The 112,349-nt window shown below is 69.3% G+C and carries 101 protein-coding genes, 1 tRNA gene, 1 rRNA gene and 1 pseudogene; 53 read left to right on the top strand and 51 right to left on the bottom strand.

The window, feature by feature from the left end; all coding sequences use genetic code 11:
- Positions 1-153 precede the first annotated feature (153 nt).
- Both AB0P11_RS17155 and AB0P11_RS17150 read right to left on the bottom strand, forming a co-directional pair.
- Positions 154-456, bottom strand: coding sequence for a hypothetical protein (locus AB0P11_RS17155; RefSeq protein ID WP_056279497.1), 303 nt, complete (start codon positions 454-456; stop codon positions 154-156).
- A 606-nt stretch (positions 457-1,062) separates the two neighbouring features.
- Positions 1,063-1,152 (bottom strand) — tRNA-Ser (locus AB0P11_RS17150).
- Between the two features lie 146 nt (positions 1,153-1,298).
- On the opposite strand from AB0P11_RS17150, the gene AB0P11_RS17145 reads away from it, so the two are divergent.
- Entirely contained in the window at positions 1,299-2,075 is a 777-nt protein-coding gene (locus tag AB0P11_RS17145) for a hypothetical protein (protein WP_363523187.1), read from the top strand.
- A gap of 291 nt (positions 2,076-2,366) precedes the next feature.
- Here the strand turns inward: AB0P11_RS17145 and cydC are convergent, their stop codons facing one another.
- The 5 genes from cydC to AB0P11_RS17120 all read right to left on the bottom strand — a co-directional run bounded on the left by cydC (position 2,367) and on the right by AB0P11_RS17120 (position 9,037).
- Complete coding sequence (gene cydC / locus AB0P11_RS17140) at positions 2,367-4,040, bottom strand: thiol reductant ABC exporter subunit CydC (RefSeq protein WP_363523185.1); 1,674 nt, start codon at positions 4,038-4,040, stop codon at positions 2,367-2,369.
- The gene (gene cydD, locus AB0P11_RS17135; protein WP_363523183.1) at positions 4,037-5,704 is read right to left on the bottom strand and encodes a thiol reductant ABC exporter subunit CydD; all 1,668 of its coding nucleotides are present in this window, start codon (positions 5,702-5,704) and stop codon (positions 4,037-4,039) included. The genes cydC and cydD overlap by 4 nt, the downstream gene beginning before the upstream one ends.
- Before the next feature lie 106 nt (positions 5,705-5,810).
- Entirely contained in the window at positions 5,811-6,833 is a 1,023-nt protein-coding gene (gene cydB / locus AB0P11_RS17130; RefSeq protein WP_056279330.1) for a cytochrome d ubiquinol oxidase subunit II, read from the bottom strand.
- A 14-nt stretch (positions 6,834-6,847) separates the two neighbouring features.
- Complete coding sequence (locus AB0P11_RS17125) at positions 6,848-8,263, bottom strand: cytochrome ubiquinol oxidase subunit I (RefSeq protein WP_053097727.1); 1,416 nt, start codon at positions 8,261-8,263, stop codon at positions 6,848-6,850.
- A 93-nt stretch (positions 8,264-8,356) separates the two neighbouring features.
- On the bottom strand, positions 8,357-9,037 hold the full coding sequence (locus tag AB0P11_RS17120) for an ArsR family transcriptional regulator (protein ID WP_053097728.1): 681 nt from the start codon (positions 9,035-9,037) through the stop codon (positions 8,357-8,359).
- A gap of 100 nt (positions 9,038-9,137) precedes the next feature.
- Here AB0P11_RS17120 and radA point away from each other — a divergent pair, with 100 nt between their 5' ends.
- Positions 9,138-10,505 (top strand): DNA repair protein RadA, encoded by a 1,368-nt coding sequence (gene radA, locus AB0P11_RS17115; protein ID WP_285364454.1) that lies wholly within the window; start codon positions 9,138-9,140, stop codon positions 10,503-10,505.
- A 251-nt stretch (positions 10,506-10,756) separates the two neighbouring features.
- Here the strand turns inward: radA and AB0P11_RS17110 are convergent, their stop codons facing one another.
- The 4 genes from AB0P11_RS17110 to AB0P11_RS17095 form a co-directional block, all read right to left on the bottom strand.
- Positions 10,757-11,167, bottom strand: coding sequence for a dehydrogenase (locus AB0P11_RS17110; protein ID WP_363523179.1), 411 nt, complete (start codon positions 11,165-11,167; stop codon positions 10,757-10,759).
- 279 nt (positions 11,168-11,446) lie between these two features.
- A complete protein-coding gene (locus tag AB0P11_RS17105) occupies positions 11,447-12,106 on the bottom strand; it encodes a hypothetical protein (RefSeq protein ID WP_072591878.1) in 660 nt (219 codons plus the stop codon).
- Between the two features lie 9 nt (positions 12,107-12,115).
- Complete coding sequence (locus AB0P11_RS17100; protein ID WP_042539928.1) at positions 12,116-12,619, bottom strand: amino-acid N-acetyltransferase; 504 nt, start codon at positions 12,617-12,619, stop codon at positions 12,116-12,118.
- 124 nt (positions 12,620-12,743) lie between these two features.
- Positions 12,744-15,269 carry an ATP-dependent Clp protease ATP-binding subunit gene (locus tag AB0P11_RS17095; RefSeq protein ID WP_053097733.1) on the bottom strand — a complete coding sequence of 842 codons (2,526 nt, stop codon included), beginning with the start codon at positions 15,267-15,269 and terminating at the stop codon, positions 12,744-12,746.
- 226 nt (positions 15,270-15,495) lie between these two features.
- Here AB0P11_RS17095 and AB0P11_RS17090 point away from each other — a divergent pair, with 226 nt between their 5' ends.
- The 5 genes from AB0P11_RS17090 (at position 15,496) to AB0P11_RS17070 (ending at position 19,019) form a co-directional block, all read left to right on the top strand.
- Entirely contained in the window at positions 15,496-16,116 is a 621-nt protein-coding gene (locus AB0P11_RS17090) for a DUF2975 domain-containing protein (protein WP_056279323.1), read from the top strand.
- Positions 16,117-16,118: 2 nt separating this feature from the next.
- Positions 16,119-16,754: a hypothetical protein gene (locus tag AB0P11_RS17085; protein WP_363523173.1), complete on the top strand. Its 636-nt coding sequence runs from the start codon at positions 16,119-16,121 to the stop codon at positions 16,752-16,754.
- Positions 16,751-16,981, top strand: coding sequence for a helix-turn-helix transcriptional regulator (locus tag AB0P11_RS17080; RefSeq protein ID WP_053097736.1), 231 nt, complete (start codon positions 16,751-16,753; stop codon positions 16,979-16,981). Before AB0P11_RS17085 ends, AB0P11_RS17080 begins: the two co-directional genes overlap by 4 nt.
- Before the next feature lie 127 nt (positions 16,982-17,108).
- Positions 17,109-17,447: a hypothetical protein gene (locus AB0P11_RS17075; protein ID WP_053097737.1), complete on the top strand. Its 339-nt coding sequence runs from the start codon at positions 17,109-17,111 to the stop codon at positions 17,445-17,447.
- A 144-nt stretch (positions 17,448-17,591) separates the two neighbouring features.
- On the top strand, positions 17,592-19,019 hold the full coding sequence (locus tag AB0P11_RS17070) for a dicarboxylate/amino acid:cation symporter (protein ID WP_053097738.1): 1,428 nt from the start codon (positions 17,592-17,594) through the stop codon (positions 19,017-19,019).
- Between the two features lie 63 nt (positions 19,020-19,082).
- On the opposite strand, the gene AB0P11_RS17065 is transcribed toward AB0P11_RS17070, so the two are convergent.
- Both AB0P11_RS17065 and AB0P11_RS17060 read right to left on the bottom strand, forming a co-directional pair.
- The gene (locus AB0P11_RS17065) at positions 19,083-20,813 is read right to left on the bottom strand and encodes a sodium:proton antiporter (protein ID WP_363523170.1); all 1,731 of its coding nucleotides are present in this window, start codon (positions 20,811-20,813) and stop codon (positions 19,083-19,085) included.
- A gap of 119 nt (positions 20,814-20,932) precedes the next feature.
- Entirely contained in the window at positions 20,933-21,217 is a 285-nt protein-coding gene (locus AB0P11_RS17060) for a MerR family transcriptional regulator (RefSeq protein WP_053097740.1), read from the bottom strand.
- Between the two features lie 123 nt (positions 21,218-21,340).
- Between AB0P11_RS17060 and AB0P11_RS17055 the strand changes: the two genes are divergently transcribed.
- From AB0P11_RS17055 to AB0P11_RS17005, 11 genes are all read left to right on the top strand, one after another.
- Positions 21,341-21,763, top strand: coding sequence for an Hsp20/alpha crystallin family protein (locus tag AB0P11_RS17055; RefSeq protein ID WP_053097741.1), 423 nt, complete (start codon positions 21,341-21,343; stop codon positions 21,761-21,763).
- A 64-nt stretch (positions 21,764-21,827) separates the two neighbouring features.
- The gene (locus AB0P11_RS17050) at positions 21,828-22,064 is read left to right on the top strand and encodes a hypothetical protein (protein WP_363523168.1); all 237 of its coding nucleotides are present in this window, start codon (positions 21,828-21,830) and stop codon (positions 22,062-22,064) included.
- A 63-nt stretch (positions 22,065-22,127) separates the two neighbouring features.
- On the top strand, positions 22,128-23,168 hold the full coding sequence (locus tag AB0P11_RS17045) for an LLM class flavin-dependent oxidoreductase (protein WP_157538247.1): 1,041 nt from the start codon (positions 22,128-22,130) through the stop codon (positions 23,166-23,168).
- A gap of 417 nt (positions 23,169-23,585) precedes the next feature.
- Positions 23,586-24,506, top strand: coding sequence for a hypothetical protein (locus tag AB0P11_RS17040; protein WP_363523165.1), 921 nt, complete (start codon positions 23,586-23,588; stop codon positions 24,504-24,506).
- Positions 24,507-24,737: 231 nt separating this feature from the next.
- On the top strand, positions 24,738-24,947 hold the full coding sequence (locus AB0P11_RS17035; RefSeq protein WP_053099248.1) for a hypothetical protein: 210 nt from the start codon (positions 24,738-24,740) through the stop codon (positions 24,945-24,947).
- A gap of 108 nt (positions 24,948-25,055) precedes the next feature.
- Entirely contained in the window at positions 25,056-26,288 is a 1,233-nt protein-coding gene (gene glp, locus AB0P11_RS17030) for a gephyrin-like molybdotransferase Glp (RefSeq protein ID WP_363523163.1), read from the top strand.
- Positions 26,285-26,995: a molybdenum cofactor guanylyltransferase gene (locus AB0P11_RS17025; RefSeq protein WP_363523161.1), complete on the top strand. Its 711-nt coding sequence runs from the start codon at positions 26,285-26,287 to the stop codon at positions 26,993-26,995. Before glp ends, AB0P11_RS17025 begins: the two co-directional genes overlap by 4 nt.
- A complete protein-coding gene (locus AB0P11_RS17020; protein WP_056279307.1) occupies positions 26,992-27,276 on the top strand; it encodes a DUF6457 domain-containing protein in 285 nt (94 codons plus the stop codon). The genes AB0P11_RS17025 and AB0P11_RS17020 overlap by 4 nt, the downstream gene beginning before the upstream one ends.
- Positions 27,277-27,401: 125 nt before the next feature.
- Entirely contained in the window at positions 27,402-28,793 is a 1,392-nt protein-coding gene (locus AB0P11_RS17015) for an MFS transporter (RefSeq protein WP_053097747.1), read from the top strand.
- A gap of 2 nt (positions 28,794-28,795) precedes the next feature.
- Positions 28,796-30,340, top strand: coding sequence for an FAD-dependent oxidoreductase (locus tag AB0P11_RS17010; RefSeq protein WP_363523158.1), 1,545 nt, complete (start codon positions 28,796-28,798; stop codon positions 30,338-30,340).
- Complete coding sequence (locus AB0P11_RS17005; protein ID WP_363523156.1) at positions 30,337-32,403, top strand: molybdopterin oxidoreductase family protein; 2,067 nt, start codon at positions 30,337-30,339, stop codon at positions 32,401-32,403. The genes AB0P11_RS17010 and AB0P11_RS17005 overlap by 4 nt, the downstream gene beginning before the upstream one ends.
- Positions 32,404-32,418: 15 nt before the next feature.
- On the opposite strand, the gene pheA is transcribed toward AB0P11_RS17005, so the two are convergent.
- Positions 32,419-33,369 (bottom strand): prephenate dehydratase, encoded by a 951-nt coding sequence (gene pheA, locus AB0P11_RS17000; RefSeq protein WP_053097750.1) that lies wholly within the window; start codon positions 33,367-33,369, stop codon positions 32,419-32,421.
- 62 nt (positions 33,370-33,431) lie between these two features.
- Between pheA and pgm the strand changes: the two genes are divergently transcribed.
- Positions 33,432-35,075 carry a phosphoglucomutase (alpha-D-glucose-1,6-bisphosphate-dependent) gene (pgm, locus tag AB0P11_RS16995; protein WP_056279296.1) on the top strand — a complete coding sequence of 548 codons (1,644 nt, stop codon included), beginning with the start codon at positions 33,432-33,434 and terminating at the stop codon, positions 35,073-35,075.
- 357 nt (positions 35,076-35,432) lie between these two features.
- Here the strand turns inward: pgm and AB0P11_RS16990 are convergent, their stop codons facing one another.
- The 7 genes from AB0P11_RS16990 to AB0P11_RS16960 form a co-directional block, all read right to left on the bottom strand.
- Positions 35,433-36,533, bottom strand: a complete 1,101-nt coding sequence (locus AB0P11_RS16990; RefSeq protein WP_363523153.1) for a glycerate kinase — start codon at positions 36,531-36,533, stop codon at positions 35,433-35,435.
- The gene (locus AB0P11_RS16985; protein WP_363523151.1) at positions 36,530-37,588 is read right to left on the bottom strand and encodes a LacI family DNA-binding transcriptional regulator; all 1,059 of its coding nucleotides are present in this window, start codon (positions 37,586-37,588) and stop codon (positions 36,530-36,532) included. Before AB0P11_RS16985 ends, AB0P11_RS16990 begins: the two co-directional genes overlap by 4 nt.
- 71 nt (positions 37,589-37,659) lie before the next feature.
- The gene (locus AB0P11_RS16980; RefSeq protein ID WP_363523149.1) at positions 37,660-38,418 is read right to left on the bottom strand and encodes a sugar phosphate isomerase/epimerase; all 759 of its coding nucleotides are present in this window, start codon (positions 38,416-38,418) and stop codon (positions 37,660-37,662) included.
- Between the two features lie 550 nt (positions 38,419-38,968).
- Positions 38,969-39,832: a sugar phosphate isomerase/epimerase family protein gene (locus AB0P11_RS16975; protein WP_363523147.1), complete on the bottom strand. Its 864-nt coding sequence runs from the start codon at positions 39,830-39,832 to the stop codon at positions 38,969-38,971.
- Positions 39,829-41,001 (bottom strand): dihydrodipicolinate synthase family protein, encoded by a 1,173-nt coding sequence (locus AB0P11_RS16970; protein ID WP_363523145.1) that lies wholly within the window; start codon positions 40,999-41,001, stop codon positions 39,829-39,831. Before AB0P11_RS16970 ends, AB0P11_RS16975 begins: the two co-directional genes overlap by 4 nt.
- A gap of 2 nt (positions 41,002-41,003) precedes the next feature.
- Positions 41,004-42,167, bottom strand: coding sequence for a Gfo/Idh/MocA family oxidoreductase (locus AB0P11_RS16965; RefSeq protein ID WP_053097757.1), 1,164 nt, complete (start codon positions 42,165-42,167; stop codon positions 41,004-41,006).
- A gap of 285 nt (positions 42,168-42,452) precedes the next feature.
- Positions 42,453-43,406 (bottom strand): LacI family DNA-binding transcriptional regulator, encoded by a 954-nt coding sequence (locus tag AB0P11_RS16960; RefSeq protein ID WP_363523192.1) that lies wholly within the window; start codon positions 43,404-43,406, stop codon positions 42,453-42,455.
- 158 nt (positions 43,407-43,564) lie between these two features.
- Between AB0P11_RS16960 and galT the strand changes: the two genes are divergently transcribed.
- The 3 genes from galT to galE all read left to right on the top strand — a co-directional run bounded on the left by galT (position 43,565) and on the right by galE (position 47,050).
- Positions 43,565-44,785 (top strand): galactose-1-phosphate uridylyltransferase, encoded by a 1,221-nt coding sequence (gene galT / locus AB0P11_RS16955; RefSeq protein WP_053097758.1) that lies wholly within the window; start codon positions 43,565-43,567, stop codon positions 44,783-44,785.
- On the top strand, positions 44,782-45,978 hold the full coding sequence (gene galK / locus AB0P11_RS16950; RefSeq protein WP_363523144.1) for a galactokinase: 1,197 nt from the start codon (positions 44,782-44,784) through the stop codon (positions 45,976-45,978). The genes galT and galK overlap by 4 nt, the downstream gene beginning before the upstream one ends.
- A gap of 94 nt (positions 45,979-46,072) precedes the next feature.
- Positions 46,073-47,050 (top strand): UDP-glucose 4-epimerase GalE, encoded by a 978-nt coding sequence (gene galE, locus AB0P11_RS16945; RefSeq protein ID WP_363523142.1) that lies wholly within the window; start codon positions 46,073-46,075, stop codon positions 47,048-47,050.
- A gap of 6 nt (positions 47,051-47,056) precedes the next feature.
- Here galE and AB0P11_RS16940 read toward each other — a convergent pair whose 3' ends face one another.
- From AB0P11_RS16940 to AB0P11_RS16930, 3 genes are read right to left on the bottom strand one after another with little or no spacing between them, the layout of a single operon-like run.
- Positions 47,057-48,382: an MFS transporter gene (locus AB0P11_RS16940; protein WP_363523140.1), complete on the bottom strand. Its 1,326-nt coding sequence runs from the start codon at positions 48,380-48,382 to the stop codon at positions 47,057-47,059.
- A complete protein-coding gene (locus tag AB0P11_RS16935) occupies positions 48,379-49,287 on the bottom strand; it encodes a polysaccharide deacetylase family protein (protein WP_363523138.1) in 909 nt (302 codons plus the stop codon). The genes AB0P11_RS16940 and AB0P11_RS16935 overlap by 4 nt, the downstream gene beginning before the upstream one ends.
- On the bottom strand, positions 49,284-50,423 hold the full coding sequence (locus tag AB0P11_RS16930) for an ROK family transcriptional regulator (RefSeq protein WP_072591897.1): 1,140 nt from the start codon (positions 50,421-50,423) through the stop codon (positions 49,284-49,286). Before AB0P11_RS16930 ends, AB0P11_RS16935 begins: the two co-directional genes overlap by 4 nt.
- A 241-nt stretch (positions 50,424-50,664) precedes the next feature.
- Here AB0P11_RS16930 and AB0P11_RS16925 point away from each other — a divergent pair, with 241 nt between their 5' ends.
- On the top strand, positions 50,665-50,868 hold the full coding sequence (locus tag AB0P11_RS16925) for a hypothetical protein (protein ID WP_363523136.1): 204 nt from the start codon (positions 50,665-50,667) through the stop codon (positions 50,866-50,868).
- Positions 50,869-50,882: 14 nt separating this feature from the next.
- Here the strand turns inward: AB0P11_RS16925 and AB0P11_RS16920 are convergent, their stop codons facing one another.
- Positions 50,883-52,316, bottom strand: coding sequence for a gamma-aminobutyraldehyde dehydrogenase (locus AB0P11_RS16920; RefSeq protein ID WP_363523134.1), 1,434 nt, complete (start codon positions 52,314-52,316; stop codon positions 50,883-50,885).
- 100 nt (positions 52,317-52,416) lie between these two features.
- Between AB0P11_RS16920 and AB0P11_RS16915 the strand changes: the two genes are divergently transcribed.
- The 8 genes from AB0P11_RS16915 (at position 52,417) to AB0P11_RS16880 (ending at position 57,609) form a co-directional block, all read left to right on the top strand.
- On the top strand, positions 52,417-52,884 hold the full coding sequence (locus tag AB0P11_RS16915; RefSeq protein ID WP_053097765.1) for an Lrp/AsnC family transcriptional regulator: 468 nt from the start codon (positions 52,417-52,419) through the stop codon (positions 52,882-52,884).
- 28 nt (positions 52,885-52,912) lie between these two features.
- Complete coding sequence (locus AB0P11_RS16910; protein ID WP_363523132.1) at positions 52,913-54,319, top strand: FAD-dependent oxidoreductase; 1,407 nt, start codon at positions 52,913-52,915, stop codon at positions 54,317-54,319.
- Entirely contained in the window at positions 54,316-54,678 is a 363-nt protein-coding gene (locus AB0P11_RS16905; RefSeq protein WP_072591899.1) for a cupin domain-containing protein, read from the top strand. The genes AB0P11_RS16910 and AB0P11_RS16905 overlap by 4 nt, the downstream gene beginning before the upstream one ends.
- Positions 54,679-54,821: 143 nt before the next feature.
- Complete coding sequence (locus tag AB0P11_RS16900) at positions 54,822-55,382, top strand: hypothetical protein (protein WP_363523129.1); 561 nt, start codon at positions 54,822-54,824, stop codon at positions 55,380-55,382.
- A gap of 7 nt (positions 55,383-55,389) precedes the next feature.
- Positions 55,390-55,803: a hypothetical protein gene (locus tag AB0P11_RS16895; RefSeq protein WP_056279265.1), complete on the top strand. Its 414-nt coding sequence runs from the start codon at positions 55,390-55,392 to the stop codon at positions 55,801-55,803.
- A gap of 23 nt (positions 55,804-55,826) precedes the next feature.
- Positions 55,827-56,438: a hypothetical protein gene (locus tag AB0P11_RS16890; RefSeq protein ID WP_363523127.1), complete on the top strand. Its 612-nt coding sequence runs from the start codon at positions 55,827-55,829 to the stop codon at positions 56,436-56,438.
- A gap of 59 nt (positions 56,439-56,497) precedes the next feature.
- Positions 56,498-56,866, top strand: a complete 369-nt coding sequence (locus AB0P11_RS16885) for a hypothetical protein (RefSeq protein WP_363523125.1) — start codon at positions 56,498-56,500, stop codon at positions 56,864-56,866.
- A 269-nt stretch (positions 56,867-57,135) separates the two neighbouring features.
- The gene (locus AB0P11_RS16880) at positions 57,136-57,609 is read left to right on the top strand and encodes a DUF3237 domain-containing protein (RefSeq protein WP_363523123.1); all 474 of its coding nucleotides are present in this window, start codon (positions 57,136-57,138) and stop codon (positions 57,607-57,609) included.
- A 56-nt stretch (positions 57,610-57,665) separates the two neighbouring features.
- On the opposite strand, the gene AB0P11_RS16875 is transcribed toward AB0P11_RS16880, so the two are convergent.
- A complete protein-coding gene (locus tag AB0P11_RS16875) occupies positions 57,666-59,132 on the bottom strand; it encodes a carboxylesterase family protein (RefSeq protein ID WP_363523121.1) in 1,467 nt (488 codons plus the stop codon).
- Positions 59,133-59,256: 124 nt separating this feature from the next.
- On the opposite strand from AB0P11_RS16875, the gene AB0P11_RS16870 reads away from it, so the two are divergent.
- Entirely contained in the window at positions 59,257-59,802 is a 546-nt protein-coding gene (locus AB0P11_RS16870) for a hypothetical protein (RefSeq protein ID WP_053097774.1), read from the top strand.
- A gap of 51 nt (positions 59,803-59,853) precedes the next feature.
- Here the strand turns inward: AB0P11_RS16870 and AB0P11_RS16865 are convergent, their stop codons facing one another.
- The 5 genes from AB0P11_RS16865 to AB0P11_RS16845 form a co-directional block, all read right to left on the bottom strand.
- Positions 59,854-60,819 carry a site-specific DNA-methyltransferase gene (locus AB0P11_RS16865; RefSeq protein ID WP_363523119.1) on the bottom strand — a complete coding sequence of 322 codons (966 nt, stop codon included), beginning with the start codon at positions 60,817-60,819 and terminating at the stop codon, positions 59,854-59,856.
- Positions 60,820-60,857: 38 nt separating this feature from the next.
- Positions 60,858-61,907 carry a biotin/lipoate A/B protein ligase family protein gene (locus AB0P11_RS16860; RefSeq protein WP_363523117.1) on the bottom strand — a complete coding sequence of 350 codons (1,050 nt, stop codon included), beginning with the start codon at positions 61,905-61,907 and terminating at the stop codon, positions 60,858-60,860.
- A gap of 49 nt (positions 61,908-61,956) precedes the next feature.
- Entirely contained in the window at positions 61,957-62,694 is a 738-nt protein-coding gene (locus AB0P11_RS16855) for a DUF1684 domain-containing protein (RefSeq protein WP_363523115.1), read from the bottom strand.
- Positions 62,695-62,855: 161 nt separating this feature from the next.
- Positions 62,856-63,710: an alpha/beta hydrolase gene (locus AB0P11_RS16850; RefSeq protein WP_053097778.1), complete on the bottom strand. Its 855-nt coding sequence runs from the start codon at positions 63,708-63,710 to the stop codon at positions 62,856-62,858.
- Positions 63,711-63,765: 55 nt separating this feature from the next.
- Positions 63,766-64,503: a copper homeostasis protein CutC gene (locus tag AB0P11_RS16845; RefSeq protein ID WP_363523112.1), complete on the bottom strand. Its 738-nt coding sequence runs from the start codon at positions 64,501-64,503 to the stop codon at positions 63,766-63,768.
- An 81-nt stretch (positions 64,504-64,584) separates the two neighbouring features.
- Here AB0P11_RS16845 and AB0P11_RS16840 point away from each other — a divergent pair, with 81 nt between their 5' ends.
- From AB0P11_RS16840 to AB0P11_RS16830, 3 genes are all read left to right on the top strand, one after another.
- Positions 64,585-65,025, top strand: coding sequence for a MarR family transcriptional regulator (locus tag AB0P11_RS16840; protein WP_053097780.1), 441 nt, complete (start codon positions 64,585-64,587; stop codon positions 65,023-65,025).
- Between the two features lie 5 nt (positions 65,026-65,030).
- Complete coding sequence (locus AB0P11_RS16835; RefSeq protein ID WP_363523190.1) at positions 65,031-66,377, top strand: MFS transporter; 1,347 nt, start codon at positions 65,031-65,033, stop codon at positions 66,375-66,377.
- A gap of 91 nt (positions 66,378-66,468) precedes the next feature.
- Entirely contained in the window at positions 66,469-66,909 is a 441-nt protein-coding gene (locus AB0P11_RS16830; protein ID WP_187250799.1) for a hypothetical protein, read from the top strand.
- A 70-nt stretch (positions 66,910-66,979) separates the two neighbouring features.
- Here the strand turns inward: AB0P11_RS16830 and AB0P11_RS16825 are convergent, their stop codons facing one another.
- On the bottom strand, positions 66,980-67,531 hold the full coding sequence (locus tag AB0P11_RS16825; RefSeq protein WP_285364357.1) for a hypothetical protein: 552 nt from the start codon (positions 67,529-67,531) through the stop codon (positions 66,980-66,982).
- Between the two features lie 134 nt (positions 67,532-67,665).
- Here AB0P11_RS16825 and AB0P11_RS16820 point away from each other — a divergent pair, with 134 nt between their 5' ends.
- Positions 67,666-70,194: a LuxR C-terminal-related transcriptional regulator gene (locus AB0P11_RS16820; protein WP_363523109.1), complete on the top strand. Its 2,529-nt coding sequence runs from the start codon at positions 67,666-67,668 to the stop codon at positions 70,192-70,194.
- Positions 70,195-70,305: 111 nt separating this feature from the next.
- On the opposite strand, the gene AB0P11_RS16815 is transcribed toward AB0P11_RS16820, so the two are convergent.
- Complete coding sequence (locus AB0P11_RS16815; RefSeq protein WP_363523107.1) at positions 70,306-75,498, bottom strand: isopeptide-forming domain-containing fimbrial protein; 5,193 nt, start codon at positions 75,496-75,498, stop codon at positions 70,306-70,308.
- 300 nt (positions 75,499-75,798) lie between these two features.
- Here AB0P11_RS16815 and AB0P11_RS16810 point away from each other — a divergent pair, with 300 nt between their 5' ends.
- Genes AB0P11_RS16810 through AB0P11_RS16790 form a run of 5 tightly spaced genes read left to right on the top strand, consistent with a single transcriptional unit; the run spans position 75,799 to position 80,521 of the window.
- On the top strand, positions 75,799-76,734 hold the full coding sequence (locus AB0P11_RS16810; protein ID WP_363523105.1) for an iron-siderophore ABC transporter substrate-binding protein: 936 nt from the start codon (positions 75,799-75,801) through the stop codon (positions 76,732-76,734).
- Positions 76,731-77,783 (top strand): iron chelate uptake ABC transporter family permease subunit, encoded by a 1,053-nt coding sequence (locus AB0P11_RS16805; protein WP_363523103.1) that lies wholly within the window; start codon positions 76,731-76,733, stop codon positions 77,781-77,783. Before AB0P11_RS16810 ends, AB0P11_RS16805 begins: the two co-directional genes overlap by 4 nt.
- Complete coding sequence (locus AB0P11_RS16800; protein WP_363523101.1) at positions 77,780-78,844, top strand: iron chelate uptake ABC transporter family permease subunit; 1,065 nt, start codon at positions 77,780-77,782, stop codon at positions 78,842-78,844. Before AB0P11_RS16805 ends, AB0P11_RS16800 begins: the two co-directional genes overlap by 4 nt.
- Entirely contained in the window at positions 78,837-79,673 is an 837-nt protein-coding gene (locus AB0P11_RS16795) for an ABC transporter ATP-binding protein (RefSeq protein ID WP_053097784.1), read from the top strand. Before AB0P11_RS16800 ends, AB0P11_RS16795 begins: the two co-directional genes overlap by 8 nt.
- On the top strand, positions 79,670-80,521 hold the full coding sequence (locus AB0P11_RS16790) for a siderophore-interacting protein (RefSeq protein ID WP_285364344.1): 852 nt from the start codon (positions 79,670-79,672) through the stop codon (positions 80,519-80,521). Before AB0P11_RS16795 ends, AB0P11_RS16790 begins: the two co-directional genes overlap by 4 nt.
- A 73-nt stretch (positions 80,522-80,594) precedes the next feature.
- Here the strand turns inward: AB0P11_RS16790 and nrdF are convergent, their stop codons facing one another.
- Genes nrdF through nrdH form a run of 4 tightly spaced genes read right to left on the bottom strand, consistent with a single transcriptional unit; the run spans position 80,595 to position 84,451 of the window.
- Positions 80,595-81,575, bottom strand: a complete 981-nt coding sequence (nrdF, locus tag AB0P11_RS16785; protein ID WP_056279164.1) for a class 1b ribonucleoside-diphosphate reductase subunit beta — start codon at positions 81,573-81,575, stop codon at positions 80,595-80,597.
- A 33-nt stretch (positions 81,576-81,608) separates the two neighbouring features.
- Complete coding sequence (nrdE, locus tag AB0P11_RS16780; RefSeq protein ID WP_053099256.1) at positions 81,609-83,729, bottom strand: class 1b ribonucleoside-diphosphate reductase subunit alpha; 2,121 nt, start codon at positions 83,727-83,729, stop codon at positions 81,609-81,611.
- A gap of 20 nt (positions 83,730-83,749) precedes the next feature.
- Entirely contained in the window at positions 83,750-84,211 is a 462-nt protein-coding gene (gene nrdI, locus AB0P11_RS16775; protein ID WP_053097788.1) for a class Ib ribonucleoside-diphosphate reductase assembly flavoprotein NrdI, read from the bottom strand.
- 6 nt (positions 84,212-84,217) lie between these two features.
- Positions 84,218-84,451 (bottom strand): glutaredoxin-like protein NrdH, encoded by a 234-nt coding sequence (gene nrdH, locus AB0P11_RS16770; protein WP_042537838.1) that lies wholly within the window; start codon positions 84,449-84,451, stop codon positions 84,218-84,220.
- Between the two features lie 389 nt (positions 84,452-84,840).
- Between nrdH and AB0P11_RS16765 the strand changes: the two genes are divergently transcribed.
- From AB0P11_RS16765 to AB0P11_RS16740, 6 genes are all read left to right on the top strand, one after another.
- On the top strand, positions 84,841-86,049 hold the full coding sequence (locus AB0P11_RS16765; RefSeq protein ID WP_363523097.1) for an MFS transporter: 1,209 nt from the start codon (positions 84,841-84,843) through the stop codon (positions 86,047-86,049).
- Positions 86,046-86,960, top strand: a complete 915-nt coding sequence (locus tag AB0P11_RS16760; protein WP_363523095.1) for a sugar kinase — start codon at positions 86,046-86,048, stop codon at positions 86,958-86,960. Before AB0P11_RS16765 ends, AB0P11_RS16760 begins: the two co-directional genes overlap by 4 nt.
- Positions 86,961-87,004: 44 nt before the next feature.
- Positions 87,005-87,763, top strand: a complete 759-nt coding sequence (locus tag AB0P11_RS16755; RefSeq protein ID WP_285364336.1) for an alpha/beta hydrolase — start codon at positions 87,005-87,007, stop codon at positions 87,761-87,763.
- Positions 87,760-88,920 carry an acyl-CoA dehydrogenase family protein gene (locus AB0P11_RS16750; RefSeq protein WP_053097792.1) on the top strand — a complete coding sequence of 387 codons (1,161 nt, stop codon included), beginning with the start codon at positions 87,760-87,762 and terminating at the stop codon, positions 88,918-88,920. Before AB0P11_RS16755 ends, AB0P11_RS16750 begins: the two co-directional genes overlap by 4 nt.
- A gap of 88 nt (positions 88,921-89,008) precedes the next feature.
- Positions 89,009-89,476: an Lrp/AsnC family transcriptional regulator gene (locus AB0P11_RS16745; RefSeq protein WP_053097793.1), complete on the top strand. Its 468-nt coding sequence runs from the start codon at positions 89,009-89,011 to the stop codon at positions 89,474-89,476.
- A complete protein-coding gene (locus tag AB0P11_RS16740; RefSeq protein ID WP_320490715.1) occupies positions 89,473-90,867 on the top strand; it encodes an aspartate aminotransferase family protein in 1,395 nt (464 codons plus the stop codon). Before AB0P11_RS16745 ends, AB0P11_RS16740 begins: the two co-directional genes overlap by 4 nt.
- Position 90,868: 1 nt before the next feature.
- Here AB0P11_RS16740 and AB0P11_RS16735 read toward each other — a convergent pair whose 3' ends face one another.
- The gene (locus AB0P11_RS16735) at positions 90,869-92,407 is read right to left on the bottom strand and encodes a PucR family transcriptional regulator ligand-binding domain-containing protein (protein WP_363523091.1); all 1,539 of its coding nucleotides are present in this window, start codon (positions 92,405-92,407) and stop codon (positions 90,869-90,871) included.
- Positions 92,408-92,506: 99 nt separating this feature from the next.
- Here AB0P11_RS16735 and AB0P11_RS16730 point away from each other — a divergent pair, with 99 nt between their 5' ends.
- Together AB0P11_RS16730 and AB0P11_RS16725 are read left to right on the top strand one after the other, a co-directional pair.
- The gene (locus AB0P11_RS16730) at positions 92,507-93,991 is read left to right on the top strand and encodes a CoA-acylating methylmalonate-semialdehyde dehydrogenase (RefSeq protein ID WP_072591932.1); all 1,485 of its coding nucleotides are present in this window, start codon (positions 92,507-92,509) and stop codon (positions 93,989-93,991) included.
- Positions 93,992-94,027: 36 nt separating this feature from the next.
- Positions 94,028-95,416, top strand: coding sequence for an aspartate aminotransferase family protein (locus AB0P11_RS16725; RefSeq protein WP_363523089.1), 1,389 nt, complete (start codon positions 94,028-94,030; stop codon positions 95,414-95,416).
- Positions 95,417-95,450: 34 nt separating this feature from the next.
- Here the strand turns inward: AB0P11_RS16725 and AB0P11_RS16720 are convergent, their stop codons facing one another.
- Genes AB0P11_RS16720 through AB0P11_RS16700 form a run of 5 tightly spaced genes read right to left on the bottom strand, consistent with a single transcriptional unit; the run spans position 95,451 to position 100,486 of the window.
- A complete protein-coding gene (locus tag AB0P11_RS16720; RefSeq protein WP_053097799.1) occupies positions 95,451-96,179 on the bottom strand; it encodes a GntR family transcriptional regulator in 729 nt (242 codons plus the stop codon).
- A gap of 33 nt (positions 96,180-96,212) precedes the next feature.
- Positions 96,213-96,992, bottom strand: a complete 780-nt coding sequence (locus AB0P11_RS16715) for a 3-oxoacyl-ACP reductase (protein WP_053097800.1) — start codon at positions 96,990-96,992, stop codon at positions 96,213-96,215.
- Positions 96,993-97,039: 47 nt separating this feature from the next.
- Positions 97,040-98,401 carry an aldehyde dehydrogenase family protein gene (locus AB0P11_RS16710; RefSeq protein ID WP_363523086.1) on the bottom strand — a complete coding sequence of 454 codons (1,362 nt, stop codon included), beginning with the start codon at positions 98,399-98,401 and terminating at the stop codon, positions 97,040-97,042.
- Positions 98,398-99,150 (bottom strand): gamma-glutamyl-gamma-aminobutyrate hydrolase family protein, encoded by a 753-nt coding sequence (locus AB0P11_RS16705; RefSeq protein WP_320490721.1) that lies wholly within the window; start codon positions 99,148-99,150, stop codon positions 98,398-98,400. The genes AB0P11_RS16710 and AB0P11_RS16705 overlap by 4 nt, the downstream gene beginning before the upstream one ends.
- The gene (locus AB0P11_RS16700) at positions 99,131-100,486 is read right to left on the bottom strand and encodes a glutamine synthetase family protein (RefSeq protein ID WP_056279145.1); all 1,356 of its coding nucleotides are present in this window, start codon (positions 100,484-100,486) and stop codon (positions 99,131-99,133) included. The genes AB0P11_RS16705 and AB0P11_RS16700 overlap by 20 nt, the downstream gene beginning before the upstream one ends.
- 156 nt (positions 100,487-100,642) lie before the next feature.
- Here AB0P11_RS16700 and AB0P11_RS16695 point away from each other — a divergent pair, with 156 nt between their 5' ends.
- Positions 100,643-102,190 (top strand): amino acid permease, encoded by a 1,548-nt coding sequence (locus AB0P11_RS16695; RefSeq protein WP_053097808.1) that lies wholly within the window; start codon positions 100,643-100,645, stop codon positions 102,188-102,190.
- A 22-nt stretch (positions 102,191-102,212) separates the two neighbouring features.
- Here AB0P11_RS16695 and AB0P11_RS16690 read toward each other — a convergent pair whose 3' ends face one another.
- From AB0P11_RS16690 to AB0P11_RS16680, 3 genes are read right to left on the bottom strand one after another with little or no spacing between them, the layout of a single operon-like run.
- Positions 102,213-102,485, bottom strand: a complete 273-nt coding sequence (locus AB0P11_RS16690) for a metal-sensitive transcriptional regulator (protein ID WP_053097810.1) — start codon at positions 102,483-102,485, stop codon at positions 102,213-102,215.
- 29 nt (positions 102,486-102,514) lie between these two features.
- On the bottom strand, positions 102,515-102,928 hold the full coding sequence (locus AB0P11_RS16685) for a type II toxin-antitoxin system VapC family toxin (RefSeq protein ID WP_056279143.1): 414 nt from the start codon (positions 102,926-102,928) through the stop codon (positions 102,515-102,517).
- Entirely contained in the window at positions 102,925-103,206 is a 282-nt protein-coding gene (locus AB0P11_RS16680; RefSeq protein ID WP_053099257.1) for a type II toxin-antitoxin system prevent-host-death family antitoxin, read from the bottom strand. The genes AB0P11_RS16685 and AB0P11_RS16680 overlap by 4 nt, the downstream gene beginning before the upstream one ends.
- Positions 103,207-103,333: 127 nt before the next feature.
- Between AB0P11_RS16680 and AB0P11_RS16675 the strand changes: the two genes are divergently transcribed.
- Together AB0P11_RS16675 and AB0P11_RS16670 are read left to right on the top strand one after the other, a co-directional pair.
- On the top strand, positions 103,334-104,611 hold the full coding sequence (locus AB0P11_RS16675) for a DUF445 family protein (RefSeq protein ID WP_363523082.1): 1,278 nt from the start codon (positions 103,334-103,336) through the stop codon (positions 104,609-104,611).
- Between the two features lie 141 nt (positions 104,612-104,752).
- A pseudogene (locus AB0P11_RS16670) lies at positions 104,753-105,978 on the top strand (phospholipase D-like domain-containing protein).
- Between the two features lie 22 nt (positions 105,979-106,000).
- Here the strand turns inward: AB0P11_RS16670 and AB0P11_RS16665 are convergent.
- From AB0P11_RS16665 to hutH, 4 genes are read right to left on the bottom strand one after another with little or no spacing between them, the layout of a single operon-like run.
- Positions 106,001-106,906, bottom strand: coding sequence for an arginase family protein (locus tag AB0P11_RS16665; RefSeq protein WP_363523080.1), 906 nt, complete (start codon positions 106,904-106,906; stop codon positions 106,001-106,003).
- Positions 106,887-108,104, bottom strand: coding sequence for an imidazolonepropionase (hutI, locus tag AB0P11_RS16660; protein WP_363523078.1), 1,218 nt, complete (start codon positions 108,102-108,104; stop codon positions 106,887-106,889). Before hutI ends, AB0P11_RS16665 begins: the two co-directional genes overlap by 20 nt.
- Complete coding sequence (hutU, locus tag AB0P11_RS16655) at positions 108,101-109,780, bottom strand: urocanate hydratase (protein WP_053097822.1); 1,680 nt, start codon at positions 109,778-109,780, stop codon at positions 108,101-108,103. Before hutU ends, hutI begins: the two co-directional genes overlap by 4 nt.
- Complete coding sequence (hutH, locus tag AB0P11_RS16650) at positions 109,773-111,314, bottom strand: histidine ammonia-lyase (RefSeq protein ID WP_363523075.1); 1,542 nt, start codon at positions 111,312-111,314, stop codon at positions 109,773-109,775. Before hutH ends, hutU begins: the two co-directional genes overlap by 8 nt.
- A gap of 73 nt (positions 111,315-111,387) precedes the next feature.
- Between hutH and AB0P11_RS16645 the strand changes: the two genes are divergently transcribed.
- Entirely contained in the window at positions 111,388-112,143 is a 756-nt protein-coding gene (locus tag AB0P11_RS16645; protein ID WP_285364686.1) for an IclR family transcriptional regulator, read from the top strand.
- A gap of 116 nt (positions 112,144-112,259) precedes the next feature.
- On the opposite strand, the gene rrf is transcribed toward AB0P11_RS16645, so the two are convergent.
- A 5S ribosomal RNA gene (gene rrf, locus AB0P11_RS16640) occupies positions 112,260-112,349 on the bottom strand; the annotation flags it as partial.

The raw sequence follows: 112,349 nt of genomic DNA, 5'->3' as shown, positions 1-112,349 counted from the left end.
ATGGTCCCCTCCTGGGGAGAGTACCGACGACAGCAGACCCAGAGACTGACCGGTCGCGACCGTGAGATCCAGGCGACCGCGCGGGCGCACACCGACGGCGAACCCCGTGAGAAGCACTACTTCCCCGAGCCGTCACCGACCCGCTGAAGAGGCTCAGGGCTGAACGACGCGCACCCATGCCCGATCGACGTCATCAGCATCCAGGAGGTTCACCTGCACCACACCGGCGTACGGCAGCCGATACGAGAACTCGCCGGTCGGCGGATCGTCGCATCTGAAGTCCCCCTCGGCGAGTACCCGCCTCTCGGCATCGGCGGTCACCACTTCGAACCCGACGCCGTCTCCCTCGCACCGCCCCTCGATGGTGAACTGTCGGTCCTCGACGAGCGCGGCGGGGCCCGCGATGATCTCGCCCGAGGGGTCGTTGCCTTCCCCGTACTTGAGAGCGATGGCCACCTGAGTGGGGTCTGTCTTATCGGGATACGCGAATCCTCCCGCGGGAGGCGCTGTCGTCGCCGATGGCGTCGATGCGGATGTCGTTTCTGGTGCGACCGGCTCCGGCGCTGCGCTCGAAGTACAGCCGGTGACCACAGAGGCAAGAACGACCAGACAGACCGGAACGACCGTGAGGGCGCGGATGCGAGTGTCCATCGCTCCACACTATGACTCCCAGGCATCTGGGAATCCCGTGACCTACATGACCGGAACCGACATCATCTGGGCAGTGACGATGACGACCCTCGAAGAGCCGCCGTACGAATCATGCGGTAGATCGTGAGACTTCATCATCTGCGTCCACTCGGCGCCCTGGTCCGCTGAGGAACGGTCGTGCACACTGAAGAGCATGAGCGACCCCGGGGCGACCGATGCAGGCACGGCGGAATACACCACGTTCGGGGTGCTGTCCGGCATGTTCGTCGCGATGGTGCCGACCCCACTGAGTCGATCAGCGGCGACAACCACGATTTGGCTCGCGTTACCGCTGGGTTAGCGCCGTCAGGGCTCGTGCAAGACGAAGGCCCCGCTTCCCGGTCAAATCACCGGGAGTCGGGGCCTTCGTGGTGGCGGTGACGGTGGGATTTGAACCCACGGTAGGGATTAACCTACACAACATTTCGAGTGTTGCACCTTCGGCCGCTCGGACACGTCACCGCGGACTAGCTTACGACAACCCGCGCCACGGCGCGAATCGAGCAGTCAGGCGAGTACCGGTGCGGGCTTTTGTCCGGTTGCGCTCCCCGTCGGCCATCGAGCCGCCTGGTTAGGATGGCCTAAGGCATCGGCACGGAGGGGACGCAATGGGCTTCATCACATCAGAGGCACTGGCAGAGACCGGCTATGTCGTGCTCGATGACCATGACCAGGCGTCCGACCCTGCCGAGTGGCTTGACCTCGAGTACATCGGCTGGCGCTCGTCGGGCGTCACCCGCTTCGCCCCGCTCGCGAGCTATGCCGGCGCGATCGAGTGCAACGGGTTCTGGAACCACACCCCTCCGCGCTCCGACAAGGACGGCGTCTGGATCGAGTCGCAGGTCGCGATCGCCCCGACCCTGCAGCGCCGCGCCCTCGAACCCGGCGCCGGCGTGGGCCGCTGCCGCGTCATCGAGCTGCAGCCCAACGAGTACGCCGATGCCGTCTACAACCTGCACCAGGACGACAACAACCGCCTCAATGAAGACGGCACCGGCTGGGTCGTGCGCGGCTACTACAACCTCTCGGACGACACCGACTCGCTGCTGCTCCTGCGCTCTGACCGCTTCGACCCAGCGACCGAGATCCGCCTGCCGCTGCGCGAGGGGTCCCGCATCATCGTCGACACCCAGCGCTTCTGGCACGCGGTCTGGCACCGGGGCACGACCCCGCGTTACGCCCTCATCACGTCGTGGACCTCGGGCCCCGAGCTCGACGCCTACATCGAGGCCAACCACGGCGACCCGCGCCCGGCCACCGTCGCGCTCGAGCCGCAGCTCGTCGACGACGCACAGATCGAGCTGCACCGCCGCATCGAAGAGCGCCGCCGCGTCTTCGAGGCCCAGGGCATCGTGATGGAGCCGCGCGCAGACCTCAACGTCTGATTCGCGATCCCGGAGCGCCCCGCCCCGGTAGCGTCCGCCCACTCCGTCGACTGACCGTCTGCAGGGCCGAAGCACGTCTGCAGGACCAGAGCCCGGTTCTCGACCCGGCATCCATGCCCAGGTCCAGCAAACGGACGCTATGCACGGAGAACTTCGCCGCCGCAGCGAGCACACCTTCGGACCCCGAGACCGACACACCGGACGGGACGACGGATGCCACGGCGCGGCGCCCCCATCATCCGAACTTGTGCCAGCACGCCGGCCCCACGGACGGGACGACGGCCCCCCGACTCACCCCGAAACCGTGCGTCCGTCTTCCAACCTGACGACCCTGTCAACGGTTCCCGCAGGTGGAGCGACATGCGAGATCAGCAGTACCGACTGCTCCCCCGCCGCCTGCAGCAGATCACGCAGCAGAGCATCGGATGCGTCCGGGTCGACTCCCGCCGTCGGCTCGTCGAGCACGAGCACCGGGAAGCCGCGCAGCAGAGCTCGAGCCAGGGCGATGCGCTGCGCCTGACCGCCCGACACGAGGCCACCACGGTCGCCGACTCGCGCATCCAGTCCCCCACGCTCGCGCACCCACGAGCCGAGTCCGACTCTGTCGAGCACGGCGAGCAGCTCGTCGTCGGTCGCCGAGTCACGGGCGAACAGCAGATTCTGCCGGATGTCCTCGTCGAACAGCTGCGGACTCTGCTCGCACAGCCCGATCGTGCGGCGTAGCGCAGGACCCGAGAGCGCCGATGCATCCATGCCGCCGACGGAATACTCACCCTCGACCCGCAGGAATCCGACGAGCGCTGCGGCCAGCGAGCTCTTCCCCGCACCGCTCGGTCCCGACACGAGCACACGCTCGCCCGGATGCAGATCGAGATCGACTCCGCGCAGCGCGGGCGCCCCGCCCGGCCACCACGCCCGTACGCCTCGCAGCCGCAGCGCGGGAACGCCGTCGATCTCGGCATCGTCACCATCGTCGGACCGCAACTCGGAGGGCACCTCGGAAGGAAGCACGTCGTCGATGCGCTCGGCGCTCGACCGCACACTGCGCCAGGATGCCGCGGCGATCGGCACGGCGCCGAACACCTCGAACACGACCATGGGCACCAGCACGGCGACGGCCAGCCACGGGCCGTCGATCGCGCCGGTCTGCAGGCCCGGCGCCGCGACAGCCAGCGCCCAGACCGATGCGGCGCCCGCCACCGCAGAGACGGCCCCCGCCGCGATCGCCTGTGCCAGCGATGCTGTGCCGACGGCGCGGCGGAGCTCGGCATCCGCCTGCCGCACCCGCTCGCGGGCCTGCGGCTCTGCTCCGTAGGTGAGCAGCACGTCGAGCGAGCCGAAGTAGTCGGTGAGCGCCGCCGACAGGTCGCCTCGACGACGCGAGACAGCGGCCTCGGCGCGCGACCCGAACAGCCACCCGAGTCCGATCGCCGCGGCTGCGGCGATCACCAGACAGGCGGCCAGGGTCAGGGCAGCCGGTAGCGACACGAACGCGAGGAACCCCACTGCACCGAGCGCCACGAGCCCCGCCACCGCGAGCGGCTGAACCACGCGCAGCGGCAGGTTCTGCAGATTCTCGACGTCGTCGACCAGAGCCGACAGCACCCGCCCGCGGTCGGTGCGTCCGAGTCCGGCAGGCGACAGCGGAGTCAGCCGCCGCACCATGTCGGCGCGGGTCGACGCGAGCTGCCGCAGCGCCGCGTCGTGTCCGCTCAGCCGCTCGAGATAGCGGGTGACGGCGCGCGAGACCGCGAAGAACCGCACGCCCACCACGGCGATCGACAGCGGCACGAGCGAGTCGACGATCGAGGCGCTGACGATGAGCCAGCCGCTCACTGCGAGCAGGCTCACCGCGGCCCCCGCCGACAGGAAGCCCCAGATCGCGCCCGGGAGGAAGCGACGAAGCGGCGGTTGCGCGAGACGCAGGATGCCGCGCACACGCGCGGCGGAGCTGGCGCCGCTCACACGCCCACCCCCAGTTCGACGACCTGATCGGCCACGTCCCGTGCCGACCGGCGGTGCGAGACGAGCAGCACCGTCGCCCCGGCATCCGCCCTCGCACGCAGTGAGTTCCACAGACGCTGCTCGGTCTCCGGGTCCAAGGCACTGGACGGTTCATCGAGCGCCAGCACGGCGTCGGGGCGCTGCGCCTGGCGATACAGCGCCCGCGCGACCGCGACCCGCTGCGCCTGTCCGCCCGAGAGCCCGCTGCCCTGCACACCCAGCTCGAGCGCAGGGTCGAGGTCGTTCGCGCACGCCTCATCCAGGGCACGGCGGATGCCGTCGGCATCCGGTGCCGGATCCCCCAGCGCCACATTCGCGGCGATCGTGCCGCGACTCAGCTGAGGGCGCTGTCCGCTCCAGGCCAGCCACTCCGACGGCGCGCGACCTCGCACATCGACTCCGGCGACCGCAGCCGAGCCTTCGAACTCGACGGCACCGCGCAGAGCCGCGAGCAGACTCGACTTGCCTGCGCCGCTCGGCCCCTCGATCAGCGTGATGGTTCCCGGCTCGGCTGCGAACGAGACCGGCGGCAGATCGCGCACGCGCAGACCGGAGACGACGAGGTCTCGCGCGTCGCCCGTTCGCAATTCAGCATGAACACGGCCAAAACCAGCGCTCAGCTCTTCTCCCGACACCGTGCCACGGTTCCGTGCTGAATTGTGAACGCCGACCTCCCGAGCCCCGGCCGCGTCGAGCACCTCGAACACATCCTCGGTCGCCGCAACCCCCTCGGCTGCCGCATGGAACTGCACTCCGACCTGGCGGATCGGCAGGAACGCCTCGGGCGCGAGCAGCAGCACGAACAGTCCGACCTCGAGCGACAGGTCGCCCGAGAGCAGCCGGAATCCGACCGCCACCGCGATCAGAGCCACCGCGATCGAAGCCAACAACTCCATCGAGAAGCCCGAGAGGAACGAGAACCTCAACACCTTCATGGTCTCGCGGCGGTAGTCGTCGGCCGTCTGCTCGATCTGCGCAGCGGCGCGGCGCTCACGTCCGAAGAGGCGCAGCGTCGAGAGGCCCTGCACTGTGTCGGCGAAGCGCGCGGCGAGCCGCTGCAGCGTCTGCCACTGCTTGCGCTGCACCGTGCGGGTGGCGATGCCGATGAGGATCAGGAACAGCGGGATGAGCGGCAGCGTGATGATCGCGGTGAGCCCGCTCGGCCAGTCCTGCCACCACATCACGGCCACCAGAACCGGCGTCGCGATGACCGTCAGCACCAGCTGCGGGATGTACCGGGCGAAGTACGAGTCGAGAGCTTCGAGCCCGTGTCCCGCGGTGACGGCGAGCTCCGCCTGATTGCGCTGCGCGAGCCAGCTCGGCCCGAGGCGACCGACGGCGCCGATCAACGCGGCGCGCAACTGCATCCCCGTCTTCGCCGCGGCGCGGGTCCCGGCGGCATCCGAGGCCGCGATCAGCACGCCACGCAGGGCCGCGAGTCCGAGCAGCCAGAGCAGGGATGCCGTGACATCGCGCCCGGCGAGCGCGCCGGTGACGGCATCCGTCAGCATCCACGCGAACGCGATGGTCACCGCGGTCTGCGCGACCCCGATCGCGCCGGAGAGCAGCAGGAATCCGCGGGCGGCGCTCGCATACCGCAGCAGCCGGATGTCGACCGGCTTCATCGCGCCATCTCCGCAGCGAGGGCCCGACAGGTCGCTCCGGTCGCAGTTCGTGCCGCTCCCCGATCAGAGAGGCGGCGCGAACTGCGACCGGAGCAGAAGTCGTGTCTCACGCGTGCGCCGGAGCCCCCTCGATCGAGCTGCGGGTGACGCGCTTGCGGAAGATCCAGTACGTCCAGGTCTGGTACGCGAGCACCAGCGGCAGGGCGATCAGGGCGGTCCAGCTCATGATCGTCAGCGTATACGGCGTGCTCGAGGCGTTCTCGATCGTGAGGCTGAAGGCCGGGTCGATCGTCGACGGCATCACGTAGGGGAACAGCGCCGCGAACAGCATCACGACAGCGGATGCCACGGTGACGGCGCCCGCCGTGAAGGCCCGTCCGTCACGTCCGCGCATCGAGAAGAGCACCGACGCGATCAGGGCGAGCGCCGCGACGAGCCCGCATCCGATGACCATCAGCATGAGCGGAGACTCGCGATCCCAGGCGATGCCGATCGTCCAGAGCACGGTGCCAGCGGCGGCGAGCACCGTCGGCCCGGCGGCGAGCTTGACCAGACGACGAGCGTCCGCGTGCACCTGGCCGTCGGTCTTGAGCGAGACGAACAGCACGCCGTGCAGGAAGAACAGCAGCAGCGTCGTGATGCCGACGAGCAGCGAATACGGGTTCAGCAGTGCGAAGAACCCGCCCACGTAGATGTGGTTCTCGTCGATCGCCACGCCCTGCACGATGTTGCCGAACGCGACACCCCACAGCAGCGCGGGCACGGCCGAGCCGATCACGATCATCCGGTCGAAGCCGCGCTTCCACTGCGCGCCCTCACGCTGGTGCCGGTACTCGAACGACACCCCGCGCAGGATCAGCGCGAGCAGGATCAGCAGCAGCGGCAGGTAGAACCCGCTGAACAGCGTCGCGTACCACTCGGGGAACGACGCGAACAGGCAGGCGCCGGCGACGATCACCCAGGTCTCGTTGAGATCCCAGATGGGGCCGATCGTGTTGATGACCTGGCGACGCGAGACGTCGTTCTTGCCGAGGAACGGCAGCGACATGCCCACGCCGAAGTCGAACCCGTCGAGCACGAAGTAGCCGACGAAGAGGAAGGCGACGATCCAGAACCACATGTATTCCATGACTGATCCCTTTCTCAGTACACGACGGACGGCAGCTGGGCCGTCTCCTCGTGGGGCTGCTCTTCGGTGTCCGGACCCTTCTGGGCCGCACGGATGATGAGGCGGATCTCGACCACGGCGAGCGCGGCGTAGATCGCGGTGAAGGCGATCAGCGAGATCAGCACCTCGACGCCGCTGACGCCCGGCGAGACGCCGTCCTGCGTGGTCATGAGTCCGAAGACGATCCAGGGCTGCCTGCCCATCTCGGTGAAGACCCAGCCCATGATGTTGGCGACGAGCGCGAGCGGGAACGACCAGATCGCGAGCTTCCACATCCACGGCGCCGGCGGGTTCTTTGCGCCCTTGCGGGTGACCCAGAGGCCGACCACGGCGACGAGGGCGGCGGCCATGCCGAGGCCGATCATCCAGCGGAACGCCCAGTACGTGACCCAGAGGATCGGAGCGAACTCGGTGAGTCCGGTGTCGGCGAAGGTGGTGGCGTACTCGGCGTTGAGGTCGTTGATGCCGTGCACGCACGCGTCGAACGTGTGGGTCGACAGCAGCGACAGCAGGTACGGCACGCGGATCGAGAACAGCTCGGAGCTGCCGTCGGGGGTGCCCAGCGTGAAGAGGCTGAAGGAGGCGTCCGGGCCGCACACCGTGTTGAAGGTCGCCTCGGCGGCCGCCATCTTCATCGGCTGAGCGGCATACATCGCGAGGCCCAGCTGGTCACCCGTGAGCACGACCCCGGCGGTCGAGAAGATCATCGCCCACAGGCCGAACTTCAGCGAGATGCGCATGGTGTCGAAGTGCTGTCCGCGTGCCAGGTGCCAGGCCGAGACCGAGATCACGACGCCGGCGGCGAACATCAGCGCGCCGAAGATGGTGTGCGGGAAGGCGGCGAGCGCGACCGGGTTGGTCAGCAGCGCCCAGAAGTCGGTGAGCTCGGCGCGGTTGGTCTCGGGGTTGAAGACGTACCCGACCGGGTTCTGCATGAAGGCGTTCGCGGCGATGATGAAGTACGCCGAGAGGATGCTGCCGATCGAGACGCACCAGATCGTGGCGAGGTGCAGCTTCTGCGGCAGCTTGTCCCATCCGAAGATCCAGAGGCCGATGAACGTGGCCTCGAAGAAGAAGGCGAGCAGCCCCTCGAACGCGAGCGGGGCGCCGAAGACGTCGCCGACGAAGCGCGAGTAGTCCGACCAGTTCATGCCGAACTGGAACTCCTGCACGATGCCCGTCACGACGCCCATGGCGAAGTTGATGAGGAAGATCTTGCCGAAGAACCGGGTGAGGTGCAGGTACTGCACCTTGCCGGTGCGCACCCACGCGGTCTGGAAGATCGCGGCGACGAGCGCCATGCCGATCGTCAGCGGCACGAACAGGTAGTGATAGACGGTCGTGAGACCGAACTGCCATCGAGACAGGACCAGCGGGTCCAACCATTCCATGAGCCACTCCTTCTTCCGTGCCCTGGGTGCCACGCTAACGACGGGCCTGCCGCCCCCGATGGGCCGCCGACCGTGAATAAGGCAGATGCGCGCCTAGGCGGCGGACATCTCCGTCAGACGCAGCTGCACGGTGCAGTCCGCCGGCAGGGCGGAGGTGCGAACGGCCTCGGCGGCGAGCGGCCCACCGGCTTCGGTGAGCACCCCCTGCATGAGGCCGAGGTGCACGGAGCACAGCATCGGACGGTCTTCGGCGCGACCCGCGGCATGCGGGCACGGGCTGAGATCGACGGTGAGCTGCTCGTCATCGACGACGGGCTCGAAGCCGCTCTCCTCCAAGTGTTCGATCAGGGCGTCAAGCTGGTAGGTCGCATCGCGACCGAGAGAGGATGCCGACGCAGGCAGGACCCGACGCAGCAGATCGCCGCGGACGGCGGCCGCCTTCGCCTTGTCGCGGGCGATGGGACTCGAGGCATCCGCCGCACCGGTCACTGCGCTGTACAGCGTGCGCGGACGGCCGCGAGTCGTGCGGCGCTCACTGGCCTGGATGACGTAGCCGCCTTCGATGAGGCGCTGCAGGTGCTCGCGAACCGTGTTGGGATGCAGGCCGGTGGCCTCGCACAGCTCGCCGATCGTGCGCTCCCCGCGGGTCCGCACGGGTCCGCCGTCGTGCTCGGCGTCGCCATCGATGCGGGGGCCGCCTTCGAACAGCGCGTGCAGGATCTGCACTCGCGAGAAGGTCGAGATCGGCCCGCAGACGGGCCCGCCGTTGGCCATGGATCCAGTATCCCGCGGGGGCTCGGCGCCATGGGGTGGTTCGGCCGTGAATAATGCCCCAGGCGATAGGGATGTCTGATCTCGGCGATAGCCTGGCTGCATGGCCACCCGAAAACCCGCTGCTCCTGCGTACGTCTGCACCGAATGCGGGTGGACGACCGCCAAGTGGGTGGGTCGCTGCGCCGAGTGCCAGCAGTGGGGAACGGTGCAGGAGCAGGGCACCCAGACGGGCATCCTGAGCCGGATCACGCCGCTCGCGCCGACCGCGGCGAAGGCCGCGCGACCGATCACGCAGATCACCACCGAAGACGCTCCACGTCGCACGAGCGGGGTCGGCGAGTTCGACCGCGTGCTCGGCGGGGGCATCGTTCCCGGCGCGGCGATCCTGCTCAGCGGAGAACCAGGTGTGGGCAAGTCGACGCTGCTGCTCGAGGTCGCCGCTCAAGCCGCCCGCTCCGGCCGTCGGGTGCTCTATGCGAGCGCCGAGGAGTCTCCGGCACAGGTGCGCCTGCGCGCCGAGCGCACAGGCGCGCTGCACGACGAGCTGTACCTGGCGAGCGAGACCGACCTCGCGACGATCCTCGGCCACATCGACGAGGTCGCCCCGCAGCTCGTGATCGTCGACTCGGTGCAGACCGTGTCGTCGTCGCTCATCGACGGCGCGGCCGGTCAGCCGAGCCAGGTCCGAGAAGTGGCGGCCACGCTGATCCGCGTCGCGAAGGACCGCGGGCTGCCCGTCATCCTCGTCGGGCACGTGACGAAAGACGGCACCGTCGCCGGGCCGCGCGTGCTCGAGCATCTCGTCGACGTCGTCTGCCACTTCGAGGGCGACCGTCAGACGTCGCTGCGTTTCATCCGCGCGCTGAAGAATCGCTTCGGTCCGACCGACGAGGTCGGCTGCTTCGAGATGACGGGTGCGGGCATCTCCGAGGTGCCCGACCCGTCCGGTCTCTTCCTCTCACAGGGTGCCACCGAGCCGGGAACCTGCGTCGCGATCTCGCTCGAGGGCCGCAGGGCGCTGCCGGTCGAGGTGCAGGCGCTGACGATCACCACCACCGCGCCGAATCCCCGTCGAGTGGTGCACGGACTCGATTCGTCGCGTGTCGCGATGGTGCTCGCGATCCTCGAACGCCGCGCCGGCATCAAGACGAGCAACCTCGACGTCTACGTCTCGACCGTCGGCGGGGTGCGTTTCACCGAGCCTGCGGCCGACCTCGCGATCGCGATCGCCGTGGCGGGGTCGATCCAGCAGATCTCGGTGCCTCGCACGGTCGCCGCCGTCGGAGAGCTCAGCCTCGCCGGCGAGATCCGCCCCGTCACCCAGTCGGCGCAGCGTCGGTCCGAGGCGTCGCGGCTGGGCTACGACCAGGTGGTCGACGACCGCTCGAAGACGCTGCGTGCGGCGCTCAACGACGTGCGTGCGCGGAACACGAGCAGGCGCAGCGAAGCCGACATCCCGCCGTTCTGAGCTCGCGGCGATGAGCGCCTGTCCCGCGCTCAGCCGGGTCGAACACCGTCAGCGGGGCCACATCCGCACCGCACCGCACCGCACCGCGGGGCCATTTCCCCACCGCACCGTCAAGCGGGGCCACTTCCGCACCCCAAACGGGCGATCGGGATGCGAAACTGACCCCGCACAGATCATCCGATGCGAAAGTGACCCGGCACGGGCCGTGGGTCCTGCGCCGGTCGCGAGAGCACGCGAGCTCGCGCCGCTACTCAGGCGTCGAGGGCCTTGAGCAGTTCCTCGGGAGAGGCCTGCATCGGGTGCGGTCCCGCGATGTCGAGGAATACCGTGGTGATCGGGTGCGCGCCGAGGAACTTCCGCAGCCACTCAGCGCTGTAGATGCCGACCCCTGGCGGGAGGTTCACCGGCTTGTTCTTGGCATCGCTGAACAGCAGCAGCGCCAGATCGCCCGAGTTGGGGTCGCGATAGGTCCAGACCTCGCCGCTGTCGAGTGGATTGTCGCGGGCGCCGGGCTTCACGAGCGGCACGACGGTGGTGCCGTGGCGCAGTGCGAGAGCGACCGCCGCGATGTCCTGCTTCTCCAACGCCTGGGCGAGGGCATCCGACCGGAAATCCTCAGGTGCGGGCTTGCTCTTCGCGGATTTCGACTTCTTCGCTGCCATGCATCCAGCATATTCAGCGGATGCCGCAGCGCGGTCCGAAACCGAGCCCGGAGAAGAAAGGGGCCCTCTCGAGTCATCCATTGGGGACTGGGGTACTCGAGAGGGCCCACGGACCCTCGGGCGGCATGTCGAAGCGCTGGGGACGCTGTGCTCGACGCCACTGGGGATGGCATGCGCCGCAAGTCTGCGAGGGTCACTCCAATGGTATCCCAAAGAAACAGCAGTGTCACCCGAAACTGAGTGCAGGACTGTATTCAAGACCTTTGGCTAGTTTTTGCCTCAATAGAGGAGGATCTGCTTCGTCGTCGTGCCCTTGAAGCCGCCGATCTCGACAGCGACGTGATACGACGCTCCGCCGCCGGGAGCTCGCGGCCGATTCTCGTCCGCGCAGGTCTCGACGCTCGAGCGCGTGCGGTCCCAGGTGACCGGCACCTTGCTCGTCACGGTCGCGCCGGCGGTGAGCGTCGCGACCATGCTGCTCGGGTTCTCCTGGCAATCGGTCGACGTCCACCAGACATCGGTGCCGCTCGACACCGTCATCCGCTGAGTCGTCGACCCCACGTCGATCGCGCAGTCGGTCGACCCGCGGTTCGTCAGCGAGATCGACAGCTGCGGCAGCACCCCGGGATCGTACGAATCGGCATCCGTCACGGCCGCCACCTCGACGTCCGTGGCCTCGCACGCGACGATCCCGGGTGTCTCATCGGCCGACGGCTCAGGAGACGGCGACTCGGCTGCGGGTGGCTCGGAGGTCGTGGCATCCGGCGACGGGGATCCCGAGGCCGAGGCGCTCGGCGAGGGCGTCGCCTCGGCGGCGCTGGCCCACGGGCGTGCCAGGAGCAGCCACACCGCGGCGCCGATGACGGCGACGAGCAGGATCGCCGCGACGAGGGTCACCAATCGTCGGCGACGATAGACGGCGGCGGAGTGGCGAGGCATTGATTCAGGTTAGTTGAGGCTCTTCAGCATCCTGGTGTTGCCGAGCGTGTTCGGCTTGACATGCGCGAGATCGAGGAACTCCTCGACACCCGCGTCGCCGCTGCGCAGCAGCTGAGAGTAGACGTCGGGGTCGACGACCTGTTCGCCGATGATCGAGTATCCGCGGCGACCGAAGAAGTCGACCTCGAAGGTCAGGCAGAACAGTCGGCTGAGCCCGAGCTCGCGAGCCTGCTCTTCGAGCGCGCCGACGATCGCGCCGCCGACGCCGTGGTGCAGCCAGTCCCCGCGGACCATGAGGGTGCGCACCTCGCCGAGGTCCTCCCAGAAGACGTGCAGCGCACCGCATCCGATCAGCTCGCCGTCGGCTTCGGCCACGACGAACTCCTGCACGGCGCCGTAGAGCACAGCGAGATCCTTGCCGAGCAGGATGCGCTGCTCGACCATCGGCTGCAGAAGGTTCCGGATGCCGATGATGTCGGCGCTGCGCGCAGGCCGGACGATGTACTCGCTCACACCGTCAAGCCTAGAACCCGTCACCTCCCCAGACCCTGAGCGAGCCCGGAATGCCGGAGTGCTGGAGTCCCCCGGACACGCAGAAGGGGCGGATGCCGCAGCATCCGCCCCTTCTGTGATCAGGTCACTCCCCGCTGGCGACCGCCAGGTCGGGGGTGCCGGAGATCGCTCCACCGGTGTTGACGCCGACCGCGACCTTCTCGCCACGGGGACCGTGCTCGAAGAGGAACTCGCCGTCCTTCGCGTCGACCTTCACGTGGTCGCCGGGGTTCAGCTCGCCGTGCAGGATCTTCTCGGACAGACGGTCCTCGACCTCGTGCTGCATCGCGCGACGCAGCGGACGGGCACCGAGCGCCGGGTCGAACCCGATCTCGATGAGACGCTCCTTGGCGGCCTGCGAGAGCTCGATCGTCATGTCGCGGTCGAGCAGACGCTCGCCGAGGCGCTTCGTGAACAGATCGACGATCTGCACCAGCTCTTCCTTCGACAGCTGCGGGAACACGATGATGTCGTCGACACGGTTGAGGAACTCGGGCTTGAAGTTGCGCTTGAGCTCTTCGTTGACCTTGCCCTTCATCCGCTCGTAGTTCGTCGAGTTGACGCCCTCGATCTGGAATCCGACCGGACCACCGGCGATGTCACGCGCACCGAGGTTGGTGGTCATGATGATGACGGTGTTCTTGAAGTCGATCACGCGGCCCTGACCATCGGTCAGGCGACCCTCTTCGAGGATCTGCAGCAGCGAGTTGAAGATGTCCGGGTGGGCCTTCTCGATCTCGTCGAACAGCACCACGCTGAACGGCTTGCGGCGCACCTTCTCGGTGAGCTGGCCGCCCTCTTCGAATCCGACGAACCCGGGAGGGGCACCGAACAGACGCGAGACGGTGTGCTTCTCACCGAACTCGCTCATGTCGAGCGAGATGAGAGCCGCTTCGTCGTCGAACAGGAACTCGGCGAGCGCCTTGGCGAGCTCGGTCTTTCCGACACCCGTGGGGCCGGCGAAGATGAACGAGCCCGAGGGACGCTTCGGGTCCTTGAGGCCGGCGCGCTGACGGCGGATCGTCTTGGAGAGCGCCGCGATGGCCTCTTCCTGACCGATGACGCGCTGGTGCAGCGCCTTCTCCATGAAGACGAGTCGCGAGGACTCCTCTTCCGTCAGCTTGAAGACCGGGATGCCGGTGGCCTGTGCGAGCACCTCGGCGATCAGACCCTCGTCGACGACCGCAGCGGTCGCGACGTCACCCGAACGCCACTGCTTCTCGAGGCGCAGGCGCTCGGCGAGGAGGCTCTTCTCCTCGTCGCGCAGCGATGCGGCCTTCTCGAAGTCCTGGTCCTCGGATGCGACTTCCTTCTGCTCGCGGACCTTGGCGATCTTCTCGTCGAATTCGCGCAGCTCGGGCGGGCTCGACAGGATGCTGAGGCGCAGGCGTGCGCCGGCCTCGTCGATCAGGTCGATGGCCTTGTCGGGCAGGAAGCGGTCCGACACGTAGCGGTCGGCGAGGTTCGATGCCGCGACGATCGCGCCGTCGGTGATCTGCACCTTGTGGTGCGCCTCGTACCGGTCGCGCAGCCCCTTGAGGATGTTGATCGTGTGAGGGAGGCTCGGCTCGTTCACCTGGATCGACTGGAAGCGGCGCTCGAGAGCGGCATCCTTCTCGAAGTGCTTGCGGTACTCGTCGAGGGTGGTGGCGCCGATGGTCTGGAGCTCGCCACGAGCGAGGAGCGGCTTGAGGATGCTGGCCGCGTCGATCGCGCCCTCGGCGGCACCCGCACCCACGAGGGTGTGGATCTCGTCGATGAAGACGATGATGTCGCCGCGCGTGCGGATCTCCTTGGTGACCTTCTTGAGACGCTCTTCGAAGTCACCGCGGTAGCGGGAACCGGCGATGAGCGAGCCGAGGTCGAGCGAGTAGAGCTGCTTGTCCTTCAGCGTCTCGGGCACATCGCCCTTGACGATCGCCTGAGCGAGGCCCTCGACGACGGCGGTCTTGCCGACGCCGGGCTCGCCGATCAGGACGGGGTTGTTCTTGGAGCGGCGAGACAGGATCTGCATGACCCGCTCGATCTCCTTCTCGCGCCCGATGACCGGGTCGAGCTTGTTGTCGCGCGCGGCCTGCGTGAGGTTGCGGCCGAACTGGTCGAGCACCTGCGAGCCGCCCTGGGCGCTCGGGGTGTCGTTCGACTGCGCGCCGACGGCTGCCGGCTCGCGTCCGGGGGCACCCGAGAGCAGCTGGATGACCTGCTGGCGGACCTTGTTCAGGTCGGCGCCGAGCTTGACGAGGACCTGGGCTGCGACCCCCTCGCCCTCGCGGATGAGGCCGAGCAGGATGTGCTCGGTTCCGATGTAGTTGTGACCGAGCTGCAGGGCCTCGCGGAGGCTGAGCTCGAGCACCTTCTTGGCGCGCGGCGTGAACGGGATGTGACCGGTGGGCTGCTGCTGGCCCTGACCGATGATGTCCTGCACCTGCTCGCGGACGGCGTCAAGGGAGATGCCGAGGCTTTCGAGCGCCTTGGCTGCGACACCCTCACCCTCGTGGATGAGGCCGAGCAGGATGTGCTCAGTGCCGATGTAGTTGTGGTTGAGCATCTTCGCCTCTTCTTGGGCGAGGACGACCACTCGACGGGCTCGGTCCGTGAATCTCTCGAACATGCTGTGACTCCTTATTCGCACGTGTTGTTCGACACTGGCGAAGACGCGTGAAGCGCTTGTACATCGAGAGTAACCACCGTGCGCAGGCAGTATGCCCGTGTTCGCCGTCGGCATAGTGCCGTGACCGCCGGTGACGCGTCTCCTGGACCACCGGGGTTGACGGACTTATCGACAGTCGTTATGTTAACGATTATCGGTAATAACGACTCTCGATAAGGAGTGGACGATGACCTCGACGAAGGACCGCACGATCTCTCGCGGCGATTCCGGAGCCCTGATCGGCTTCTGCATCGCAGGAGCACTGATCGCCGCCTACATCACGGTGTTCTCGATCATCCGCATCATCGAACTGGCTCGCGGGGTCGACGTGCCCGTGCTGGTCGAGTTCGTCGGCTCGACGGCGCCTGTCGAGCTGCCCCTCAGCACCGGCGACTCCATCACGGTCGGTCTCGACAGTGCGATCATCACCGCCCCGCAGCTTCCGGCGATCGCCGCCGTGCCCGGCATCATCGGGCAGGTCGCGCAGATCCTCACGATCGTCCTCGTCATCGGATGCCTGATCCTGCTGGCGCGGAGCGTGCTGACCGGCCGCGTCTTCAGCCGCCGCAACACCGCTCTCGTCGCGACCGCCGGGATCGCCGGCCTGGTCGGGTTCGCCACCGTGCGCTTCTTCGACAACATGCTGGCCAACGCGACGGTCGCCAGGATCACCGACAACGGGGTGGACAACGCCGTGATCAGCGTCGAGCCGTTCACGTTCGTCCTCGGGGCCTTCGTCCTCGCCCTCATCAGCACGGTCTTCGTGATCGGCGACCGGCTGCAGCGCGACACGGACGGGCTCGTCTGATGATGAGCACGACCACCGCGACACGTTCGCAGACCGCGGATGCGATCACCGTGATCCTCTTCGGCGCAGCCGCTCTGGTCGTGACCGCGATCAGCACCGTCCTCCGCGTGCTCGGGACCTTCCGAGATCAAGGTATCGCGTGGTCCATTCCGATCGACGAGCAGCCGATCGACGCGACCGTCGGCTCAGGATCCGCGTCGGTCGAGGGGATCGCTCGGGAGGCGATGGTGTTCGCCACCGGGGTGGACGCCGCTTCGACCGCAGCGATCATCGGCTCTCTCGTCCTCTGGGCGCTCGCCCCGCTGATCGTCATCGTCGGCGTGATGCTCGTCGCCTGGAACTTCCTCCGCGGACGCTTCTTCGTGCGGAGCAACGCACGGGCCTTCGACGCGATCGGCTGGACCCTCGTGCTCGCTCCGATGTTCATCGTGCTGCTCGAGAAACTGGGGCTGAACGGGGTGTCCGCTGCGGTGGGCATCGGCACGGGCGAGCCGGTGCATCCGATCGACTTCTGGTCCATCGTCCCGATCTTCGCGACCGGCGTCGCGGTGGGCCTCATCGCAGCAGCGTTCCGTCAGGGCATCCGCCTGCAGCGCACGAACGCGGCCCTCGAGGATGAGACTCGGGGTCTCGTATGAGCCCGGCGGAGAACGACGACGAGCTCACCGGCATCCACTGCCGACTCGACGAGCTGCTCGCCGAGCGAGGGATGACGCTGACCGAGCTGAGCGCACGCGTCGGGGTGAGCATCGTCAACCTGTCGGTGCTCAAGAACGACCGCGCGCGGGCGATCCGGTACTCGACCCTGCGCGCGATCTGCGACGCGCTCGACTGCGAGGTCGGCGACCTGCTGGTGCTCGCGTAGGGGGACCGCGATGGGGGCTCCTGTTTCGATGACCGCCCTCGGGTGACGGCCGCGGGACAGCATCACGGACGGCATGCTCAGCGCAACCCCTTCTATGAATCTCCTGTGGGTCGATAGCGTTGACCGCATGAAGCTCAACGACCGGAACCTGCGCACACCCTCCCGCATCCTCATGGCTCTGCCCATCGCCGCACTCGCCTTCTCGCTGGCCGCCTGCGGGGGAACTTCCCGCCCCGCGGTCGACGACGTCGCCGACGGCATCCAGAAGGTCTACGAAGAGCAGGGACTCGGTGATGTCGTGACGGACGACGTCGCGACCTGCTTCGCCGACGCCCTCGTCGACTCCGACCTGAGCAATGAGACCCTCACCTACATCGCCAATGGCGAGGACAAGCAGTCCAGCGAAGAGGACAAGGCACTCACCACGCAGATCCTCACCGACAACCTGGAGAAGTGCGCGGGCTGACCCCCGCCGGGCCGACCCCGAAGGATGACGGATGCTGCGGCATCCGTCATCCTTCGTCATCTCCGCCTCCGGTCGCGGGCGCGGCTCCTAGCGTGGACGGATAGCGCGCACACGGCGCGCACCGATTCTGGAGTCCCCGATCCAATGAGCACCACCGTCCGCGCCACGAAGGCGCCAGACACCCGCGGTCCCGTCCGGAAGCTGCTGACGTCGTTCGGCTTCCAGATCCTCGCCGCACTCGTCCTCGGCATCGCCGCCGGCCTGATCGCCCGTCAGCTCGGAGCGACCGGCGACGAGCCAAACGGCCTCTCGGCCACCCTCGACACGATCGGCAGCTCGTACGTCACGCTGCTGCGCACAGCCGTCGTGCCGCTGATCTTCACCGCGATCGTGGCGAGCATCTCGAACCTGCGGCGCGTCCAGAACGCCGCACGACTGGCCGGTCAGACGCTGCTGTGGTTCGCGATCACCGCGTTCATCGCCGTGAGCATCGGCATCGTGCTCGGACTCGTGATCCAGCCCGGGTCGCGCGCCGGCGACGACCTCGCCCCGAGCGCGCCCTACACCGTGGGCACCTGGTGGAACTTCCTGCTCGGTCTGATCCCGCAGAACTTCCTCGGCCTCAGCGTCAGCACCAACCCCGGCGCGACCGAGGGCACGTTCTCCTCGAGCGTCAACTTCAACATCCTGCAGGTCATCGTGATCGCGGTCGCCGTCGGCATCGCGGCGCTCAAGGCCGGTAAGAAGGCCGAGCCCTTCCTCGCGTTCACGGAGTCGCTGCTCAAGGTCATCCAGCGCGTGCTGTGGTGGATCATCCGCATCGCCCCCATCGGCACCTTCGGCCTGATCGGCGCCGCGGTCGTCGAGTACGGCTGGGAGAAGCTCGCCTCGCTCGGCTGGTTCGCGATCGCCGTGTACATCGGTCTCGCTCTGGTGCTCTTCGTCGTCTACCCGGTGCTCGTGAAGACCAACGGCCTGTCGATCAGGCAGTACTTCTCGGGCGTCTGGCCCGCCGTGCAGCTGGCGTTCGTCAGCCGCTCATCGATCGGCACCCTGCCCCTCACCGAGCGCGTGACCGAGCGCAACCTCGGCGTTCCCCGCTCGTACGCCTCCTTCGCCGTGCCGTTCGGCGCGACCACCAAGATGGACGGCTGCGCCGCCATCTATCCGGCCATCGCCGCGATCTTCGTCGCGCAGTTCTTCGGCATCGAACTCACCCTCGTGCAGTACCTGCTGATCGTGCTCGTCTCAGTCGTCGGCTCGGCAGCCACCGCGGGCACCACGGGCGCGACCGTGATGCTCACCCTGACGCTGTCGACGCTCGGCCTGCCGCTCGAGGGCGTCGGCCTGCTGCTCGCGATCGACCCGATCCTCGACATGGGCCGCACCGCGGTCAACGTCGCGGGCCAGGCGCTCGTGCCCACCATCGTCGCCAAGCGCGAGGGGATCCTCGACGAGGAGCTCTACAACGCGCCCCGCGAGGGCCTGCCGTTCGCCGACGACTCGGCCGACGACGACGCACCCGAGGCGGATGCCGCGGCATCCGAGACCGAGCCGGCCAGCACCCGCTGACCTCTCTCCGTCACCGCCCGAGCGCCTCGTCCCTTCCGGGGCGGGGCGCTCGTCCGTCTCCCGCTATGCGCGACCCTGCTGGCGGGTGGCACCGCGGGTGTCGAGCGCGAGCTCCTCGGCATCCATCGCCGTCATCAGCTCGCGCATGAGCTCTTCATCGAGGTTGCCCGCGTCCCTCTCCGCGAGAAGGATGTCGCGGCGCACCTGCAGCCATCCCCGGCTCAGGGCAGCCAGGTCGTCGAAGGACGGGCGAGCTGCGGCATCCTCGACCTGCTGCGCGTCGTCGGTGTCCTTCTCGACGCGGGTCATGCGCTTCGTGAACGCATCGAACACTCCCAGGTCGACCTCGCCGTACTTGGCCTCCCACTCGACGCGCTTCTCGGCCAGGAACGCCTTGCCGGCCTCTCGGCTCTTCTCCCGCACCGCGGCGAGCGCACGCTGATCGTCATCGTGATCGACGTCTCCCTCGATCCCGAGGCGGCGGATCAGCATCGGCAGCGTGAGCCCCTGCAGCAGCAGCGTGCCCACGGTCACCACGAACGCCACCACGACGATCGCGTGCGAGGCCTCTTCGTCGAGCGTCGCGAGATCGGCGGCCGCGAGAGCGATCGCGAGCGTCACGACGCCGCGCATACCGGCCCATGAGATCACCGCGCTGTCCTTCCAGGTCAGCTGCAGCCCGGCCATCTGGTCGCGCACGATGTGCGTGCGCAGCTCGTCGGCCGTGAACTGCCCCCACCGCCGGGACTTCTCGTGACGTTTCTCGAACTCGCCGTTCTCGACGCCGCGATCCCAGCGCTGAAGGCGCTTGCGGTCCTGGAAGTTCGCCCACGCGCTCGTCGGATAGATGTACAGCGGACGCACCACGAGCACGACCAGCAGCACCATGCCCGACAGCACGAGGATCTGCTCGACGGACTCACTGCCGAGGTCGCGGAGCACCCGGGGGAACTGCAGACCGATGTACGCGAACACGAAGCTCTCGAGCAGCAGATCCGCCGACAGCCAGAGCGGCTTCTCCTGCTGGCGGGTCGTGTAGTCGGTGCGAGGCGAGTTGTATCCGACGTACAGGCCCATCGCGACGACCGCGAGCACTCCGGAACCCAGCAGGTGCTCGGCGATCGCATAGGCGCCGAACGGTGCGAGCAGGCCGAAGGTCCCGATCACGACCGCATCGTTGATCCGCATGCGGAGCTGATGCAGCAGGATCCCGAAGACGAGTCCGATCGCGACACCCACGGCGACGGCCAGCAGGAACTGTCCCACGCCGCCCCACACCGAGACGGTCGCGCCCGCGAGGATCGCCGCGAACACGCGGTACAGCGTCAACGAGGTCGCATCGTTGATCAGACTCTCGCCCGAGAGCACCGTCATGATGCGGCGCGGCAGACCGAGCTTGCGGCCGATCGCGGCGGCCGACACCGCATCCGGCGGCGCCACGATCGCGCCGAGCAGCAGGGCGCCCGGCAGGGTCAGCGACGGCATGATCCACCAGGCCACGAACCCCACCGCGAGCGCCGTGAGCAGCACGAGCCAGATGCCGAGCCGGCGGATCTGCGGGAGGCTGCGCTTGAAGCCGACGAACGAGACGTCCAGGGCCGCCGAGTAGAGCAGCGGCGGCAGCACGAGGTTCAGCAGCAGATGGCCGTCGATCTCGACATCCGGCACGAAGGGCAGGAAGGATGCCGCGAGCGCCACGACAGTGACGAGGAGCGGCGCCGGCCAGCCGCGCCATCGGGCGATCGCGGCCACCACGACAGCACCGACGAGCACGTAGAAGATCTCGGCATCCATGCCCCTAAAGTACTGCCCTCCCGCGTCGGTCTCGGGGCGCAGCCGCGTCGGTCACGGGGCGCAGCGGCGTCGGTCGCGGGGCGCAGCCGCGTCGGTCACGGGGCGCAGCCGGCCGCGGATCAGGGGCGATCGTCGGCGAGCTCGTCGCGGAGCCCGGCGTTCTCGTCCTCCAGATCGAGCACGCGACGGATGCCGACGATGTTGATGCCCTCGACGCGCAGCCCGGTCACCCGGCGGATGCGCTCGAGGTCGTCATCGCTGTAGCGGCGCGTGCCGCCCTCGCTGCGCGCGGGCGTGACCAGCCCCTTCGCCTCGAAGAGTCGGAGGCTGGCCTCGGGGACCCCGCTGAGCTGCGCGGCGACGGCGATGCCGTAGACCGGCATGCTCGGATCACGATCACCCATGGGCACCTCCCTCTCGACGCACTTGCATTCTATCTCGCGTTGTTCTATAAAAAATCTATAGCAACGGTTGCAGATAATCTGCACCGGAGAACGCCCGCTCGGGCCACACGAAAGGAGACACTCATGGCCATGTCCTTCGATCCGTTCAGTCAGCTCGACCGCTTCGCTGCGAGCGTGCTGGACTCCGTCCGCGCACCGCGTCTCATGCCGGTGGACCTCTACCGCGACGGCGACAGGTACATCCTGCACGCCGACCTCCCCGGCATCGATCCGGGCTCGATCGACGTCGACCTCGACGGCGGACAGCTCACGATCCGCGCGCAGCGCACGGCCGACGGTCGCGAAGGCGTCCGCTGGCTCGCACGCGAACGCGGCGCGGGCTCGTTCCTCCGCCAGTTCTCGCTCGGCGACGGCGTCGACCTCGACGCGATCAGCGCCTCGTACGAGAGCGGCGTGCTCTCGGTGATCATCCCGGTCAGCGAGCGCGCGAAGCCCCGCAAGATCGAGGTCGAGTCGAGCGACAACCGACAGTCGATCACCGCCTGACCCTTCGGTGGGCCGGGGCGCACACCCCGGCCCGCCCCGCTCTCCCTTCGGAAAGGACGATCCCATGCGCCCCTCTTCTGCTCTCGACCGGTTCCTCCGCGGCATGGAGTACCCGGCGACACGAGACGACCTGCTCCGCGAAGCAGCCCGCGACGGCCTCGGCCCCGATGACCGAACGGCCCTCGCCCAGCATCCCGAGCAGAGCTTCAGCGCCGCCTGGCACATCCGCTATCACCTCACGCGACGCGCGCTCACCGAGGAGTTCGCGCCCTCGGCATCCGCAGGTCTCGTCGCTGTCTGAGACGCACCGGCGACGATGGGGCGGACGGGAATGCCCCGCCCGCCCCCGCCGTTGCATTCGGGGATGACTTCCACCGCGCTCTCCGTCCTCGACCTCGTCCCGGTTCGCACCGGCCAGACCAGTGCCGAGGCGATCTCCTCCTCCCTCGATCTCGCCGCGACCGCCGACCGGCTCGGCTACCGCCGCTACTGGTTCGCCGAGCACCACAACATGCCGGCCGTGGCATCCACCACTCCCCCGGTGCTGATCGCCGCCGCCGCGATGCGCACGACGCAGATCCGTCTGGGATCCGGCGGAGTGATGCTCCCCAACCACGCACCGCTCATCGTCGCCGAGCAGTTCGCCGCGCTCGAGGCCATCGCGCCCGGACGCATCGACCTCGGCCTCGGTCGCGCCCCCGGCAGCGACCCCGTCATCACCCAGCTGCTGCGTGGATCGGGCACGACCAGCGACGTCGAGCAGTTCCCGCGCAACGTGCAGGACATCGCCGCACTCATCTCGGGCGAGGGCGCCACCGTGCGCTTCACTTCGGGTGGCGAGTACACGGTGCACGCGACCCCGGCCGCCACCGGAAGCCCCGAGGTGTGGCTGCTCGGATCGAGCGACTACTCGGCGCAGCTCGCGGCATCCCACGGCCTGCCCTACGTCTTCGCCAACCACTTCTCGGGACAGGGCCTCGAGCGCGCGCTCGACCTCTACCGCACCGGCTACCAGCCGAGCGAAGAGCACCCCGAGCCGCGGACGTTCCTCACGGTCAACGTCGTCGCCGCGCCGACGCAGGAAGAGGCCGAGGCGCGCGCCCTTCCGCAGCTGCGCATGATGTCGCGCCTGCGCCTCAACAAGCCGCTCATCGCACTCGAGACCGTCGAAGAGGCCCTCGCCGCAGAATCGGATGCCGCGACCGACCAGGTCGTCGAAGCCGCCCGCTCGCGCTGGTTCGTCGGCACCGGCGAGTCGGTCGCCGCCGAGGTGCGCGCGTTCGCCGAGAAGTACGGCGTCGACGAGGTCATGCTGTCGCCCGTCGCCGGTGCATACGAGTCCGAGCCTCGTGACGCCGCCGCCGGCCGCGCCCAGACGCTCGAGCTCATCGCCGCGGCCCTGTAGGCGCCGGGCTGTAGGCGAAGGGGGCGCCGCGTGCCGTCGCGCGCTGGGCCGCCGCACGCTGGTCGCCGCACGCTGGTCACCACGCGCTGGTCACCACTCGCTTGTCGCCGCGCGCGCTCGCGCACGCGAGCGGGGCCACTTCCGCATCCCGCCGCCAGGCGGGGCCACTTGTGCATCCGAAACGTCGGTTTCAGATGCAGAAGTGGCCCCGCTCGCGGCACCCGATGCAGAACTGGCCCCGCTCGCGGCACGGGATGCAGAACTGGCCCCGCTCGCGGCACCGGATGCAGAAGTGGCCCCGCCCCACGCCGGAAGAACGCGGCGCTCAATCTGTCCACAGGCGCGACTTGTCCACATCTCTCGGGATCTCGCGGTCATCAGGCCCGGAAGACGCATCCGACCAGCGAGCCTGATGGGATGCGCCATCGGATACTCCTGCCCGACGAACTCGGGCGCCATTTCTCCGTGCGGCAGGCCGCGGCCGCAGGTGTCGGTCGGGGTCGCGCATCCGCGCGCGATCTCGACCGGCCCTTCCGCGGGGTGCGTTCGGTCACGGCCGCGGACACACCACTCGATCGCGTCGTCGCCCTCACGCCCCTCCTGCACCGTGGTCAGCTCATCGGCGGGGAGACGGCGATGCGCGTGTGGGGGTATCCGCATCCCGGCATCTGGAACGTCGAGGCACCGATCCTCGTGGTCGTGACGACGGGTTCGGCGCGCGTCCGCCGCCGCGGCGTCACTGGCCGGCGCCTGGCAGAGGGACGGGCCCATCCCTGGCGAATCGGTGGAATTCCGGTCGTCGATCCGGCCGCGGCTCTGTTCATGTGCGCCGCGACGATGACCGACGACCATGTGGTCATCGCCCTCGACGCAGTGCTGAGCACGGCCGACAACTATCCCGGGCTGCGTCAGGGGCGCCCTCCCCTGACAGAGACCGACATCGAACACCGCCTGCAGGCCTGGGGCCGCTTCCCCGGCTCTCGACGAGTCCGTGACGCGCTGTCCCGTGCGCGCGAAGGAGTGGAATCGCCCAAGGAGACCGAGACGCGGTTGCTCATCGTCGCGGGAGGTCTTCCTGAACCCGTCGTGCAGTACGAGATCCACGAGAACGGACTCCTCATCGCGCGCAGCGACATGGCCTATCCCGACCTCAGGATCTCGATCGAGTACGAGGGCGACGGCCACCGCACGAGTCGCGATCAGTGGCGCCGCGACATCCAGCGGCAGCGAGATCTCGAGGACCTCGGCTGGATCGTCATCCGCGTGACTCAGCTCGACCTGGACGAAGGGCGACCGCTGATGGACCGCATCCGTCGCGCGATGGCATCCCGTCGCTGACGCTCACACATCTCTGCGTCCCGCCCCGCCCCTCCCACGCCCGCAGGCGGGGCCATTTCCGCATCCGGCGTCCAGGCGGGGCCAGTTCCGCATCCGGATCATCCGTTTGCGATGCACAACTGGCCCCGCATCACCGGCGCCATGTGGCGAATGCCGCCAAGACTCCGCGTCAGGGGCTGGTGTTCCGGTGCGCCGGGGCGTAGGGTCACCCGCAACGGAAGGGGTTCGATGATGAGCACTACCAAGACCCTGGCCCTCTGGGTGGCGTACGGCACGAACGGCGTCGTCGGCAGCATCCGGCACGACGACGAGGGATACACCGTCGTCATGGCCGGATCCGATGCGGCGACAGGCACGTACCCGACCCTGGAATCGGCGAAGGGCGCGTTGCATTCGCACATGCTGCCGGGCAGCGGTTGGCCGATGTTCCGCGAGCACTGACTTTCGAACGGGGAAACAAGGGGCAGAGGGGCGGCGCGGTCGCGGGGCATCCCCGCGACCGTCGTACGCTGACTGCATGCGAATCACCACTCCCCTCGCTCCTCCGGCATGCTGACGGTCGAGGAGCAGCGGGCGAAGGTGATCGCCGCCACCCGACCGCTGGATGCCGAATCGGTGCCGCTCGCACAGGCGGCGGGCCGCATCCTCGCCGCGACCGTGCACGCTCGGGTCGATGTGCCGCTGTTCGACAACTCGGCGATGGACGGATATGCGGTCCTGTTCACCGACGTCGAGTCGGCCACGGCCGTGCACCCCGTCGAGCTCGCGGTGGTCGCCGACCTCCCGGCGGGGTCGGCCGACGAACCCGAGCTGCGTGAGGGACGGGCCGCACGCATCATGACCGGCGCGCCTGTGCCCCACACGGCGACCGTCGTCGTGCCCTTCGAGCACACCCGCGACGGCCTGCAGGCGTGGGATGCGCCTGCGATCGTGGTCACTGCGCCGACTCGCGCGGGTGCCAACATCCGCCGCCGCGGCGAGGAGCTGCGCGCCGGAGCCGTCGTCGCGACAGCGGGCACCACCCTCGGCCCGCTCCAGCTCACGGCCATCGCGGCCACCGGCATCGACACTGTGCCGGTGCATCGTCGTCCTCGCGTCGCGGTCATTTCGACCGGCAGCGAGCTCGCCGACCCCGGCGCCGACCTCGCCCGCGGGCAGATCCCCGAGTCGAACTCGGTGCTGCTCGCTGCGCTGTGCGCGGAGACGGGCGCTGACGTCGTCTCGGTCGACACGGTGACAGACGAGGATGCCGCCCTCACCGCACTCCTCGATCGCGCGCTCGTCGATGCGCGCGTCGATGTCGTGGTCACGTCCGGCGGAGTCAGCGCCGGAGCCCACGAGGTCGTGAAGAACGTGCTGCGCGATCGCATCGAGTTCGTGGCGGTCGCCATGCAGCCGGGCAGGCCTCAGGCCTTCGGGCGCCTTGGCGACGCGCTGGTGTTCGGACTGCCCGGCAATCCGGCGAGCGTCGCCGCGTCGTTCGAGGCCTTCGTGCGGCCGGCGCTGCTCGCCCTCCAGGGTCGCGCAGGCCTGCAGCGCCCGATGCTCCGCCTCGCCAGCACCGCAGCGTGGCGCAGCCCGGTGGGACGACAGCAGTACGTGCCCGTCGCCCTCGACCGATCCGACCCGGCCGCCTGGTCGGTGCGCCCGGCGGCCGCCGACGGGTCGTCGGGCGCGCATCTGGCGGCAGGACTCGCCAGAGCGGATGCCTATGCCGTCGTGCCCGCCGACGTATCAGCCGTCGCAGCAGGCGACCTGGTCGATGTGATGCTGCTCTCGTGACCGGGACGCGCACGACCGAGACACCGGACGCCGCGACACCGGCGTCCGGGCCGACTGCCGCGATCATCCTCGCCGGCGGGCGGGCCTCACGACTCGACGGGACTGCCAAGCCGTTGCTCGAGGTCGGCGGCCGCACCCTGCTGGACCGCGCCATCGCCGCCGTCGACGGCTGCGACCCCATCGTGGTCGTTGGTCCGCCGGCGCCGACCCGTGTTCGCGTCGTATGGACCCGGGAGACCCCGGAGTTCGGCGGACCGGTCGCCGGCATCGCCGCCGGCCTCGCTCTCGTCGACACCGCCGACATCGTGCTGCTGGCGGCCGACCTGCCGAACGCCGAAGGCGCCGTGGCGCTGCTGCACCCGCATCCGCCCCTCTCCGCCGGCAAGGCCGACGCCGGCGGCAAGGACGACGCCGACAGCACGAATGGCGGGCACGGCATCGACGGCGTCTGCCTGATCGACGCGTCGGGACGCATGCAGTGGCTCGTCGGCCGCTACCGCACCGATGCCCTGCGATCCGCCGCCGCGGCTCTCCCCGACGGCGGCCGCAACGCGTCGTTGCGATCGCTGCTGGCGCGCCTGCGCATCAGCGCGATTCCGGCGGGAGACCTGGCAACGGATGTCGACACGTGGGACGATCTCGAACGGGCCCGCGCCGCGGCACCGATGCCCCCGCGCGACGGAGCACCAGACGAGGAGACGACATGACCGACAAGCCGCAACACCTTCCGGTCGAAGCCCTGGACGACTGGACCACGGCGGTCTGCAGCGCGCTCGGGATCGATCGCGAGTCCGTCGATGTCGCCCTGCTCCTGGATCTCGCCCGGGATGTCGCGCACGGCGTCGCCCGCCCGGCCGCACCGCTCAGCGCCTACCTCGCCGGCCTCGCCGCAGGTCGCGCGGGCGGCAGCCGCGAGGACACCGCTGCGGCGGTCGCCACCATCACCGAGCTGGCCGGGGAATGGCGCGCCGACGACCAGGATTCCTGAAGTTCTCTCATCGCCCACCTCGCCGATGTGATCGAGAAGTAATCGTCCGGTAATCGCACTCGTGCGGCCCTGCAACATCCGCCGCCTACGTTCAGAGCATTCACCTCTCGAACGCAGGAGCCGCGATGTCCCAGATCACCGGAAGAAGCAGCGTCGACACCCCCGCCGTGACCCTCACGCGCCGCCCCGGCCGGTGGATCGACGGCTGGAACCCCGAGGATTCGGCCTTCTGGGCCACCGAGGGCAAGGCGATCGCCCGCCGCAACCTCGGCTGGTCGATCTTCGCCGAGTTCCTCGGGTTCATCATCTGGCAGCTCTGGAGCATCGTCGTCGTGCTGCTCCCCGCCGCCGGGTTCACGCTGAGCACCACCGAGTCGTTCTGGCTGATCTCGCTGCCGAGCCTCGTCGGCGCGACGCTGCGGTTCCCGTACACGTTCCTCGTCGCCCGCTTCGGCGGACGCAACTGGACCATCGTCTCGGCGCTGCTGCTGCTGATCCCCGCCGTCCTGCTCGGCATCGTCGTGCAGGATCCCGAGACCCCGTTCGGCGTGCTGCTCGCCGTCGCGGCTCTCGCCGGTTTCGGCGGCGGCAACTTCGCCAGCTCCATGGCGAACATCACCTACTTCTTCCCGCAGAAGGAGAAGGGCTGGGCGCTCGGGCTCAACGCCGCCGGCGGCAACCTCGGCACCTCGGTCGCCCAGCTCGCGGTGCCGATCGTCGTGTCGATCACCGCCGCGTCGACCTTCAGCCTGTCGTTCGCCGGCTGGATGTGGGTGCCGCTGATCCTCGTGGCCGTGTGGGGAGCATGGCGCCACATGGACAACCTGTCGTCGGCCAAGGCGGACTTCGCCGGGGCCGCCGCCGCACTGCGCGAACCGCACCTGTGGGTGCTGTCGCTGCTGTACATCGGCACGTTCGGATCGTTCATCGGCTTCTCGAGCGTCTTCCCGAAGCTCATCGCCGACACCTTCCCCGAGTTCTCGACGTTCCAGATCGGCAGCGCCTCGCTGTCGCTGGCCTTCCTCGGAGCCCTCGTCGGCTCGCTCGCCCGCCCCTACGGAGGAAAGCTCGCCGACCGCTTCGGCGGAGCCCGGATGACGATCGCCGCGTTCTCGCTCATGATCGTCGGCGCCCTGTCGCTGCTCGTCACTCTCGAGGCGAACAGCTTCGCGCTCTTCCTCGGATGCTTCCTGCTGCTGTTCGTCGCGGCGGGCGTCGGCAACGGCGCGACCTACCGGATGATCCCCAACGTCTTCGCCGCACGCGGTGCCGCGACCGCGGGCGACGCGCTCGCTGTCAGCACCCAGCGCAAGGGTGCGGCCGCCCTGGGGCTGATCTCGGCCATCGGCGCCTACGGCGGATTCGTGATCCCGCAGGTTCTCGCGGCGGCGAAGAGCGGCACAGGTTCGTACGCTCCGGCATTCGGCGGATTCGTCGCCGCCTACATCGTGCTGCTCCTCATCACGGTCTTCGTCTATCTGATGCCTCGGCCCTCGCTCGCCGGACACCGGATCTGACCATGACCGAGCGCATCGTCGTCATCGGCGCGGGGCCTGTCGGCATCCGCTTCGCCGAAGAGCTCCTGCCGCTCGTGGCAGGGGGTCGGGCGACGGTCACCGTGCTGGGCGCCGAGACGGCGGATCCGTACAACCGGGTGCTGCTCGCGGAATACGCCGTGGGCGAGGCCTCGTCCGACGAGCTCACTCTCGCCACTGCCGCGAGCCTCACCGGTGTGGATCTGCGGCTGGGGGCGCGAGCGGTGCGGATCGATCGGGAGGCGCGGGTCGTCGAGCTGGTCGACGGATCGACCGTCGGGTATGACCGCCTGGTGCTCGCGACCGGCGCGCGATCGATCGTCCCGTCGCTCGAAGGCCTCGAGACCCTCGGTCCGGACACCACCGGCCTCGACAGCAGCCTGACCGCAGGGGTCTGCGTGCTCCGCGATCTGTCGGATGCCGAGCAGGTGCGCGCCGTGGTCGCACGCGGCGGCCGGGTCGTGGTGCTCGGAGCCGGCGTGCTGGGGATCGAGCTCGCCATGCTGCTCGCGGACGCCGGCGCCGTGCCCTCCGTGGCCCACTTCGGTCCGATGCCGATGCCCCGCCAACTCGACCGGGGGTCGGCGAGCATCCTCTCGACCGCTCTCGCCTCGGCCGGCGTCACGCTGGTGCCGCACACCCGAGCCGAGGGAGTGATCGGGGTCGAGGGCGACGACGGCATCCGCCGGTTCCGTGCACTCGCGAGCTCCGACGGCAAGCGCATCGAGGGCGATCTGCTCGTGCTGTCGTGCGGCGTCAGGGCGCGCACCGAGCTCGCCGAGGCCGCGGGACTCCGCGTCGGCAACGGCGTGCTCGTCGACGGCGCACTGCGTTCGTGGTCGGATCCGCGCATCCATGCGATCGGGGACTGCGCCCACATCGCCGACCCCGCCGAGTTCCTGCACGACCGCCAGGTGCCGGGCGGACCGCACGGCCTCGTCGGCCCCGGCTGGCGTCAGGCGAGCTGGCTCGCCGCGGCCATCGCCGCCGAGCTCGACAGTGCCGACGACCACCCTGGCGAGTTCGCCGACGAGCACCCCGGCGTCGTCGTGCTCAAGGGCGAGCTGGTCGACATCGCATCCGCGGGCGACGTCTCGGCCGACCCCTTCGCCCCTGTCCCGGCCGGTGAGGATGCCCCCGGCATCGCCGTCTGGGCCGACCCCGAGCACGGCACCTACGTGAAGATGGCGACGCGCGACGGCATCCTCACCGGATTCGTGGCGGTCGGGATGCCGCGGGCCGCCGCCGAACTGAGCGTGCTGTATCTGCGCGGCGGCGAGCTGCCCGCCGACCGCTCGCTGCTGCTGCGTCTCGATGATCCTGACGCTGATGCGATCGCACCGGCCGGTCGTGACGCGACCCTCTGCATCTGCAACGCCGTCACCGTCGGCCAGATCGAGGACGCGATCGACGACGGCTGCTCGTCGGTGGCTGCGGTCGGCGAGTGCACCCGCGCCGGCACCGGATGCGGAGGATGCCGCGCCCGCATCACCGAGATGCTGCACGCCCACGCGGGGGCCGTCGCATGACCGACACCCACTGCCCCTACTGCGCGCTGCAGTGCGCGATGACGCTGACCCCGACCGTGGGCGCACCGCTGCCGGTCGCCGTCGCCGGACGCGACTTCCCGACGAACCGCGGCGGGCTGTGCAAGAAGGGGTGGACCTCGGCCGAGCTGCTCGCCGACGCCGGTCGCCTCACCACTCCCCTGGTGCGCGGGACCGACGGCGAACTGCACCCGGCGGACTGGGACGTGACTCTCGATCTGATCGCCGCGCGGCTGCGTCTGATCGCCGAGGAGGACGGCCCCGATGCGGTCGGCGTCTTCGGCGGCGGCGGGCTCACGAACGAGAAGGCGTACCAGTTGGGCAAGTTCGCCCGCATCGCGCTGCGCACGTCGCGCATCGACTACAACGGCCGCTTCTGCATGTCATCCGCTGCGGCCGCCGCCAACCGCTCCTTCGGAATCGACCGCGGCCTGCCGTTCCCGCTGACCGACCTCGACACCGCCGAGACGGTGCTGCTGCTGGGATCGAACGTCGGCGACACCATGCCGCCGTTCGTCTCGCATCTGCAGGGCGCCAGGGCCCGCGGCGGTCTCATCGTCGTCGATCCTCGCCGCAGCTCGACGGCACGATTGAGCGCCGACGGCGCCGGGATCCACGTGCAGCCGGTGCCCGGCACCGATCTCGCGCTGCTGCTCGCAGTGATCCATGTCGTGATCGCCGAGGAGCTCTACGACGACGGCTATGTGCGCCAGCGCACATCGGGCTTCGACGCCCTCCGCCAGTCGGTGTCGGCGTGGTGGCCCGAGCGTGCCGAGACCGTCACCGGGGTGGCGGCGCGCAGCATCCGCGATCTGGCACGCAGACTGGCGGACTCCGACTCGACCTACATCCTCACCGGCCGCGGCGTCGAGCAGCACGTCGACGGCACCGACACCGCCACGGCCGCCATCAACCTCGCACTGCTCCTGGGTCTTCCGGGGACACCGGGATGCGGCTACGGCACGCTGACCGGGCAGGGCAACGGCCAGGGCGGACGCGAGCACGGACAGAAAGCCGACCAGCTTCCGGGGTACCAGTCGATCAGCGACCCGGCCGCCCGCGCCTCGGTCGCGGCCGTGTGGGGCGTCGACCCCGACGACCTTCCCGGGCCCGGCATCCCCGCGGTCGAGCTGCTGCAGAGCGCCGGACTCCCGGGCGGCGTACGAGCGCTGCTCGTGCACGGCTCGAACGTGTTCGTGTCGGCACCGAACGTGTCGACCGTGCGCGAGGCCCTGGGCCGGCTCGATCTGCTCGTCGTCTCGGACTTCTTCCTCTCGGAGACCGCGAAGGCCGCCGACATCGTGCTCCCCGTGCTGCAGTGGGCCGAGGAGGAGGGCACGATGACCAACCTCGAGGGCCGCGTGCTGCGTCGCCGCCGAGCGGTCGACGCCCCCGCCGGCGCCCGCAGCGAGCTGTGGATCATGGCCGAGCTCGCCCGTCGCCTCGACGCCCCCGGCACCTGGAGCCTCGTGCCGTCGGAGGTGTTCGGCGAGCTGGCCCGCGCCTCCGCCGGCGGCCGCGCCGACTACTCCGGCCTCAGCCACGAACTGCTCGACCTCGGCATCGAGGCGCACTGGCCTTTCCCGATCGGGAGCCTCGGCACCCCTCGACTGTTCGCCGACCGCTTCGCGCACGCAGACGGGCGCGCGAAGCTCGTCGCCGTGCGGGCTCGAGAGCATCGGACGGCGAGCGCCGACCGGCTCACCCTGATCACCGGGCGCCTGCTCGAGCAGTACCAGAGCGGAGCGCAGACCCGCCGCATCCCCGAGCTCACCGAGAAGCGGCCCGATCTCGTCGCGCAGCTGCACCCTGCGACCGCGCGTCGTCATGGGATCGGCGAGGGCGACGGCATCCGTCTCTCGAACTCCCGCGGCACCCTGCGGGCGCGGGCCGAGCTGACGCACGACATCAGGCCCGACACGGTGTTCCTGCCGTTCCACTACGCGGATGCCGAGAGCGCCAATCTGCTCACCGACGACCGGGTCGATCCGCACTCGGCGATGCCCGAGTTCAAGCGGGCTCTGGTCGAGCTCCGCGCCGTCTGATCGTGGAGGCGGCGCTCAGTCGTCCGGCTCGCCGCTGAGGATGCCGCGCAGCCAGTCGCGCGCCTCGACGAAGATGTCGTCGGAGTAGCGCTCGGGATACTGCACGATCTGCCGGTCGGCTCGCGGATACGACCCGAGGAACACCACGCGCGGGCTGAAACGGCGGATGCCGAGCAGGGCGTCGGCCATGCGCTCGTGCTCGATGTGGCCGTCGGCGTCGATCACGAACCGGTAGCGGCCGAGCTCGTCGCCGATCGGACGCGACTGGATCAGCGAGAGGTTGATGCCGCGGGTCGAGAACTGCTCGAGCATCTCGAGCAGGGATCCGGGATGATCGTTGGGCAGCTCGACGATCAGCGAGGTCTTGTCGGCCCCGGTCGGCGCCGGCGCCGTGGTGGTGCGGGTCACGAGCACGAAGCGGGTGACGGCCTGGGCGTTGTCGCCGATGTCCTCGGCCAGCACGTCGACGTCGAGGTGCTTCACGACGCCCGGGGCGGCGATGGCCGCCTGGGCGGGAAGACCGCCGTCGAGCATGCCGATCGCCGACGCGACGTTGCTCGCCGCAGGCACATGCGAGTGCCTGGGGAGGTGCTCCCCGAGCCAGCCGTGGCACTGGGCGTACGCGACAGGGTGCGCGGCGATCACGCTGATGTCTGCCAGGGTCGTGCCCCGAGGCGCCACGAGCACGAAGTTCACCGGCACGAGGTACTCGCCGATGATCCGGAGGCCCGGCAGAGTGGCCAGCGCATCCTGCGTGGTCGAGACGCCGCCCTCGATCGAGTTCTCGATCGCGATCATCGCGGCGTCGCTGCGCCCCTCGAGCACATCCGCGAGGGCTTCTCCGACGTTGTGCACGGCACGCCAGTCCTGACCCCGTGCTTCAGCGACCTGTTCGAGCGCCGCTTCGGTGAATGTTCCGGCGGGGCCGAGATAGCTGTAGGTGCGGCGTTCAGTCACGCGTTTCACCTTAGGGCACCGGCACACGCCCAGAAGATGCGCGGATGCCGAGATGGGGGCAGACTGTCTGCATGACGAGCCGCGCCGGCCTCCCTGCCGAGGAATCTGATCTGATCGATGTCGACGAGCTGATCGCCGCTTACTACGACCGCGTGCCCGACCCCGGGGTCGCCGCCGAGCGGGTCGCGTTCGGCACCAGCGGTCACCGCGGGTCGTCGCTGACCAAGAGCTTCAACGAGAACCACATCCTGGCGACCACCCAGGCGATCGTCGACTACCGTGCGAGCCAGGGGATCACCGGTCCCCTGTTCCTCGGCCGCGACACCCACGCGCTCTCGCTGCCCGCCGAGCGCAGCGCCATCGAGGTGCTCGTGGCCAACGGCGTCGACGTCCGCGTCGACTCGCGCGACGCCTGGGTGCCGACGCCCGCGCTCAGCCACGCGATCCTCACCTTCAACCGCGACCTCGCGTCGGATGCCGCCGGCCGCGCCGACGGCATCGTCGTCACCCCGTCGCACAACCCGCCCCGCGACGGCGGCTTCAAGTACAACCCGCCGCACGGTGGACCGGCCGACACCGACGCGACCGGCTGGATCGCCGACCGCGCCAACGAGCTGATCGCCGGCGGTCTCGTCGACGTCAAGCGCGAGCGGTTCGCCGACATCGACTGGGACGCGCTTCCGGGGTACGACTTCCGTGACGCCTACGTGCGCGACCTGGCGACGATCATCGACATCGACGCCATCCGCACCGCCGGCGTGCGCATCGGCGCCGACCCGCTCGGTGGCGCATCCGTCGAGTACTGGGCGCTCATCAAGGAGGTCTACGACCTCGACCTGACCGTCGTGAACCCCGAGGTCGACCCGACCTGGCGCTTCATGACGCTCGACTGGGACGAGAAGATCCGCATGGATCCGTCCTCCCCGTCGGCCATGGCCTCGCTCGTCGCCAAGAAGGGCGACTACGACGTGCTGACGGGCAACGACGCGGATGCCGACCGCCACGGCATCGTCACCCCCGACGCCGGGCTCATGAACCCGAACCACTACCTCGCGGTCGCGATCGACTACCTGTTCTCGCACCGCTCCGAGTGGCCGCGCGACGCCGCGATCGGCAAGACCCTCGTGTCGTCGATGATCATCGACCGGGTGGCCGAATCGCTCGGACGCCGCCTCCTCGAGGTGCCGGTGGGCTTCAAGTGGTTCGTGCCCGGTCTGCTCGACGGCTCGGTCGCGTTCGGCGGCGAGGAGTCGGCCGGAGCATCGTTCCTCCGCAAGGACGGCACCGTCTGGTCGACCGACAAGGACGGCATCCTGCTGTGCCTGCTCGCGGCCGAGATCATCGCGGTCACCGGCAAGACGCCGTCGGAGCGGTATGCCGAGCTGGAGCAGGCCTTCGGCTCGTCGGCCTACCAGCGCGTCGACGCGCCGGCGACGCCCGCGCAGAAGGCGACGCTGGGCAAGCTCGCTCCGGATGCCGTCTCGGCGACGACCCTCGCGGGTGAGGAGATCACCGCCAAGCTGTCGCACGCTCCCGGCAACGGTGCGGCGATCGGCGGCCTCAAGGTCCAGACCGAGCACGCCTGGTTCGCCGCCCGCCCCTCGGGCACGGAAGACGTCTACAAGCTGTACGCCGAGAGCCTGCGCGGCCCCGAGCACCTCGCCGAGGTGCAGGCGGAGGCTCGCGCCGTCGTGTCCGCCGCCCTCGGGGGCTGATCCCGCGCCCTTCGGGCTGTTCTTCTGCCCCCGCACGTCGCCCGTGTGGGGGCAGAAGTGCATCCGGGACCGGAACTCTTTCGTGGCGGAACGCCCGCGTGGCGGAACGCCCGCGTGGCGGACTGCCCCACGGCATCCCCTCCTTGTGCGTGCGGGGTCAATTACGCACCCGAGACGGCTGATCCCGATGCGAAAGTGGCCCCGGCTGGCGAGCCGGCTGCGAAAGTGGTCCCGACGGGCTGGCGGACGGATGCTGCGGGGGCGGGGGCAACCCGGGCGGAAGGATGCGAACGGACGCGGACGAATGCTGCGCAACAGCGAACCCCACCGTGGGCCGACGCGCGCGGACGCGATGCGTCAGACCGAGCGGGCGAGCAGGGCTCCGGCCTCGCGCAACCAGCGGGCGGGGTCGGCGAGCGCGGCATCCGACGATCCGGCGATCTCGGTGAGCGACGCGGATGCCGTGAACAGCGCGGTGTCGGAGTCGGCCGTGATGCGTCCGGCGGCGAGCAGGGCGGTCGCACCGGTCGTCGACGCGAGGCCGGCGATGAACGAGGGCACCTTGCCGTCTCCGGACTGACCGTCGTACGACCCCTCCCCTGTGATGACATGGTCGGCGTCGGCGATCGCGTCGGCGAGGCCGATCAGGTCCGCCACCTCGGCGGCGCCCGGGGCGAGCGTCGCACCCCAGGCGACCAGCGCACCGCCCGTGCCACCGGCGGCTCCGGTGCCCGGCAGTGCGGAGTCGAGGCCGAGCAGTTCGGCGAGGCCCGCGAGTCCGGCATCCACCTCGTCGAGCTCCGGGCCGACGAGACCCTTCTGCGGTCCGAACACGGCTGCGGCGCCCCGCGGGCCGACGAGGGGATTCGTGACGTCGGTGAGCACGCGCACCCGCGGCGCCGTGCGCAGACCGCTCAGGTCGGCGGAGGCGATGTCGGCGAGACCGCGGGCCCCTCGTGCGACCGGCTCACCGGCGGCATCGAGGAATCGCGCGCCGAGGGCGGTCAGCATCCCGGTGCCGCCGTCGGTCGACGCGCTCGACCCGATGCCGACGACAAGTCGCGTGACGCCGTGGTCGAGGGCCGCGGCGATCGCCTGACCGAATCCGGAGGTGTCGGCATCCCACGGACGCAGTTCGTCGAGCAGTTCGATGCCCGAGGTCGAGGCGAGGTCGACGACGGCAGTCCCCCCGGGTGAATCCGCCGAGACGGGAAGCAGCAGCCAGCTCGTCTCCAGCGCCAGCCCCGCGGGTCCGTCGACGACGACCGGCATGCGTCGCGCTCCCGGCACGGCCGCCTCGAACGCGGCGACGGTGCCCTCGCCGCCGTCAGCCATGGGGCGGTGCACGAACGTCGCGGTCGGCTCGACCGATGACCAGCCTTCGGCGAGCGATGCCGCCGCATCCGCCGCGGTGATCGTGCCCTTGAAGCTGTCCGGCGCCAGCACCACGCGGGTCATCGGGTGAGTCCGGGGGTGCTCGCCCGCGCGATGACCTCGAGCGGAAGCGGAGCCTGCTGCCAGTCGGCGTCGACCGTCGCACGGAAGGCCTGATATCCGACCTCGCTGAGCGGCACGCGCACGGTGGTGAGCGCCGGGGTGACATCGCTGCTCGAGGGCACGTCATCGAAGCCGCAGACCGCGATGTCGGCACCGACCTCACGACCGGCCTCGCGGATCGCCGCCATCGCTCCGATCGCGACCACGTCGCTCATGCCGAACACGAGGGTGCCGGGTTCGACGCCGTCGGAGAGGGCCGCCGTCATCGCCTGCGCACCCGATTCGCGGCGGAAGTCGCCGCGGATCACCCGCTCGATCGCCCCGCCGTCGGTCTCGAAGCCGGCGCGGAATCCGGCGAGACGCTCGTCCGACGTCAGCACTCCCTCGGCCGCGCCGATCGCGATGGCGGAGCGGTATCCGAGAGACGCCATGCGGCGACCGAGCGCTTCGGCGCCGGCGCGGTTGTCGATCTCGACGTGGCGGTTGTCTGCGCTGCCGGCGCCGAACGTGACCACGCGTCCACCGAAGCGGGCGTACTCCGCGAGCTCGCGTGAGGTGTCGGAGTCCGTCGGCTCGTTCGTGCGCGATGCGGCGAGGATCAGGCCCTGGGGTCGCTGCCCACGGAGGGCCCGCACGATGCGCGCCTCGCGTGCCGGATCTCGCTCGGTGATCGCGATCGTCACGACCAGGCCCTGTTCGTCGGCTCCGCGGGCGACACCGGCCGCGATGAGTCCGAAGTAGGGGTCGGCGATGTCGGCGACCAGGAGTGCGATGACGGGCGAGCTTCCTCGGGCGGTCGCCTGCGCCGATGCGTTCGCCGTGTAGCCCAGTTCGGCGGCCGCCTGCTCGACGCGCTCGCGGAAGGACTCGGCCACCTTGCGCTCGGATCCGTTGAGAACACGGGATGCCGTGGCGAGCGAGACCCCGGCCTCACGGGCGACGTCATGCAGGGTCGGGGCCGCGCCCCGCGAATGCCGCGGCTGACGCACGCGGGAAGGGCTTTCCTGCTGACTCATGCCCTGAGCATACTGCGCGGTGAGGGCGATGCCGGGGAGGGTCCGGCGACCGGGCTGCGGCGGCGCATGGCTCAGAGGGAGAGGTAGGCGCGCAGCGTCGCCGCCTCGCCACGCAGCAGCGCCGGATCATCGCCGGGTACGAACTCGAGCAGCGCATCTCGGGGCGGAGTCGTCGCGGACAGCGCATCCGCGAAGAAGCGGGTCCACAGGGCATCCCTCGCCCGCAGCGGAAGCCTCTCGTGATCCGGCCACCACGAGAACACGTGCGCGGCGCTGACCCGGTCGGCGACCGCGCGGTACTCGTCGAGCACCGCATCGACCGTGGCACCGACCGTCGGCTGCCAGTACGAGCTGAGCGTCGGCCGAGCCACCTCGTCGAGCACCCGCAGCGTCGTCGGGGCGGTGTCGGCGAGCGTCCCGGAGTGGAACTCGAGCGCGAGCGAAATTCCCCGGGCGGCGGCCTCATCGACAGCATCCTGCAGTCGGGCGATCGTCGACGCCCAGTCCTGCGGCGACGCCTCGTCGGACCCGATCGGCCCTGCCCAGACGCGCACGCGATCGACACCGAGCGCCTCGGCGGTGTCGAGCACGGGGGTGATCGGCTCGTCGGCACCGGCACGGAAGTACGAGCCGTAGGAGCACGCGACGAGCCCGGCATCCGTCGTGAGCGTCGCGACCCTCGCGGCCTGCTCGACGTCGCCGGGCAGCACATGAGAATCGGCTCCCCACTCGATGACCTCGAGTCGGGCGTCGGCGGCGAGGTCGACCACCTGTTCGGCGCTCAGCGACCGGAAGGTCACCGAGCAGAGTCCTGGGCGGATCTTCGTCATGACGTCATCCTCTCAATCGTTCGGCGGGGTGTCTCGGGGCTTGCGCCGTGCGCGACCGCCGCGTACAGGTGGGCGGTTCCCGGGTGGGGATCCGGTCTTCGGCGGACGGTCCGGTCCGGTCCGGCCTTGTCCGGTCCGGTCCGGTCCCGTCGGACGAGAAGACCGCCGTCCCCCGTCCCATCTGCAGGTCCCAGGCACGGATGCAGGACAGAAACCGTGTTACGGCCCTGCATCCGTGCTCGGGTCCTGCACGTGCTCCGGCGAACGGTCCGGTCCGGTCCGGTCCGGTCCGGTCTTTTCCGGTCCGGTCTTTTCCGGTCCGGTCCCGTCGGACGAGAAGACCGCCGCACCCCCTCCCATCTGCAGGACCCAGGCACGGATGCAGGACGGAAACGGTTTCATGGCTCTGCATCCGTGCTCGAGTCCTGCAGACGGTAGAAGCGTGGCCCGCTCGCGGACGTTCGCGGCCGGTGCCCGACCGGATCCCGGTGCCCGACCCGGTTCGCCGGCCCCGACCGGAAACCCGACCCCGACCGGATCCCGGCGGCCGTCAGCGCAGATGCGGCGAGATCGCGGTGCCGAAGGTCTCGGCCGTACGACGGACGACGTGCTCGGGAGCGTCCGCCCAGATGTCGGCGTTGAAGATCTCGACCTCGATGTCACGGTCGTATCCGGTGTCGATCACGGCCCGCGTGAGCGAGCCGAAGTCGATCACGCCGTCACCCGTGTAGTGCCGCGACAGCAGCACATCGGCGGCGAGCGGGGTCTTCCAGTCGCACACCTGGTACGTCGCGATGCGCCCTTCGCGGCCGGCGCGCGTGATCTGCTCAAGCACCTGCGGATCCCACCAGATGTGGAACGTGTCCACCGCCGCGCCCACGACGTCGGCATCGAAATCGGCCGCGATGTCGAGCGCCTGCCCGAGCGTCGAGACGACCGCGCGGTCGGAGGCGTACATCGGATGCAGGGGCTCGATCGCGAGCGTCACGCCCGCCGCCTTCGCGTCGGACGCGAGCACGCCGATCGCATCGCGCACACGCTCGCGCGCGCCGATCAGATCGCGCGATCCCACCGGGATGCCGCCGGCCACGAGCACGAGCACGGCCGTCGATCCGTCGGCGCCCGCGGCGGCGAGGGTCGCGGTCTCCTCGATCGCTCGGCGGTTGTCGTCGAGCGCAGCGATGCGATCCGGCCCCTCCGGAAGGGTGAAGAAACCACCGCGGCAGTGGGTCGTGACGCGCAGCCCCGAATCGGCGAGCATCTGCGCGGCGACGTCGAGCCCGACCTCGTTCACGGGCTCGCGCCACAGGCCGATCGCCTGGATGCCGGCATCCGCCGTCACCCGCAGCGCCGTCGCGAGGTCTGCGTGCTTGATCGTGGCCTGGTTGATCGACAGGCGCGGGTCGACGGTCACAGGTCCACTCCGTTCAGGCGGAGCATCCCGTGCCAGCGCTCGCGTGCGAGTTCGGGATTCTCGAGGGCGAGCGACGTGTTCGCCAGCTCGACGATGCGGCTGAGGTGCGGAAGGCTGCGCGCCGAGTGCAGTCCGCCGACCATCTGGAACGCGGGCTGGTGCCCGTTGAGCCAGGCGAGGAAGGCGACGCCGGTCTTGTAATAGAAGGTCGGCGCGGCGAACACCTGGCGGCTGAGCTCTTCGGTCGGGCCGAGGATCTCGAGGTAGAGCTCGGGGTCCCCGGCATCGAGCGCCTGGATCGCCGCGGAGGCGACCGGGGTGATGGCCGCGAACGCGCCGAGCAGCGCGTCGGAGTGCCCGTCACCCTGCCCCACGGTGTCTCCGCCGATGAGGCCGACGTAGTTGAAGTCGTCGCCGGTGAACATGCGCACACCCTGCGGCAGTCGCTCGCGCACCGAGATCTCCGACTCGGCGTTCAGGAGGCTCATCTTCACGCCGGCGACCTTGTCGGGGTTCTCGGCGATCACGTCGAGCAGCACAGCGGATGCCGTCTGCCAGTCGTGCGCGCCGAAGTACCCGGCGAGCTCGGGGTCGAAAGCCGTGCCGAGCCAGTGCAGCACGACCGGGACGGTGGCCGCCGAGAGCACCTCGCGATAGACGCGACGGTAGTCGTCGGCGTTCTCAGCGACACGGGCGAGGTGGCGAGAGGCCATGAGCACCGGGCCCGCCCCCTGCTCCTCGGTGAAGTGCAGCTGCTCCTTGTAGGCGTCGATCACCTGGTCGAGCGAGATGTGCGACTCGGCGACGTGATCGGTGTTGACGCCGACCACGACCGAGCCGCTCTCCTCGCGGGCGACCTCGGCGCTGCGCGCGATGAGCTCGCGCGTCGCCGCGGCATCCAGCCCCATGTTCCGCTGAGCGGTGTCCATGGCGTCGGCGACGCCCAGACCCCACGAGTACACGTTGCGGCGGAACGCCAGAGTCGAGTCCCAGTCGATGTCGGCGGGCTGCCCCGGGGTGTTGTCGGCGTGCACCTTCGGCACGACGTGGGCTGCGGCGTACGCGACGCGGCTCTGCAGCGGAGAGGCCGGACGCGTGTACCCGCCGCCCTCGCGCAGCTCGGCATCCGTCACCGCGCCCGCGGCGTCGAGAAGTCGGAGAGTGGTCATGCTCAGCCCAGCGTCAGCGGGGTGAGCGCGACCTTGCGGCCTTCGGCGCTGGAGGTCAGCCCCGCCTCGGCGAACTGCACGCCGCGGGCGCCCGAGAGCAGGTCGAAGGGGTACTTCGTGCCCTCGACGAACGAGACCAGGTACTCCTCCCACTGCTGACGGAAGCCGTTGAGGAAGACGTCGTTGGTCGGGACGTTCTGCCAGTCGGCGTCGTAGTCGTGGCTGTCCTCGAGGTCGGGGTTCCAGACCGGCTTCGGAGTCGCGTTGCGGGGCTGGATCTTCGCGCCGAAGAGTCCGACGACCGCGGATCCGTGGGTGCCGTCGACCTGGAACTCGACGAGCTCGTCGCGGTTGACGCGCACCGTCCAGCTGGAGTTGATCTCGGCGACGATGCCGCCCTCGATCTCGAAGATGCCGTACGCGGCATCTTCGGCGGTGGCGGTGTAGTGCTCGCCGTTCTCGTCCCAGCGGTCCGCGATGTGCACGGCGGCCTGCGCGTAGACGCTCTTGACCTCGCCGAACAGGTTCTCGAGCACGTAGTTCCAGTGCGGGAACATGTCGACGATGATGCCGCCGCCGTCTTCGGTGCGGTAGTTCCAGCTGGGGCGCTGCGCGGGCTGCCAGTCACCCTCGAAGACCCAGTAGCCGAACTCGCCGCGCACCGAGAGGATGCGGCCGAAGAAACCGGAGTCGATGAGGCGCTTGAGCTTCTGCAGGCCCGGCAGGTAGAGCTTGTCGTGTACGACGCCGGTCTTGACGCCGGCCTCGTCCGCGAGACGCGCGAGCTCGAGGGCCTCGTCGAGCGACTCGGCGGTCGGCTTCTCGGTGTAGATCGCCTTGCCGGCCGCGATCGCCTTGCGAAGGGCCGAGGCGCGGGCCTTGGTCACGAGGAAATCGGCGTAGATCTCCCACTTCGGGTCGGCGAGCGCTGCGTCGAGGTCGGTCGTGTAGTCGTCGATGCCGTGCTTCGCGGCGAGCTCGGCGAGCTTGGCCTCGTTGCGGCCGACAAGCAGCGGCTTGACCGTGATGCGGGATCCGTCGGGCAGCTCGATGCCGCCCTGGTCGCGGATCGCGAGGATCGACCGCACGAGGTGCTGCCGGTAGCCCATGCGCCCGGAGACGCCGTTCATGATGATCCCGATCTCGCGGGGTGTCGCCTGTGACATTGCTGGTCCGTTCTGTGGGAAGCCCGTGCGCCGGTTGCCCGAGGTGGGTAAGCGCTTTCCGCCAGCATGCCACGACTCCGTCGGGCGCGCAAGCGGCGGGTGGAAACCGCTATCCGGGTTCGCGGGGCGGTGGCGTGGCCGCCCCTGCCGCGTGAGTGGTCACAAACGCATCTGAAGGGCGCGATTCAGGTGCGTTTCCGGCCACGCACCGTAGGGGGCGGGGTGCGGGCGGGCGGGGCGTGGGGGCGCGGGGGGTGGCAGAGGGTGCGTGGCGGGCGGCGCGGCTCAGCGCGTGCTGGAGCGTTCGACCAGAAGCGTCGGCACGACGACAGCGGATGCCGCACCGCCCGCGGCACCCTCGATGTCGGCGACGAGCAGGGCGACGGCGCGGTGTGCCAGGGCGGCGAAGTCCTGACGGATCGTCGTCAGCGGCGGGCGGTAGTTGGCGGCATCCGGCACGTCGTCGAAGCCGATGACGCTGACGTCCTCGGGAACCCGCCGCCCTGATTCGGCGAGCGCACGGAGGAGCCCGAGCGCCATCTGGTCGTTGGCGCAGAAGACGGCGGACGCTGCTCGCAGCGCCTCGCCCGCGGCGAACCCTGCCTCGGCGGTCCAGTCGCCGCGGACGACCTCGGTCGCCACGACCCCGGCATCCGCGAGCGCCTTCCGCCATCCGCGCTCGCGCTCGGCGGCCGCGAACGAGTCGGCAGGCCCGGCGAGGTGGTGCACCGTCTCGTGTCCGAGGCCCAGCAGGTGAGCGGTCGCCGCAGCGGCGCCTCCGACATGGTCGCTGTGCACGACGGCGAGATCCGCAGACCCCGGGGCGTCGACGACCACGAGGCGCAGTCCCAGCGGCCGATCGGCTGCGGGCACCAGCGCCGACGCCTCGTTCAGCACGATCGCGCCGTCGACCTCCTGCTCGGCGAGGCGCTCGAAGGCGTCGGCCACGCTGTCGCCCGCGGTGACGAGGGTGAGGGCGTAGCCGCGTTCAGCCGCGGCCTCGGCGGTGGCCTGCAGCATCCGCGAGTTGCCGACCGTCGCGAGAGTGGTGACGACGAGTCCGATGGTCTGCGAGCGTCCGGTGCGCAGAGCGCGCGCTGCGCGGTGGGGGCGGTAGCCGAGCTCGGCCATCGCGGCTTCGACGCGCCGGCGGGTCGCGGGGTCGACGCGAGGGCTGTCGTTGACGACGCGCGACACGGTCTGACCCGAGACGCCGGCGCGGGAGGCGACCATCGCCATCGAGACACGACCGGACGGGGCCTGGCGGCGGCGCGGGCGCGCGGCGCCGCGACGCAGATCATCGTCGCGCAGCAGCTCGTCGTCCACGGGCACCCTCTCTACGCGCTCACAACTCCGGAATGTTGACGTTACCACGGCGCTGTGCGTACCATGTTTACGTGAACACGCCCGAATCTCCCGAGTTGCGAACCGAGACCCTCTCCGCCGGCATCGTCAAGCGCGCGACGACGCTCGCCGACGGCCGCGAACTGATCTACTTCGATGATCCCGACACGACGCTCGGCGCCGACCGCGCCGTCGACAGCCGCACGCTCGACGCCCGCGGCGAGACCGCCACGATGCGCCTCGATGTGCTCACCGGCGACTGGATCACGGTCGCCGCCAACCGGCAGAACCGCGTGATGATGCCGAGCGCCGACGCCGATCCTCTCGCTCCGCAGTCGCCGACCAACCCCTCGGAGGTGCCGTCGCTCTACGACGTCGCCGTCTTCGAGAACCGCTCGCCCGCCTTCGGCCCCGCCCTCGCCGAGGCGACCGGCACCGCTCCTGAGGCGAGCAACCCTCCCCGCGGGCTCGACGATCTCGCCGCCCTCGGACTCGGCCGCACCCGCACCTCGGTCGGACGCTGCGAGGTCGTGTGCTTCAGCCCCGAGCACACCGGCTCTTTCGGCACACAGTCGGTGACCCGCGCCCGAACCGTGATCGAGGCGTGGGCCGACCGCACCGCAGCGCTCTCGAAGCTGCCGGGCATCCAGCAGATCTTCCCGTTCGAGAACCGCGGCGAGGCCATCGGCGTCACGCTCCCCCACCCCCACGGCCAGATCTACGCCTACCCCTACGTGACGCCGCGCACCACGCGCCTGCTCGACTCGATCGACCGCACCGCGCCCGACCTGTTCCAGCACATCCTCGAGTCCGAGCAGGCGTCCGAGAGGGTCGTCTTCCGCGGGGAGCACTGGACGGCGTTCGTGCCCTTCGCCGCCCGCTGGCCGCTGGAGGTGCACCTCATGCCGCACCGCCACGTTCCGGACTTCGCCGAGACGACGGATGCCGAACGCGACGAGCTCGCGCCCCTCTACCTGCGACTGCTCCGCGGTGTCGACGCGCTCTACGACACCCCGACGCCCTACATCGCCGCCTGGCACCAGGCCCCGGTGAACGTCGGCCGAGACAGCGTGCGCCTGCACCTGCAGCTGACCAGCCCCCGCCGCGCGGCCGACAAGCTCAAGTTCCTCGCAGGATCCGAGGCCGCGATGTGGGCCTGGGCCGCCGAGGTCACCCCCGAGCAGGGTGCGGCCCGCATCCGCGAAGCCATCGCGAAGGCCGACGCCGCACACACCGCATCCGCAGACCAGAACGCAGACGAGGCATCCGCATGACCACCACCCAGGACGCCGCGCGCGCACTCTTCACCGACCTCACCGGTCGCACCCCCGAAGGCATCTGGTCGGCGCCGGGGCGCGTGAACCTGATCGGCGAGCACACCGACTACAACGACGGATTCGTGCTGCCCTTCGCCATCCCGCATCGCACGGTCGCCGCCGTCGGCATCCGCGACGACCGCCGCATCCGCGTCGCCTCGACCTTCGCCGACGAGCCGGTCGAGGTCTCCCTCGACGACCTCGACGAGCTGTTCCCGACCCCGACCGGCACCGCGCCGCGCGTGCCCGAGTGGGCCGCCTACCCCCTCGGCGTCGCGTGGGCGCTGCGCCAGGCCGACGGTGTCGCTGCGTCCGCGGCCACCGGTTCAGGGCTCGACATCGCCATCGCGTCCGACGTGCCCGTGGGCGCGGGGCTCTCGTCGTCGGCGGCGATCGAGGGTGCCACGGCATCCGCGCTCAACGACCTCTGGGCCGCCGGGCTCGACCGCGTCGCCCTCGCCCGCGTCGGTCGGAAGGCCGAGAACGAGGCGGTCGGCGCCCCGACCGGCATCATGGACCAGATGGCGTCGATGCTCGGCGAGCCGGATGCCGCGATCTTCCTCGACTGCCGCTCGCTCGATGCGAACCTCGTGCAGGTCGGCATCGCCGAGGCCGGCCTCGCGATCCTCGTGATGGACACCCGGGTCAAGCACGCGCACTCCACGGGCGGATACGGCGAGCGCCGTGCGGCCTGCGAGCGCGGTGCCGCGATCATGGGCGTGCCGAGCCTGCGCGACGTCTCGGTCGACGACCTGCCCCGCGCCGAGGAGCTCATGGACGACGTGACGTTCCGCCGCGTGCGGCACGTCGTCACCGAGAACCAGCGCGTGCTCGACACCGTGGTGGTGCTGCGCGAAGACGGTGCCCGTGCGATCGGCGACCTGCTCGTGGCCTCGCACGCCTCGATGCGCGACGACTTCGAGATCTCGGTCCCCGAGCTCGACACGGCGGTCGAGACGGCCCTCGCGGCCGGCGCACTCGGTGCTCGCATGACCGGCGGAGGCTTCGGCGGTGCGGCGATCGCGCTGGTCGAGCAGGACTCGGTGCAGCAGGTGACGGATGCCGTGTCGGCGGCGTTCGCCTCATCCGGTTTCACCTCCCCCGTGATCTTCACCGTCACGCCGTCGGCCGGAGCGCATCGCGACGCGTGACCGCTGCCCGCTCGACCACGTCGTGAACGAGCGGCCTCAGAGTCCGCCGATCGCGACCTGAGATACTGAACACTTCCCCACCCTGAGGAGCACAATGTCCTGGATCGTGACCGGCGGCGCCGGCTACATCGGCTCGCACGTCGTTCGCGCACTGGCGGATGCCGGGCTCACGCCCGTCGTCCTCGACGACCTCTCGAGCGGCGTCGCATCGTTCGTGCCCGCAGGCGTGGCTTTCGTGCAGGGCAGCATCCTCGACCGTGAACTGGTCGAGAAGGCGCTGCGCGATCACGACGCCGAGGGTGTCATCCACGTCGCCGGATACAAGTACGCCGGCGTCTCGGTGCAGCGCCCGCTGCACACCTACGCGCAGAACGTCGAGGGCACTCGGGTGATCCTCGAGGCGATGGATGCCGCGGGCGTCACCAACATCGTGTTCTCGTCGTCGGCGGCCGTGTTCGGCACTCCCGATGTGGCGCTCGTCGTCGAGGAGACCGCCAAGAAGCCGGCGAGCCCCTACGGCGAGTCCAAGCTCATCGGCGAGTGGCTGCTCCGTGACCAGGCGATCGCGACCGCCGACTCCGACAAGCCGCTGCGTCACACCTCGCTGCGCTACTTCAACGTGGTCGGGTCGGCCGACCCGTCGGTCTATGACGTGAGCCCGCACAACCTCTTCCCGATCGTGTTCGAGAAGCTCATCGCCGGCGAGACCCCCCGCATCAACGGCGACGACTACGACACCGAGGACGGCACCAACGTGCGCGACTACGTGCACGTCGGCGACATCGCCGCCGCCCACGTCGCGGCAGCGAAGCGTCTCGCCGGTGGCGAGCCGATCGAGGCCGCATACAACCTCGGCTCGGGCGACGGCCTCAGCGTGAAGCAGATCATGGACGCGGTCGCACGCGTCACGGGCATCGACTTCACCCCTGAGATCGGCCCTCGGCGTCCGGGAGACCCCGACCGCATCGTCGCGACCGGCGAGCTCGCCGCGCGTGACCTCGACTGGAAGATGCGATACACGGTCGACGAGATGGTGCGCACGGGCTGGGAGGCCCGTCAGGCCGCGTCCTGACGTCGGTCAGAGATCGCGCGTGCGGATCGGGTAGAGCCAGAAGCACAGCCACGCGAGGGCGGCGAAGACGAGCGGGACCACCGCGACCATGACGCGGATCCCGCCATCGACGGCCTCCGGCTGCGCATCGCCGAGCGAGGCGTCGAAGCCGGATGCCGTGAGCACCACCGCCGCCACGACGGCCTGCAGCACGACCGAGCCGCGCACGACGAAGCCGTTCACCCCGAAGTACGCGCCCTCGCGTCGATGACCGGTGCGTGTGGCGTCCTCGTCGATGATCTGGGCGAGCACGACCTCGAGCAGCTGCAGCAGACCGCCGACGCCGACGCCCACCGCGACGCCGATGAGCGCCGCGGCGAGCACGGTCGACGGCAGCAGGTAGCCGAGCACGGAGATCCCGAACACGGCGACGCTCCACAGCAGCGCTGCGCGGGGTGAGGTGCGGCGCACGATCGCGCTCCACAGCACGATCGACGGGATGGCTGTGACGAAGATCGCCCCCAGCAGCAGGCTCGCCTCGCCCTCGGCGGCGCCCAGCGAGTAGCGCACGTAGAACGGCAGCGCCGCGAGGATGACGGCGATCGAGGTCTGGATGAACAGCGAGCCGAGCACGTAGGGCACGAACGCCCGGTTCGCGAACGTGTACTTCAGCTGGTCGCCCCAGCGCATCGCCTCGGATGCGGCCTCGGGCACTCGACGCTCGATCATGCCGCCGAAGAACGACCAGACGAGCAGCACGAGGCAGACCGCCGAGAGCACGAGGGCCATTCCCGGCCAGCCGATCGAGTCGTACAACGCAGGGGCACCCGCGGTGCCGAGCACCATGCCGAGGATCGCGAAGATCTGCCGGGGCACGTTGCCACGCGCCCGCTCATCGGTGGTGCGGAAGATCTCGGGGAACAGCGCCGAGATGTTCAGCACGACCACGACGAAGGCGATGTCGTACACCGCCACCACGATCAGGAACCAGACGATCAGCCCGGCGGCCGGCAGCTCCGGCGGCATCCACACCAGCGCGAAGGCGACCACGAGCGGCACGATGCCGAGACCGATCCACGGGATGCGGCGGCCCCACGGCGTGCGGATGCGGTCGGACAGCGCCCCGACGACCGGGTTGAGCACCGCGTTCAGCACGCCGTGCGCGATCATCGCCGCGGCCACCCATGCTGGCGCGACACCGAGGTGGGTGACGTAGAAGTAGACGACGAAAGCCGAGAACGTCTGCGCCATGAGCTGGGTCGGGAACCCCGATGCTCCGAACGCGATGGCCTGAGCCCTCGTGGGGGCGGCGTCGAGTCTTCGGTCGCGCAGCCGCGTCGTCAACGACGTCATGCGCGTCGGCTCCGCTGCAGATCGCGCAGATCGCGCCATCCGAGCCGCACCAGTCCCTCGTCGGCGAACACCTGCAGCACCTCGGGGTCGGAGAGCAGGCGAAGCTCGTGCCCGCGTTTGGTCGCACCGAAGTCGACGGCCGCGCGCAGCTCGTCGTCGTCGACCATCGGATGCAGGTAGATCTCGGTCACTCCGGCCGGAACCGCGCGCAGCAGCGCGATGAACCCGTCGCGCACCTGTTCGTACGACTCGTCCGGCGCCTCTTCGAACGGGTGGCTCCACAGCCGATCGATGATCTCGACGCCGAGCGCATCGGCGGCGGCCGAGGCCTCGGCGAGCTTCGCCTGCAGGGCGGCGTCGTCGCCGGTCCCGTCCATGCTGCGCGGCAGCCGGAACGGCAGGCCGTTGCGGGCGGCGAGCTCGAACACCGGGCCGAGGAAGTCCCGCCCGGTCAGCAGACCGTAGACAGACCCCATGTGGTTGTCGAGATGCGTCACGTCGACCCCGGCATCCAACGCCGTCTGCAGCTGTGCGGCGATCTCGGCGGTGACGTCGTCGACCGACGCGAGCTCTTCGATCGCGAGAACGCCGGCGGGAAAGTACCCCGCGTCGTCGACGAGGGTGGTGTCGGTGCCGGTGAGGGGCCGCCAGCGGTAGTCGGTCCACTCGCTCGTGAGCACGAGGTGCACGCCGACGTCGAGGTCGGCGCGCGAGGCCGCGAAAGCGAGCGCCTCGGGTGCCCACGCGCACGGCACCATGAGCGTCGTCGAGTCGATGTGCCCCGCATCGAGCAGCTGCATGATCGCGGTGTTGGCCGCGTGGCACATGCCGAAGTCGTCGGCGTTGATGATCACGCCCCTGGCTCCCGGCGCGAGGCCGAGGCGATCCGCGAGGTCCGAGGTCATCGCCGACTCCTGTCCGATGCGGGAAGCAACCGCGAGAACACGGTCGCGCGAAGAGCGGATGCCGCCTCACCGACTGCGCCGACCAGCGGCGCCTCCGGGCCGAACGACGAGACGAGGAGGGTGAGCGGGAGCTGCGGGGCGAGCTCTTCGGCGAAGGCGACCGCCGCTCGGGCCAGCGCCGGGTGCGCGGCCGTGCCGCTGAGGAGGAACGCCTCGGGGTCGAGCACGAGCGCGATGCTGCCCGCGATCAGGGTGAGCCTGCGTCCCATCTCGGCGGCCATGGCGAGTGCGGCCGGATCGCCGGCGGAGGCGGCGTCGAGATGCTGGTCGATCGTCTCGTCCGGGTCACGCCCGTTCGCCAGGGCGAGGTCGCGCACGACGGCGTCACCGAGCACGGGAGCGCCGATCGGCAGCGGACTCTGCGGCAGATACATGACCTCGCCGGCCACGCCCGAGAAGCCCCGGTGCAGGGAGCCGTCGATCACGATGCCGGCGCCGAGTCCGTCGTCGAGGAGCAGCAGCGCGAAGCTGCTGAGCGCCGCGCCGGCGCCCTCGGAGAGCTCGGCGAGCGCCGCGAGGTTGACGTCGTTCTCGACCCGCACCGGGCAGCCGAGGCGCGTCGACAGGGCGTTCTTGAACGCGCCGCCGTCGGGACCCTGATCATCGCGGATGCCCCCGTCGGCGGTGACGATGCCCGGGATGCCGACGACCGCGAGCAGCAGCGGACCGGCCACCGCCCTCTGACAGGCATCGATGAGGCCGGCGATGTGCTGCACGCGGTCCCCGCGCACGGGGAAGGCGGCGTGGCTCTCGGCCCGCACGGCTCCGGTGGGGTCGACCAGCGCGACGTGGGCGGCGTGGGCGTCGACGTGCACTGCCGCGGCGAGTCCGAGATGAGGATGCAGCGAGACGCGCCCTGCTGCCGGTCCCCGCGTGTCACGGTCGACGCCCGCAGCGGCGACCGCCGACGATGATTCGAGCATCCGCAGCACCTGCGTCACCGCAGTGCGCGAGAGACCGGTCTCGGCGACCAGTTCGGCGCGGGTGAGCGGGCCTCGGCGCGCGAGCGTCTCGAGGATCGCGCGGCCGTTGAGTGTTCGGAGCAGGGTCTGGGGCCCCGCAAGTGGTCGTGCCAAGTTGATCCCCCCGGATTCGACGTCCGCCCCAGCTTGACACATCGCGTCATACGTGTCGAGAGATCCGGACCCTGATCCGCGTCACGATCCACGGCCGTACGTGTCTTGCTTCAGGGAGCCACGTAGGCCCCGTCCGACCACAGGGAGGAGGCATCCGATGTGACCGACCATTTCGCACCGACTCGACCGACGTCCGTCGTCGCGCAGCGACACTCCGACCCCGGCCGTGTACCCCTATGAGGTGACGGCCCTGCTCGAGCGCGGGTGGTGGGTGCTGCACGTCGCCGACCTCGACGTGCGCGGCGTCGCCGCGACGCTCGCCGAGGTCAGATCGGCCGCCGAGCTGCTGCTCGCGCGAGCGCTCGATGCCCCCGTCGGCAGTGTGCCGATGACGATCTCGGTGGTGCGGTTCACGCGAGGGTCGCTCATCCGCTCGCGCTGGTAGCCCGAGACCCTGTCTCAGTCCAGCGCGGACATCACGTGCTTGATGCGCGTGTAGTCGTCGAAGCCGTACTGCGAGAGGTCTTTGCCGTAGCCCGAGTGCTTGAAGCCGCCGTGAGGCATGTCGGAGACGAACGGGATGTGGGTGTTGATCCACACGCAGCCGAAGTCGAGGTCGCGCGAGAAGCGCATCGCGCGGGCATGATCGGTGGTCCACACCGAGGATGCGAGGGCGTAGGGCACGTCGTTCGCCATCTCGAGCGCCTGCTCCTCGGTCTCGAACGACTGCACGGTCAGCACCGGGCCGAAGATCTCGCCCTGCACGGCCTCGTCGTCCTGATGCAGACCCGACACGATGGTCGCCTCGAAGAAGTAGCCCTTCTCACCCTGACGCGCACCGCCGGTCTCGATCGAGGCGTGTGCAGGCAGGCGGTCGACGAAGCCCTGCACCTGAGCGAGCTGGGCAGCGCTGCTGAGAGGACCGTAGAGCACGCCCTCCTCGTGCGGGGCGCCCGTGCGGGCATCCGTCTTCGCCTTCTCGACCAGCGCGGCGACGAACTCGTCGTGCACAGACGAGTGCACGAGCACGCGGGTGGCCGCGGTGCAGTCCTGTCCGGCGTTGAAGAACGCGCCGGTGACGATGCCGGACGCCGCCTTGTCGAGGTTCGCATCGGGGAAGACGATCGCGGGCGCCTTGCCGCCGAGCTCGAGGTGCACCCGCTTGACGTCGTTCGCCGCGGATCGCGCGACGGCCATCCCGGCGCGCACGGATCCGGTGATGGCGACCATCTGCGGCGTCGGATGCTCGACCAGTGCCACGCCGGTGTCGCGGTCGCCGAGCACGACGTTGAGCGTGCCGACGGGCGTGTGCAGCGCGACGATCTCGGCGAGCAGCAGGGTGGTGAGGGGCGTCGACTCGGCGGGCTTCAGCACCACCGTGTTGCCTGCGGCGAGCGCCGGGGCGATCTTCCACACGGCCATGTTCAGCGGATAGTTCCAGGGGGTGACCTGTCCGACCACGCCGATCGGCTCGCGGCGCACGAACGAGGTGTGGCCGGCGAGGTACTCCCCCGCCGCGCGTCCTTCGAGACTGCGGGCGGCTCCGGCGAAGAAGCGCAGCTGGTCGATCGACTGCAGGATCTCGTCGGCCACGAGGCTGGCACGCGGCTTGCCGGTGTCCTTCGACTCGAGGTCGGCGAATTCCTCGGCGCGGGTCTGCATCTCATCGGCGATGCGGAACAGCGCGAGCTGGCGATCGGCGGGAGTGGTGTCGCGCCAGATCGGGAACGCGGCGGATGCGGCGGCGTAGGCGGCGTCCACGTCGGAGGCGTCCGAGACCGGCAGCTCGCCGTAGGCCTCCTCGGTCACCGGGTCGATCAACGGCATCCGCTTCTGTCCGCTCACGGGAACGTACTGCCCGCCGATGAAGTTCTGTAGGAGTTCTGTGGCCATGCTCGCCATGCTAGCGATCGGATCACGAATACAGAAGAGTGAAGTGACCTTAACGATGGAATCAGTTGCCAGGGAGCGCCGATCCTGTCAATATCGACACATGAGCACCACGCCGAAGCAGCCCGTGTTGGACGACATCTCGAAGCGGATCGTCGAGTTGCTGCAGGAGGACGGTCGACGGCCCTATGCCGAGATCGGCCGAGAGGTGGGGCTCAGCGAGGCGGCAGCGCGTCAGCGCGTGCAGCGGATGACCGAGGCGGGCATCATCCAGATCGTCGCGGTGACCGACCCGATGCAGCTCGGCTTCAACCGCATGTCCATGATCGGCATCCGCGTCACGGGCGACCCGCGGCTGATCGCGGAGGAGCTGACGAAGATCACCGAGCTCGCGTACGTCGTCGTCACGCTCGGCACGTTCGACATCCTCGTCGAGGCGGTGTGCGAGAGCGACAGCCACCTGCTCGATCTGATCGCAACCCGCATCCGCACGATCCCCGGCATCACGCACACCGAGAGCCTGCTCTACGCAGGGCTCTACAAAGACCTCTACAACTGGGGCACGCGCTGAGGCGCGGGTCCGGAACCAGGAGAACACCATGGGAACCACGGTCTTCGAACGTCGTCGCCCCGCGGATGCCGTGATCGATGCCTCGCTGCGCGACACCGCATTCAGCGTGTTCTGGCTCGATGACGTCGAGCGCGTCTCGCACCCCGCGCTCACCGACAGCATCACCGCCGACCTCGCCATCGTCGGCGGGGGCTATGCCGGCCTCTGGACCGCCGTGCGTGCGAAGGAGCGCGATCCTCAGCGCAAGGTCGTGCTGCTCGAGGCGTCGCGCATCGCGTGGGCGGCGTCGGGCCGCAACGGAGGGTTCTGCGAGGCGAGCCTCACGCACGGGCACGAGAACGGCCTCACGCGCTGGCCCGACGAGATCGACCGCCTGGAAGAGCTGGGGATCGAGAACCTCGACGGCATCGAAGAGACCGTGAAGCGGTACGGCATGGATGTCGACTTCGAGCGCACCGGCCAGCTGGCCGTCGCCGTCGAGCCGCACCAGGTCGAGTGGCTGCGCGAGGAGGAGGGATTCCTCGACCGCGAGGCCGTGCAGGCCGAGGTGCACTCCGACACATTCCTCGCCGGGGCGTGGGAACGCGAAGGATGCGCACTGGTGCACCCCGCCAAGCTGGGTCTCGAGCTGGCGCGCGTCGCCGTCGAGCTCGGGGTCGAGATCTACGAGCAGTCGCTCGTGCGCGAAGTGATCGGCGACGGATCGAGTGCGATCACGCTCGTCACCCGCGACGGCGGACAGGTCAGAGCGGATGCCGTCGCACTCGCCACCAACGTCTTCCCCTCGCTGCTCAAGCGCAACCGCCTGATGACGGTTCCCGTCTACGACTACGTGCTGATGACCGAGCCGCTGACCGACGAGCAGCTCACCTCGATCGGATGGTCGAACCGTCAGGGCCTGTCCGACAGCGCGAACCAGTTCCACTACTACCGGCTCACGGCCGACAACCGCATCCTGTTCGGTGGATACGACGCGGTCTATCACTTCGGCGGCAAGGTGCGCCCCGAGTACGAGGACCGCGCCGAGAGCCACCGCAAGCTCGCCTCGCACTTCTTCACGACGTTCCCGCAGCTCGAAGGGCTGCGCTTCACGCACCGCTGGGCCGGAGCGATCGACTCGTCGAGCCGCTTCTGCGCGTTCTTCGGCACCGCCCGCAAAGGACGCGTCACCTACGCCACCGGATTCACCGGCCTGGGCGTCGGCGCCGCGCGCTTCGCCGCCGACGTCATGCTCGACAAGCTGTCGGGCGAGCCGACCGAACGCACCGAGCTCGCGATGGTGCGCGAGAAGCCGATCCCGTTCCCGCCCGAGCCCGTCGCCTCGATCGGCGTCAACCTCGTGCGAGCCGCGATGAACCGGGCCGATCACAACGAGGGCAAGCGCAACCTGTTCCTCAAGACGCTGGATGCCGTCGGCATGGGCTTCGACTCGTGAGCGAGCTCGCGCCGGGCGAGCTCGCGCCGGGAACCGGAGTGGATGCCGCGGCGCTGCCGCTGATGCACGAACCGCTGCCCGTGGAGGACGTGCTCATCGGTCGCCCGACGACGGCGGCGCAGGCGTTGGGGACTCTGGGTGAGGTCGAGATCGGCATCTGGGAGATGACGCCGGGCACGGCATCGGACACCGAGGTCGACGAGGTGTTCGTCGTGCTGACCGGTCAGGCGCGGATCGAGTTCGTCGACCCCCCGCTGCCCGCCGTCGAGGTCGGCCCCGGGTCGGTCGTGCGCCTCGCCGCGGGGCAGCGCACCGCGTGGACGGTCACCGAGACGCTGCGGAAGATCTATATCGCCTGACGTGCGGCATCGACGGCGACCGCCTGGATGCCGCGCATGAGTGTGTGCCTTCCGTCGGCGAGCTCGTTCCGATCACCGATTCCTCGGTGGATGTTCGGCGCGGCCGTCGATAGTGTCATGGGCAAAGCACAAAGGGGGGCATCGTGTCTCAGACCGCGAGGCGGGACGCGCCGACGACAGAGTCCGCAGTGCCGGGCATGGAGATCATCGCTCGCGTTCGGCGCCTGGTCGTGGTCGCCCTGGTCGCCGCTCTGGGCTACTCGACGTTCATGACGAGCGGAAAGGGATACTGCCCAGGAGGCGTCGCAGCGGACGGCGGTTTCATCGATGCAGCCGGCAAGGCGACCGAGACCGCGCCGACGTGCGTGTATCTCACTCTGCAGCCCAGCCCGTTGATCCTCTTCGCGTTCGCCGCGATCGTATTGGCGGCGATCACCGCGGTGCTGCGCCGCGCGCAAGACATCCCCTCAGCAATCCGATACCTCGATCGGGCCGCTGCTGCCGTTGCGATCCTCGCCGTCGTCTCGGTCGCGATCAGCCAGATCTGGTTCGCGATGATCCCGATCACCGAGTGGGACGGAACAGGGACGTTCTTCTACCCTTTCCCCTTCGGATCCGTAGAACTCACGACCGAACCGATGTCCTCTGGTCAGGCAATGCTCGTCGAGCTGGCGACGGAGCATGCTCAGAACGCTCACCTATGATCTCTGCATGCGTCGACCTTGGCTGTTCGGTGGTTCTCTGGTGGCGGCCCTGTTGGTGATGACCGGCTGCGGCCTCGTGCCGCCGGCGAGCGGTCCCGATCGCTCCGAAACCGTGCCTGTGCCGGGTGGCACGTGCGAGATCGAATGGTGGCTCAGCCCCGCGGTCGACGATCCGCCCGCCGAGGCCAGCAGCATCGCCGCCAAAGCTCTCGATGAGGCGGCGGTCAGCGAGTCTCAGTGGTCGGAGTGGTATTCGCTACTCGACGATGATCCTGACCTCGACTCCGTTCCCGAGATCAGGCTCCGAGGGTCCGCCTACTTAGAATCCGTGCGGGAGGACGTGCGGGCCGCTCTGGAAGAAGCGGGCTACCCCGATATCGAGCGAGTCATCGAGGTGTATTCGCACCTGTCCTGCTCGTGATGCGTTCGTGAAAGAGAGCGGCGATGAGTGAGCGCACCCTCACGGCATCCGAGCGCCCGCGGATGCTGCAGATTGCGGCGACAGTGGCAGTGGCCGCAGCGACGATCGCGGTGATCGGCGTGGCCGTGGTCGATTCCGCATCCGGTGGCGATGCTCAGCTGCTGCTCGGCACCTTGCCGTCACGACACATCATCGGAGCATCCACGATCCTCGCGTTCATCGCGATCAGCTACATGCTCTGCACCGTCTCGGCGCCCTCCCGCTGGCTCGGACCGATCGTGATCGGGCGACTGCTGTCGATCGGCGGAACCGTGGTGGCAGTGTTCTGGGGGTTTCTGACCATGCCGTGGCTCGTCACCCCCTTGCTGGTCGACGGGTGCGAATCGGGATACGTCGTCGAAGAGAGGTCCTTCCTCTTCCTGTCATCGATAGACGTGCTCGAGCAGGATGGGCTGCTCGCCACCCCTGTCCTGCACACGAGCGCGGACGACGGCCATCAGCCGTTCACCGCCGGCGACTACGGCACGCGGATCGCCGACGGGCAGATCGCCGGATGGTTCGCCCTCGAGCCCGGACCGGCCGCGAGGCTGACCAGGTTCGAGCTTCCGCTGCTCCAGTCGCCGAACTGCCAGTAGCTGTGCGCCGCCCGACGCTCGTGACTGCGCTCGCGCCCGCCACGTGCCACTATGGGGCCGTGCGGATCGTCGGCAGTGCCTCCCTGACCATCGCCGCGACGCTCATCGGACTTTTCGGGGCTCTCATGCTCGGCTTAGCCGGCCTCAGCTTGGCGGGCCCCGGCCTCAGCTGGGGAGGCCCCGGCGTCACGGTCATCGAGTACGCCGATTCGGACGACACCGAGCGGGCGATCGGTATCGGGATGGGCATCATCGCGCTTGTGGTCTGGCTCGTGCTGCTGCTGTCGGCCGTGCTGGTGGGGCTAGGCGGCGTGCATCCGAAGCGCGAGCGACGTGCCACGGTATGGAGCATCGTGGGGCTCAGCACGGTCCTCGTGATGGGGGCGCTGATTGCCCTGCTGGCTACGCCGCCTCCCCTGTACCACTAACCCGCTCGACGCCCCTGAAGCCTGCCGACAGCGAACACCGCGGCGCCGATGAGGGCGATACCCAGTGCGGTCACCATCACCGCGGCGTCATTCGGCAGCATGGCGCACCCCACGGACGTGTCCTCATAGGGACAGCTCCTCCACGGCTGGAAGAAGAACAGTACTGCTGTCGCGGCACCCGACAGGGCCACTGAAGCGCCGATGAAGGCCATCGATCTCGATGCGCGTTGAGTCACGGACCTGCTCGCCGCCGACCATGAGGAGACCCGATGACCTCGCACCATGAACTCCCCCGACCCGACCTCGAGTTCGCCTTCGACGTCACCGTCGACCTCGGCCCGCTCGAAGATCACCACGCCACCAGCGTCGGCCATCGCCGTGTCGTGCCGATCCTCGGCGGGCGCATCACGGGCGCCGTCGAGGCCGAGATCCTGCCCGGCGGAGCGGACTGGCAGATCGTGCGACCCGACGGGACGATCGAGATCGACGGCCGCTACTCGGCACGGACCGACGGAGGCGACCTGCTGCTGCTGCACGCGAAGGGACTCCGCACAGGGACTCCCGACGTGCTCGAGCAGCTGCGACGCGGTGAGGACGTCGGCCCGGGCGCGTACTACTTCCGCACGACCGTGCAGATCGAGACGGCCGCGCCGGCACTCGCCCACCTGCAGCGAGCCCTGTTCCTCTCGGCCGCTGAGAGGCAGGCGGATGCCGTGCGCTACCGCGCCTACCGGGTGAGCTGAGCCCCGCAGCCGGGCACGGGCCCGGCTCGGGCCCGGCTCGGGCCCGTCGAGGCGTGTCAGACCAGCGCACGCACCGACGCGTACGCATCGGCGACGTCGCGGGTGGGCAGGTCGTACACCCGCACCATTCCGGCATCCCCCTGGTGCTCCGGCCAGCCGGGATCACCCGTGGTGAGGAACGCGACGGCGGCACCGTGCAGCTCGTCGGCGAGTTCCTGCGGCGGATTCGGTCCGGCGAGCGCCTCCATCGAGGGGCCGTCGAGGCAGTCGAAGAAGAACGGCACATCGAGGCAGTGCTCCGCGAAGCCGAAATGCCCTGACGGCCACGAGAACCGGTAGAGCCAGGTGGGCGCGTCGCCCCGGGCGGCTGCGATGCGGGGAACTCCGCTGCGGAACATCCGATCGGTGAGGACGCGACCGGCGAGGCGGGCCTTGCCGAGACGGGCGACGTCGGCGTTCGCGGCGAGATAGTCCGCGCGGATCGTCTTGCGCAGGCCCAGCCGGGTCAAGAGGACGCCCTGCGGCACCCAGCGCAGCGCCCGCGCGGCGCTGCCGGTGAACGCCATGGTGAACTCGTCGTCGGCTGCGCCGATCACGAGCGGCTTGTCGGCACCGACGCCGGCACGCAGAGAGTCAGGGGTCGGACGTACGAGAAGGTCGCCGTCGACCGCGGGACCGAGCGGAAGCCCCTCATCGATCATGCTGGTCATCGACGACGGACCGAGCTGGGTGGCCTTCTTCTGCAGGGCGAGCAGACGCTCCTCCGCGACCGATGAGAATCCGGCCACGGTGGGGTCGACGCTCGCCGCCGCAGCGAGCGCCCGCCCGAATGCCTCGGCTCGCGGCGCCGCGACATCGCCGAGCGCTCCCGAGATCGCATAGACGCCGTGGAACAGGTGCTGCGCCTTCTCCATGCCGAGCAGGGTCAGCACGGCGCCGCCGCCCGCGGACTGTCCGGCGATCGTCACCCGCTCGGGGTCTCCGCCGAATGCGGCGATGTTCTGTTGCACCCATTCGAGAGCGAGCAGCCAGTCGCGCACGCCACGGTTCGACGGGGCATCCTCGATCCAGCCGAATCCGTCGAAGCCGAGCCGATACGAGATCGACACGGTGACGACGCCGTCGCGGTTGAAGTTCCGGCCGTCGTACCAGGGGCTCGCCGGAGAGCCCGCGAAGTATCCGCCGCCGTGGATCCACACCAGCACGGGAAGACCCGCCGCCGTGGGATCGGGCGTGAAGACATTGACGTTCAGCGTCGAGTCGCCCTCGACGCTCGGCTCGGGGATCAGTGTCACCCCGGGATCGCCGCGCTGGGCGGTCGCAGCGAACTCGAGGGCGTCGAGCATGCCGTCCCAGGGCGCCTTCGGCACCGGAGCCTGGAACCGCAGGTCACCGATCGGCGCCTCTGCGAACGGGATGCCGAGGAAGGCCGCCGACCGCGGTGCGCCCCTGTCACCGGTGGTCGGGCGCCAGCGCCCGCGAACCCGCCCCGCGGCGGTCTGCACCTCGACGTACTCGGTCATGACTCTCACACTCTCACGCCGAGACTCTCTCCCGCCGAACGGCAGCCCGGGATGTGTCCCGTCGGCCGATCCTCGTCCCGTATGTTCCCGCCACGGACCGCGCCCGTCGCCTAGTGTCGACGTCATGGTCTACCCCCGCGCCTACTTCTCCGCGATCACGAACGAGGCCGAGTTTCTCGCCGACTACGAGCCCTCGCTCGCACGATGGGCAGACGAGGACGGATCGACCCTGCTGATGCGAGCCCTCCGCAACGCCGATCCCGCCAGCCGGGTCGCGATCGCCACGCGACTGCTCGACGACGGCGCTGATGCCGCCGCAGCGACCGAGAGCCACGTGAACGCTCTGCACGTGTTGCTGAGCGCGACAGCACACGATTTCACCGCCGAAGCGCCTCTGCTCGCCCGCCTGATCGATGAAGGTGCGGATATCAATGCCGACAGCGGCAGTCGGTGGGGCACGCCGCTGCAGACGCTCAGTCGCACGCTCAAGTTCTCCGACGAGACTCTCGCTCCGTTCTACGACGTCCTGTTCGCCCGCCCCGGTCTCGATGTGACCACCCCGAGCAGCGTGGGACGCAGCGTCACCGAGAGCGCACAAGCCGCCATCAGACGCCGCGCCGACCTGCTCGCGCGTTGCCACGCGCACACGAGAACCCACGCACCACGCTGACGCCTGTTGCGGCAGGCGAGCATCCTTGCTGAGAGTGCTCCGCGTGCGGGGCTACTCCCCGACGCGGGTCACCACGGCATCGGGCATCCGCTCCGTCATGACGCGCACGGCCTCGGGGTTGTCGTCGACGAGCACCGCGTCGCGCCCGAGAGCCGAGGCGACGGCCCCGGTGGTGCCGCTGCCGGCGAAGAGGTCGAGCACACGGTCGCCCGGACGGCTGGACGCCCGCACGATGCGCCGCAGGATGCCCTCGGGTTTCTGCGTCGGATATCCGGTCTTCTCACGGCCGGTCGTCGGCACGATCGTGTGCCACCACACGTCGGTGGGCAGCTTGCCTCGGGCGGCCTTCTCGGCCGTGACGAGCCCGGGAGCCATGTACGGCTCGCGATCGATGTCGTCGGAGTTGAACACGTACTCGCGGGGGTTCTTCACGTAGACGAGGATCGTGTCGTGCTTGGTGGGCCAGCGACGGCGGGACTTCGCACCGTAGTCATAGGCCCAGATGAGCTCGTTCAGGAAGCAGTCGCGGCCGAAGACCGCATCGAGCATCACCTTCGCGTAGTGCGCCTCGCGGTAGTCGAGGTGCAGATAGAGGGTGCCGTCGTCGGCCAGCAGTCGCCACGCCTCCTCGAGTCGCGGCATCAGGAAGGCGCCGTAGTCGTCGAAGCGGTCGTCGTAGGTGCGGAGCATCCCGCGCACCCGCTCATAGGCGTGGCCGTGGAAACCGTGCCGCACCTCGGCCGGCGGCGCCGCCGGTTCAGAACTCAGCACGATCGGCGTGACCGCCGCATCCGACCCGCGGGATTCCGGGAGTCCGACTCCGAACGCACCCGGTTCTTGCTGAGTCGTGAACGTGCGACGGGCGGTGACCACCTGTCGCTCCTGCGTCCGGCCCGTGTTGAACGGCGGGTCGAGGTAGACGAGCGTGAACGACGCCGACGGCAGGGTCGCCGCGACGGCGAGGTTGTCGCCCTGGATGATCGAGACGTCACCGCGGACGACAGGAGCGGGATCCACCGCCCCGGGATCAGACGAGGGGTCAGGCGCGGGGTCGGTCACGGAACCCGGTGCAGCCACGTGTCGGTGGCGAACTTCGACTCCACCAGAGCCTCGGCATCCGCGTACTCGTCGGCGCTGATCGTGCCGTCCTCCGCCGAGGTGAGCGAGCGGAAGGTGTCCTTGAAGCGCTCGATGATCTCGGCCCGCGCGAGGCCGGTCTGGCTGCGCAGCGGATCCACCCGCTTCGCGGCCGACGTCGTCCCCTTGTCGCTGAGCTTCTCGCGGCCGATGCGCAGCACCTCGGTCATCATCTGACCGTCGATGTCGTACGACAGGGTCGCGTGGTGCAGCACTCCCCCGTTGGCGAGGCGCTTCTGCGCGGCTCCGCCGATCTTGCCCGACGAGCTCGCGATGTCGTTGAGCGGCTGATAGATCGCATCGATCCCCAGCGAGCGCAGCGCCTGCAGCACCCAGTCGTCGAGGAACGCATAGGAGTCGGCGAAGGTCATGCCCTGCACGAGGGATGCCGGCACGTAGAGCGAATAGGTGATGATCTGCCCTGCGGCCATGAGCATCGCGCCACCGCCGGAGATGCGGCGCACGACGTCGAAGCCGTGCCGGGCGGCGCCCTCGGGGTCGACCTCATTGCGGTACGACTGGAATGAGCCGATGACGACGGCCGACTGATCCCACTCCCAGATGCGCAGGGTGGGGCGCCGACGCCCCTCGCCGACCCGAGAGGTGAGCACCTCGTCGAGCGCGAGGTTCATGCGCGGCGAGACCGCCTTCTCGTGCACGATCTCCCAGTCGAAGTCGTTCCATCCCGGTGCCGTGACGAGTGCTCGCCGCACGGCCGTGCCGACCGCTTCGGGAGTGAACCCGAGCAGCTGTGCACCGTCGGGCAGAGCGCCGCGCACTGCAGCGGCGATGGCCGTGGCATCCGTCTCGACCGGCAGACCGGTGACCGCCCGGTCGATGTCATCGAGTGCGGTGTCGGGTTCGAGGAAGAAGTCGCCGGCGAGCCGGAAGCGGGCGATCCTGCCGTCTTCGACCTCAAGGTCGACGACGACGAGCTTTCCTCCTGGAACCTTGAATTCACCGTGCACGGTTACAGCTTAAGGCGAGCCCGTCGCTCAGGCGCGGTGCGCCGCGGATTCAGCGCCCCAGCACGACCGCCCGCTCGCCGGCGCGAATCGGCGCCGAGAAGCGGTTGCCCGGCGGCGGCTGAGGACACACGTACTGGTCCGAGAAGGCGCACGGCGGCAGGTAGGCGCGGTTGAAGTCGATGACCACCGAGCCGTCTGATGCCGGTTCCTCGACCGGCAGGAAGCGGAACCGATAGGTCTCGGTGCCGTTGGTCCCGTCGGCGAAGACGGCGCTCAGGCCGCCCTGCGGCGCACGCGTCGCGGCCAGCGCCACGGCGACACCGTCGAGCGTGAACCGCAGCCGTCCGGCGAGGTCGGTGTCGTGCGAGCGCCCGTCGATCGAGGTCACGGTGATCGTCTCGCCCGGCGTGGGCTCGAACACCGCCGCGATCCGCCATCCCTCCCGAGGCGGATACGCGTCGATCGCACTGAACCGCTCGCGCTCGGGGCGTCGGGGATTGAACACCCGCAGCGCGACCTCGCCGCGCCGGTCGAACACACGCAGCTCGCGGCGTCCGAGCCGCAGCGTCTCACGGCCCCTCAGCGTGACGACCGACCCGGCCGTGCCGAGATCGCTGCCGCGGATCCCTCCGTCTCCCGTGAGCGCCCAGAGACCCGGGACCCCCTCCACGGCGGCGGGTTCGGTGATGAGCCAGTTCGTCGACTCGAGCGCGGCCGGGCCGTACTCCGCGCCGGCATAGCGCTCCCGCGCGTCGTGCCATGCACGCCACTCGTCTTCGAATCCCACCCCGCACCTCCCTCTCGCCGCGAATCTATGCGGAGGAGAGGCCGATGTGCCGCGATGACGTCACGCGGATTCACCCGCTGTAACGTCCGTTCACGGGGCGTAACACGCCGACGCGCGAGCCGACCGGATGGTGGCGCGGCTCACCCGGATCGAGGCAACGGTCAGCGAGCGGGAATGCGGGTGTCGAGCCACGACAGGATGTCGGCGCGCACCTCGTCCTGCTGCAGCTCGTTGAAGATCTCGTGACGAGCGTCGGGATACACCAGCGTCGTGATGTCGGTGAGTCCCGATCGGGTGCGGTACTCGTCGGCGAGCTTGTGCACGCTGCGCGGACCGCCGACCGGATCGTCGCGACCGACGAGCAGCAACAGCGGGATGTCGCGGCCGAGGTCCTTGCGCGGACGGCCGTAGAGCTTGGCCGCCTCGACGGGGCCGAACAGCTTCAGCAGCGGCTGGTTCGTGGTGAGCGGATCCTCGTCGAACGCCGTCCACACCGCCGGATCGCGGCTCAGCCACTCGAGGCCCGTCGCGTCGTCGGCGGCCCAGCGGGCGTTGAGCGGTGCAGCGTTGAGCGATCCGGGCGTACGCAGAGCCGAGCCCGAGAGGATCACCGCATCCCATGCCTCGGGGTGGTCGTTCACGAGCATCTGCGCGAGGAATGATCCCCACGAGTGCCCCAGCAGCACGAGGGGCAGGTCGGGGTGCTCGTCCTTGATGATGCCGGTGAGCTGCCAGATCGCCGCCTCCGCCGCACGCAGACCGCCCTTGCCGAGTCGACCGAGCTTCTCGGGTCCGCCGTGCTGACGGATGCCGGTGCGCCCATGCCCCCGATGATCGTCGGCGTAGACGATGAATCCGGCCTCGGTGAGCGCGGCGATCAGCGCGCCGTACCGACCGGCGTGCTCGCCCACCCCGTGCAGCAGCTGCACGACTCCCCGCGCATCACCGACCGCTGGGTGCACGTCGTAGACGATGGCGATGCCGTCGGCATCCGTGAATTCGCGCGTATCGGTCACGCCCCCACCCTACTGAGAGTGCGCGACATGCGTCAGGCCGACCGCGTCGGACGCGTCAGCTCGACAGCGCGGCGATGATGCCCTGGGCGATCTCGAGGTCGGTGACCTCGTATCCTCCGACGCCGTCGGCGGCAGAGCCCATGCGCACGCCGCCGTCTTCTCTCACCGTGCGCTTCGCGGAGAAGTGCAGGGCGTCGACACCGGCGGCGGCGAGGGTGGCGGCGCTGGCGGCATCCACTCCGCTGCCCGCCATGATCTCGATCTCGCCGGCGGCCTCGGCGACGAGCGCCCGGAGCGTGTCGATGCCGTCGATCGCGACCGAGGCGCCGCCCGAGGTCAGCACGCGGCGCAGGCCCAGCGAGCGAGCGGCGACGAGCGTGGCGACGGGGTCGGGGGTCACGTCGATCGCGCGATGCAGGGTGACGGATGCCGCCCCGGCGGCGTCGCGCAGACGCCGCATGGCGGGGATGTCGAGCAGCCCCTCGTCGTCGAGGGCGCCGATCACGACACCGTCGGCTCCCGCCTCGATCGCACGTCGGACATCGTTCTCGGCGATCGCGATCTCGTCGGCGGAGTAGCGGAAGCCGCCCGCCCGAGGCCGGACGAGCACGTGCACCTCGACACCGACGGCATGCGCGGCGTCGATCGACAGGTCGAGGGTCGCCGGCGACGGAGTGAGGCCGCCGAGCGCGAGGGCCTGGGCCAGCTCGACGCGCGCGGCGCCGACGGCCCCGGCGATGCGCACTCCGGCGGGATCCTGGACGGCGATTTCGATCGCGGGGGTTCGGGTCACCCGTCCATTGTGACCTGTGCGGCGGGTGCGTCCTGCCACCGACTTCCGATCCGGGCGTAAATTACTTAGACTGTCTAAGTAATGTCTGCGCCTGATGATTCCCTCCACCTCACCGCGACAGACCTGCGCATGGCGACGTTCCGGCTCGCACGGCGCCTGCGATGCGCTCGCGCCGTCGACGCGATGAGCGACGCGCAGCTCGCGGTGCTCGCGACGCTGCGCATGCACGGCCGCCGCACCATCAGCGCCCTGGCCGAGCGCGAGCGGGTCACCGCGCCGTCGATGACGAACATGATCAACGGGCTCGAAGAGCAGGGATTCGTGCTCCGCACTCCGGATGCCGAAGATCGCCGCCGCGTGCAGGTCGACATCACCGAGGCAGGCACCGAGATCGTGGAGCAGACCATCCGACGAAGAGACGAGCTGCTCGCCGAGATGCTCGGCGAACTGGACTTCACGGAGGACGAACTGGCGACGCTGCGCGCAGCGAGCGCCCTGATGCGGAAGGTGGTCGACCGATGAGCGCGATGTTCCGTTCCTTCTCGAACATCAACTACCGCATCTGGTTCGCCGGTGCCCTCGTCTCGAACATCGGCGGGTGGATGCAGGCGACCGCCCAGGACTGGGTCGTGCTCACCGAGCTCACCGACAACGACGCCGCGGCCATGGGCGTCACGATGGCGCTGCAGTTCGGTCCGCCGCTCGTGCTCGTGAGCCTCACCGGATGGGTCGCCGATCGCTTCGAGCGCCGCCGCATCCTGCTCGCCACCCAGAGCGCGCTGCTGATGCTCGCGATCGCCGTCGGCGTGCTGCTGCTCAACGGCGTGATGACGCTGCCGATGATGTTCTGCTTCGCTGCGGCGTTCGGTGTCGTCAACGCCTTCGACGCCCCCGCGCGGCAGGCGTTCGTCTCCGACATGGTCTCCGCCGGCGACACGTCCAACGCGGTCGCCCTCAACTCGGCATCCTTCAACCTGGCCCGCATGATCGGCCCGGCCGTCGGCGGCCTGCTGATCGTCGCGATCGGCTCGGGCTGGGTGTTCATCGCGAACGCCGTGACGTTCCTGGCGATGCTCGTCGCGCTGCTGATGCTGCGCACCGGCCAGCTCGCACTGCGCCTGAAGAACCGCCGCCCCGGCGGACTCGCCGAGGGCTTCCGCTATGTGTGGGGGCGCAGCGACCTGCGCGTCGTGTTCGTGACGGTGTTCCTGATCGGCGCCTTCGGCATGAACTTCCCCATCTTCGCCTCGACCATGGCGATCGAGTTCGGGGCGGGCGCCGACGGGTACGGAGTGCTGAGCTCGGTGCTCGCGATCGGCTCGCTCGCCGGTGCGCTCCTGGCTGCCCGGCGTGACCGAGCCAGGGTGCGTGTCGTGATCTTGGCTGCCGGGGGATTCGGCGTCGCGGCGTTCGTCTCCGCATCCATGCCCACGTATCTGACGTACGCGATCACGCTGACGTTCACCGGGTTCATGATCGTGACGCTGCTGACGACCGCCAACGGCTACGTGCAGATGACCACCGCGCCTGCCCTGCGCGGCCGTGTGCTCGCGCTGTACATGGCCGTGATCATGGGCTCGACGCCGGTCGGCGCCCCGATCGCCGGGTGGGTGGCCGACACCTTCGGGCCGCGCACGGCGATCATGCTCGGCGGCACCGCCGGTTTCGTCGCGTGCGCGATCGGCGCGATCTGGGTCTTCACCTCCGGACGACTGCATCGCTCCGAGGGCAGCCGATTCCTCATGACGCTCGACGAGACGCGACCGCTGAACATCGTCGACGAGGCCGAGATCCTCGAGAAGAAGGCCGAACCGGTCGAGTTCAGCGACGAGGCAGCCGTCACCACGCCGATCCGCACCTCGAAGAAGGACTGACCGCGTTCTGGCCGGGCATCGCGGGCGGAACGCGTGAGACCGGTTTGTCAATGCCCTCCACGCGCAGGCGGGGTGGACGTACCGTCACGTCATGGACCAGAACACAGGACGCACCCCGCACCCCGAGCAGCCCGCAGAAGGCTCCCCCGACGTGATCCCCGAGCACAACACCGCTCCTGACGGCCAGTCGACGGCAGACGCCGGGCGTCAGCCCGACGAGCTCGACGGAAACGCCCAGGGCTCCACTCAGGGCGGCGCGATCCAGGGCGACAGCTCGCACGGCGACTCGCCGCGCGGTGCCATCCAGGGCGACGCCGACGACGAGAACGCGCAGGGCGCTGCCCAGGGCGGCGCCATCCAGGGCGACAGCTCGCACGGCGAATCACCCCGCGGCGCCATCCAGGGCGACGCCAGCCCCGACCGCGACGCGGCCATCGGCGGCGACGAGAACACCGAAGACCAGCTGACGGCCGACAACGAGGTCGAGCAGGACACCCTGCGCACGCTGGACCCGAACGACACCCCGGCCTGAACGCGCGGGAACGACGAAGGGGGCGGATGCCGCAGCATCCGCCCCCTTCGTGCGCCGTCTGACAGGGCGTTCAGCGAATCGTCCCGGCCCGCACGAGCAACCGCCGCACTCCGATCACGCCTGCCGCCACCGCCAGTTCGCCGACGATGCGCGCGCCGAACGTCGCCGTCAGCACGCCAGGCACCAAGTGCTCGGGGGAGAACACCGGCAAGGCGACGAGGAACAGCACGACGCCGGCGACCGCAGCGGCAAGGAGGATGCGGCGTGCGCTCGCCCTCGTTCCCCGCTGGAGCGGCAGGACCAGATCGAGCGCGATGGCGGCGCAGACCATCGGCACCGCCGCGATCGGACCGATCGGGGAGATCACCGACGTCAGCACCCCTGTGACCGCAGCGGTGAACGTGGCCATGCCCGGCACGCGGGTGACCACACGGGCGAGCAGCGGCATCGCGGTGTGCACGGCGGCGACGAGCGCGTACGCGGGCGGAGACGACACGGCGAGCAACGAGGTGATGGGCACGACCATCACGAACACCAGCGCCTGAACCGCCGCGAATGCTGCGCTGATGAGCAGCGCGCTCGTCGGCACCCGCCTCACGGTTCGGGGTCGGGCCTCATGCATCCCTCCAGCCTAGATCCGTGCAACTGCAGCGCGGATCCGTGACCGACGTCCCTCCGTCGCAGGAAGACCCTGACGCGCCTCCCCGACGATGTTTCGGAATATCGTAGAGACGCACACCATCCGGGGAGGAGACGATGCCAGCTTCTGCCGCGCTCGCGCATGTAGACGTCCCCCGCCTGCCGAGCGATGTCACCTCGCGCCCGAGACTGGTGGCCGCGCTGGAGAACCGCAGTCCGCTGACGGTGCTCCGCGGCGCGTCGGGACTCGGGAAGACGGTCGCGCTCGCGGAATGGGCGCGCGTCACCGCCTCGACGACCGTCTGGGTCACTGTCGATCCGACGAGATCCAGCAGCACCGAACTCGCCCGCGCCGCTCTGCGCGCGCTGTCCCGTGCGGGACTCACCTCGCCGACCGGTGACGACCGTCTGCATCCGTGGAGCGCCGTCGCGCAGTGTCTCAGCGAAACCACGGATGAACTCGTCCTCGTACTCGACGACGCTGCCACCCTGTCGCCGGACAGCATCTTCGACCTGTGTCGGACGGTGGCCGCAGCGCCCCGAGCGCGCGCGATCGCAGCGACGAACCGGCGCAGCGCGTTCGATCGCGACGGGTTGAGCCTGGTGATCGATCGAACGGTGATAGGACCGGACGACCTTCTCTTCGACATCGAGGAGATCTCCCGTGCCCTGCGGGTCGACGAGTCGGACGCGGCGGACGTGCTCCAGGCGACGGGCGGATACCCCGCACTCATCCACGCGGCCTCGAAGCGGTCTGCACTCGGCGACGATCCGGCGGCGGCGATCGAGGCCGCCTCGCCCGCAGTCGAGGAGTACATGCAGTCACGCCTCGAAGCCTCGGGCATCGGCCCCGACGTCCTCGAGGCACTGGTGCGCATCAGTGTCGCGGATGCCGTCGACCTCGCCTCGGCGCGCGCGCTGTCGGGCGTCGACGCGATCGAGAGCCCGCTCGACGACGCGGAGGCGTTCGGTCTCGGAAGCTGGTCGAACGACCGCCTGTTCCTCTTCGCTCCGGTCGTGCGGACGCTGCTGCGCCGCGAACTCGTGAGGTCGCACGCGGACGAGCTCCCGCGCCTCATGAACCTGGCCGTCGAGGGCGCGCTCCAGCGGCGAGCGCCCTTGGAGGCGTTGCAGCTCGCGATGGAGTACGACGATCTTCCGCTCGCATCGCACGTGATCATGTCGGGGTGGAGCCAGCTGCTCGACCACCACGGGCCCGCCGCAGTGCGCCTGCTGCGCAGGCTTCCGGTGTCCCGATTGAAGGACCAGCCACTCATCGCCATGCTGCTCGCCATCTGCTACAACGCCAGCAAGCTGAGGCGTCTGCGCGGCCTGCAGCTGATGCGCGTGGCGATCTCGGCAGCGAACTCCCGCCGCACTGATGTGGCCACGACCGAGCGCGTCTTCATCTGGGCTGCCGAGAGCGCGGCCCTGCGAGTCATCGGGATGTCGGAGCGCGCCGCTCAGGTCGCTGCCCGAGCACTGAGCCTCTACCGCGAGACGCCGGAATCGGTGTGGCAGCCGTACGCCCTGGAGATGCCGCTGCTCTGCACGCATCTCGGTATCTCCCTCTACTACGGCGGGCGCGAGGATGACGCGATCGAGTGCTTCGAGAACGCGGCGGCGATGGCGGCGTCGCGTGACCTGAGCAAGGCCTTCCACAGCATCGCGCTGCTCAGCGGCATACACGCGCTGAACGGCGATATGCCAGAGGCACGCCACTACGCCGAGCTGATCCGCGAGAGCTCGTGGGAGCAGCAGCAGCGCGACGGCTACCGCGGCACCTTCTATCGCGTCGCGGAGGCGCTGCTCGCGGTCGAGGACGGCGACGTGGCCGCGGCTCGCGAGCATGTGGGCGTGTTCGGACCTCACCGCTCGACCAGCGAGCACTGGGCGACGATGGGGCTCGCTGAGGCCTGGGTCGCTCTGCACGAGGGCAGAGCCGCAGCCGGACTCGAGCAGCTGGAGTCTCTGCGACGGCTGCGACGGCGCGAGACAGGGAGCACCCACGCACGGCACGTGCTCAGCCGCGCCCGGACCCTGCTGCATCTCGCCGTCGGCGACGTGGCCGCGGCTCGAGCGACGCTGCGGCACGATGCGAGGCCCGACGAGTTCGGCACGACCATCGAACGCGCACGCCTCGCGGTGGTCGAGGGCGACGCCTCCGAGGCGGCTCGGCTGCTGGCTCCGAAGCGGGAGATCCCGCAGACCTCGCGTCAGCGCGCCGAGGCGGCCGCGATCCAGGTCGTCGCCCTGCGCCGCACGGCGGGCGCGACCGCGGCCGCGAAGGCTGCGGTCGCCCTGGGAATCCAACTGGATGATCGTGAGCTGACGACGCCGGCCACCCTGTTCGCCCCCGACGACGTCGAGCTGCTGCAGGACGCTCTGGCGACCCACGCCCCCGGGCGGCCGGTGACCGCGGTGCTTCCCGCGACATCCGATCGCCCGCGTCTCTCGGCCCGCGAGCTCGTCGTGCTGCGCGCACTCACCTCGGGTGCGTCGCTGCCGTCGATCGCGGCCGACCTGAGCGTGTCGCAGAACACCCTCAAGACGCAGCTGCGGAGCATCTACCGCAAGCTCGATGCCCGCAACCGCGCCGACGCGATCGAGCAGGCCGCGAAGCACGACCTCCTCACCGACCGCTGAGTCTCGACGGCAGCAGAGTCGACGCAGGACAGCAGAGTCGGATCACGACACCGAACGGCCCTCGGCACCTGAGGGGGGCAGGTGCCGAGGGCCGCTCTTCGTGCGGGTCGCTCAGTCGATCGATGCGCGGCGGCGCAGGATCAGGAGCGCTGCTCCCCCCAGGAGCAGGGTCAGCGCGAGCACCAGCACCCAGGGTGCGAGCTGACCGCCCGTGATCGCCAGAGGCGACTGGACCGGATGAACGGTCGCGCTCTCGACGACCGGGAGAGGCGCATCCCCCGGGCTCGTCGCCAGCGCCGTGGCCACGTTCTCCAGCGTGGCCCCCGCGGCATCCGCATCCACGGTCACCGAGTACGTGACCGTCACCGTCTCCCCCTCGGCGAGGGCGCCGACCCAGTGCAGCCCGCTGTCCGTGACCACGGGTGCGGCGACCTCGTGATCGCCGACGGTCGCGGTGACGACACCGGTCAGTGCCGCGTGGTCCAGCACCTTGGAGAGATCGTCGCTGACGACGACCTCGTCGAGGTCGGTCTCCCCGGTGTTGACGCCGGTGAGCGTGTAGGTGACCACGCTGCCCACGGCCACGGCCGTCCCGGAGCCCACGTTCGCGGTCTTCGCGAACGTGAAGCCCGGAGCGCCGACACTGTGCTCCGTCGATGCCGGAGGAGGCGTGAGCTCGGCGCCGCCGGGGGCGGTGGCGGTGCCGTCGGCGACGTTCGAGATCGTCGCACCGCCCGCGTCGGCATCCACCGTCACGGAGTACGTGATCGCGACCCGCTCGCCGACCGCGAGAGCACCCTGCCACGAGAGCTCATCGCCCTGCACGATCGGCGCTGCGACGGGCGTGCCGTCGACAGCGGCCGACACATCGCCGTTGTATTCGGCGTGGGCGAGGACGTTCGAGAGGTCGTCACCGATGGCGACCGGGTCGAGCGCGGTCTCACCCGTGTTGATGCCCGTCACGGTGTAGGTGATGATGCTTCCCGGGTCGACCCGCGTCCCCGAGGCCGGGTCGGCGGTCTTCACGAGCTCGAATCCGGGCTCGTTGATCGGGTTCACCGTGACCGCCGGGGGCGTCTCGATCGGAGGCACCCCTCCGGGAGGAGTCGCGCCGCCCGTCACCGAGTTCTCGAGCGTCTCGCCACCGGCATCCGCGTTCACGGACACCGAGTAGGTGATCGTGACGGTCTCTCCGATTCCGAGTGCGCCCGTCCACGAGAGCGTCTCGCCCACGAGTTGCGGAGCAGAAGCCGGTGAACCGTCCACCAGGGCGATCGCGTCGTCGTTGAACCCGGCGTCGTCGAGCACGCCCGACAGGTCATCGCGGATGTCGACGGGGTCGAGCACGGTCTCGCCGGTGTTCACGCCGGTCACCGTGTAGGTGACGACGGCACCGGGGTCGATGGCCGTGCCCGAAGCGGGAGCGGCGCTCTTCGACACCGAGAAGCCGGGCTCGTTGACCGGGTTCGTCGTCGTGGCCGGGGGCGGCGTGATCTCTTCACCGCCCGGAGGCGTCGCGATGGCGGTCGCCGAGTTCTCGATCAGTTCGCCGGCGGCATCCGGTCCTACCGTCACCGAATAGGTGATGGTGACCGTCTGTCCGACGGCGAGCGCACCCGTCCACGAGAGCTCGCCGTCGACGACCGCGACAGGCGTCTCCACGCCGCCGATGATCGTCGCGACGGGATCGGCGTCGAGCGAGGCGTGATCCAGGACGCTCGAGAGGTCGTCGACGATCTCGACGCTGTCGAGCGCCGTATCGCCGCTGTTCACTCCGGTCAGCACATAGGTGATCACGTCACCCGGATCCACAGCGGTTCCGGATGCCGGATCGGCCGTCTTCGAGAACGCGAAGCCGGGCTCGTTGACCCGGTGCTCGGTGACCGCGGTCGGCGGCACGATGGGCGCGCCCGGTGTCGTCGGGCTCGCCGGGTCACTCGGATCGGACGGAACCAGCGGCGTCGCCTCTCCCGTCACCGTGTTGGTGATGGTCTCGCCACCGGCGTCGCCGTCGACGGTCACTGAGTAGGTGATCACGACGTCCTCACCCGGCTCGAGCGAACCGGTCCAGGCGAGGGCGCTGTCGGCCACCGTGGCGGTGCCGCGCGTGGCATCCACATCGTCGTTGTACGAGGCGTTCGCCAGCACACCGGCGAGGTGGTCCGAGATCGCGGCCGGGTCGAGCACGGTGTCGCCCGTGTTCGTGCCGGTCACGGTGTACTCGATCACGCTGCCCGGGTCTACAGCGGTGCCGGTGACCGGGTCGGCGGTCTTGCTGACCTCGAATCCGGGGTTCACGACCGGGTGCTGGGTCGACGCGGGCGGCGGCGACACCGGAGCGCCCGGAGTGCTGGGGCTGTCCGGATCGGTCGGGTCCGAGGGGATCAGCGGTGTCGCCGTTCCCTCCGCGGTGTTGCGCAGCAGCACACCGGTCGCTTCGCCGTCGACGGTCACGGTGTAGGTGATCACGACGTCGTCGCCGGAACCGAGTGCGCCCGTCCAGCTGAGCTGGGATCCGGTCACATCGACCGTGCCTGTGGTCGCCGAGACGTCGCCGTTGTAGACGGCGTTCGCGAGAACGGCCGACAGGTCGTCGGTGATCGCCGCGGGGTCGAGCACGGTGGTGCCCGTGTTCGTTCCCGTGACCGTGTACTCGATGGTGTCGCCAGGATTCACGGCCGTGCCGGAGGCCGGATCAGAGGTCTTGGTGACCTCGAAGCCGGTGTCGACGACGGGATGCGTGGTCTCGACCTGCGGCGGAGTGATCGGCGTGCCGGGAGTCGTCGGGCTCTCGGGGTCGCTCGGGTCGACGGGGATCTGCGGTGTCGCCTCGCCGGTCGCGATGTTGCGGAGCAGGGCGCTCTCGACGCCCGCGTCGACGGTGACCGTGTAGCGGATCGTGACGGACTCCCCCTGCGGGATGGAGCCCGTCCAGGTCAGCGTGCCGTCGGTCACATCCGCGCTGCCGCGGTCGGCCGTGACGTCGTCGTTGTATGCGGCGTCATCGAGCACCGCAGTGAGGTCGTCGGAGATGGTCACCGGCGAGAGGTCGGTGTCGCCGGTGTTGGTTCCGGTGACCGTGTACTCGATCGTGTCTCCGGCCGAGACAGAGGTGCCGGATGCCGGGTCGGCGGTCTTGCTGATCGTGAAGCCCGACCCGAGCACGGGATGCTGGGTGACCGAGGTCGGAGGAACGATCGGCTCGCCGGGGATCTGCGGACCCGTCGGGTCGGCAGGGTTCGGCGTCGTCGGGGTGGCTGTGCCCGAGGCGACGTTGCTGAGCACCTCGCCGGAGGCGTCTTCAGCGACGGTCACCGAGTAGGTGATCGTCACGATCTGACCGGCCTGCAGCGTGCCGCTCCAGGCGAGGTCGGTGCCGGTGAGGGTGGCTCCCCCGGTGAGAACCGGGATGCCGTCGATCGCGGTCGCGATGTCGGCGTTGTACTCGGCGTGCGCGAGCACGTCGGTGAGGTCGTCGGCGATGGAGGCCGGGGCGAGAGCGGTGGCACCGGTGTTGGTGCCGGTGACGGTGTACTCGATGATCTGGCCGGGCTGCACCACGGTGCCCGAGGCGGGGTCGGCGGTCTTGGCGATGGTGAAGCCCGCGACCGGGTGCTCGGTCGTGACAGCAGGCGGGACGATCGGGTCGCCACCGGGAGGCGTGCCCGAGGCGGTCACGCTGTTGGCGATGGTCTCACCCTCGACGTCCTCGTCGACGATCACCGAATAGGTGAACGTCATGATCTGCCCCGGCTCGAGGGCTCCCGTCCACGTGAGCATGTCGCCGGTGATGGCGGCACCGCTCTCGACGAGATCGATGCCGTCGACGGTCGTCGCGAGGTCGTCCTGGTACTCGGCGAGCGAGAAGACCCCGCTCAGGTCGTCGGCGATCTCGACATCGTTCAGCACGGTGTTCCCGGTGTTCTCGACCGCGACCTGGTAGGTGATCCGCTGCCCCGCCGCGACGGCGGTGCCGTCTGCCGGGTCGGAGGTCTTGCGCAGGTCGAGCCCGGGCGCGAGGAGGACGTTGGAGTAGACGCAGGTGACGTCGGTGCCGAGAGGACCAGCCGGCTGGGTGACCTGTCCCGAGTCGCTCACGGCGACGGGTGTGGTCGAGCCGTCTCCGTTGATCTGCTCGCAGACCAGAGAGGAGTCGTAGCCTGTCGGGTCGGCCGAGCCCGCGGCCGCCTCTGCGAGGTCGAACGTGTCGCCCTGATTCGTGAACACCGGACCGGCGTAGTCACGCTGGACGCCCGGCTCATCACCGGTCGTCGTGGCCGAGGTCTGCGCGACGCTGTATCCGTCGGGCGACTGGATGCTGAGCGCGAACTGGTCGGTCGGCGCGTGGCGCCCATCCGGCAGGTCCTTCTTGAGCGTGAGGGTGTTGGGGAAGGTGCAGCTCGACATGTCGGTCGGCGAGAAGCTGCCGAGGAGTGTCGTGTTGACCGTCTCGCCTCGCGGAAGGTCGACCTCGATGATGCGGTTGCCACCGCTCGAGACCGAGACGAAGATGTGGCCGAGGTTGCCGAAGGCGATGCCGTTGCCCTGCACACCGTCGCCGAGGTCATGCACCTGCTTGGCGTCGATGGTGGCGGTGCTCGACACGAGTTCAGTGGGCAGATCGGCGGCGTAGATGTCCTGATCTGCGACGAGCACGAGCTGGCCGGAGGCGCTGAAAGCCATGTCGCCGTTCGCACCGAAGGCGCTGCTGCCTGCGGTGGGACGCAGCGTGCCGACCTGCACGTAGGTCTGCGGGGTGACGCCCTCGTTCCAGGCGTAGATGTTGATCGCGTTGCCGGCTGTGCCGCTCGCGAAGTAGTAGACCCCGGTCACCGGGTTCACTGCCCCACGCAGCACGGCGGAGCTGAGCGTGAACGGGGTGCGCGTGGTCTGATCGGTGACCCGGTCGTGCTTCGCCAGCACCTTGTTCGACGACGTGTTCGTCACCGTGTACGCGTAGCGACCACCGGCAGAGATGCCGAGACCGTTGTCGGAGTGGCCGGTGCCGAAGCTGATCGTGCCGAGGGCGCCGCCGTCACCGGGCGCGCCGCCCTGCTCGTTCACCGCGAACTCGCGGATCTCCGTCGTGCTCTGCACGAAGACCGCCCCGGGTGTGCAGAGGAACGGGTCGGCGGCCGCTGCGGGGGCGGCCGTGACCGTGCCGCCGATGAAGACCATCGACGACGCGACGACCGCTGTGGTGACGAGCCCGCTGACGAGCTTGCGCGCCGTCCTCCCCCAGCGTGGCGTCGCCTGCTGTGTCTCGGTCGGTTGATGGCGCTTTCGCGCACCACGAATAATCACGACTGTCTCCCCTTGTCGCATCCGGTGCGCACTCGCGCACTCGGGGCCCGCCACCCCCTTCGGCGGCATCCCGGAGCGCTGTCGATCGACCTCGCGCTCGAACCGGGCCTCCGAAAGACTGCCGTGCCGGCAGATTCACCCCCGCCCGAATGAGCCGAATTCACCCCTCGTTTTCACCCCTTGCTCGGAACGGTGGGGCGTCATGGTGCCCGGCACGAGCGACCGTGCTGTTAGGGTTGCCTAACCAACATCGATCTGGTCGGTGTCGTTCCCCTCCCCGGTCCCGAAAGGTCATTCACCATGCCCTCCAGCCTCCGTCTTCGCGCCGTCACGGCCTTGGCCGCCTCAGGATGCGCACTGCTTCTGCTCGCCGGCTGCGCCGCTGAGCCGACCGCCGTCACCGATGCGGCGGGGGAATCCGCCGGCACCCACGACGTCGAGCATGCCCGCGGCACCACCGCGGTCCCCGACGAGCCGCAGCGCGTGGTGACCCTCGAACCGCTCGAGCTCGACACCGCCGTCGCGGTCGGCATCGAGCCGGTCGGCGCTGCGGTCGCGAGCAACGTCGCAGGAGCACCGGCATACCTCGGCGCCGACGACGTCGAGCCCGTGGGCACTGTTCCCGAACCCGACCTCGAGGCCATCGCCGCGCTCGAGCCCGATCTGATCCTCGGAACCGAGGCCCGGCACTCCGAGCTCTACGAGCAGCTCTCGGCGATCGCCCCGACCGTGTTCATCGAGACCCAGGCCGACCCGTGGCGAGACAACGCCATGCTCATCGGCGAAGCGCTGGGCCGCGAGGCCGAGGTCGCCGATCTGCTCTCGGCCGTCGACGACCGGTGCGAGTCGCTGGCCGGCGAGTATGCGATCGACGGCGAGAGCGTGCAGCTGATCCGCCCCCGCGACGAGACGACCCTGAGCCTCTACGGACCGGTGTCGTTCTCGGGCAGCCTCCTCGAGTGCGCCGGGTTCACGATCCCCGCGCAGGAGTGGGCCGATGGGCTGCAGGCAGACATCTCGCCCGAGAACATCGTCTCGGCGGCAGCGGACCATGTGTTCGTCACCGTGACCGACGTCGACGAGGCCTCGGAGATCCCCACCGCGATCACGCAGAACGCCGCAGACTTCCCCTCGGTCACCCCTGTCGACACGAGCTACTGGGTCTCAGGAGTCGGGCCGAAGGGCGCACAGGCCGTGCTCGATGACATCGAGGCGTACCTCGAAGAGAGCCGGTGACGACTCTCACCCCGGTCGAGACGTCGGGGGCTCCGCACGCGCGGATCCCCCGACGCGGCCGTCGTGCGGTCGTCGGTGCGATCGTCCTTCTCGTTGCGCTCGCGGCCGCCGTCGTCCTCTCCCTCGCGATCGGCGCGAATCCCCTCTCCCCCGAAGCGGTCTGGACGACCCTGCGGGGCGCGGGCACGACCGAGATGGATTACATCGTGCTCGAGTTGCGCATACCTCGCACCGTCACGGGGATGGTCGCCGGTGCGGCGCTGGGTGTGGCCGGCGCTCTCATCCAGGCCTTCACCCGTAATCCGCTCGCCGACCCGGGCATCCTCGGCGTGAACGCCGGCGCCGCGCTCGCGGTCGCCCTCGGCGTGAGCCTGCTCGGCCTGCGCGACGTCTCGCAGTTCGTCTGGTTCGCCTTCTTCGGCGCCCTCATCGTCACGGTGGCCGTCTACCTGATCGGCTCGGCGGGACGCGGCTCCGCTGACCCGCTCCGCCTCACGCTCGCCGGGGTCGCACTCGGAGCCGTGCTCTCCGGCATCACGACGGGCATCTCCCTCAGCGATCCGGAAGCCTTCGACTCGATGCGCAGCTGGAACGCCGGAACGCTGCTCGGACGTGGTTTCGACGTCATCATTCCCGTCCTCCCGTTCGTCGCTGTCGGAGTCGCACTCGCAGTGCTGCTCGGTCCCGGCCTGAACGCCATCGGCCTCGGCGAAGACGTCGCTCGGGCACAGGGCGCGAATGTCGCAGGCATCCGCGTCGGGGTCATCATCGCCGTCACACTTCTCGCGGGCGCGGCGACCGCCCTCGCCGGCCCGATCTCGTTCATCGGGCTGATGGTGCCGCACGTGATCCGCTGGACGTTCGGCGTCGACCAGCGAGTGATCCTGCCGCTCTCCGCCGTGCTGGCACCGGTGATCCTGCTTCTCGCCGACGTCCTCGGCCGGGTCATCATCGCCCCGGCGGAAGTGCCTGTCGGAATCGTCGCGGCATTCGTCGGAGCGCCGGTGCTGATCGCGCTGGCGCGGCGACGCCAGGTGAGTGCCCTGTGAGCGCGTCGATCGCCTCGACGCCCACGGACGCCACCCGCTCCAGGATGATCCTGCACCTGGGGCCGCTGCGGATGCCGGTTCGCCGGCGCAGCATCCTCGTCGGCGTCGCTGCAGCGGCCACTCTGATCGTTCTGGGCATCCTGGCGCTGGGGCTGGGGAGCTATCCCCTCACTCCCCAGGAGGTCGTGCAGACGCTGCTCGGCGGGGGCGACGCCCTGCACCGCACGGTCGTGATCGACTGGCGCCTGCCACGCGCGATCGCGGCGATCACCGTCGGTGCGCTCCTCGGCATCGCCGGCGCGCTCTTCCAGACCGTCACGAGGAATCCGCTCGCGAGCCCCGACATCCTCGGCCTGTCCAACGGCGCGTTCACGGGCATGCTGATCGCGCTGGTGCTGGTCTCGGGGAGCTGGCCCGTGCTCACCGCCGGGTCTCTCATCGGCGGGTTCGCGACAGCCGTGGTGATCTGGCTGTTGTCGGCACGAGGCGGTGTGCACGGCTTCCGCCTCATCGTCGTGGGCATCGGAGTCTCGGCGATCCTCGCCTCTCTCAACACCTGGCTGCTCCTGCAGATCGAGCTCGAGACCGCGATGTTCGCGTCTGCCTGGGGCACTGGATCACTGAACGGCGTCACCGCAGGCCCGCTCGCGGGCGCGCTCCTGTGCGCCCTGCCGTTCGCCGTCGCAGCGCTTCTCCTGGTGCCACGACTGCGCCAGCTCGAGCTGGGCGACGACACGGCCGCAGCCACAGGGGCTCGGCCGGGGCGGATCCGGGTCGTGGCGCTGCTCATCGGCGTCGCACTCGTCGCCGCCGCGACGACCGTCGCCGGCCCCGTGGCGTTCGTCGCGCTCGCTGCACCGCAGATCGCGCGCCTCGTGGCCCGCACCCCGCACCTCTCGCTGATGCTGTCGGCGCTGTTCGGAGGAGTCCTCCTGCTCGGTGCCGACCTCATCGCCCAGCACATGCTGCCCACTGCTCTGCCTGTCGGCGTCGTGACCGTGTCGGTCGGCGGCGCCTACCTCGTCCTGATGATCATCCTGGAGATCCGCCGCCGTGCTTGAGAACTCGACCTCGCCCGACCCCAGCGCCGCCTCGCGCCTCAGAGCCGAGAGCATCACGCTCACATACGACCGCACCGAGATCGTCCGCGAACTCTCCGTGGCTGTGCCCGCAGGAGGCTTCACGGTGATCATCGGGCCGAACGCGTGCGGCAAGTCCACGCTGCTGCGCGGGCTGTCACGCCTGCTGCCTCCCTCGAGCGGGCGCGTCGTGCTCGACGGCCGGTCGATCAGCGAGTACCCGGCGAAGGAGGTGGCCCGCCGGCTGGGGCTGCTTCCTCAGAGTGCGACAGCGCCGGACGGCATCACCGTGGCCGACCTGGTCGCCCGCGGACGTTACCCGCATCAGAGTCTGATGCGCCAATGGTCGGATGCCGATGAGAGTGCTGTGCGGCACGCTCTCGACGCGACAGGAACAGCAGATCTCGCGTCACGCCCCGTCGATGCTCTGTCCGGTGGGCAGCGCCAGCGCGTCTGGGTGGCGATGGTGCTCGCGCAGGAGACGGATCTGCTGCTGCTCGACGAGCCGACCACTTTCCTCGACGTGGCCCACCAGGTGGATCTCATGGAGCTGCTCGCGCATCTCAATACGCAGGGACGCACACTCGTCGCCGTTCTGCACGACCTCAATCACGCCGCACGCTACGCGAGCCACATCATCGCGATGCGCGAGGGCCGCATCGTCGCTCAAGGCCCACCCCGCGAGGTCATCACGAGCGAACGAGTGCAGCAGGTGTTCGGCCTGGCGAACGTCGTGATCGATGATCCCGTCACCGGAGGACCGCTGGTGGTGCCGCTGCGCGGCTCGGCTCCTGCGGGAGTGCGGTCGTGACCGCCGAGCGCCCATGGGCCTACAGCGCTTTCCCGGTGGAGGTTCGCGCACGCGTGATGCTCAGCCCGCATTTCGTCAGGCTGACCCTGGGCGGTGAGAGTCTGCGGAACTTCGCCGACTGGGGCATGGATCAGCGCATCAAGGTCGTCCTGCCGCTGGCCGACGGAGGCATCGCCGACTTCGGACTGCTCGACGAGCCGACACCGCATCCCTCCGACTGGTACACACGGTGGCGCGCCCTCCCTGAAGACGAACGCAACGTGCTGCGCACCTACACCCCCGCCGCGATCAGAGCCGAGGACCGCGAGATCGACATCGACTTCTTCCTCCACGAGCCCGCCGGGCCCGCCTCTGCATGGGCGGCCGCGGCGTCCCCGGGTGACCGCCTCGTCGTCAACGGTCCCGACGCGCGGATGGGGTGGACCGGGTACGGACTGCACTGGCATCCCGGCGATGCGGGGCGGTTCTTGATCATCGCCGACGAGACGGCATTCCCGGCTGTGCGCGGCATCCTCGACTCCCTCGGGCCGGACGCGCGCGCCGAGGTCATCCTCGAATGCGGTCACCCCGCCGATGATCTCATCTCGCCGGCTGCCCCCGACACCGCGCGCGTGCATCGCGTGCTGCGCGACGCCCCGGATTCGACGGCGATCGAACGGGCGGTGCACGCCTGGGGCGCCACCCACGGTGCGTCCGCCCGCGAGGACATCGCCTTCTACGCGTGGATCGCGGGTGAGTCCGGCATGACCACCGGTATTCGCCGGTATCTGACCTCCGACCTCGGCATTCCGAAGGACCGCGTCTCCTTCCTCGGCTACTGGCGTCGAGGTGGGCCACTCGTCGGGTGATCCGCGCAGCGGAACACGACGAAGGGGGCGGATGCCGCAGCATCCGCCCCCTTCGTGTCGTTCAGCAGGTGACTCAGAAGTCCCAGTCGTCGTCTTCCGTCGCCTCGGCCTTGCCGATGACGTACGACGATCCCGATCCCGAGAAGAAGTCGTGGTTCTCGTCGGCGTTCGGCGAGAGAGCCGACAGGATCGCCGGGTTCACGTTCGTGACGGTCGAGGGGAACATCGCTTCGTAGCCGAGGTTCATCAGCGCCTTGTTGGCGTTGTAGTGCAGGAACTTCTTGACGTCCTCGGTCAGGCCGACGCCGTCGTAGAGGTCCTGCGTGTACTGCACCTCGTTGTCGTAGAGCTCGAACAGCAGGTTGAAGGTGTAGTCCTTCAGCTCCTGGCGGCGCTCCTCGGTCTCCTTCTCGAGACCCTTCTGGAACTTGTAGCCGATGTAGTACCCGTGCACGGCCTCGTCACGGATGATGAGGCGGATCAGGTCGGCCGTGTTCGTGAGCTTCGCCTTCGACGACCAGTAGATCGGCAGGTAGAAGCCCGAGTAGAACAGGAACGACTCGAGCAGCGTCGAGGCGACCTTGCGCTTGAGCGGGTCGTCGCCCTGGTAGTAGTCCATGATGATCTGAGCCTTCTTCTGAAGGTTCGGGTTCTCGGTGGACCAGCGGAACGCCTCATCGATCTCCTTCGTCGACGCGAGCGTCGAGAAGATCGAGGAGTAGCTCTTCGCGTGCACAGACTCCATGAACGCGATGTTCGTGTACACGGCCTCTTCGTGAGGCGTGATCGCGTCGGGGATCAGCGAGACGGCGCCGACGGTGCCCTGGATCGTGTCGAGCAGCGTCAGACCGGTGAACACGCGCATGGTGAGCAGCTGCTCATCGGGCGTGAGCGTGTTCCACGACTGGACGTCGTTCGACAGCGGCACCTTCTCAGGCAGCCAGAAGTTGTTCACCAGGCGGTTCCAGACCTCGAGGTCCTTGTCGTCCTGGATGCGGTTCCAGTTGATCGCCTGAACGCTGTCGACCAGCTTGAGCGGGGGGTGAGGAGTCATGATTCTTCGTCGTTTCTCGTGTTCAGGGCCGGATCAGAGCATGCACGAGACGCACTCGGCCATGTCGGTGCCCTCGAGCGCCATCTGACGCAGACGGATGTAGTAGATCGTCTTGATGCCCTTGCGCCATGCGTAGATCTGAGCCTTGTTGATGTCACGCGTCGTGGCGGTGTCCTTGAAGAACAGCGTCAGCGACAGGCCCTGGTCGACGTGCTGGGTGGCGGCGGCGTACGTGTCGATGACCTTCTCGTAGCCGATCTCGTACGCGTCCTGGTAGTACTCCAGGTTGTCGTTCGTCATGAACGGCGCCGGGTAGTAGACACGGCCGAGCTTGCCTTCCTTGCGGATCTCGATCTTCGACGCGATCGGGTGGATCGACGACGTCGAGTTGTTAATGTACGAGATCGAGCCGGTCGGGGGCACCGCCTGCAGGTTCTGGTTGTAGATGCCGTGCTCCTGGATCGACGCCTTCAGCGCCACCCAGTCCTCCTGCGTCGGGATGTGCTTGCCCGCGAAGAGCTCCTTGACCTTCTCGGTCTCGGGAACCCAGGCGCGCTCGATGTACTTGTCGAAGAACTCCCCCGACGCGTAGGTCGAGTCCTCGAAGCCGTCGAAGGCCTGCTTGCGCTCGATCGCGATGTTGTTCGAGGCGCGCAGCGCGTGGAACAGCACCGTGTAGAAGTAGATGTTCGTGAAGTCGATGCCCTCTTCGGAGCCGTAGTGCACGTGCTCGCGGGCGAGGTAGCCGTGCAGGTTCATCTGGCCGAGGCCGATCGCGTGCGAACGGTCGTTGCCGTCCTCGATCGAGCGGACCGAGCGGATGTGGCTCTGGTCGCTCACCGCGCTCAGCGCACGGATCGCGGTCTCGACCGTCTGGCCCAGGTCATCGGCATCCATCGACAGCGCGATGTTCATCGAGCCGAGGTTGCAGGAGATGTCCTTGCCGATCTGGTCGTACGACAGGTCGTCGTTGTACGTGGTCGGCGTGTTCACCTGCAGGATCTCGCTGCAGAGGTTGGACATGTTGATGCGGCCCTTGATCGGGTTGGCCTTGTTCACCGTGTCCTCGAACATGATGTACGGGTAGCCCGACTCGAACTGGATCTCGGCGATCGTCTGGAAGAACTCGCGCGCGTTGATCTTCGTCTTCTTGATGCGCGGGTCGTCGACCATCTCGCGGTACTTCTCGGTGACCGAGATGTCGCCGAAGGGGACGCCGTAGACCTTCTCGACGTCGTACGGCGAGAAGAGGTACATGTCCTCGCCGTTCTTCGCCAGCTCGAACGTGATGTCGGGCACGACGACGCCGAGCGACAGCGTCTTGATGCGGATCTTCTCGTCGGCGTTCTCACGCTTGGTGTCGAGGAAGCGCATGATGTCGGGGTGGTGTGCGTTGAGGTACACCGCGCCGGCACCCTGACGCGCACCGAGCTGGTTGGCGTAGCTGAAGCTGTCTTCGAGGAGCTTCATCACGGGGATGATGCCCGAGGACTGGTTCTCGATCTGCTTGATCGGCGCACCGGCCTCACGGATGTTCGAGAGCAGCAGCGCCACTCCGCCGCCGCGCTTGGAGAGCTGGAGGGCGGAGTTGATGCCGCGGGCGATCGACTCCATGTTGTCCTCGATGCGCAGCAGGAAGCAGCTGACGAGTTCGCCGCGCTGGGCCTTGCCCGAGTTGAGGAAGGTCGGGGTCGCGGGCTGGAAGCGGCCGGAGATGATCTCCTCGACCAGTGCGACGGCGAGCTGCTCGTCGCCGCCGGCGAGGCCGAGGGCCGTCATCACGACGCGGTCCTCGAAGCGCTCGAGGTAGCGCTTGCCGTCGAACGTCTTGAGCGTGTAGCTCGTGTAGTACTTGAAGGCGCCGAGGAACGTCTCGAAGCGGAACTTCTTGCCGTAGGCGAGGTCATTGAGCTTCTGGATGAACTCGAGCGAGTACTGCTCGATCACGGCCGGCTCGTAGTACTCCTTCTCGACGAGGTAGTCGAGGCGCTCCTTGAGCGAGTGGAAGAACACCGTGTTCTGGTTGACGTGCTGCAGGAAGTATTCGCGCGCCGCCCGCTTGTCGGCGTCGAACTGGATCTTGCCGTTCGCGTCGTACAGGTTCAGCATCGCGTTGAGGGCGTGATAGTCCAGGCCCTCGTAGGTCGGGTTCATCTTGAACGCCACCGTATCCGTCACTGAGTCGGCTCCTGCCTGCTCGTCAACTGCGGTACCCACCGTCGCTCCAATCCGTCGCTCACGCGATCTACATCGTCTTGTGTGCCGAAGATCTCGAGCCGATACAAGTGAGGCACGTTGCACTTGCGGCTGATGATGTCACCGGCGAGACAGAACGAGTCGCCGAAGTTGGTGTTGCCCGCCGAGATGACTCCGCGGATGTGACGCCGGTTGCGCTCGTCGTTGAGGAACCGGATGACCTGCTTGGGCACCGCGCCTCGTTCGACGCCGCGCCCCTCACCCCCGCCATAGGTGGGGGTGACCAGCACGAAGGGTTCGTCGACGACGAGTTCTTCCTGCTGTCGGAGAAGGGGAATGCGTCGGGCCGGGAGCCCGAGCTTCTCGACGAAGCGCGCGGTGTTACCCGAGGCGCTCGAGAAGTAGACCAGGAGCGGCGCGGCGGTCGCGACGGCGCTCATGGCGGATCACGCCAGACGCGAGGCGAGCTCGTCGATCTTGTCGGGGCGGAAGCCCGACCAGTGACCCTCGTCGGTGACGACGACGGGTGCCTGCATGTAGCCGAGCGCCTTGACCTGCTCGAGCGCCGTGGCGTCCTCCGACAGGTCGAGGATCTCGTACTCGATGCCCTTGGCGTCGAGCGCGCGGTAGGTGGCGTTGCACTGAACGCAGGACGGCTTCGTGTAGACCGTGATCGACATCTTTTCGCTTCCCCTCACATCTCTGGCCTGCATCTGAATCAGGCTGTTTTCCGGTAGACCCTCACCGGGATCTCAATACTACATATAGGTACGGACATTCAGGGTGACCACTAGGGGTAGTAGTTACATACGTGTAGTTTTCCACCGCTCTCCACTGTTACAACACAGGTTCTCCACCGTTTCTTCCACAGGCACAGCCCCCTTGACAGTGCCTCCGAACCGCGAGAAATCGCGGCTGGGAACGACCTGTGAGAGATCCATCCACAGGGGGGACGATACGGCCGACCTCGGACATCGGATTTTCTGTGGAAACTCGGTTTGGGCGTGTCGCGGCGTGTCGCGGAGGAGCCGCTTGGACCCGCGTCCGCGCCTCCCGGTAGCGTTGACCCGTGGCGGGATATCGGGACCTTCTTCGCACGCCCGGAGTGGCGCGCATGATCGCTGCACAGCTGACCGCTCGCTTCCCCAACGGGATGACCTCGCTCGCGATCCTGCTGCACGTCGAGCAGCAGACCGGGTCGTACGGCTCGGCGGGCCTCGTGCTCGCCGCGACGAGCGTCGGGCAGGCCGTCGCCGGCCCGATCACGAGTCGGTGGATGGGTGCCTGGGGCATGCGCCGCGTGCTCACCCTGACGCTCAGCGTCTGCGTGGTCGCCGTGCTGGGGCTCGCGCTCCTCCCCCTCAGCATCCCCGGCTACATGATCCTGGGCATGATCGCCGGTCTCTCGACCCCGCCGGTGCAGGCCGCCGTGCGCACCATCTATCCGAAGCTCGTGAACTCGAAGCAGCTCACTCCGCTGTTCTCCCTCGATGCCTCGCTGCAGGAGATCATCTGGGTCATCGCGCCCGTCGTGATCACCCTCGTCTCGACCCAGGTCGGCACCGCCGAGGGTCTCCTGCTCGTCGCCGTCGTGCTGGTGGGCGGCGGGGCGTGGTTCATCCTCTCGCCCGAGGTCGGTCGCGTGCGCATCCCCCGCAGCCGCAACGCCCTCGGCAAGGTCGTCCTCAAGCCACCCGTGCTGCTCGCCACCGTCATCGGGTTCCTCCTCATCGGCGCCTGCTCCGCCGTCGAGGTCGGCGTCGTCGCCACGTTCGAGCACGGCAGCCTCGCCGCCGGCCTCGTGCTCGCCGTCTTCTCGGTCGGCAGCCTCGCCGGCGGACTCGCGTTCGGACACATCCCCATCGGCCCCTGGGCGATGGCCCGCCGTCTCGCGATCGTCACCGTCGGCCTGGCGCTCACCATGTTCTCCCTCAACGTGTTCTGGCTCGGCGGCACGCTGGTCCTCGCCGGCATCGGCATCGCGCCGGCCCTCGCCGTGCTGTTCGCCATCACGACCGCGAGCGTGAAGTTCAGCGAGACCGCCGAGGCGTTCGGCTGGGCGGGCACGGGACAGCTCATCGGTGCCGCGGCGGGCTCGGCGGTCGCCGGCTTCCTGGTCGACGCGACGGATCCGCGCGGCGCCTACCTCGCCGCGACGCTGTTCGCCGCAGCCGGCCTCGTCGTCTCGATCGTCTTCGTCCGCTCCTTCACCGACCTGCGCCATCGCGACGCGAGTCCCCACCCCGACACCGAACCCCTGGCGGTCACCCCTTCATGAGCTCTGCCCCCTCCCCCGCATCCGCCGCCCCCGAGGTCGTCTGCATCGGCGAGTCCATGGGACTCGTCACCGCTCTCGGCGTCCCGCTCGCCGAGACCGAGACGGCTGCGCTCGGTCTGGCGGGAGCCGAGGGCAACGTCGCGGTCGGGCTCGTGTCGGCAGGGCACCGCGCCGCGTGGGCCTCACGCCTCGGTGACGACCCGATCGGCGTGCGCATCTCGACCGAGCTCGAGCGGCGCGGCGTCGACCTCTGGGTGACGACGGATGCGGATGCTCCCACCGGCGTCATGTTCAAGGACCCCGGCGTGGAGTCGTCGTCGGTCTACTACTACCGGCGCGGTTCGGCCGCCTCGCTGATGGCACCGGGGTTCCTCGACGTCGCTCAGCTCGCCGGCGTCCGCATCGTGCACACCACGGGCATCACCCCGGCGCTCTCGCCGTCCTGCCGCGCGATGGTCGATCAGCTGTTCGTCGACGCTCGCGCCGCCGGCGCCCTCGTGTCCTTCGACGTCAATGATCGCCGCGCACTGTGGACGATGCAGGATGCCGCCGACACCCTCGCCCGCCTCGCGGACGCCGCCGACATCGCCTTCGTCGGACGCGACGAGGCCGAGCGCATCTGGGGCACCGCGACCGCCGCCGAGATCCGCACCCGTCTGCCGCACTGCGGGCTGCTCATCGTCAAGGACGGCGACGTCGGGGCGACCGCGTTCCTCGGCGACGACGAGTCGGTGTTCGTGCCCGCTCCCCGTGTCGAGGTCGTCGAGCCGGTCGGCGCCGGAGACGCGTTCGCGGCCGGGTTCCTCGCCGCGACCCTCGACGGCGCAGATCTGTCGGCACGGCTGTCCGCGGGCCACACCGCCGCGGCCCGCGTGCTGACGACGCACGGCGACCTGCCGCCCCTCGACTGAGCTCCGCAGGCCTCACCGCCGCGAGCCGGTCGTAGGCTTGCTGCATGCCCGCACCGCTCACGCTGCCCCGCATCTCCTGGGGCGACCCGGCATCCGATCGTCGCGTTCTCCTCGTGCACGGGCTCGGCTCGTCCGCGGCTCTCATGTGGCGCGTCGGCTCCGACCTCGCCGACGCCGGATGGCATGCGACCGCCGTCGATCTGCGTGGCCACGGCGACGCCCCGCGCGCCCTCGACTACTCGGTCGCCGCCTACGCGGCAGACCTCGCCACCACGACGCCCGACGGAGGGGGACCCTGGGATGCCGTCGTCGGCCACTCGCTCGGCGGGGCCTCCAGCACGGCGGCGGCGGCATCCGCTCCCGAGTGGACGCGCCGACTCGTGCTGCTCGATCCGGCGATCCTCGTCGGCGGCCGGGATGCCGCGATCGTCCGCAGGAGCCAGGAGCGCGCCTTCGCCGACAACAGGGTGGAGCTGGTGCGGCAGGAGCATCCGCACTGGCACCCGCAGGACTGGGAGCTGAAGGTCGACGCGGTGCACCGCGCGAGCGCCTGGGCGGTCGAGCAGACGAGTGCGCAGAACACTCCGTGGGACGTCACTGCGGATGCCGCCCGGCTGACCGTTCCCACCCATGTGATCGCCTCGGATCCCGCGGTCTACAGCATCTTCACCGGCGAGGTCGCGGCCGGCGTCCTCGCCTCCAACCCCCTCGTCACGATGTCGGTCGTCGAGGGCGCCGGGCACTCGCTGCACCGCGACAAGCCCGAAGAGACCGTCCGACAGCTGAGAGAGGCACTCGCGTGAGCACCTTCGATCCGACCGCGTACCTTCCCGACGACCTTCTCGAGCGCATCCGCGAGCGGGCCCCGATCCACGACCGCGAGAACACGTTCCCCGAGCAGGACCTCGATGAGCTCCGCGATGCGGGATATCTGTCGATCCTCGTGCCCGCCGAACGCGGGGGCGCGGGGCTCGGCCTCGCCGAGGCGGCGATCCTGCAGCAGCGTCTCGCGACCGCCGCTCCCGCCACGGCGCTCGCGATCAACATGCACCTGGTGTGGACCGGCGTCGCGAAGGTCTTCTCCGACCGCGGCGTGCCGGGTCTCGAGTTCGTGCAGGACGGCGCGGTCGCGGGCGAGGTCTTCGCCTTCGGAATCAGCGAGGGCGGCAACGACCTGGTGCTGTTCGGGAGCGACACCGAGGCCGCGCCCACCGCCGACGGAGGCTACGCGTTCACCGGCACGAAGATCTTCACCTCGCTCGCGCCCGTATGGACGAGGCTCGGGCTGCACGGCCTCGACACGACGAGCGCCGACGCTCCGAAGCTGGTCTTCGCCTTCGTCGACCGCACCGACGCGGTCGTCACGGGCGACGACTGGGACACCCTCGGCATGCGGGGCACTCAGAGCCGCACGACGCGTCTCGACGGAGCCGTGGCGGATGCCGCGCACGTGGTGCGTCGCATCGATCCGGGCCCGAACCCCGACCCCATCGTCTTCGGGATCTTCTCCGTCTTCGAGATCCTGCTCGCCTCCGTCTACACGGGCATCGCACGCCGTGCCCTCGACCTCGCGGTGCTCACCGCGCAGATGCGCCGTTCGAAGAAGACGGGTGCGACGTACAGCCAGGATCCCGACATCCGCTGGCGCATCGCCGACATGGGCCTCGCGTACGACGCGCTCCCGCCGCAGATCGCGGTGCTCGCCCGCGATGTCGATGAGAGGGTCGACAACGGCGCTCGGTGGTTCACGCTGCTGTCGGGCGTCAAGCACCGGGCGATCACGATGTCGAAGCACGTCGTCGATCAGGCGATGCTCGTCGCCGGCGGCGGCTCGTACTTCTCGTCGAACGAGCTGTCGCGTCTCTACCGGGACGTCCTCGCGGGCGCATTCCATCCCTCCGATCCCGAATCGGCGCATTCCACTGCGGCGAGCGCCTGGCTCGGACCCCTCGAGGCGTAAGCGCGATATTCTGCGGTTTCACCCCTGAGGCTCTGCCGATTCTGCGGAATTAGTTGAAGACCGGCCGCTGCGGTGCGAGGATCGCATCATGGCGTCCTCGAAGAAGCACCCCCCACTGGACGATGTCGCGAAGACGATCATCGAACTGCTGCAGGAGGACGGGCGACGCTCGTACTCCGACATCGGGCGAGAGGTGGGACTCAGCGAAGCCGCCGTCCGCCAACGCGTGCAGCGGCTCACCGAGTCCGGCGTGATGCAGATCGTCGCAGTGACCGATCCGATGCAGCTCGGCTTCCCCCGGCAGGCCATGATCGGCGTCCGCGTCTCGGGCGACACGAGGGTCGTGGCCGAGGCCATCGCCGAGATCGCCGCCATCGACTACGTCGTCATCACCGTCGGCTCGTTCGACATCCTCGCCGAGGTCGTCTGCGAGGACGACGAGGACCTCCTCGCCCTCATCAACGATCACATCCGCCCGATCGACGGGGTCCTGTCGACCGAGACCTTCATCTACGCCAAGCTGCAGAAGCAGCTCTACAACTGGGGGACCAGATGAGCACGCAACGCCCGACACCGTCCGAGTCCGAACTCCAGACCATGGCCAAGGACCACCTGTGGATGCACTTCACACGGCAGTCCACGATGGAGAAGAGCGGCGTCCCGATCATCGTCAAGGGCGACGGTCACCGCATCTGGGACTCGAAGGGCAAGGAGTACTTCGACGGCCTCGCCGGACTCTTCGTCGTCAACGCCGGCCACGGCCGCCGTCGCCTCGCCGAGGCCGCGGCGAAGCAGGCTTCCGAGCTGTCGTTCTTCCCGCTGTGGTCGTATGCGCACCCGGCGGCCATCGAGCTCGCCGACCGACTCGCGGCCGAGGCGCCCGGCGACCTGAACCGGGTGTTCTTCTCGACGGGCGGCGGCGAGGCGGTCGAGACCGCGTTCAAGCTCGCGAAGCACTACTGGAAGCTGATGGGCAAGCCCACCAAGCACAAGGTCATCTCGCGATCGGTCGCCTATCACGGCACCCCTCAGGGCGCACTGGCCATCACCGGCATCCCGGCGATGAAGTCCATGTTCGAGCCCGTCACCCCGGGTGGGTTCCGCGTGCCGAACACCAACTTCTACCGCGCGGCCGAGATGGGCGGCCCGAGCGACGACCTCGAGGCCTTCGGTCGCTGGGCCGCCGACCGCATCGAGGAGATGATCCTGTTCGAGGGCGCCGACACGGTCGCCGCGGTCTTCCTCGAGCCGGTGCAGAACTCGGGCGGATGCTTCCCGCCTCCTCCCGGATACTTCGCCAGAGTGCGCGAGATCTGCGACCGCCACGACGTGCTGCTCGTGTCGGACGAGGTCATCTGCGCGTTCGGTCGCCTGGGCCACACCTTCGCGTGCACGGGCCTCGGCTACGTGCCCGACATGATCACGTGCGCCAAGGGCATGACGAGCGGCTACTCGCCCATCGGCGCGACCGTCATCAGCGACCGGATCTACGAGCCGTTCTCGAAGGGCGACGTGTCGTTCCCGCACGGCTACACGTTCGGCGGGCATCCGGTCTCGGCGGCCGTGGCCCTCGAGAACCTCGCGATCTTCGACGAGGAGGGGCTCAACGAGCACGTGCGCGAGAACTCGCCCCTGTTCCGCGCCGAGCTCGAGAAGCTCCTCGACATCCCGATCGTGGGCGATGTGCGCGGAGACGGCTACTTCTTCGGCATCGAGCTCGTGAAGGACAAAGCGACGCGGGAGACCTTCGACGACGACGAGTCCGAGCGGCTGCTGCGCGGCTTCCTCTCCCCCGCCCTGTTCGAGGCCGGGCTCTACTGCCGTGCCGACGACCGCGGCGACCCCGTGATCCAGCTCGCACCGCCGCTGACGGTGGGACCCGCGGAGTTCCGTCAGATCGAGCAGATCCTGCGGAGCGTGCTCACCGACGCCCAGTCGGTGCTCTGACTCAGTCGGTCACCGCGGTGCGCCGCCTCGCGAGGAGCGCGAGGTGGAGCGCCGCGATCGTCTCGCCGTCGTCGAGGTCGGCACCGAGCAGATCGCCGATCAGCGTGAGGCGCTGATAGAACACCGACCGCGACAGGTGACTCGCGGCGGCCGCCGCCGAGCGGTTGCCCGGGTGTGCGACGAGAGCCGCGAGCACGGCGAGCAGGTCGCCGCGACGCTCTCGGTCGTGACGGATCAGCGGCGCCAGCATCCGCTCGCTGTGCTCGTGCAGTCGGTGATCGTCGCGCAGCGTGGCGACGAGCCTCTCGAGCGGGCGATCGTCGACCCGCCGCACTCTTGCCCCCGCCTCGGCGCGGTCGCTGTCGGCGAGGTCGCGCGCGGCGCGCAGCGAGCCGAGCAGTCCGACGACGTCATCGGCGACCGGGCCGACGAACACCGCGCGGTCGGGACCGGCGATGCGCAGCACGACCTCGTCGGACAGCACTGCGGATGCCGGAAGTGACAGCAGAGCGACGTCGTCGCCCTCGACCCTGGCCGCCATGACGGCGAACCCCGCCTGCCGTGCGCGATACGCGAGCTCGCTGATCGACGCCGACCCTCGGGCGACGATCCCGTGGCACTGCCGGTCGGCGAGGGCGAAACCGCCGGCACGCAGCCGCGCGTCGATGTCGTCGGCCTTCGCGAAGCGCGCCCCCAGCAGGTCATCGATCACCGTGCGCTGCGCGAGCAGCGACCATTCGGTGTCGCCGCCGTCGGCGATGCAGCCGAACGCGAGGGCCGTCGCCCCCTGTTCGAGCACCGTGACCCGCCCGGCGGGGTGAGCCGGTCCCGGCTGGGCGAGCAGCGTGCCCCAGCGCACCCCCCGCGCCTGCACCGGCACCCGCTCGGCGTCGCCACGCGAGCTCAGGACGTCGGCGATCGGAGAGTCGAGCCCCTCGGCCGCGATCACCTCACCCGCGAGGTTCTCCAGGATCACCGGTGCGCGCAGCGCCCGCGCGGTCTCGGACACCACGACATCGGCCGGCGCGCCCTGCAGGCTCAGCGCGGTGAAGAGCTCGTGCAGGTGCTGCCGCTCGTGCAGCGCGTGCGTCTGCGCGGCGATGAGTGCGTGATGCACCGCCTCGGTCACCGCGACGAACTTGACTTCTCGGGTCAACGCGATGAGCGCCAGTCCGGCCGTCGCACACAGGTCGACCAGCGGCTGGGGAACCGCCTCCCGGGCTGTGCCGAGCTCGAACACGATGCCGGCGATGCCCGCGCGGTGCAGGCTGGTCGCGAAGTCCCGCAGCTGCTCGACGTCGCTCGGCCACCCGGCTCCCGTGGTCAGCAGCAACTCGCCGCCGTCGAGAAGCCGCGCGACGTCCGGGCTGTCGGAGACATGCACCCACCGCACGGCGACATCGAGAGCGGCGCCCCCCACGAGCACCGACGGGCCGCCCTGCTGCACGGCGGGCTCGGAGAGCACGTCGGAGACGCTGAGAAACGTGCTGCCGTCCGGACGTTCTGTCCGACCCAGCTTGAAGTCGCTACGTTCTGACACCTGTTCGCCCTCTCGTGCTCTGTGATCATGGGAGAGAACCCAGCGTATCGCTGCTCGGTCAGAGTGTTCGATACGGATCACGCAGCACGAAGGAGCCCCGTGGACATCGTCCGTCACCTCATCAATGGAGCAGAGACCGCCGACGCGGCGCGCACGGGACAGGTCTTCGACCCGGCCACCGGTCAGGTGTCGAAGCAGGTCGCCTTCGCGTCGACCGCCGAGGTCGACCAGGCCATCGCCGCCGCGGCATCCGCTCTGCCCGCCTGGCGCGAGACGAGCCTCATCAAGCGCGCCGACGTCTTCTTCCGCCTGCGTCAGCTGCTCAAGGAGCGCACACCCGAGCTCGCGGCGATCGTCACCTCGGAGCACGGCAAGGTGCTCTCGGACGCCGCCGGCGAGGTCTCGCGCGGCATCGAGAACGTCGAGTTCGCCGCCGGCCTCGTGCACCTGCTCAAGGGAGAGCGCAGCGAGCAGGTCTCGCGCGGCGTCGACGTGCACTCGGTCAAGCAGCCCGTCGGGGTCGTCGCGGCGATCACGCCGTTCAACTTCCCCGTCATGGTGCCGCTGTGGATGGTCGCCTCGGCGATCGCCTGCGGCAACACGGTCGTGCTCAAGCCGAGCGAGAAGGACCCGTCGGCGGCCATCTGGATCGCGAAGCTCTTCCAGGAGGCAGGACTGCCCGACGGCGTGCTCAATGTCGTGAACGGCGACAAGGAGGCCGTCGACGCGCTGCTCGAGTCGCCGCGGGTGAACGCGATCAGCTTCGTCGGATCGACCCCGATCGCCCGCTCCATCTACCAGCGGGCGGCGAACGCGGGCAAGCGCGTGCAGGCTCTGGGCGGCGCGAAGAACCACATGGTCGTGATGCCGGATGCCGACATCGACGCCGCGGCCGACGCGGCGGTCTCGGCCGCATACGGCTCGGCCGGCGAGCGCTGCATGGCCGTCTCGGTGCTGGTCGCGGTGGGAGACATCGCCGACGACCTCGTCACAGCGATCGCCTCGCGCATCGACGGACTCACGATCGGCGCGGGCACGGACGCCGCGAGCGAGATGGGCCCGCTCATCACCCGCGAGCACCGCGACCGCGTCGCCTCCTACGTGACCGGCGCCACCGCGGAGGGTGCGACCGTCGTGGTCGACGGCACGACGAAGGAGTTCGACTCCGACGGCTTCTTCATCGGGGTCAGCCTCATCGATCGGGTCGCTCCCGGCATGAAGGTGTACGACGACGAGATCTTCGGCCCGGTGCTCTCGGTCGTGCGCGTCGAGACCTATGCCGAGGCCGTCGAGCTCGTCAACGCGAACGCGTACGGCAACGGCACCGCGATCTTCACCCGCGACGGCGGCACCGCCCGCCAGTACGAGTTCGACATCGAGGTCGGCATGGTCGGCGTCAACGTGCCGATCCCCGTGCCGATCGGCGCCTACTCGTTCGGCGGCTGGAAGGACTCGCTCTTCGGCGACTCGCACATCTACGGACCCGAGTCGGTGCACTTCTACACTCGGTCGAAGGTGGTCACGACGCGCTGGCCCGACCACACGCCCTCGCAGATCGACCTGGGCTTCCCGAGCAACCACTGAGCCCCCGAGCAGACACTGAGAACCGAGACACGAGACATGACGAACTTCATCGATCGCCACGGCGCATCGCATCCGCTCCCCGCCCCCGAGGCCGAGGCGCAGGTGCGGGCGGACGACCGCGGCCACGTCTTCCACTCCTGGAGCGCCCAGGGACTCATCGATCCGCTGCCCGTCGCCGCGGGTGAGGGCTCGACGTTCCGGGACTACGCCGGCAACGCCTACCTCGACTTCTCGAGCCAGCTGGTGAACCTCAACCTGGGGCACCAGCATCCCGACCTCGTGGCCGCGATCCAGCAGCAGGCGGGTCGCCTCTCGACCATCCAGCCGGCGATGGCCAACGACGTGCGGGGCGAGCTCGCCCGACTCATCGTCGAGGTCGCGCCCGAGGGCTTCGAGAAGGTCTTCTTCACCAACGGCGGCGCCGAGGCCAACGAGTACGCCGTGCGCATGGCGCGCCAGTCGACGGGCCGCCACAAGGTGCTGTCGATGTACCGCAGCTATCACGGGTCGACCTCCACGGCGATCTCGCTGACGGGTGACCCTCGCCGGTGGGCGAACGGCACACCGGATTCCGGAGCCGTGCGCTTCTTCGGGCCCTACCTCTACCGCTCGCCGTTCCACGCCGAGACGCCGGAGCAGGAGTCCGAGCGCGCCCTCGCCCACCTCGAGCAGACCATCCAGCTCGAAGGACCCTCGACGATCGCGGCGATCATCATCGAGACCGTCGTCGGCACGAACGGCGTGCTCGTGCCGCCGCCCGGCTACCTGCAGGGCGTGCGCGAGCTGTGCGACCGCTACGGCATCGTCTACATCGCGGACGAGGTCATGGTCGGCTTCGGCCGCCTCGGCGAGTGGTTCGGCATCGACGCGTACGACGGGCGTCCCGACCTGATCACCTTCGCGAAAGGCGTGAACTCCGGGTACGTGCCGCTCGGCGGCGTCGTCATCTCCGCGCGCATCGCGAAGGCCTTCGACACCACGCCGTTCGCCGGAGGGCTCACGTACTCCGGGCATCCGCTCGCGTGCGCCGCGGGCGTCGCGACCTTCGAGGTGTTCCGCCGCGACGGCATCCTCGAGCGGGTGCGCGACCTCGGCGAGCGCATCGTCGAGCCGACCCTGCGCCGCTGGGTCGACACCCACCCGAGCGTCGGAGAGGTACGCGGCCGCGGGCTCTTCTGGGCCGTCGAGCTGGTTCGCGACAAGGAGACGCGCGAGCCGCTCGTGCCGTTCAACGCGAGCGGAGTGGATGCCGCGCCCGTCGCCGCCTTCGCCGCCGCCGCCAAGAAGGCGGGTGTCTGGCCGTTCACGCACTTCAACCGCATGCACGTGGCACCGCCGCTCGTGATCGGCGAGGACGATCTCGTGCGCGGTCTGGCCGTGCTCGACGAGGCTCTCGCCGTGGCCGACGAGGCAGCCACGAGCTGACAGTGCCGTGAGGCGCAGCCGCTGCTGCGCGGGTTCAGATCAGGAATCCGCGCAGCAGCGCTTCGGAACCGGCGAGGTGATCGCGCATCGCCGCCTCGGCGACATCGGGCCGCCCGGCGAGGATCGCCGTCACGATCTGCTCATGCTGCTCACCCGAGTGCTGGATGTTGCGCGGCATCAGCGGGAACGTGTCGAGCCACGCATTGACGTCGGCCCGGTTCTCGGCGACCAGCGCGACGAGCGAGGGGATGCCGGCCGCCTCCGCGATCGCGAGGTGCAGCAGCGTGTCGAGACGCCGATACTCCTCGGGCCCGGCGGGCAGCGCGGCCTCATGTCGCGCCCACAGGTCGGCGCGGGTCGCGGCATCCAGCGCCCGGCTCGCCGCAGCCCGCACCGCTCCCGTCTCGAGCACCCGCCGCAGCCCCAGCACATCGTCGATCTCGTCCGCCGTGACCTCCCCGGCGTCCGAGGGCTGGGGCAGCGGATCGGCGATGAACGTGCCGCCGTACCGCCCCCGCTTGGGCACCAGGTATCCGGTGTCGGCGAGTTCGCGGATCGCCTCGCGCACGGTGTCGCGACTGACGCCGAACGAGGCGGCGAGCTCTCGTTCCGGCGGCAGCGACTCCCCCGGGGCGACGACGCCGAGGCGGATGGTCTGCACGAGGCGAGCCACCGCATCCTCGAGGGCGTTGCCTCGGCGAAGCGGCCGGTAGACCGCCCGGCGCACCTCGACGAGATCGCCGTCGGAAGGGTGCTCGCTCATGCTTTCACCTTGTCACAGTGACATGGTCCCGCTTCACAGCGGGGTGACGTAGGCGTTCGTGATGCCGCCGTCGACCACGAAGGCGCTGGCGGTGATGAACGATGAGTCGTCCGAGGCGAGGAAGGCCACAGCGGCGGCCAGCTCGGACGGCTCGGCGAAGCGCCCCATCGGCACGTGCACGAGTCGTCGCTGCGCGCGCTCGGGATCCTTGGCGAACAGCTCCTGCAGCAGCGGCGTGTTCACCGGCCCTGGGCACAGCGCGTTCACCCGCACGCCCTGTCGCGCGAACTGCACGCCGAGCTCGCGCGACATCGCCAGCACGCCGCCCTTCGACGCGGTGTAGCTGATCTGCGAGGTCGCCGACCCCAGCAGGGCGACGAACGACGCGGTGTTGATGATCGATCCGCGACCCGCCGGCACCATGTGGCGCAGTGCCGCACGGCTGCACAGGTACACGCTCTTCAGGTTCACGTCCTGCACGCGATCCCAGGCCGGCAGCTCGGTCGTCTCGATCGAGTCGTCGTCGGCGGGCGAGATGCCGGCGTTGTTGAAGGCGATGTCGATACGGCCGAACTCCGCGGCGACGCCGTCGAAGAGCGTGTTCACCATGGTCTCGTCGGCCACGTCGACGGGACGGAACGCACCTCCCACCTCGGCCGCCGCCTTCTCGCCCGTGGCGGGGTCGACGTCGGCGATGACGACGAACGCGCCTTCGGCCGCGAAGCGCTGAGCGGTGGCGAAGCCGATCCCGCTCGCCCCTCCGGTGATGATCGCGACGCGGTCCTTGAGGCGCTGGGTCAGATCGATGGTCATGTGTGCTCTCCGTTGCAGGTGGGGATGGTCGGGCCGGGTGTCGCTGGTCAGGATTCGTCTGTCGCGAAGAAGACGTTCTTGGTCTCGGTGAAGTGCTCTGCGGCGTCGGGACCGAGCTCGCGCCCGAGTCCGGATGCCTTCATGCCGCCGAACGGCGTCGCGTAGCGCACCGACGAGTGCGAGTTCACCGAGAGCACGCCGCTCTGCACGCCGCGCGAGACGCGCACGGCCCGTCCGAGGCTCTCGGTCCAGATCGACCCGGCGAGACCGTAGGCGGTGTCGTTCGCCAGGCGGATCGCATCGGCCTCGTCCTCGAACGGCATCACCGCGACGACCGGGCCGAACACCTCCTGCTGGGCGATCCGGTCGGACGGGTCGGCGAGCACCACGGCGGGCGCGAACCAGAATCCGTCGCCGCTCGGAGCGCTGCCGCGGAACGCGACGTTCGCGTCGTCGAGGAACCCCGACACGGTGTCGCGATGCGCGGCCGAGATGAGCGGCCCCATGTCGGTGTCGGCACTCGACGGGTCGCCCACACGCCACGCCCTGACCGCGGGTTCGAGCATCTCGAGGAACCGGTCGTACACCGATCGCTGCACGAGCAGCCGGCTGCGGGCGCAGCAGTCCTGGCCCGCGTTGTCGAACACCGAGCCGGGCACCGCGGCGACGGCCTTCTCGAGGTCGGCGTCGGCGAAGACGATGTTGGCGCTCTTGCCGCCGAGCTCGAGCGTCACGGGCTTGAGCGCGCGAGCGCATCCGGCGGCGACCTCGATGCCGACCTCGGTCGACCCGGTGAACACGACCTTGCGGACGTCGGGGTGCTCGACGAGACGCTGCCCCACCACGGATCCCGACCCGGTGACCACCTCGAACAGCCCTTCGGGAAGGCCCGCCTCGAGGGCGAGCTCGCCGAGTCGGATGGCTGTCAACGGCGTGAGTTCGGCGGGCTTCAGGACGACGGCGTTGCCTGCGGCGAGCGCCGGCGCGAACGCCCACGCCGCGATCGTCATCGGGAAGTTCCACGGCACGATGACTCCGACCACGCCGTAGGGGTCGTGGAAGGTGACGTCGAGTCCGCCGGCCACCGGGATCTGCCGACCCGAGAGTCGCTCGGGATCGGCCGAGTAGTAGTTGAGCACCTGCGCGACGTGCCCGGCCTCCCAGCGGGCCGAGCCGATCGGATGCCCGGAGTTCCGCACCTCGAGCTGTGCGAGCTCCTCCGTGGCGGCCTCGACCGCACGAGCGAAGGACCGCAGCGCGTCAGCCCGCGCGACCGGGGCGAGAGCCGCCCACCGTCGCTGCGCTGCGACAGCGCGCGCGATCGCGGCATCCGTCTCTCCGATGTCGGCGCGCGCGACCTCGCGGATCACCGCGCCGGTCGACGGGTTGATGACTGTGAACGCGCTCATCGGGCGTCCTCCTTCCGCCGCGCGGCGAACGCACGGGCCTGTGAGACGAGATCGGTGAAGAGCCGCCGATCCTCGGCGTTCTCTTCGGGGTGCCATTGGACGCCGACGATGTGGCCGGCTGACGTGTCGACGAAGGCCTGCACGAGGCCGTCATCGGAGTGGGCCGCCGCCACAAGCCCCTCGCCGAGACGGTCGACCCCCTGGTGGTGGTAGCTGTGCACCCGCATCTCGGTCTCGCCGATGATGTCGGCGAGGGGGGTGTCGGTCGACACCGCGACGTCGTTCTCGGCGAAGACACCGCCGCCGATGCGGTACTTCTCGGTGCCGAGCGACTCGGGCAGGTGCTGCTGCAGGGTTCCGCCGCGGGCGACGTTCACGAGCTGCAGACCGCGGCAGATGGCGAGCACCGGGATGCCACGACGCTCGGCCGCCTGGAAGAGCGCGAGCTCCCACGCGTCGCGGTCGACCCTCGCGGGGTCGGTGAGCGGATGCCGGTCCTCGCCGTAGAGCTCGGGGGCGACGTCCGCGCCCCCCGAGAGCACGAGCCCGTCCATCCCCGAGATCGCCGCATCTGCAGCATCCGGATCCTGTGGTGGAAGAAGAAGGGCGATGCCGCCGGAGGAGGTCACGCTTGTGAGGTACTGCTCCGGCAGGAACGCGGCCCTGACATCCCACACCCCCTGCTGCGCGCGCTCGAGATAGGTCGTGACGCCGATCAGCGGCGCGGGGTCAGAGGCGCTCGAAGCCACGGATGCGCTCCCAGTCGGTGACGGCCGCGTCGTAGGCTTCCACCTCGATGCGGGCCTGGTTCAGATAGTGCTCGACCACGTCGTCGCCGAACGCCGCCCGCGCGATGGTCGATTCGCTGAACAGCTTCGCCGCCTCGCGCAGGGTGGTCGGCAGGTGGTCGACCGCATCCTCGTAGGCGTTGCCGGTGAAGCGCTCGGGCAGCGGCAGTTCGTTCTCGATGCCGTGCAGACCGCCCGCGATGATCGCCGAGATCGCGAGGTACGGGTTCACATCTCCGCCCGGCACCCGGTTCTCGACCCGCAGCCCCGATCCATGGCCGACTATCCGCAGAGCGCAGGTGCGGTTGTCGATGCCCCATGCCACACCGGTCGGCGCGAAGCTGCCCTTCGCGAAACGCTTGTACGAGTTGATGTTGGGCGCGAGCAGCAGGGTGAATTCGCGCAGAGTGGCGAGGATGCCGGCGATCCAGTGCTCCATCACGGGACTGAAGCCGTGCTCGCCGTCGCCTGCCATCACCGGGGCACCCGACTCGTCGCGCAGCGACAGGTGGATGTGGCAGCTGTTGCCCTCACGCTCGTTGAACTTGGCCATGAACGTGAGCGCCTTGCCGTGCTGCTCGGCGATCTCCTTCGCGCCGTTCTTGTAGATCGCGTGCTGGTCGGCGGTCTCCCGCACCTCCGCATAGCGGAACGCGATCTCCTGCTGACCGAAGTTGCACTCGCCCTTCACGCCCTCGCAGTACAGGCCCGCGCCGTCCATGCTGTTGCGGATGTCACGCAGCAGCGGCTCCATGCGGGTCGAGGCGAGCAGGTTGTAGTCGACGTTGTAGTCGGTCGCGGGTGTCAGCCCGTCGTACTTGCGCGCCCAGGCGTCGCGGTAGGTGTTGTCGAAGACGATGAACTCGAGCTCGGTGCCCGAGTACGCGGTCCAGCCCCGCTCGGCGAGGCGGTCGCGCTGGCGATCGAGGATCGCCCGGGGCGAGGGCCCGACGGGTTCGCCGTTCTGCCACACGAGATCGGACATGACCAGCGCGGTGCCCTCGAGCCACGGGATGTTGCGCAGGGTCTCGACGTCGGGCTTCAGCACCATGTCGCCGTAGCCGCGGTCCCACCCCGACATCGCATAGCCGTCGACGGTGTTCATGTCGACGTCGACCGACAGCAGGTAGTCGCAGGCCTCGGCCCCGTGAGCCAGGATGTCCTCCTGGAACAGCCGCGCCGACACGCGTTTGCCGACCAGTCGCCCCTGCGCATCCGCGAAGGCCACGATCACCGTGTCGATCTCACCGGCGGCGATGCCGGCATCCAGCTGTTCGATGCTCAGGTTGCCCGACATCTGACGCTCCGTTCTCGTGCGGTGAAGCGATCGGCCGACCGGCTTCGCCCTCAGAGTAGATCAACTCGTCGTCTAAAGGTAGACGAAACCACCATTGACTGTCACAATCATCCGCAAGGTGCACCCGGCGCCTGCACGCATGCGAACGGAGAGCGGATGTCCCAGCAGAGCAATGAATCCCGCAAGGTCGCCGGAGCGACCTATACACGTGCCGGGAGTGACTACTTCGAGAAACGGACGCTGAAGAGGTCCGCCGGCGTCTGGGGCCTGTGGGGTCTGGCGGTCGCCGCGGTGATCTCGGGCGACTTCTCCGGCTGGAACTTCGGCATCGACTTCGCGGGTTTCGGCGGGATGCTCATCGCGTTCGCCATCCTCGTGGCGATGTACTACGGCATGATCTTCGCGATCGGCGAGATGGCGGCCGCGATGCCGCATACCGGTGGCGCGTACTCCTTCGCCCGCTCGGCCATGGGTCCGTGGGGCGGTCTCGTCACCGGAGCCGCCGAGACCATCGAGTACGTCGCGACCACGGCGGTGATCGTCTACTTCTCGGCGTCGTATGCCAACGGCATCACGAGCGAGCTGCTCGGCCTCGAACTGCCGGGCTGGGTCTGGTACCTCATCCTCTACGTCGTCTTCATCGCCCTGAACTCCGCGGGCGCCGCCATCTCGTTCCGCTTCGCGATCGTCGTCTCCGTGATCTCTATCGGCATCATCCTGGTGTTCTCCGCCATGGCGATCTTCTCCGGCGCGTTCTCGTGGGATGCCCTGTGGGACATCGTCCCCGACGAGGGCCAGACCGCGTTCCTTCCGCACGGCGTCCTGCCGATCCTGTTCGCGCTGCCGTTCGCGATGTGGTTCTTCCTCGGCATCGAGGAGCTCCCGCTCGCGGCCGAGGAGTCGCACAACCCGACCCGCGACATCCCGAAGGCAGGATTCTGGGCCCGCGGCACCCTGATCGTCACCGGACTCCTGGTGCTGTTCCTGAACACCGGCGTGATCGGCGCCGAGGCCACCGGCACCGCCGGTGAGCCGCTGCTCGACGGCTTCCGCGCGATCGTTGGCGACCAGCTCGCCGCCGTGCTCGCGCTGTTCGCCCTCATCGGCCTGCTCGCGTCGCTGCAGGGAATCATGTTCGCCTACGGACGCAACATGTACTCACTGTCCCGCGCCGGCTACTACCCCCGCTTCCTCTCGCTCACCGGAAAGCGGCAGACCCCGTGGGTCGCGCTCACTGTCGGCGCGGCGGTCGGCTTCGTCGCGCTGATCGTGCTCGACGTGCTCACGGCCGTCGACTCGGAGGGTGCCGGAACGGTCGCCGGCGCGATCGTGCTGAACATCGCCGTCTGGGGAGCCGTCGTCGCCTATGGACTGCAGCTCGTGTCGTTCATCATCCTGCGCAAGAAGTTCCCCAACGTCGACCGTCCGTACGTCAGCCCGTGGGGCATCCCCGGCGCGGTGATCGCCCTGGTGATCGCGGCACTGATCTTCGTGGGCTTCCTGCTCAACCCGACGTTCGGCCCGGCGATCATCGCGATCGCGATCGTCTACGCGATCATCCTGCTCGGATTCGGCCTGTTCTTCCGACACCGCCTCGTGCTCTCGCCCGAAGAGGAGTACGCGCTGTCAGGCGGTTCGCACGGCGACCCGCAGGCCGAGGGCTACGACGCCATGGAAGGCGAGGTGTTCGGCGGCGGACGCTGACGCGGAGCGGAGGAGCGCGGCGCTACTTGCGGTCGAAGTCGAACGCCTTGAGCAGCTCGTCGACGGCCTTGTCGCGCTCCTCCCCGCCCTCGTCGAACATGTGCGTCACGTGCGTGCGCAGATGGTTCTCGAGCAGCAGGCGATTGAGGGACTCGAGCGAACGCTGGATCGCGCGGGACTGCGTGATGATGTCCATGCAGTACTCCTCGCTCTCGATCATCCGCGCGACTCCGCGCATCTGACCCTCGAGGATGCTGGTGCGGTGCAGCGCACGCTTCTTGATGTCTTCGATCACGATTCGAGGGTACTCGGATCCTGCCTCGGTCAGCCCGAGAACGGGTTGAGGACAGCGAGTCCCGGGATGTCGAAGTCTCTCTCGTTGCGGGTGACCAGCGTCAGTCCGTGGTGCAGCGCGGTGGCCGCGATGAGCGAGTCGCCGAGCGGACGCCGGTTCGGCACTTGGATGGCTGCGGTGATCTGAGCGATCGCCTGCGTCACCTCGAGAGCGGGGTGCACCAGTCCGCTTCTGACCGAATCCAGCCACCGTTCCAGAGACGCGGCGGCGACGGCATCCCGTCTCCGCGCCAGGAGGACGCCGCGCTCGAGTTCGAGCCCGGTGATCACGCTGATGTGAATGGACTCCCGAGCCGTCGCGCCGAACCACCGCGCCACGCCGAGGTCGGGCCTGGGCCGACGGATCTCCGAGATCACGTTCGTGTCGACCAGGAACGGTGTCACAGGTCGATCTCTCGTCCGAAGTCACGCGATCTGTCGGCGGCGATCTCGTCCATGATCTGACCGAAGACGTCATCGGGATCCGCCCCCTCAGGGAGGGGCCGGACGACGTCCAGGAAGGATCGCGTGTCCTCCGTCAGAGCGGCGGGCCGGAGGCGTTCGTACTCTCCGATGCTCAGCAGTACGTAGGCGGGCTCGCCACGTCTCGTGATCATCACGGGCTGCCCGTCGGCGACGCGCTGAGCGCGCGCGACGGACTGGTTGAACTCTCGAGCGGTCATGGTGAACACGATGGACCCCGTTTCGAACTGTAGTGAGAGTACTACACAGCGTGGACTCGGTGAAGGGCGAACGGACCGGACGCTGCAAGCCGACCTCAGCGAGGACTCCCCGTGAAAGGATGACGTCATGCCGCGAACCCCGATGGCGCTCCTGTCGCCCGCAGACCAGGTACGACTTCGCGCTCTTCGCCGCATGAAGGCGGTGGCTCTCGGAGCGCTGATCTTCATGGCGGTCGTGTTCGTGATCGCGTTCGCCTTCCAGGAGCGACAGCCGTGGTTGGCCTACGTCCGCGCCGCCGCTGAAGGTGGCATGGTGGGTGCTCTCGCCGACTGGTTCGCCGTGACCGCGCTCTTCCGTCGGCCGCTGGGGCTGCCCATTCCGCACACCGCGATCATCCCGAACCGCAAAGACGAGATCGGCCGCACGCTGGGCGAGTTCGTCGAGACGAACTTCCTCGAGGCGAGCGTCGTGCGCACCAAGCTCGCGAGCACGGCGATCGCGAAGCGAGCCGGTGAATGGCTGCGTGAGCCCGCCCACGCCGAACGCGTGGCGGCCGAGGGGGCGACGATCGCGACCGCCGTCCTGAACGCTCTCAGCGACGACGACGTGCGCGACCTCATCACCGACCTCGCCCGCGAGCACCTCGTCTCTCCCGAGTGGGGACCGCCCGCCGGCGCCTGGCTCGAGAAGATCGTCGAGGCCGATGCGCATCACGGGGCGGTCGACCTCGCCGCCGACAGCATCGCCCGCTGGCTGGATGCGAACGCCGAGTCGTTCTCGGGACTCATCTCGCGCAGGCTCCCGGGATGGGTGCCGAAGCTCGCCCACCGATTCGTCGACGACACCGCCTACAACGAGGCGGTCAAGTTCGTCCGCGCCGTGCAGGCCGACCCGAAGCATCCGGCACGCATCGCCGTCGACGGCTACCTCGCCCGCCTCGCCGACAGCCTGCAGAACGACCCCGCGACGAGGGCCAAGCTCGAGAACGCCAAGGCGTCGCTGTTCGACAGCCCCCGCGTGGGCGCCCTCGCCGCCGAGGCCTGGGACACGGCGAAGAACGGACTTCTCACCGCCCTCGCCGACCCCGACAGCGGTCTGCGTGTGCGGGCAGCACAGGCTCTGCAGGAGATCGGCGACAGGCTCACGACGGATGCCGCGCTGCAGCACCGCGTCGACACGTGGGTGTCGGATGCCGCGGTGTTCCTCGTCGACCGCTACCGCCACGACATCGCGTCGATCATCACCGACACTGTCGAGCGGTGGGACCCGGTCGAGACGACCGAGAAGATCGAGCTCATGGTCGGCCGCGACCTGCAGTACATCCGTCTGAACGGCACGTTCGTCGGCGCGCTCGCGGGCCTGGCGATCTTCACGATCGCGCACCTGCTGATCCCCGGGGTCTGAGCACTGAGCAGGGTTGACGGCATCGCACCCTCCGGGTGAGGGCCTGTGGAGGGGCGGCCGCGCCACTGCTAGCGTGCACTTCACTCGCGCAGGTCGCACGGGAACCCCTCTGGCATGCCGGCATCCCTCGAAGGAGGAGTCATGGACTCGCTGCTCTCCGCGAACCTGGTCTGGTCGGTGCTCGCGATCGCGGCGTTCTGCATCAACGTGCTCGCGCTGATCTACATCCCGCGCGATCGCAAGCCCACCGCGGCGATGGCCTGGCTGCTGCTCGTGTTCCTGCTTCCTTTCATCGGCATCGCGCTCTACCTGCTGATCGGAGACTTCCGGCTGCCGAAGAAGCGCCGTGACGAGCAGCAGCGCATCACGGCGATGATCGCCGAGCGCGCCCTCGACCTTCCGGATGCCGAGGCTCCGCGGTGGCTGCAGCGTGTCGCGCAGCAGAATCACGCCCTCACCGGCCTGCCGATGGTCGGTGCCTCGTCGGCGCAGCTGATCGACGACTACCAGGCATCGATCGACGCGATGGCCAGGGCGAGTACCAGCGCCCCGATCTGCGCAACCACCGCAAACTCGTCGTCGTCGACGGCCGCGTCGGCTTCGTCGGCTCGCAGAATCTCATCTCCCGCGACTACAACTCCGAGAAGAACATCAGACGCGGCCTCATGTGGCAGGAGCTGGTGTCCCGCGTCGACGGACCGGTCGTCGCCCAGGTCGATGCGGTGTTCCTGTCGGACTGGCTCATCGAGACCGGCGAGGATCTGTCCGCGGTCGAACGCGTACCGGCCACCGCCGTTCCCGCACCTCCACCCGCCGATCTGCACTGCCAGATGGTGCCGAGCGGGCCGGCATACGGCACCGAGAACAACCTGCGGATGTTCCTCTCGCTCATCCACGGCGCGACCGAGAAGGTCATCCTGACGAGCCCGTACTTCGTGCCCGACGAGGCGATGATCTATGCCATCACCACGGCATGCCAGCGCGGACTCGACGTGCAGCTGTTCGTATCGGAGCTCGGCGACCAGGCGATGGTCTATCACGCACAGCGGTCGTACTACGAGACGCTGCTGCGAGCCGGAGTGCGCATCTTCCTCTACCCCGCGCCGTACATCCTGCACGCCAAGCACTTCTCGATCGACGACGACATCGCCGTGATCGGCTCGAGCAACATGGACATCCGCTCCTTCAGCCTCAACTCCGAGATGTCGCTGCTGGTGCGGGGCGGGTCCTTCGTCGCGCAGATGCGCCAGGTCGAGCAGAAGTACCGCGCCGCCGGGCGGGAGCTGACACTCGACGAATGGCTGCGCGAGCCTGCGAAGTCGACCTTCCTCGACGGCCTGTTCCGGCTGACATCGGCGCTGAACTGAGTGGCGCTCTCCCGACGCCGTGTCAGCGGGACGCGAGCGCCGCGAGCATCTCGAGCACGCACAGCGCGGCGAGCCTCACCGTGCGCAGGTCGTCGGTGTCAGCGGTCGCATCGACCTCGGCGATGTCGGCGCTGACCACACGCGGGTCGCCGACGATCGCGCGCACGAGGTGGCGCAGCTCCCACGCGGCGAAGCCGCCGGGAACGGATGCCGGGCAGCCCGGCGCCGCGGAACGGTCGGCCGCGTCGACGTCGACGTCGAGGTGGATGCGGGCGGCGGCACCCGCTCCGGCGATGCGCGTCGCCTCCGCGACGACGTCCTCGATGCCCCGGCGGCGAACCTCGTCGAGGGTGATCACGCGGATTCCCCACCCGGCAGCACGCGCCGCATAGGCGGCGGAGTTCGCGAAGTCCGCGATGCCGATCTGGACGATCCTCGTCGGGTCGATCCTCTCGCCATCGGGCGCGTCTTCGATCAGCCGACGGACGGGCGATCCGTTCGAGATGCCGTCACGCAGATCGAAGTGCGCGTCGATGGTGATGAGTCCGGTGGCCCCGGCACCGCGCGCGACCGGATAGGTCAGGGCGTTGTCGCCCCCGAGTGCGATGACGAGACGGGTGGCGTCAGCGAGCTCGCGCACGCGCCGGACGGTGGTCGCGATGCCGCCCTCGCCGTCCGGCTCGTCGACGTCCCCGGCATCGAGCACGCGGAGTGCCGCCCCGAGATCGACCACGGGCGGCCCCATGAGCGTCGCGCTGTACCGGGTGAGCGCCTCGCGGATCGCGGCGGGCGTCGCGTGTGCTCCGGTCGGTGACAGCGAGGTGCGCCAGGTCGGCACGCCGAGCAGCACGGCATCCGCGTCATCCCCTGTCTCGAACCCGGGCCAGGAGCCCGCGCGCGGCCAGAGCTCATCGTGCGACAGTGCCATGATTCGTCCCCTCTGCCGTTCCGGATGCTGCGAAGACCCTGACGCCGTCCTTCCACACCCGCTCGACGAGCGGGACTCCGGGTCGGTAGGCGAGATGGATGCGGGTCGGCGCCGACAGCAGCACGAGGTCCGCCCGCGCGCCCGGCGTGATCACGCCGACATCGTCGCGTCGCAGCGCCAGAGCGCCCCCGGCGGTCGCCGCCCACACCGCCTCGGCGGGGGTCAGGCCCATGTCGCGCACCGCGAGCGCGATGCAGAACGGCATCGACGACGTGAAGCTCGATCCCGGATTGGTGTCGCAGGCGATCGCCACGGTCACGCCCGCGTCGATGAGTCGTCGCGCGTCGGGATACGGCTGGCGCGTCGAGAACTCCACCCCGGGGAGCAGCGTGAGCACCGTGTCGGATGCTGCCAGCGCCTCGATGTCGGAGTCGGTCAGGTAGGTGCCGTGGTCGACGGATGCCGCGCCGAGGTCGACGGCGAGGCGTACTCCCTCACCCGGGCCGAGCTGACTCGCGTGCACTCGGGGAACGAGCCCCTGTGCGATGCCCGCCTCGAGCACCCTTCGCGACTGCTCGACCGAGAACGCACCCGTCTCACAGAACACGTCGATCCACTTCGCATGCGGAGCGCACGCGTCGAGCATCGGCCCTGTCACCAGGTCGACATACTCGTCCGCGCGGTCGGCGTACTCCACCGGCACCACGTGCGCTCCGAGGAAGGTGACCTCGGGCGTGACTTCCGCCGCGAGGCGCACCAGGCGCTCCTCGTCTCGCACGCTCAGGCCATAGCCGCTCTTGATCTCGACCGTCGTGGTGCCCTGGGCGAGCATCTCGTCGACGAATCCCCGCAGACGCGCGCGCAGCTCGTCGTCGCTCGCCGCTCGTGTCGCGGCCACGGTCGAGCGGATGCCGCCGGCGGCGTATCGCTGCCCCGCCATCCGGGCCTCGAACTCCGCAGCGCGGTCGCCTCCGAAGACCAGGTGGCTGTGGCTGTCGACGAAACCGGGGATGACGGCGCGACCCGCCGCGTCGATGACGACGTCGGCCTCCGGCGCATCCGCGGCGGATCCGACCCATGCGATCCGCTCGCCGTCGATGAGCACGGCCGCGCCGACGAGCGTGCCGAAGCGGTCGCCTGCGGGCGAGGCGACGTTGGTCGTCAGCTCGGCGATGTTCGTGATCAGCGAGGCGCTCACAGCATCGGCACCTTGAGTCCGCGTTCACGGGCGATGTCCCGAGCGTGCTCGTATCCGGCGTCGACATGGCGCATGACACCCGTGCCCGGATCGTTGGTGAGCACGCGTTCGAGCTTCTCGGCGGCGAGCGCCGATCCGTCGGCGACGGTCACCTGCCCTGCATGGATCGAGCGCCCGATGCCGACTCCGCCGCCATGGTGCAGCGACACCCACGATGCACCGGATGCCGTGTTGAGCAGCGCGTTCAGCAGGGGCCAGTCGGCGATCGCATCCGAGCCGTCCTTCATGGCCTCCGTCTCACGATACGGCGACGCCACGGAGCCGGAGTCGAGGTGGTCGCGGCCGATCACGATCGGCGCGGCCAGCTCCCCCGAGGCCACCATCTCGTTGAACTTGAGGCCGGCGAGGTGGCGCTCCTTGTATCCGAGCCAGCAGATGCGCGCGGGCAGGCCCTCGAAGTGCACCTTCTCGCCGGCCTTCTCGAGCCAGCGGTGGAGAGCCTTGTCTTCGGGGAACAGCTCGGCGATCGCACGGTCGGTCTTGTAGATGTCCTCGGGGTCGCCCGAGAGCGCCGCCCAGCGGAAGGGTCCGCGACCCTCTTCGAACTGCGGGCGGATGTACGCCGGCACGAAGCCCGGGAACTCGAAGGCGCGATCGAATCCGCCGAGCTGCGCCTCGGCCCGGATCGAGTTGCCGTAGTCGAAGACCGCGGCCCCGGCATCCTGGAACGCGACCATGGCCGCGACATGCTGAGCCATCGACTCGCGCGAGCGGCGGGTGAACTCCTCCGCATCCCGCTCGGCCTCGGACTTCCAGTCGGCGACGGCCATGCCGACCGGCAGGTAGGCGAGCGGGTCGTGCGCGCTGGTCTGATCGGTGACGATGTCGATCGGCACCCCGCGACGCAGCAGCTCGGGGAAGACCTCGGCCGCGTTGCCGACCACGCCCACCGAGAGCGCTTCGCCCGCATCCTTCGCCGCGACGACCCGCGCGATCGCCGCATCGAGATCGGTGGTGTACTCGTCGAGGTAGCCGTGCTGCACACGACGGGCGAGACGCGATTCGTCGACGTCGACGATCAGCACGGCGCCGTCGTTGAGGGTCACCGCGAGCGGCTGAGCGCCGCCCATGCCACCCGCACCGCCGGTCAGCGTCAGCGTTCCCTTGAGCGAGTCCTTGCCCAGCGAGCGGGCGACCGCGGAGAACGTCTCGTACGTGCCCTGCAGAATGCCCTGGGTGCCGATGTAGATCCACGACCCCGCGGTCATCTGGCCGTACATGATCAGACCGAGCTCTTCGAGCTTGCGGAACTCGGGCCAGTTGGCCCAGTCGCCCACGAGGTTCGAGTTGGCGATCAGCACGCGCGGCGCCCACTCGTGCGTGCGGAAGACGCCGACCGGCTTGCCCGACTGCACGAGCAGCGTCTCGTCCGGCTCGAGCTCATCGAGCGTGCGGACGATCGCGTCGTACGCCTCCCAGCTGCGCGCCGCCTTGCCCGTGCCCCCGTAGACGACGAGGTCTTCGGGGTGCTCGGCGACCTCGGCGTCGAGGTTGTTCATCAGCATCCGCTTCGCCGCCTCCGCACCCCAGCTCTTGGCGGTGCGCTGGTTGCCACGGGCGGCGCGAACCGTGCGCGGCCCGGTGGTCGGAGTCGTATCCGTCGTGATGTCAGTCATTCGCGTGCTCCTTTGCGATGCGGGCGACGGCGCCGGACTGCACGAGTGCAGTCACGGCCTCCATGTCGGGTGAGAGGAATCGGTCGGGTCCGGGGCCCGCGGCGACCGTGCGGACCAGGTCGCGCACCGCTCCGGTCGCAGGGCCGGCCTGCAGCGGAGCGCGCAGATCCAGCGCACGGGCACCGGTGAGCACCTCGATCGCGATGACACGGCCGAGTCCGTCGATCGCGCGGCGCAGCTTGCGAGCAGCGGCCCACCCCATCGACACGTGGTCCTCCTGCATCGCCGAGGAAGGGATGGAATCGACGGATGCCGGAACGGCGAGCCGCTTGAGCTCCGAGACGATTCCAGCCGCCGCGTACTGCGCGATCATCAGCCCCGAGTCGACACCGACCTCGTCGGCGAGGAAGGGCGGCAGCCCGTGGTTGCGTGCCGGATCGAGCGCGCGGTCGGTGCGGCGCTCGGAGATGGAGGCCACGTCGGCGACCGAGATGGCCAGGAAGTCCAGCACCGCTGCGACCGGTGCACCGTGGAAGTTGCCGTTCGACTCGATGCGCCCATCGACCGTGATCACCGGGTTGTCGATGACGCTGGCGAGCTCGCGCTCGGCGATGGTCGATGCGTAGCCCATCGTGTCGCGCGCGGTGCCGTGGACCTGCGGCGAACAACGCAGGGAGTATGCGTCCTGCACGCGCCCGTCCTCCGGTCCCTTGTGGCTGTGCACGATCGGCGAATCGTGCAGGAAGGCCCGCAGGTTCGCCGCCGACTCGGCCTGGCCGGACTGCGGTCGCAGCGCCATGAGGTCGGCCGCGAAGACGGCATCCGTGCCCAGCTGCGACTCGACCGACATCGCCGCCGCCATGTCGGCCGTCACGAGCAGCGTCTCGAGGTCGTGCAGCGCCAGCACGAGCATGCCGAGCATGCCGTCAGTGCCGTTGATGAGAGCGAGGCCCTCCTTCTCGACGAGAGTGAGGGGATGGATGCCGGCTGCGGCCAGCGCGTCGGATGCCGGGATGAGCGTCCCCTCGGCGTCACGGACATCGCCCTCTCCCATCGCCGCGAGCGCGATGTGCGCGAGCGGGGCGAGGTCACCGGAACACCCCAGCGATCCGTATTCGCGCACGATCGGGGTGATGCCCGCGTTCAGCAGAGCAGCGTAGGTCTCGACCACGACGGGGCGAACACCCGTGCGGCCGGAGGAGAGCGTCTGAAGGCGCAGCAGCTGCAGGCCGCGGACGACCTCGCGTTCCACCTCGGCGCCGGTGCCGGCCGCGTGCGAGCGGATGAGGCTCGCCTGCAGCTGAAGGCGGCGGTCGGGGGCGATGAACGTCGTCGCGAGCGCACCGAAACCCGTCGAGACGCCGTAGTGCGGGTGCGGATCTGCCGCGAGTCCGTCGATCACGCGCCGTGTCTCGGCGACCCGGTCGAGAGCGGCGGAGCTGATCGTAACGCTCGCGCCATGGCGCGCCACCGCGACGACGTCGGCGGGGCTCAGGGGTGCATCGCCGATGAGGACGGCGGGAAGATCGGTCATGTCTCGATTCCACACCCGACGGGTCGCGCGTGGCAGGCGATCGTGACATCCTGTGTCTGTGATCCCAGACAACATGGAGGCCGCCGCGCAGGTGCCCGCCGCCCACAACACGCTGCGGATCCTGAGCTATCTGGCCGGACGCCCCTCGCCCGTCGCCGCCTCGGCGATCGCCCGAGAACTCGAGCTGCCCCGCTCAACCGTCTATCACCTGCTCACGACCCTCGCTGCGCACGGGTTCGTGCTGCACATGAAGGAAGACCGGCGCTGGGGCCTCGGCACCTCGGCATTCGAACTCGCCGGCGGATACGCGCGGCAGCAGCCGCTCGCGCGCATCGGGCGGCCTCTCGTGGCCGCCCTCTCAGATCGTCTCGGCGAGAGCACCCACCTGGCGGTGATGAGCGGCGGCGACGTGCTCTATATCGTCGAGGAGCGCGCTCCCCGACGGCAGGCTCTGGTGACGGATGTCGGCGTCCGCTTGCCTGCGCACCTCACCGCCTCGGGGCGGGCCATGCTGGCTGCGCTCCCCCGCGAGCAGGTGCGTGCGCTGTATCCGAGCGCGTCTGCGTTCCCCGACCGTACGGGACGCGGCCCCAGGAAGCCGAGTGAACTGCGCGAGCTGCTGCGCACCGTTCGTGAACGCGGCTATGCGACCGAGGACAGCGAGGTGGCAGACGGACTGCGCAGCGTCGGCGCCGTCGTCCGCGATCATGCGGGCTGGCCTGTGGCCGCGGTCGCTGTGACCTGGGCCGGCGGCGAGCTCGATGAGCGTATCCTTGCGGACGCCGTGATCGAGACGGCGTCCGCGCTCGAGTCACGGCTCAAGCGCTGACGCTGCGCATTCTCTGCCGCGCCCGGTCAGTCAGCGACTGCGCTTGCGCTTGCGCTTGCGCACACGTTAACGCAGAAAAGCCACCCAACATTGGGTGGCTTTTCTGTTTAGAAGAAGTCCGGCGGTGTCCTACTCTCCCACAGGGTCCCCCCTGCAGTACCATCGGCGCTGTGAGGCTTAGCTTCCGGGTTCGGAATGTAAACCGG

Source organism: Microbacterium sp. NPDC079176, from assembly GCF_040686675.1.
Classification (GTDB): domain Bacteria; phylum Actinomycetota; class Actinomycetes; order Actinomycetales; family Microbacteriaceae; genus Microbacterium.
This window is presented reverse-complemented; position numbering and strand designations above follow the sequence as displayed.

Coding starts and splice junctions, on each gene's coding strand:
- AB0P11_RS16810 (WP_363523105.1), top strand. CDS start 75,799: ATGCCCTCCAGCCTCCGTCTTCGCGCCGTCACGGCCTTGGCCGCCTCA.
- AB0P11_RS17050 (WP_363523168.1), top strand. CDS start 21,828: ATGCGCCCCTCTTCTGCTCTCGACCGGTTCCTCCGCGGCATGGAGTAC.
- AB0P11_RS16665 (WP_363523080.1), bottom strand. CDS start 106,906: ATGGCACTGTCGCACGATGAGCTCTGGCCGCGCGCGGGCTCCTGGCCC.
- AB0P11_RS17125 (WP_053097727.1), bottom strand. CDS start 8,263: ATGGAATGGTTGGACCCGCTGGTCCTGTCTCGATGGCAGTTCGGTCTC.
- AB0P11_RS17105 (WP_072591878.1), bottom strand. CDS start 12,106: ATGCCTCGCCACTCCGCCGCCGTCTATCGTCGCCGACGATTGGTGACC.
- AB0P11_RS16755 (WP_285364336.1), top strand. CDS start 87,005: ATGCCCGCACCGCTCACGCTGCCCCGCATCTCCTGGGGCGACCCGGCA.
- hutU (WP_053097822.1), bottom strand. CDS start 109,780: ATGACTGACATCACGACGGATACGACTCCGACCACCGGGCCGCGCACG.
- AB0P11_RS16725 (WP_363523089.1), top strand. CDS start 94,028: ATGACGAACTTCATCGATCGCCACGGCGCATCGCATCCGCTCCCCGCC.
- cydD (WP_363523183.1), bottom strand. CDS start 5,704: ATGAAGCCGGTCGACATCCGGCTGCTGCGGTATGCGAGCGCCGCCCGC.
- AB0P11_RS16960 (WP_363523192.1), bottom strand. CDS start 43,406: ATGGCGATGGTCGCCTCCCGCGCCGGCGTCTCGGGTCAGACCGTGTCG.
- AB0P11_RS16870 (WP_053097774.1), top strand. CDS start 59,257: ATGGTCTACCCCCGCGCCTACTTCTCCGCGATCACGAACGAGGCCGAG.
- nrdF (WP_056279164.1), bottom strand. CDS start 81,575: ATGACTCCTCACCCCCCGCTCAAGCTGGTCGACAGCGTTCAGGCGATC.
- AB0P11_RS16895 (WP_056279265.1), top strand. CDS start 55,390: ATGCGTCGACCTTGGCTGTTCGGTGGTTCTCTGGTGGCGGCCCTGTTG.
- AB0P11_RS16700 (WP_056279145.1), bottom strand. CDS start 100,486: ATGTCGGGCAACCTGAGCATCGAACAGCTGGATGCCGGCATCGCCGCC.
- AB0P11_RS17015 (WP_053097747.1), top strand. CDS start 27,402: ATGTCCCAGATCACCGGAAGAAGCAGCGTCGACACCCCCGCCGTGACC.
- AB0P11_RS16645 (WP_285364686.1), top strand. CDS start 111,388: ATGGAGGCCGCCGCGCAGGTGCCCGCCGCCCACAACACGCTGCGGATC.
- AB0P11_RS17110 (WP_363523179.1), bottom strand. CDS start 11,167: ATGGCAGCGAAGAAGTCGAAATCCGCGAAGAGCAAGCCCGCACCTGAG.
- AB0P11_RS16980 (WP_363523149.1), bottom strand. CDS start 38,418: ATGACGAAGATCCGCCCAGGACTCTGCTCGGTGACCTTCCGGTCGCTG.
- AB0P11_RS16880 (WP_363523123.1), top strand. CDS start 57,136: ATGACCTCGCACCATGAACTCCCCCGACCCGACCTCGAGTTCGCCTTC.
- AB0P11_RS16990 (WP_363523153.1), bottom strand. CDS start 36,533: ATGACCCGCGTGGTGCTGGCGCCGGACAGCTTCAAGGGCACGATCACC.
- AB0P11_RS16915 (WP_053097765.1), top strand. CDS start 52,417: ATGAGCACCACGCCGAAGCAGCCCGTGTTGGACGACATCTCGAAGCGG.
- galE (WP_363523142.1), top strand. CDS start 46,073: ATGTCCTGGATCGTGACCGGCGGCGCCGGCTACATCGGCTCGCACGTC.
- AB0P11_RS16935 (WP_363523138.1), bottom strand. CDS start 49,287: ATGACCTCGGACCTCGCGGATCGCCTCGGCCTCGCGCCGGGAGCCAGG.
- AB0P11_RS17045 (WP_157538247.1), top strand. CDS start 22,128: ATGACTTCCACCGCGCTCTCCGTCCTCGACCTCGTCCCGGTTCGCACC.
- radA (WP_285364454.1), top strand. CDS start 9,138: ATGGCCACCCGAAAACCCGCTGCTCCTGCGTACGTCTGCACCGAATGC.
- AB0P11_RS16840 (WP_053097780.1), top strand. CDS start 64,585: ATGTCTGCGCCTGATGATTCCCTCCACCTCACCGCGACAGACCTGCGC.
- AB0P11_RS17010 (WP_363523158.1), top strand. CDS start 28,796: ATGACCGAGCGCATCGTCGTCATCGGCGCGGGGCCTGTCGGCATCCGC.
- AB0P11_RS16695 (WP_053097808.1), top strand. CDS start 100,643: ATGTCCCAGCAGAGCAATGAATCCCGCAAGGTCGCCGGAGCGACCTAT.
- galK (WP_363523144.1), top strand. CDS start 44,782: ATGACCACCACCCAGGACGCCGCGCGCGCACTCTTCACCGACCTCACC.
- AB0P11_RS17090 (WP_056279323.1), top strand. CDS start 15,496: ATGACCTCGACGAAGGACCGCACGATCTCTCGCGGCGATTCCGGAGCC.
- AB0P11_RS17085 (WP_363523173.1), top strand. CDS start 16,119: ATGAGCACGACCACCGCGACACGTTCGCAGACCGCGGATGCGATCACC.
- AB0P11_RS17035 (WP_053099248.1), top strand. CDS start 24,738: ATGAGCACTACCAAGACCCTGGCCCTCTGGGTGGCGTACGGCACGAAC.
- AB0P11_RS17005 (WP_363523156.1), top strand. CDS start 30,337: ATGACCGACACCCACTGCCCCTACTGCGCGCTGCAGTGCGCGATGACG.
- AB0P11_RS17095 (WP_053097733.1), bottom strand. CDS start 15,269: ATGTTCGAGAGATTCACGGACCGAGCCCGTCGAGTGGTCGTCCTCGCC.
- nrdH (WP_042537838.1), bottom strand. CDS start 84,451: ATGTCGATCACGGTCTACACGAAGCCGTCCTGCGTTCAGTGCAACGCC.
- cydB (WP_056279330.1), bottom strand. CDS start 6,833: ATGGAATACATGTGGTTCTGGATCGTCGCCTTCCTCTTCGTCGGCTAC.
- AB0P11_RS16745 (WP_053097793.1), top strand. CDS start 89,009: ATGGCGTCCTCGAAGAAGCACCCCCCACTGGACGATGTCGCGAAGACG.
- AB0P11_RS16825 (WP_285364357.1), bottom strand. CDS start 67,531: ATGCATGAGGCCCGACCCCGAACCGTGAGGCGGGTGCCGACGAGCGCG.
- AB0P11_RS16985 (WP_363523151.1), bottom strand. CDS start 37,588: ATGAGTCAGCAGGAAAGCCCTTCCCGCGTGCGTCAGCCGCGGCATTCG.
- AB0P11_RS16740 (WP_320490715.1), top strand. CDS start 89,473: ATGAGCACGCAACGCCCGACACCGTCCGAGTCCGAACTCCAGACCATG.
- AB0P11_RS16835 (WP_363523190.1), top strand. CDS start 65,031: ATGTTCCGTTCCTTCTCGAACATCAACTACCGCATCTGGTTCGCCGGT.
- AB0P11_RS16820 (WP_363523109.1), top strand. CDS start 67,666: ATGCCAGCTTCTGCCGCGCTCGCGCATGTAGACGTCCCCCGCCTGCCG.
- pgm (WP_056279296.1), top strand. CDS start 33,432: ATGACGAGCCGCGCCGGCCTCCCTGCCGAGGAATCTGATCTGATCGAT.
- AB0P11_RS16890 (WP_363523127.1), top strand. CDS start 55,827: ATGAGTGAGCGCACCCTCACGGCATCCGAGCGCCCGCGGATGCTGCAG.
- AB0P11_RS16760 (WP_363523095.1), top strand. CDS start 86,046: ATGAGCTCTGCCCCCTCCCCCGCATCCGCCGCCCCCGAGGTCGTCTGC.
- AB0P11_RS16940 (WP_363523140.1), bottom strand. CDS start 48,382: ATGACGTCGTTGACGACGCGGCTGCGCGACCGAAGACTCGACGCCGCC.
- hutH (WP_363523075.1), bottom strand. CDS start 111,314: ATGACCGATCTTCCCGCCGTCCTCATCGGCGATGCACCCCTGAGCCCC.
- AB0P11_RS16680 (WP_053099257.1), bottom strand. CDS start 103,206: ATGACCGCTCGAGAGTTCAACCAGTCCGTCGCGCGCGCTCAGCGCGTC.
- nrdI (WP_053097788.1), bottom strand. CDS start 84,211: ATGAGCGCCGTCGCGACCGCCGCGCCGCTCCTGGTCTACTTCTCGAGC.
- AB0P11_RS17065 (WP_363523170.1), bottom strand. CDS start 20,813: ATGGATGCCGAGATCTTCTACGTGCTCGTCGGTGCTGTCGTGGTGGCC.
- AB0P11_RS17020 (WP_056279307.1), top strand. CDS start 26,992: ATGACCGACAAGCCGCAACACCTTCCGGTCGAAGCCCTGGACGACTGG.
- AB0P11_RS17040 (WP_363523165.1), top strand. CDS start 23,586: ATGCGCCATCGGATACTCCTGCCCGACGAACTCGGGCGCCATTTCTCC.
- AB0P11_RS16710 (WP_363523086.1), bottom strand. CDS start 98,401: ATGAGCGCGTTCACAGTCATCAACCCGTCGACCGGCGCGGTGATCCGC.
- AB0P11_RS17145 (WP_363523187.1), top strand. CDS start 1,299: ATGGGCTTCATCACATCAGAGGCACTGGCAGAGACCGGCTATGTCGTG.
- AB0P11_RS16910 (WP_363523132.1), top strand. CDS start 52,913: ATGGGAACCACGGTCTTCGAACGTCGTCGCCCCGCGGATGCCGTGATC.
- AB0P11_RS17075 (WP_053097737.1), top strand. CDS start 17,109: ATGAAGCTCAACGACCGGAACCTGCGCACACCCTCCCGCATCCTCATG.
- AB0P11_RS17060 (WP_053097740.1), bottom strand. CDS start 21,217: ATGGGTGATCGTGATCCGAGCATGCCGGTCTACGGCATCGCCGTCGCC.
- AB0P11_RS16675 (WP_363523082.1), top strand. CDS start 103,334: ATGCCGCGAACCCCGATGGCGCTCCTGTCGCCCGCAGACCAGGTACGA.
- AB0P11_RS16720 (WP_053097799.1), bottom strand. CDS start 96,179: ATGAGCGAGCACCCTTCCGACGGCGATCTCGTCGAGGTGCGCCGGGCG.
- nrdE (WP_053099256.1), bottom strand. CDS start 83,729: ATGAACCCGACCTACGAGGGCCTGGACTATCACGCCCTCAACGCGATG.
- AB0P11_RS16965 (WP_053097757.1), bottom strand. CDS start 42,167: ATGTCACAGGCGACACCCCGCGAGATCGGGATCATCATGAACGGCGTC.
- AB0P11_RS17070 (WP_053097738.1), top strand. CDS start 17,592: ATGAGCACCACCGTCCGCGCCACGAAGGCGCCAGACACCCGCGGTCCC.
- AB0P11_RS17120 (WP_053097728.1), bottom strand. CDS start 9,037: ATGGCCAACGGCGGGCCCGTCTGCGGGCCGATCTCGACCTTCTCGCGA.
- AB0P11_RS16715 (WP_053097800.1), bottom strand. CDS start 96,992: ATGACCATCGATCTGACCCAGCGCCTCAAGGACCGCGTCGCGATCATC.
- glp (WP_363523163.1), top strand. CDS start 25,056: ATGCTGACGGTCGAGGAGCAGCGGGCGAAGGTGATCGCCGCCACCCGA.
- AB0P11_RS16970 (WP_363523145.1), bottom strand. CDS start 41,001: ATGACCACTCTCCGACTTCTCGACGCCGCGGGCGCGGTGACGGATGCC.
- AB0P11_RS17055 (WP_053097741.1), top strand. CDS start 21,341: ATGGCCATGTCCTTCGATCCGTTCAGTCAGCTCGACCGCTTCGCTGCG.
- AB0P11_RS17080 (WP_053097736.1), top strand. CDS start 16,751: ATGAGCCCGGCGGAGAACGACGACGAGCTCACCGGCATCCACTGCCGA.
- AB0P11_RS16920 (WP_363523134.1), bottom strand. CDS start 52,316: ATGGCCACAGAACTCCTACAGAACTTCATCGGCGGGCAGTACGTTCCC.
- AB0P11_RS16875 (WP_363523121.1), bottom strand. CDS start 59,132: ATGACCGAGTACGTCGAGGTGCAGACCGCCGCGGGGCGGGTTCGCGGG.
- AB0P11_RS16830 (WP_187250799.1), top strand. CDS start 66,469: ATGGACCAGAACACAGGACGCACCCCGCACCCCGAGCAGCCCGCAGAA.